The organism is Streptomyces sp. NPDC057616 (genome assembly GCF_042800575.1).
Lineage (GTDB): Bacteria > Actinomycetota > Actinomycetes > Streptomycetales > Streptomycetaceae > Streptomyces.
On the sequence record NZ_JBHVGU010000023.1, the window covers coordinates 9,740 to 123,541 of the forward strand.

The 113,802-nt window shown below is 72.0% G+C and carries 104 protein-coding genes and 1 tRNA gene (1 of these 105 running past the window's edge); 69 read left to right on the plus strand and 36 right to left on the minus strand.

Translation table 11 applies throughout. The features are described from left to right. Positions 1-101: 101 nt before the first annotated feature. Positions 102-2,384, minus strand: coding sequence for a transglycosylase domain-containing protein (locus ACFU97_RS27120; RefSeq protein ID WP_384261363.1), 2,283 nt, complete (start codon positions 2,382-2,384; stop codon positions 102-104). A 408-nt stretch (positions 2,385-2,792) separates the two neighbouring features. On the opposite strand from ACFU97_RS27120, the gene wblA reads away from it, so the two are divergent. Further along, entirely contained in the window at positions 2,793-3,131 is a 339-nt protein-coding gene (gene wblA, locus ACFU97_RS27125) for a transcriptional regulator WblA (protein ID WP_037783411.1), read from the plus strand. A gap of 38 nt (positions 3,132-3,169) precedes the next feature. On the opposite strand, the gene ACFU97_RS27130 is transcribed toward wblA, so the two are convergent. After that, the gene (locus ACFU97_RS27130; protein ID WP_384261366.1) at positions 3,170-4,522 is read right to left on the minus strand and encodes an ArsA family ATPase; all 1,353 of its coding nucleotides are present in this window, start codon (positions 4,520-4,522) and stop codon (positions 3,170-3,172) included. After that, positions 4,519-5,574, minus strand: coding sequence for an ArsA-related P-loop ATPase (locus tag ACFU97_RS27135; protein WP_384261684.1), 1,056 nt, complete (start codon positions 5,572-5,574; stop codon positions 4,519-4,521). The genes ACFU97_RS27130 and ACFU97_RS27135 overlap by 4 nt, the downstream gene beginning before the upstream one ends. Before the next feature lie 17 nt (positions 5,575-5,591). Between ACFU97_RS27135 and ACFU97_RS27140 the strand changes: the two genes are divergently transcribed. The 4 genes from ACFU97_RS27140 (at position 5,592) to ACFU97_RS27155 (ending at position 8,029) form a co-directional block, all read left to right on the plus strand. Next, the gene (locus ACFU97_RS27140; RefSeq protein WP_003967454.1) at positions 5,592-5,750 is read left to right on the plus strand and encodes a DUF4177 domain-containing protein; all 159 of its coding nucleotides are present in this window, start codon (positions 5,592-5,594) and stop codon (positions 5,748-5,750) included. Continuing rightward, positions 5,747-6,214, plus strand: a complete 468-nt coding sequence (locus ACFU97_RS27145; protein WP_384261368.1) for a RidA family protein — start codon at positions 5,747-5,749, stop codon at positions 6,212-6,214. The genes ACFU97_RS27140 and ACFU97_RS27145 overlap by 4 nt, the downstream gene beginning before the upstream one ends. 106 nt (positions 6,215-6,320) lie before the next feature. Beyond that, the gene (locus ACFU97_RS27150) at positions 6,321-7,196 is read left to right on the plus strand and encodes an NUDIX hydrolase (RefSeq protein WP_384261371.1); all 876 of its coding nucleotides are present in this window, start codon (positions 6,321-6,323) and stop codon (positions 7,194-7,196) included. 2 nt (positions 7,197-7,198) lie between these two features. Continuing rightward, complete coding sequence (locus ACFU97_RS27155) at positions 7,199-8,029, plus strand: MBL fold metallo-hydrolase (RefSeq protein ID WP_384261373.1); 831 nt, start codon at positions 7,199-7,201, stop codon at positions 8,027-8,029. Here the strand turns inward: ACFU97_RS27155 and ACFU97_RS27160 are convergent. Both ACFU97_RS27160 and ACFU97_RS27165 read right to left on the minus strand, forming a co-directional pair. After that, positions 8,026-8,880, minus strand: coding sequence for a nucleotidyltransferase domain-containing protein (locus ACFU97_RS27160; protein WP_384261376.1), 855 nt, complete (start codon positions 8,878-8,880; stop codon positions 8,026-8,028). The two genes, ACFU97_RS27155 and ACFU97_RS27160, sit on opposite strands and share 4 nt — an antisense overlap. Before the next feature lie 60 nt (positions 8,881-8,940). Beyond that, entirely contained in the window at positions 8,941-9,615 is a 675-nt protein-coding gene (locus ACFU97_RS27165) for a Crp/Fnr family transcriptional regulator (RefSeq protein ID WP_030942386.1), read from the minus strand. Between the two features lie 276 nt (positions 9,616-9,891). Here ACFU97_RS27165 and nth point away from each other — a divergent pair, with 276 nt between their 5' ends. The 3 genes from nth to ACFU97_RS27180 all read left to right on the plus strand — a co-directional run bounded on the left by nth (position 9,892) and on the right by ACFU97_RS27180 (position 12,860). Next, the gene (gene nth, locus ACFU97_RS27170; RefSeq protein ID WP_384261378.1) at positions 9,892-10,755 is read left to right on the plus strand and encodes an endonuclease III; all 864 of its coding nucleotides are present in this window, start codon (positions 9,892-9,894) and stop codon (positions 10,753-10,755) included. A 90-nt stretch (positions 10,756-10,845) separates the two neighbouring features. Then, complete coding sequence (locus ACFU97_RS27175; protein WP_384261381.1) at positions 10,846-11,541, plus strand: NUDIX hydrolase; 696 nt, start codon at positions 10,846-10,848, stop codon at positions 11,539-11,541. Between the two features lie 119 nt (positions 11,542-11,660). Beyond that, the gene (locus ACFU97_RS27180) at positions 11,661-12,860 is read left to right on the plus strand and encodes a MarP family serine protease (RefSeq protein WP_384261383.1); all 1,200 of its coding nucleotides are present in this window, start codon (positions 11,661-11,663) and stop codon (positions 12,858-12,860) included. Between the two features lie 30 nt (positions 12,861-12,890). Here the strand turns inward: ACFU97_RS27180 and ACFU97_RS27185 are convergent, their stop codons facing one another. The 6 genes from ACFU97_RS27185 to ACFU97_RS27210 all read right to left on the minus strand — a co-directional run bounded on the left by ACFU97_RS27185 (position 12,891) and on the right by ACFU97_RS27210 (position 21,071). Continuing rightward, positions 12,891-13,073: a hypothetical protein gene (locus ACFU97_RS27185; RefSeq protein WP_384261385.1), complete on the minus strand. Its 183-nt coding sequence runs from the start codon at positions 13,071-13,073 to the stop codon at positions 12,891-12,893. A 127-nt stretch (positions 13,074-13,200) separates the two neighbouring features. Further along, positions 13,201-14,154 carry an alpha/beta fold hydrolase gene (locus tag ACFU97_RS27190; RefSeq protein ID WP_384261387.1) on the minus strand — a complete coding sequence of 318 codons (954 nt, stop codon included), beginning with the start codon at positions 14,152-14,154 and terminating at the stop codon, positions 13,201-13,203. Then, the gene (locus tag ACFU97_RS27195; RefSeq protein ID WP_384261389.1) at positions 14,151-14,666 is read right to left on the minus strand and encodes a phage holin family protein; all 516 of its coding nucleotides are present in this window, start codon (positions 14,664-14,666) and stop codon (positions 14,151-14,153) included. Before ACFU97_RS27195 ends, ACFU97_RS27190 begins: the two co-directional genes overlap by 4 nt. A 60-nt stretch (positions 14,667-14,726) precedes the next feature. Continuing rightward, a complete protein-coding gene (gene nhaA, locus ACFU97_RS27200; protein ID WP_384261392.1) occupies positions 14,727-16,163 on the minus strand; it encodes a Na+/H+ antiporter NhaA in 1,437 nt (478 codons plus the stop codon). 197 nt (positions 16,164-16,360) lie between these two features. After that, positions 16,361-18,316: an acetate--CoA ligase gene (gene acs, locus ACFU97_RS27205; RefSeq protein ID WP_384261394.1), complete on the minus strand. Its 1,956-nt coding sequence runs from the start codon at positions 18,314-18,316 to the stop codon at positions 16,361-16,363. Positions 18,317-18,530: 214 nt separating this feature from the next. After that, positions 18,531-21,071, minus strand: a complete 2,541-nt coding sequence (locus tag ACFU97_RS27210; RefSeq protein ID WP_384261396.1) for a SulP family inorganic anion transporter — start codon at positions 21,069-21,071, stop codon at positions 18,531-18,533. A gap of 337 nt (positions 21,072-21,408) precedes the next feature. On the opposite strand from ACFU97_RS27210, the gene ACFU97_RS27215 reads away from it, so the two are divergent. After that, positions 21,409-22,680 carry a hypothetical protein gene (locus ACFU97_RS27215; RefSeq protein WP_384261399.1) on the plus strand — a complete coding sequence of 424 codons (1,272 nt, stop codon included), beginning with the start codon at positions 21,409-21,411 and terminating at the stop codon, positions 22,678-22,680. Between the two features lie 13 nt (positions 22,681-22,693). On the opposite strand, the gene ACFU97_RS27220 is transcribed toward ACFU97_RS27215, so the two are convergent. After that, positions 22,694-23,674: an ATP-binding protein gene (locus ACFU97_RS27220; protein WP_384261401.1), complete on the minus strand. Its 981-nt coding sequence runs from the start codon at positions 23,672-23,674 to the stop codon at positions 22,694-22,696. 101 nt (positions 23,675-23,775) lie between these two features. On the opposite strand from ACFU97_RS27220, the gene ACFU97_RS27225 reads away from it, so the two are divergent. Further along, a complete protein-coding gene (locus ACFU97_RS27225; protein WP_384261403.1) occupies positions 23,776-24,600 on the plus strand; it encodes an oxidoreductase in 825 nt (274 codons plus the stop codon). Between the two features lie 401 nt (positions 24,601-25,001). Here the strand turns inward: ACFU97_RS27225 and ACFU97_RS27230 are convergent, their stop codons facing one another. Continuing rightward, on the minus strand, positions 25,002-25,835 hold the full coding sequence (locus ACFU97_RS27230; RefSeq protein WP_384261406.1) for an HAD family hydrolase: 834 nt from the start codon (positions 25,833-25,835) through the stop codon (positions 25,002-25,004). Between the two features lie 575 nt (positions 25,836-26,410). Here ACFU97_RS27230 and ssd point away from each other — a divergent pair. The 7 genes from ssd (at position 26,411) to ACFU97_RS27265 (ending at position 31,454) form a co-directional block, all read left to right on the plus strand. Continuing rightward, positions 26,411-27,523 carry a septum site-determining protein Ssd gene (gene ssd / locus ACFU97_RS27235; RefSeq protein WP_384261408.1) on the plus strand — a complete coding sequence of 371 codons (1,113 nt, stop codon included), beginning with the start codon at positions 26,411-26,413 and terminating at the stop codon, positions 27,521-27,523. After that, positions 27,520-28,740, plus strand: coding sequence for a TadA family conjugal transfer-associated ATPase (locus ACFU97_RS27240; RefSeq protein ID WP_384261411.1), 1,221 nt, complete (start codon positions 27,520-27,522; stop codon positions 28,738-28,740). Before ssd ends, ACFU97_RS27240 begins: the two co-directional genes overlap by 4 nt. After that, positions 28,737-29,606: a type II secretion system F family protein gene (locus ACFU97_RS27245; RefSeq protein WP_384261413.1), complete on the plus strand. Its 870-nt coding sequence runs from the start codon at positions 28,737-28,739 to the stop codon at positions 29,604-29,606. Before ACFU97_RS27240 ends, ACFU97_RS27245 begins: the two co-directional genes overlap by 4 nt. Continuing rightward, positions 29,603-30,391 (plus strand): type II secretion system F family protein, encoded by a 789-nt coding sequence (locus tag ACFU97_RS27250; RefSeq protein WP_384261416.1) that lies wholly within the window; start codon positions 29,603-29,605, stop codon positions 30,389-30,391. Before ACFU97_RS27245 ends, ACFU97_RS27250 begins: the two co-directional genes overlap by 4 nt. Positions 30,392-30,458: 67 nt before the next feature. Beyond that, complete coding sequence (locus ACFU97_RS27255) at positions 30,459-30,656, plus strand: DUF4244 domain-containing protein (protein ID WP_384261419.1); 198 nt, start codon at positions 30,459-30,461, stop codon at positions 30,654-30,656. 61 nt (positions 30,657-30,717) lie between these two features. Then, positions 30,718-31,047, plus strand: a complete 330-nt coding sequence (locus tag ACFU97_RS27260) for a TadE family type IV pilus minor pilin (protein ID WP_384261422.1) — start codon at positions 30,718-30,720, stop codon at positions 31,045-31,047. A gap of 20 nt (positions 31,048-31,067) precedes the next feature. After that, positions 31,068-31,454, plus strand: coding sequence for an Rv3654c family TadE-like protein (locus ACFU97_RS27265; protein WP_384261686.1), 387 nt, complete (start codon positions 31,068-31,070; stop codon positions 31,452-31,454). Here the strand turns inward: ACFU97_RS27265 and ACFU97_RS27270 are convergent. After that, complete coding sequence (locus ACFU97_RS27270; RefSeq protein ID WP_384261425.1) at positions 31,405-34,020, minus strand: DEAD/DEAH box helicase; 2,616 nt, start codon at positions 34,018-34,020, stop codon at positions 31,405-31,407. The genes ACFU97_RS27265 and ACFU97_RS27270 overlap by 50 nt on opposite strands. Positions 34,021-34,101: 81 nt before the next feature. Here ACFU97_RS27270 and bldG point away from each other — a divergent pair, with 81 nt between their 5' ends. The 16 genes from bldG to ACFU97_RS27350 all read left to right on the plus strand — a co-directional run bounded on the left by bldG (position 34,102) and on the right by ACFU97_RS27350 (position 57,875). Beyond that, positions 34,102-34,443: an anti-sigma factor antagonist BldG gene (gene bldG, locus ACFU97_RS27275; protein ID WP_003975386.1), complete on the plus strand. Its 342-nt coding sequence runs from the start codon at positions 34,102-34,104 to the stop codon at positions 34,441-34,443. Positions 34,444-34,565: 122 nt separating this feature from the next. Next, positions 34,566-34,997 (plus strand): ATP-binding protein, encoded by a 432-nt coding sequence (locus ACFU97_RS27280; RefSeq protein ID WP_384261428.1) that lies wholly within the window; start codon positions 34,566-34,568, stop codon positions 34,995-34,997. A 296-nt stretch (positions 34,998-35,293) separates the two neighbouring features. Continuing rightward, positions 35,294-37,699, plus strand: a complete 2,406-nt coding sequence (locus tag ACFU97_RS27285) for a sodium-translocating pyrophosphatase (protein ID WP_384261431.1) — start codon at positions 35,294-35,296, stop codon at positions 37,697-37,699. Positions 37,700-37,891: 192 nt separating this feature from the next. Continuing rightward, positions 37,892-38,482, plus strand: coding sequence for a small secreted protein (locus tag ACFU97_RS27290; protein ID WP_384261434.1), 591 nt, complete (start codon positions 37,892-37,894; stop codon positions 38,480-38,482). A gap of 49 nt (positions 38,483-38,531) precedes the next feature. Next, a complete protein-coding gene (locus ACFU97_RS27295) occupies positions 38,532-40,058 on the plus strand; it encodes a methyltransferase (RefSeq protein ID WP_384261437.1) in 1,527 nt (508 codons plus the stop codon). A gap of 175 nt (positions 40,059-40,233) precedes the next feature. After that, the gene (locus ACFU97_RS27300; RefSeq protein ID WP_384261440.1) at positions 40,234-42,543 is read left to right on the plus strand and encodes a protein kinase; all 2,310 of its coding nucleotides are present in this window, start codon (positions 40,234-40,236) and stop codon (positions 42,541-42,543) included. A 167-nt stretch (positions 42,544-42,710) separates the two neighbouring features. Then, entirely contained in the window at positions 42,711-42,908 is a 198-nt protein-coding gene (locus tag ACFU97_RS27305; RefSeq protein ID WP_384261443.1) for a hypothetical protein, read from the plus strand. A 247-nt stretch (positions 42,909-43,155) separates the two neighbouring features. Further along, entirely contained in the window at positions 43,156-45,969 is a 2,814-nt protein-coding gene (topA, locus tag ACFU97_RS27310) for a type I DNA topoisomerase (protein ID WP_384261446.1), read from the plus strand. Positions 45,970-46,093: 124 nt separating this feature from the next. Next, a complete protein-coding gene (gene tmk, locus ACFU97_RS27315) occupies positions 46,094-49,318 on the plus strand; it encodes a dTMP kinase (protein ID WP_384261449.1) in 3,225 nt (1,074 codons plus the stop codon). A gap of 116 nt (positions 49,319-49,434) precedes the next feature. Then, on the plus strand, positions 49,435-50,640 hold the full coding sequence (locus tag ACFU97_RS27320; protein ID WP_384261452.1) for a DNA polymerase III subunit delta': 1,206 nt from the start codon (positions 49,435-49,437) through the stop codon (positions 50,638-50,640). Positions 50,641-50,740: 100 nt separating this feature from the next. After that, the gene (locus ACFU97_RS27325) at positions 50,741-52,330 is read left to right on the plus strand and encodes an alpha/beta hydrolase (RefSeq protein WP_384261454.1); all 1,590 of its coding nucleotides are present in this window, start codon (positions 50,741-50,743) and stop codon (positions 52,328-52,330) included. 106 nt (positions 52,331-52,436) lie between these two features. Beyond that, a tRNA-Thr gene (locus ACFU97_RS27330) sits at positions 52,437-52,510 on the plus strand. 499 nt (positions 52,511-53,009) lie between these two features. After that, positions 53,010-53,159, plus strand: a complete 150-nt coding sequence (locus tag ACFU97_RS27335) for a hypothetical protein (protein WP_384261456.1) — start codon at positions 53,010-53,012, stop codon at positions 53,157-53,159. 16 nt (positions 53,160-53,175) lie between these two features. Then, positions 53,176-53,448, plus strand: coding sequence for a hypothetical protein (locus tag ACFU97_RS27340; protein ID WP_384261459.1), 273 nt, complete (start codon positions 53,176-53,178; stop codon positions 53,446-53,448). A 136-nt stretch (positions 53,449-53,584) separates the two neighbouring features. Then, complete coding sequence (locus tag ACFU97_RS27345; protein WP_384261688.1) at positions 53,585-54,478, plus strand: glycosyltransferase family 2 protein; 894 nt, start codon at positions 53,585-53,587, stop codon at positions 54,476-54,478. A gap of 325 nt (positions 54,479-54,803) precedes the next feature. Beyond that, a complete protein-coding gene (locus ACFU97_RS27350; protein WP_384261461.1) occupies positions 54,804-57,875 on the plus strand; it encodes a BTAD domain-containing putative transcriptional regulator in 3,072 nt (1,023 codons plus the stop codon). Positions 57,876-57,907: 32 nt separating this feature from the next. On the opposite strand, the gene ACFU97_RS27355 is transcribed toward ACFU97_RS27350, so the two are convergent. The 3 genes from ACFU97_RS27355 to ACFU97_RS27365 form a co-directional block, all read right to left on the minus strand. Then, positions 57,908-59,596, minus strand: coding sequence for a bifunctional 3'-5' exonuclease/DNA polymerase (locus ACFU97_RS27355; protein WP_384261464.1), 1,689 nt, complete (start codon positions 59,594-59,596; stop codon positions 57,908-57,910). 34 nt (positions 59,597-59,630) lie between these two features. Further along, complete coding sequence (locus tag ACFU97_RS27360; RefSeq protein WP_384261466.1) at positions 59,631-60,365, minus strand: Clp protease N-terminal domain-containing protein; 735 nt, start codon at positions 60,363-60,365, stop codon at positions 59,631-59,633. Positions 60,366-60,440: 75 nt separating this feature from the next. Continuing rightward, positions 60,441-61,067, minus strand: a complete 627-nt coding sequence (locus ACFU97_RS27365) for a LysE family translocator (RefSeq protein ID WP_384261469.1) — start codon at positions 61,065-61,067, stop codon at positions 60,441-60,443. Between the two features lie 112 nt (positions 61,068-61,179). Here ACFU97_RS27365 and ACFU97_RS27370 point away from each other — a divergent pair, with 112 nt between their 5' ends. Both ACFU97_RS27370 and ACFU97_RS27375 read left to right on the plus strand, forming a co-directional pair. Then, positions 61,180-62,178, plus strand: a complete 999-nt coding sequence (locus ACFU97_RS27370) for a S41 family peptidase (RefSeq protein WP_384261471.1) — start codon at positions 61,180-61,182, stop codon at positions 62,176-62,178. Between the two features lie 98 nt (positions 62,179-62,276). Next, on the plus strand, positions 62,277-63,479 hold the full coding sequence (locus tag ACFU97_RS27375; RefSeq protein ID WP_384261473.1) for a DUF2786 domain-containing protein: 1,203 nt from the start codon (positions 62,277-62,279) through the stop codon (positions 63,477-63,479). 21 nt (positions 63,480-63,500) lie between these two features. Here ACFU97_RS27375 and ACFU97_RS27380 read toward each other — a convergent pair whose 3' ends face one another. Further along, entirely contained in the window at positions 63,501-64,028 is a 528-nt protein-coding gene (locus tag ACFU97_RS27380) for a DUF4232 domain-containing protein (RefSeq protein WP_384261476.1), read from the minus strand. A gap of 94 nt (positions 64,029-64,122) precedes the next feature. Next, a complete protein-coding gene (locus ACFU97_RS27385) occupies positions 64,123-64,650 on the minus strand; it encodes a hypothetical protein (protein WP_384261691.1) in 528 nt (175 codons plus the stop codon). Between the two features lie 265 nt (positions 64,651-64,915). Between ACFU97_RS27385 and ACFU97_RS27390 the strand changes: the two genes are divergently transcribed. The 4 genes from ACFU97_RS27390 (at position 64,916) to ACFU97_RS27405 (ending at position 66,524) form a co-directional block, all read left to right on the plus strand. After that, complete coding sequence (locus ACFU97_RS27390; protein ID WP_384261693.1) at positions 64,916-65,287, plus strand: VOC family protein; 372 nt, start codon at positions 64,916-64,918, stop codon at positions 65,285-65,287. Between the two features lie 11 nt (positions 65,288-65,298). Next, positions 65,299-65,652: an ArsR/SmtB family transcription factor gene (locus tag ACFU97_RS27395; RefSeq protein ID WP_384261478.1), complete on the plus strand. Its 354-nt coding sequence runs from the start codon at positions 65,299-65,301 to the stop codon at positions 65,650-65,652. Next, on the plus strand, positions 65,649-66,134 hold the full coding sequence (locus ACFU97_RS27400; protein ID WP_384261481.1) for an SRPBCC domain-containing protein: 486 nt from the start codon (positions 65,649-65,651) through the stop codon (positions 66,132-66,134). Before ACFU97_RS27395 ends, ACFU97_RS27400 begins: the two co-directional genes overlap by 4 nt. Positions 66,135-66,305: 171 nt before the next feature. Then, the gene (locus ACFU97_RS27405; RefSeq protein ID WP_384261695.1) at positions 66,306-66,524 is read left to right on the plus strand and encodes a DUF397 domain-containing protein; all 219 of its coding nucleotides are present in this window, start codon (positions 66,306-66,308) and stop codon (positions 66,522-66,524) included. Positions 66,525-66,616: 92 nt separating this feature from the next. Here ACFU97_RS27405 and ACFU97_RS27410 read toward each other — a convergent pair whose 3' ends face one another. Further along, the gene (locus tag ACFU97_RS27410; RefSeq protein WP_384261483.1) at positions 66,617-67,132 is read right to left on the minus strand and encodes an ATP-binding protein; all 516 of its coding nucleotides are present in this window, start codon (positions 67,130-67,132) and stop codon (positions 66,617-66,619) included. Positions 67,133-67,465: 333 nt separating this feature from the next. Here ACFU97_RS27410 and ACFU97_RS27415 point away from each other — a divergent pair, with 333 nt between their 5' ends. From ACFU97_RS27415 to ACFU97_RS27440, 6 genes are all read left to right on the plus strand, one after another. Beyond that, positions 67,466-68,290 carry a helix-turn-helix domain-containing protein gene (locus tag ACFU97_RS27415; protein WP_384261698.1) on the plus strand — a complete coding sequence of 275 codons (825 nt, stop codon included), beginning with the start codon at positions 67,466-67,468 and terminating at the stop codon, positions 68,288-68,290. A gap of 112 nt (positions 68,291-68,402) precedes the next feature. Beyond that, positions 68,403-69,863 carry an aldehyde dehydrogenase family protein gene (locus ACFU97_RS27420; protein ID WP_384261486.1) on the plus strand — a complete coding sequence of 487 codons (1,461 nt, stop codon included), beginning with the start codon at positions 68,403-68,405 and terminating at the stop codon, positions 69,861-69,863. Between the two features lie 87 nt (positions 69,864-69,950). Further along, the gene (locus tag ACFU97_RS27425) at positions 69,951-70,499 is read left to right on the plus strand and encodes a DinB family protein (RefSeq protein WP_384261488.1); all 549 of its coding nucleotides are present in this window, start codon (positions 69,951-69,953) and stop codon (positions 70,497-70,499) included. Positions 70,500-70,523: 24 nt separating this feature from the next. After that, positions 70,524-71,165, plus strand: coding sequence for a PadR family transcriptional regulator (locus ACFU97_RS27430; protein WP_384261491.1), 642 nt, complete (start codon positions 70,524-70,526; stop codon positions 71,163-71,165). 73 nt (positions 71,166-71,238) lie between these two features. After that, on the plus strand, positions 71,239-72,207 hold the full coding sequence (locus ACFU97_RS27435; RefSeq protein WP_384261493.1) for an ATP-binding cassette domain-containing protein: 969 nt from the start codon (positions 71,239-71,241) through the stop codon (positions 72,205-72,207). Then, complete coding sequence (locus tag ACFU97_RS27440) at positions 72,204-72,965, plus strand: ABC transporter permease (protein ID WP_384261495.1); 762 nt, start codon at positions 72,204-72,206, stop codon at positions 72,963-72,965. The genes ACFU97_RS27435 and ACFU97_RS27440 overlap by 4 nt, the downstream gene beginning before the upstream one ends. A gap of 178 nt (positions 72,966-73,143) precedes the next feature. Here the strand turns inward: ACFU97_RS27440 and ACFU97_RS27445 are convergent, their stop codons facing one another. Continuing rightward, a complete protein-coding gene (locus ACFU97_RS27445; RefSeq protein ID WP_384261497.1) occupies positions 73,144-74,544 on the minus strand; it encodes a glutamate decarboxylase in 1,401 nt (466 codons plus the stop codon). A gap of 36 nt (positions 74,545-74,580) precedes the next feature. Beyond that, positions 74,581-75,864 (minus strand): ion channel protein, encoded by a 1,284-nt coding sequence (locus tag ACFU97_RS27450; RefSeq protein WP_384261500.1) that lies wholly within the window; start codon positions 75,862-75,864, stop codon positions 74,581-74,583. Between the two features lie 135 nt (positions 75,865-75,999). Between ACFU97_RS27450 and ACFU97_RS27455 the strand changes: the two genes are divergently transcribed. Beyond that, positions 76,000-76,761, plus strand: coding sequence for a MerR family transcriptional regulator (locus tag ACFU97_RS27455; RefSeq protein WP_384261502.1), 762 nt, complete (start codon positions 76,000-76,002; stop codon positions 76,759-76,761). Positions 76,762-76,779: 18 nt separating this feature from the next. On the opposite strand, the gene ACFU97_RS27460 is transcribed toward ACFU97_RS27455, so the two are convergent. Next, positions 76,780-77,145 carry a YbjQ family protein gene (locus ACFU97_RS27460; protein ID WP_384261504.1) on the minus strand — a complete coding sequence of 122 codons (366 nt, stop codon included), beginning with the start codon at positions 77,143-77,145 and terminating at the stop codon, positions 76,780-76,782. 142 nt (positions 77,146-77,287) lie between these two features. On the opposite strand from ACFU97_RS27460, the gene ACFU97_RS27465 reads away from it, so the two are divergent. Then, on the plus strand, positions 77,288-78,265 hold the full coding sequence (locus ACFU97_RS27465; protein WP_384261506.1) for a DedA family protein: 978 nt from the start codon (positions 77,288-77,290) through the stop codon (positions 78,263-78,265). Here ACFU97_RS27465 and ACFU97_RS27470 read toward each other — a convergent pair. Both ACFU97_RS27470 and ACFU97_RS27475 read right to left on the minus strand, forming a co-directional pair. Beyond that, complete coding sequence (locus tag ACFU97_RS27470) at positions 78,262-79,932, minus strand: threonine/serine exporter family protein (RefSeq protein ID WP_384261509.1); 1,671 nt, start codon at positions 79,930-79,932, stop codon at positions 78,262-78,264. The two genes, ACFU97_RS27465 and ACFU97_RS27470, sit on opposite strands and share 4 nt — an antisense overlap. 104 nt (positions 79,933-80,036) lie before the next feature. Next, entirely contained in the window at positions 80,037-80,528 is a 492-nt protein-coding gene (locus tag ACFU97_RS27475) for an inorganic diphosphatase (protein WP_010044289.1), read from the minus strand. Positions 80,529-80,652: 124 nt separating this feature from the next. Here ACFU97_RS27475 and dacB point away from each other — a divergent pair, with 124 nt between their 5' ends. The 6 genes from dacB (at position 80,653) to folE (ending at position 88,293) form a co-directional block, all read left to right on the plus strand. Then, a complete protein-coding gene (gene dacB, locus ACFU97_RS27480; RefSeq protein WP_384261511.1) occupies positions 80,653-82,272 on the plus strand; it encodes a D-alanyl-D-alanine carboxypeptidase/D-alanyl-D-alanine-endopeptidase in 1,620 nt (539 codons plus the stop codon). Positions 82,273-82,347: 75 nt separating this feature from the next. After that, entirely contained in the window at positions 82,348-83,472 is a 1,125-nt protein-coding gene (locus ACFU97_RS27485) for a zinc-dependent metalloprotease (protein WP_384261514.1), read from the plus strand. Between the two features lie 191 nt (positions 83,473-83,663). Beyond that, entirely contained in the window at positions 83,664-84,707 is a 1,044-nt protein-coding gene (tilS, locus tag ACFU97_RS27490) for a tRNA lysidine(34) synthetase TilS (RefSeq protein WP_384261516.1), read from the plus strand. A 53-nt stretch (positions 84,708-84,760) separates the two neighbouring features. Next, positions 84,761-85,321, plus strand: coding sequence for a hypoxanthine phosphoribosyltransferase (gene hpt, locus ACFU97_RS27495; RefSeq protein ID WP_384261700.1), 561 nt, complete (start codon positions 84,761-84,763; stop codon positions 85,319-85,321). 183 nt (positions 85,322-85,504) lie between these two features. Beyond that, on the plus strand, positions 85,505-87,544 hold the full coding sequence (ftsH, locus tag ACFU97_RS27500; protein ID WP_384261519.1) for an ATP-dependent zinc metalloprotease FtsH: 2,040 nt from the start codon (positions 85,505-85,507) through the stop codon (positions 87,542-87,544). A 143-nt stretch (positions 87,545-87,687) separates the two neighbouring features. Further along, positions 87,688-88,293 (plus strand): GTP cyclohydrolase I FolE, encoded by a 606-nt coding sequence (gene folE / locus ACFU97_RS27505; RefSeq protein WP_384261521.1) that lies wholly within the window; start codon positions 87,688-87,690, stop codon positions 88,291-88,293. 37 nt (positions 88,294-88,330) lie between these two features. Here the strand turns inward: folE and ACFU97_RS27510 are convergent, their stop codons facing one another. The 6 genes from ACFU97_RS27510 to ACFU97_RS27535 form a co-directional block, all read right to left on the minus strand. Further along, a complete protein-coding gene (locus ACFU97_RS27510) occupies positions 88,331-88,816 on the minus strand; it encodes a DUF3180 domain-containing protein (protein WP_384261523.1) in 486 nt (161 codons plus the stop codon). A gap of 69 nt (positions 88,817-88,885) precedes the next feature. Continuing rightward, positions 88,886-89,497 carry a 2-amino-4-hydroxy-6-hydroxymethyldihydropteridine diphosphokinase gene (folK, locus tag ACFU97_RS27515; RefSeq protein ID WP_384261525.1) on the minus strand — a complete coding sequence of 204 codons (612 nt, stop codon included), beginning with the start codon at positions 89,495-89,497 and terminating at the stop codon, positions 88,886-88,888. Further along, on the minus strand, positions 89,494-89,853 hold the full coding sequence (folB, locus tag ACFU97_RS27520) for a dihydroneopterin aldolase (protein ID WP_384261527.1): 360 nt from the start codon (positions 89,851-89,853) through the stop codon (positions 89,494-89,496). Before folB ends, folK begins: the two co-directional genes overlap by 4 nt. Positions 89,854-90,100: 247 nt before the next feature. Then, positions 90,101-90,604: a nuclear transport factor 2 family protein gene (locus ACFU97_RS27525; protein ID WP_384261529.1), complete on the minus strand. Its 504-nt coding sequence runs from the start codon at positions 90,602-90,604 to the stop codon at positions 90,101-90,103. Further along, positions 90,601-91,506 (minus strand): dihydropteroate synthase, encoded by a 906-nt coding sequence (gene folP, locus ACFU97_RS27530; RefSeq protein WP_384261530.1) that lies wholly within the window; start codon positions 91,504-91,506, stop codon positions 90,601-90,603. The genes ACFU97_RS27525 and folP overlap by 4 nt, the downstream gene beginning before the upstream one ends. A 146-nt stretch (positions 91,507-91,652) precedes the next feature. Then, the gene (locus tag ACFU97_RS27535) at positions 91,653-93,470 is read right to left on the minus strand and encodes a phosphatidylglycerol lysyltransferase domain-containing protein (RefSeq protein ID WP_384261533.1); all 1,818 of its coding nucleotides are present in this window, start codon (positions 93,468-93,470) and stop codon (positions 91,653-91,655) included. 223 nt (positions 93,471-93,693) lie between these two features. Here ACFU97_RS27535 and ACFU97_RS27540 point away from each other — a divergent pair, with 223 nt between their 5' ends. Together ACFU97_RS27540 and ACFU97_RS27545 are read left to right on the plus strand one after the other, a co-directional pair. Continuing rightward, on the plus strand, positions 93,694-94,821 hold the full coding sequence (locus ACFU97_RS27540) for an alpha/beta hydrolase (protein WP_384261535.1): 1,128 nt from the start codon (positions 93,694-93,696) through the stop codon (positions 94,819-94,821). A gap of 135 nt (positions 94,822-94,956) precedes the next feature. Further along, positions 94,957-96,495: a hypothetical protein gene (locus ACFU97_RS27545; protein ID WP_384261537.1), complete on the plus strand. Its 1,539-nt coding sequence runs from the start codon at positions 94,957-94,959 to the stop codon at positions 96,493-96,495. Between the two features lie 36 nt (positions 96,496-96,531). On the opposite strand, the gene ACFU97_RS27550 is transcribed toward ACFU97_RS27545, so the two are convergent. Both ACFU97_RS27550 and ACFU97_RS27555 read right to left on the minus strand, forming a co-directional pair. Further along, on the minus strand, positions 96,532-97,950 hold the full coding sequence (locus tag ACFU97_RS27550; RefSeq protein ID WP_384261541.1) for a PH domain-containing protein: 1,419 nt from the start codon (positions 97,948-97,950) through the stop codon (positions 96,532-96,534). Beyond that, the gene (locus ACFU97_RS27555; protein WP_384261544.1) at positions 97,947-98,459 is read right to left on the minus strand and encodes a PH domain-containing protein; all 513 of its coding nucleotides are present in this window, start codon (positions 98,457-98,459) and stop codon (positions 97,947-97,949) included. Before ACFU97_RS27555 ends, ACFU97_RS27550 begins: the two co-directional genes overlap by 4 nt. A gap of 32 nt (positions 98,460-98,491) precedes the next feature. Between ACFU97_RS27555 and ACFU97_RS27560 the strand changes: the two genes are divergently transcribed. Then, positions 98,492-99,643, plus strand: coding sequence for an NADH-quinone oxidoreductase subunit D (locus tag ACFU97_RS27560; RefSeq protein WP_384261546.1), 1,152 nt, complete (start codon positions 98,492-98,494; stop codon positions 99,641-99,643). Between the two features lie 82 nt (positions 99,644-99,725). On the opposite strand, the gene ACFU97_RS27565 is transcribed toward ACFU97_RS27560, so the two are convergent. Continuing rightward, the gene (locus ACFU97_RS27565) at positions 99,726-100,739 is read right to left on the minus strand and encodes an SAM-dependent methyltransferase (RefSeq protein WP_384261549.1); all 1,014 of its coding nucleotides are present in this window, start codon (positions 100,737-100,739) and stop codon (positions 99,726-99,728) included. A gap of 118 nt (positions 100,740-100,857) precedes the next feature. On the opposite strand from ACFU97_RS27565, the gene ACFU97_RS27570 reads away from it, so the two are divergent. From ACFU97_RS27570 to ACFU97_RS27580, 3 genes are all read left to right on the plus strand, one after another. Then, complete coding sequence (locus ACFU97_RS27570; protein ID WP_384261551.1) at positions 100,858-102,060, plus strand: sensor histidine kinase; 1,203 nt, start codon at positions 100,858-100,860, stop codon at positions 102,058-102,060. A 96-nt stretch (positions 102,061-102,156) separates the two neighbouring features. Beyond that, positions 102,157-102,828 carry a response regulator gene (locus tag ACFU97_RS27575; RefSeq protein WP_384261553.1) on the plus strand — a complete coding sequence of 224 codons (672 nt, stop codon included), beginning with the start codon at positions 102,157-102,159 and terminating at the stop codon, positions 102,826-102,828. 117 nt (positions 102,829-102,945) lie between these two features. Further along, positions 102,946-103,578, plus strand: coding sequence for an AAA family ATPase (locus ACFU97_RS27580; protein ID WP_384261556.1), 633 nt, complete (start codon positions 102,946-102,948; stop codon positions 103,576-103,578). Positions 103,579-103,619: 41 nt separating this feature from the next. Here ACFU97_RS27580 and ACFU97_RS27585 read toward each other — a convergent pair whose 3' ends face one another. After that, complete coding sequence (locus ACFU97_RS27585) at positions 103,620-104,720, minus strand: DUF5937 family protein (RefSeq protein WP_384261558.1); 1,101 nt, start codon at positions 104,718-104,720, stop codon at positions 103,620-103,622. Between the two features lie 159 nt (positions 104,721-104,879). On the opposite strand from ACFU97_RS27585, the gene ACFU97_RS27590 reads away from it, so the two are divergent. After that, complete coding sequence (locus tag ACFU97_RS27590; RefSeq protein WP_384261560.1) at positions 104,880-105,095, plus strand: hypothetical protein; 216 nt, start codon at positions 104,880-104,882, stop codon at positions 105,093-105,095. Positions 105,096-105,226: 131 nt separating this feature from the next. Here the strand turns inward: ACFU97_RS27590 and ACFU97_RS27595 are convergent, their stop codons facing one another. Next, positions 105,227-106,480 (minus strand): threonine aldolase family protein, encoded by a 1,254-nt coding sequence (locus ACFU97_RS27595; RefSeq protein ID WP_384261561.1) that lies wholly within the window; start codon positions 106,478-106,480, stop codon positions 105,227-105,229. Between the two features lie 182 nt (positions 106,481-106,662). On the opposite strand from ACFU97_RS27595, the gene ACFU97_RS27600 reads away from it, so the two are divergent. From ACFU97_RS27600 to ACFU97_RS27640, 9 genes are all read left to right on the plus strand, one after another. Next, positions 106,663-107,601, plus strand: a complete 939-nt coding sequence (locus ACFU97_RS27600) for a Rossmann-like and DUF2520 domain-containing protein (protein ID WP_384261564.1) — start codon at positions 106,663-106,665, stop codon at positions 107,599-107,601. After that, a complete protein-coding gene (gene panC, locus ACFU97_RS27605; protein WP_384261566.1) occupies positions 107,598-108,599 on the plus strand; it encodes a pantoate--beta-alanine ligase in 1,002 nt (333 codons plus the stop codon). Before ACFU97_RS27600 ends, panC begins: the two co-directional genes overlap by 4 nt. Then, on the plus strand, positions 108,596-110,326 hold the full coding sequence (locus ACFU97_RS27610) for an L-aspartate oxidase (RefSeq protein WP_384261569.1): 1,731 nt from the start codon (positions 108,596-108,598) through the stop codon (positions 110,324-110,326). Before panC ends, ACFU97_RS27610 begins: the two co-directional genes overlap by 4 nt. Positions 110,327-110,331: 5 nt before the next feature. Next, positions 110,332-111,309, plus strand: coding sequence for a carboxylating nicotinate-nucleotide diphosphorylase (gene nadC, locus ACFU97_RS27615; RefSeq protein ID WP_384261572.1), 978 nt, complete (start codon positions 110,332-110,334; stop codon positions 111,307-111,309). A 9-nt stretch (positions 111,310-111,318) separates the two neighbouring features. Then, positions 111,319-112,116 carry a type III pantothenate kinase gene (locus ACFU97_RS27620; RefSeq protein WP_384261575.1) on the plus strand — a complete coding sequence of 266 codons (798 nt, stop codon included), beginning with the start codon at positions 111,319-111,321 and terminating at the stop codon, positions 112,114-112,116. Positions 112,117-112,280: 164 nt separating this feature from the next. Next, positions 112,281-112,937 carry a hypothetical protein gene (locus ACFU97_RS27625; RefSeq protein WP_384261702.1) on the plus strand — a complete coding sequence of 219 codons (657 nt, stop codon included), beginning with the start codon at positions 112,281-112,283 and terminating at the stop codon, positions 112,935-112,937. Positions 112,938-113,009: 72 nt separating this feature from the next. Further along, on the plus strand, positions 113,010-113,189 hold the full coding sequence (locus ACFU97_RS27630) for a hypothetical protein (RefSeq protein WP_384261577.1): 180 nt from the start codon (positions 113,010-113,012) through the stop codon (positions 113,187-113,189). 144 nt (positions 113,190-113,333) lie between these two features. Continuing rightward, positions 113,334-113,786 carry a BlaI/MecI/CopY family transcriptional regulator gene (locus ACFU97_RS27635; RefSeq protein ID WP_384261580.1) on the plus strand — a complete coding sequence of 151 codons (453 nt, stop codon included), beginning with the start codon at positions 113,334-113,336 and terminating at the stop codon, positions 113,784-113,786. Between the two features lie 9 nt (positions 113,787-113,795). Continuing rightward, positions 113,796-113,802: the 5' portion of an amino-acid N-acetyltransferase gene (locus ACFU97_RS27640; protein WP_384261583.1), read on the plus strand. 545 nt of this gene lie beyond the right edge of the window; 7 of the gene's 552 nt are visible here — the first part of the coding sequence; its start codon is at positions 113,796-113,798; its stop codon lies beyond the right edge, outside the window.

Genomic DNA, 113,802 nt, shown 5'->3' on the forward strand with positions numbered 1-113,802 from the left:
TCCTCGCACAACAGGGCTCCTTCCCCCACACCCCGCGCGGGGGCCCGCCCCTGTTTCAGCGCATGGGGGCTCGGCTCGAGCGGGCTCGCACGCGGGGTGCGTCAGCCGCGTCGTCCGCCGTTGCCGTTCCCGCCGGTGCCGTTCTGGCCCTGGAAGAGGTTGGACGGGATGGAGAAGGTCGGCGTCGGGAAGGCGCCGCCGTCCGTGTTGCCGCCGTTGGCGCCACCGTCGGTCAGGCCGCCGATGAGGCCGCCCGTGTTGCCGTTGTCGCCGTTGTTCCCGTCGTCGTGGCCGTGGCCCTTGCCCTTGTTGCCGTCGGGGATGTCGACGAGGTTGAAGTTCTGCACCGGCTTGCCGTCCAGGGCGCCGGTCATCATGTCCCGCCAGATGGGGCCGGGGACCTGACCGCCGTAGACCTTGGCGTTCCAGTTGCCGCCGATGCTGATGTTGACCATCCGGCGCTTGTGGGTGGGGTCGCCGACCCAGACCGCGCCCGCCATGTTCGGGGTGTAGCCGACGAACCAGGCCGCGTAGCGGTTGTCCGTCGTACCGGTCTTGCCCGCGCTCGGGCGGCTGCCGAGGCCCGCCTGCTGACCCGTACCGTCCTCGACCACGCCCTTCAGGAGCGTGCTCACGGTGTCGGCGGTCTTCTCCGACATGGCGCGCGAGCAGGTCGACTTCGGCACCGCCAGCGACTTCTTCTGGCTGCCGACGGTCTGGGTGATCGACTCGATCGCGACCGGCGTGCAGTACATGCCGCGCGAGGCGAAGGTCGCGTACGCGTTCGCCATCGTCAGCGGGGACATCTCCTGGGTGCCGAGCGCGATGGAGGGCGCCTGCTGCATCTTGCCGCCGTCCGCGCGCTCCACGCCCATCTTCTTGGCCATGTCGACGACCGGGCAGATGCCGATGTCGCTGATCAGCTGCACGTAGTAGGTGTTGACCGACTTCGCGGTCGCCTGCTTCATGCTGTACGGGCCGTGCTCCTCGGTGTTCTCGTTCGTGAGCTTGGCCGGGTTGTTCGGGTCGGTCCGCCACTCCTTGCCGTCACAGATGGACACCGGGCTCGGATAGGCCATCTCGTACGGCGAGGAGTACGACTGCGTGGCCGGCGTGCCGCCCTCCAGGGCCGCTGCCGCCACGATCGGCTTGAACGTCGAACCGGTCTGGTAGCCCGCGCCGCCGCCCGCGCTCTGGTTCACGGACAGGTTGATCTGCGTCTCGTGCTTGCGGAAGCCGTAGGGCCGGGACTGGCCCATCGCGAGGATCCTGCCGGTGCCGGGCTCGACGATGGTGGCCGCGGTGGCCACGTCGTCGCTCTTGTAGACGTGGTCCTTGATCGACGCCTGCGCCGACTCCTGGGCCTGCGGGTCCAGCGTCGTACGGATCGTCAGACCGCCCTGGTTCCAGACCTTCGCCCGGGCCTCCTTGGACTTGCCGAAGACCGGGTCGTTCAGGAACACCTCGCGGACGTAGTCGCAGAAGAAGCCGGCGCCCTTGACCGCGGTGATGCAGCCGTTCTTGGGCTTGCTGGGGTTGAGGCCCAGCGGCGTCTTTCCGGCCTTGTCGGCCTCCGCCTGCGAGATGTCGCCCATGTCGGCCATGCGCTGGAGCACGACGTTGCGGCGCTTGGTGGCCTCCGCCTCGTCGTTGACCGGGTCGTACCGGGTCGGCGACTGGACGATGCCCGCCAGGAGCGCCGACTCCTGGAGGTCGAGGTCCTTGGCGTGCTTGGAGAAGTAGCGCTCGGCGGCGGCCTCGACGCCGTAGGCCTGCTCACCGAAGAACGTGATGTTCAGGTAGTTCTCGAGGATCTTCTTCTTGCCGAGCTCCTCCTCGACCTGGATCGCGTACTTCAGCTCCTTGATCTTGCGGCCGAGGGTCTGCTGGGTGGCCTGGGCGACCTTGGTCGGGTCGTCGCCGGCCTCCTCCACGAAGACGTTCTTCACGTACTGCTGGGTGAGGGTGGAGGCGCCTTGGGAGACGCCGCCGCTCTGCGCGTTCTTGTTCAGCGCGCGCAGGATGCCCTTGAGGTCGACCGCGCCGTGCTGGTAGTAGCGCGAGTCCTCGATCGCGACGATCGCCTTCTGCATGTACGGCGAGATGTCCTTGAGGTTCACCACCGTGCGGTCGCGCGAGTAGACGGTGGCGATCTGGCCGCCCTCGGCGTCCAGGATGGAGGTGCGCTGACTCAGCGGCGGCGTCTTGAGGTTGGCCGGCAGCTCGTCGAAGCTCTCCACCGATCCCTTGGCCGTGAGGCCGAGCGCACCGACGGCGGGCAGGGCGATACCGGCGAGCACGGCACCGGCGAGCACACTGACACCGAGGAACTTGGCGGCCTGCTGTGTCGGCGACAGACCACCGCCCGAGCGCTTCTTTGGCATGAGGGCAGCCTACGTTCTCATTCGCCGGACACGCGTATATGCCTTGGCCTAAGCTGCTCTCAACTGTCACAGCAGTAGGGCCACGTATCAATACGTCCGGCGACCCCGAATCGTTCCGGAGGTTCCCCAACTTTTTTGGTGGGGACGTGTCCGAATCCGCCTCGTGTGTCAGTTGGCGCCCGTTGTGACTCAACAGAACTGTCCCGGTTTGCCGGGAAGGTCATGTATGTCACCAGCTCACTCCCCCGGGTGATCTGCCGCTTACGCATAGTCCGTTCGGGCCATTCAAGATTGGGCCCGAAGGGGGTGTTGCGCTGTGCCCGCCTTCCGTAACGTCCTCAACTGGCAGCGGTGAATATGCCGCTGCCGCCGTGGGGGAGCCTCGATTCGGGAGAGGACGGCGCCGGTATGGGCTGGGTAACCGACTGGAGTGCGCAGGCCGCCTGCCGCACTACCGATCCGGATGAACTGTTCGTGCAGGGAGCGGCGCAGAACAGGGCCAAGGCGGTGTGCACCGGATGTCCGGTACGCACGGAATGCCTGGCCGATGCGCTGGACAACCGCGTCGAGTTCGGCGTGTGGGGAGGCATGACGGAGCGGGAGCGCCGCGCACTGCTGCGCAGGCGCCCCACCGTGACCTCCTGGCGCCGGCTGCTCGAGACGGCTCGTCTGGAGTACGAGCGCGGCGTGGGCATCCTGCCGCTCGACGACGACCAGGTGTACGAGAACTACGCGGCGGTGAGCTGAGGCCACCCCCGCTTCACGGGGCGGCCTCCGGCACGCGCCTACGGCAGCTCGGGCCGATCGGCCGCGAGCCGCTCCCCGATGTCCCGCAGTCCTGCGAGGTCGTGCACATCGCCGGGCAGCGCGGCCACTTCGGCCACCGCCACCTCGGGGTGGCGCGCGGTGAAGCGGTCACGCGTGCGCTGCTCGCGGGAGAGCAGCTGCATACGCTCGGCGTGCAGCCTCAACAGGCCTGCGGTGAGCCGCTCGACGCCCTGGTCCTCCTGATCCGGACCGGGGGAGCCGGGCTCGGACGGGGACGACTCGGCGGGCGCAGATGCGGAAGATTCTGAACTGCCGTACGGGTCGGGAGAGTTACGAAGTCCAGCTTTCCCGCCGTCCTGATCGACAATGCGGGGCTCCACAAGATTTTCCGCGGCGGCGAGCGCCCGCTCGGCCGACAGCCGGGCGGCGCCGCTGCCGTGGACGCGGTTGAGTACCAGTCCCGCCAGCGGCATCTCCTCGGCCGCCAGCCGCTCCACGAAGTACGCGGCCTCACGCAGCGCGTCCCGCTCCGGCGCCGCCACCACCAGGAACGCCGTGCCGGGCGCCTGCAGCAGCTTGTACGTCGCGTCCGCGCGCGTGCGGAAGCCGCCGAAGGTCGTGTCCATCGCGGCCACGAACGTCTGGACGTCCTTGAGGAGTTGGCCGCCCAGCAGCTTGCCGAGCGTGCCGGTCATCATCGACATCCCGACGTTCAGGAACTTCATCCCGGCGCGGCCGCCCAGCTTGGCCGGCGCGGTCAGCAGCCGGATCAGCCGCCCGTCCAGGAACGAGCCCAGCCGCTTCGGCGCGTCCAGGAAGTCGAGCGCGGAGCGCGAGGGCGGGGTGTCGACGACGATCAGGTCCCACTCGTCGCGCGCCCGCAGCTGCCCGAGCTTCTCCATCGCCATGTACTCCTGCGTGCCGGCGAAGCCGGCGGAGAGCGACTGGTAGAAGGGGTTGGACAGGATCGTGGCGGCCCGCTCGGGGTCCGCGTGCGCCTCGACGATCTCGTCGAAGGTGCGCTTCATGTCGAGCATCATCGCGTGCAGCTCGCCCGCGCCGTCGACGTCCTTCACCCGGCGCGGGGTGTTGTCCAGCGAGTCGATGCCCATGGACTGGGCGAGCCGGCGCGCCGGGTCGATGGTCAGCACGACCACCTTGCGCCCGCGCTCGGCGGCCCTGAGGCCCAGCGCCGCCGCGGTGGTCGTCTTGCCGACGCCGCCCGAGCCGCAGCACACCACGATGCGGGTCTGCGGGTCGTCGAGCAGCGCGTCGACGTCGAGCACGCGCGCGGGGGAGAGGTGGTGGCGGCCGCTCTCCTGGTCGGCCGACCGGGTGCTGCGCCCATCCGCTGCCGGGTCCGGACTCATGACATCCCCTGCTTCCGCAGCTCGGTGGCCAGTTCGTACAGCCCTGCCAGGTCCATGCCCTCGGTGAGCAGCGGCAGTTCGTGCAGGGGCAGGCCCAGCTCGGCGAGCACCGCGCGCTGCTCGTGCTCCAGCGCGTAACGCTCGCCGTACTCCTCGGCCTGCTCCAGCAGGGGGGCCACCAGCTTCTCGGCGTTCCCACCCCGGCGGGCGCCACCGAGTCCCGCCGACGACAGTGCCTTGGCCACCGCGGAACGGGGCACGCTGCGTACGAGTTCCAGCTCTGCCGCGTCCAACACCTCGGGACGCACCATGTTCACCATGATCCGGCCCACCGGCAGCCCCGCGGCGCGCAGTTCGGCGATGCCGTCGGCGGTCTCCTGGACGGGCATCTCCTCGAGGAGCGTGACCATGTGCACGGCCGTCTCCTTCGACTTGAGCACCCGCATCACGGCCTGTGCCTGATTGTGTATCGGGCCGATCTTCGCCAGGCCCGCCACCTCGTCGTTCACGTTCAGGAAGCGGGTGATGCGGCCTGTGGGGGGCGCGTCCATGACGACGTAGTCGTAGGCGAACCGGCCGCTCCTGTCCTTGCGGCGGACCGCCTCGCACGCCTTGCCGGTCAGGAGTACGTCCCTAAGGCCCGGTGCGATGGTGGTCGCGAAGTCGATCGCGCCGAGTTTCTTCAGGGCTCTGCCCGCACCCCCGAGCTTGTAGAACATCTGGAGGTAGTCCAGAAGGGCCAGTTCGGGGTCGATGGCGAGGGCGTACACCTCCCCGCCACCTGGAGCGACGGCGATCTTCCGCTCCTCGTAGGGCAGCGCTTCCGTCTCGAAGAGCTGCGCGATGCCCTGGCGCCCCTCGACCTCGACGAGAAGCGTCCGCTTCCCCTCGGTCGCGAGGGCCAGCGCGAGTGCGGCGGCGACCGTCGTCTTTCCGGTCCCGCCCTTGCCGCTGACGACCTGGAGCCTGCTCACGCCTTCGAGCCTAACCAGTCCGTGCACCAACCACGCGACAGCCTGTGGACAACTCGACCACGGGCGGTGGGCGGGCAGCGGCTAGAGTCGGCCGCATGACCAAGTGGGAATACGCAACCGTGCCGCTGCTCGTCCATGCCACGAAGCAGATTCTGGACACCTGGGGCGAGGACGGCTGGGAGCTCGTCCAGGTCGTGCCCGGGCCGAACAACCCCGAGCAGCTCGTCGCGTACCTGAAGCGGGAGAAGGCATGAGTGGCGTAGACGCGAAGCTGGCCGAACTCGGCCTGACCCTGCCGGAGGTCGTCCCGCCGCTGGCCGCGTACCAGCCGGCCGTGCAGTCCGGCGTGTACGTCTACACCTCCGGGCAGCTGCCCATGGTCGAGGGCAAGCTGCCCGTCACCGGCAAGGTCGGCGCCGAGGTCACGGCCGAGGAGGCCAAGGAACTGGCCCGCATCTGCGCCCTGAACGCGCTGGCCGCGGTCAAGTCCGTCGCCGGCGATCTGGACCGCGTGGCACGCGTCGTGAAGGTCGTCGGCTTCGTCGCCTCGGCCGCCGACTTCACCGGCCAGCCCGGCGTGGTCAACGGCGCGAGCGAGCTGCTCGGCCAGGTCCTCGGCGACAAGGGCGTGCACGCCCGCAGTGCGGTCGGCGTGGCGGTGCTGCCGCTGGACGCCCCCGTCGAGGTCGAGATCCAGGTGGAGCTCACCGGGGCGTAGCCCCGCCGCCCCGGAGCGGGCCGGTGGCGCGGGCGCACGGGCCCGGCCACCGCTCTGACCTCGGGGGGCTCTCGAACATTCGCGCACCACGGGATAGCCTCCGCCCATGGCGAATGGGCAGTGGTTTCCGCAGGACTGGCCGGAACGCATCCGCGCGCTGTCGGACGGCACGCTGACTCCGGTCGTCCCCAAGCGCGCGGCGACCGTCATGCTCCTGAAGGACACCGACCGCGGCCCCGCCGTGCACATGCTGCGCAGACGCGCCTCCATGGCCTTCGCCGGAGGCGCGTACGCGTATCCGGGCGGCGGCGTCGACCCGCGCGACGACGAGCACCACGTCCGCTGGGCGGGCCCCACGCGCGCGTGGTGGGCGGACCGGCTCGGCGTGGACGAGGCGGCCGCCCAGGCGATCGTCTGCGCGGCCGTGCGCGAGACGTACGAGGAGGCGGGCGTCCTGCTGGCCGGGCCGTCGGCAGACTCGGTGGTCGGCGACACCACGGGTGAGGAGTGGGAGGCGGACCGCGCGGCCCTGGTCGCCCGCGACTTCTCCTTCGCCGAGTTCCTGGACCGCCGCGGCCTGGTGCTGCGCTCGGACCTCCTCGGGGCCTGGACCCGCTGGATCACCCCGGAGTTCGAGTCCCGGCGCTACGACACCTGGTTCTTCGTGGCCGCCCTCCCGCACGGCCAGCGCACCCGCAACGCCTCCACGGAGGCCGACCGCACGGTGTGGATCCGGCCCCCCGAGGCCGCCGAGGGTTACGACAAGGGCGAGCTGCTGATGATGCCGCCCACCGTCGCGACCCTGCGCCAGCTGCTCCCGTACGGCACGGCCGCCGAGGCGCTCGCCGCGGCTCCCGGGCGGGACATGACCGCCGTCCTGGCGCGGGCCCGGCTGGAGGGCGACGAGATCGTGCTGTCGTGGCCGGGGCACGACGAGTTCACCAAGCACATCCCGACCGACCTGCCGACGGGCGGAGCCTGAGCATGACGGACGCAGCAGCTCTTCCCGGCCAGCCGCGGGGCGCGGTCCTCACCGGCCCCGCCACCGCCCGGGCCGTCAACGTCCTGGCGCCCAACGCCTCGGCGATGACCCTCGACGGCACCAACACCTGGATCCTCGCCGAGCCGGACTCCGACCTGGCCGTGGTCGTCGACCCCGGCCCGCTGGACGAGGGGCATCTGCGCACCGTCGTGGACACGGCCGAGAAGGCCGGCCGGCGCATCGCGCTCACGCTGCTGACCCACGGCCACCCGGACCACGCGGAGGGCGCCGCCCGCTTCGCCGGGCTGACCGGCACGCACGTGCGTGCCCTGGACCCGGCGCTGCGGCTGGGCGACGAGGGGCTGGCCGCCGGGGACGTGGTCACGGTCGGCGGCCTGGAGCTGCGCGTCGTGCCGACCCCGGGCCACACCTCGGACTCCCTGTGCTTCCATCTCCCGGCCGACCAGGCGGTCCTGACGGGCGACACGGTCCTTGGCCGCGGCACGACGGTGGTGGCGCATCCCGACGGCCGTCTGGGCGACTACCTGGACTCGCTGCGGCGGCTGCGGTCGCTCACCGTGGACGACGGCGTCCACACCGTGCTCCCCGGCCACGGGCCGGTGCTGGAGGACGCCCAGGGGGCCGTCGAGTTCTACCTCGCCCACCGCGCCCACCGCCTCGCCCAGGTCGAGACGGCGGTCGAGGACGGCTACGGCAGCCCGTCCGAGGTCGTCGCCCACGTCTACGCGGACGTGGACCGCTCCCTGTGGCCGGCGGCCGAGCTGTCGGTGCGGGCGCAGCTGGACTACCTGGAGGAGCACGGGCTCATCTAGTCCCTGGGGCTCTTCACGCCGTGCACGCGCGCGTACTCCTGCGCGAGCCACGGGCCCAGGTCGTCGACGTAGGAGCGCAGTACGGCGGCGTCGGCGGTCGGCTCCCGGCCGCGCAGGGCCGCCGCGCGCATCTGCTCCGCGCGCTGCGGGTAGTACGCGCCGAACGCCTCGGCCATCTCCGTGAGGTCGCTGGTCCAGCCGTTCCAGCGGGGCATGACGAGCGTGAACCCGGTGCGCACGAGGTGCCGGGACATGAACCGGACGAGCCGCCGCCGGGCCGCCTCGGAGGCCGCGGGGTCCGCGGCCTCGTCGGAGTTCTCGGGGTTCTCGGCCTCCGCGACGCTTCGCCGCCAGCCGGGCAGCAGCTGGGCGAGGTCCCCGTTGGTCTCGCGGGCGAGCCGGGAGTCGGGCCGGTAGCGGGGCAGGTACTCGGCGAGGTCCTCGCCCAGCAGCGGGGTGCACATGCAGGCCACGAACCAGCCCATGTCGTACGTCTCCGCCGCGCTCAGCAGCCGCGCCCGGCCGTACAGCAGCGTGCCGACGCCGTCGATCTGCGGGAACGCCTTGTCGACGGCCTCCCCCAGCGCCCGGACACCGGCCCGGTCGGCGTCGGCCGGGTCCTCCTGCAGCGCGACCAGCAGATCCAGGTCGCTGCGTCCCGCGCGCGCGGTGCCGCGCGGGATCGACCCGTAGAGGTACGCGCTGTGCAGCCGCCCCCCGAACAGCTCCAGCAGCCGGTCCCGCGCGGAGGCGACGACCGGCCGGAAGACGCGCGGGATGCGGGCGAGGGAGCCTTCGCGCTCGATGTAGCCCTGGGGATCGAGACCTCTGGAGGTCGCGTGGTCGGCCATGGGCTCACTAAAGCAGCCAGTCCGGGGGCGGGGCCCCCGGAACACGGCCGGGAAGGGGCGTCAGCGGGACCGCTTGGCCAGGCGCTCGACGTCCAGCAGGATCACGGCCCGCGCCTCCAGACGGAGCCACCCGCGCTGGGCGAAGTCCGCCAGCGCCTTGTTGACCGTCTCGCGGGACGCGCCGACCAGCTGGGCCAGCTCCTCCTGCGTCAGGTCGTGGACGACGTGGATGCCCTCCTCGGACTGCACGCCGAAGCGGCGGGAGAGGTCCAGCAGGGCGCGCGCGACACGGCCGGGGACGTCCGAGAAGACCAGGTCGGACATCGCGTCGTTGGTCTTGCGCAGCCGGCGGGCGACGGCGCGCAGCAGGGCGCCGGCCACCTCGGGGCGGGCGCTCAGCCAGGGCTGCAGGTCGCCGTGGCCGAGACCGAGCATCTTGACCTCGGTCAGCGCGGTGGCCGTGGCCGTGCGCGGGCCCGGGTCGAACAGCGACAGCTCGCCGATCAGCTCGCTGGGACCGACGACGGCGAGCATGTTCTCGCGGCCGTCGGGGGAGGTGCGGTGCAGCTTCACCTTGCCCTCGGTGACCACGTAGAGCCGGTCTCCGGGGTCCCCCTCGTGGAAGAGCGCGTCGCCGCGCGCGAGGGTCACCTCGCTCATGGAGGCGCGAAGCTCCGCGGCCTGCTCGTCGTCGAGCGCCGCGAAGAGCGGGTTGCGCCGCAGAACGTCGTCCACGAGTACTCTCCTTGTCGACCTGCTCAGGGGATCTTGCTCCCCCTTGGTACCAGGGGACCGTGCTCCCCATTTTGCCGGACGGTCCAAACAGTGTGATCTGTCACAAGGATGCCGCACACCTGTCCCGAGGTAAGCGGCAGGGGTCCAATTGGGGGCCGATCTCCCGGGTCCGGGGCGGATGTCAGTGCCGGGCTCTAGGCTGGCCGGGTGTCCAAAACGCCGGTGAGAGCACAGGCCAAGGGGGCTGGGCGGGTGGTTGTACGTCGTGATTCCGCTGTGGGCGAACAGAACCCCGGCGGCGGAAAAAAACCGGCAAAGGTGACGAAAGGCGCCCCGACGAAGAAGGCGGCCGCCAAGCCGCCGAAGGAGGAGTCGCGCACGGCGCTCGTCCGCCGGGCCCGCCGGATCAACCGCGAGCTCGCCGAGGTGTATCCGTACGCCCATCCGGAGCTGGACTTCGACAACCCCTTCCAGCTCGTGATCGCCACGGTCCTGTCGGCGCAGACCACCGACCTCAGGGTCAACCAGACGACGCCGGCCCTCTTCGCCAAGTACCCCACCCCCGAGGACCTGGCCGCGGCCGTCCCCGAGGAGGTCGAGGAGATCCTCCGCCCGACCGGCTTCTTCCGCGCCAAGACCAAGTCCGTCATGGGACTGTCCAAGGCGCTGGTGGAGCAGTTCGGCGGCGAGGTCCCCGGCCGGCTGGAGGACCTGGTCAAGCTGCCCGGCGTGGGCCGCAAGACCGCCTTCGTCGTGCTGGGCAACGCCTTCGGGCGGCCCGGCATCACCGTGGACACGCACTTCCAGCGGCTGGTGAAGCGCTGGCGGTGGACGGACCAGACCGACCCGGACAAGATCGAGGCCGCCGTCGGCGCGCTCTTCCCCAAGAGCGACTGGACCGACCTCTCGCACCACGTGATCTGGCACGGCCGCCGCATCTGCCATGCCCGCAAGCCCGCCTGCGGCGCCTGCCCCATCGCCCCGCTCTGCCCGGCGTACGGCGAGGGCGAGACGGACCCGGAGAAGGCGAAGAAGCTCCTCAAGTACGAGAAGGGCGGCTTCCCGGGCCAGCGCCTCAAGCCCCCGCAGTCGTATCTCGACGCGGGCGGCAGGCCGGCCCCGCCGCTGGGTGCCGGATGACGGGCGCCACGACGCGCGGGGCCCCGATCGGGCGGCTCAGGAACGATCTCGGGTGCCCGGGACGTTGGACCCGGCAGGACGGGGGTGGCGATGACGCGCGCGAGTGAGACGCAGGGCGGGCCGGTGACGCTCAGCACCGAGGGGCTGCCCGAGTGGCTGGACCCGGTGGTCCGGGTGGTGGAGACGGTCGAGCCGCTCCAGCTGAGCCGCTTCCTGCCGCCGAAGGACGGGGCGGGGCGGCAGTCCGCCGTGCTGGTCCTGTTCGGCGAGGGCGAGCGCGGCCCCGAACTGCTGCTCATGGAGCGGGCCAGCTCCCTCAGATCGCATGCCGGGCAGCCCTCCTTCCCGGGCGGCGCCCTCGACCCCGAGGACGGCGACCCGAAGACCGACGGGCCGCTGCGGGCCGCGCTGCGCGAGGCCGAGGAGGAGACCGGGCTCGACCCGGCCGGCGTCCAGCTCTTCGGCGTGCTGCCCCGGCTGTACATCCCGGTCAGCGGCTTCGTGGTGACCCCGGTGCTGGGCTGGTGGCGCGAGCCGACCCCGGTCGGCGTCGTCGACCCGAACGAGACGGCGCGGGTCTTCACGGTCCCCGTGGCGGATCTCACGCACCCCGGCAACCGCGCCACCACGGTGCACCCCAGCGGCCACCGAGGTCCGGCATTTCTGGTCGAATCCGCCCTGGTGTGGGGTTTCACGGCCGGAATCATCGACAGAGTGCTGCACTACGCGGGCTGGGAGCGCCCCTGGGACCGTGACAAGCAGGTCCCGCTCGACTGGCGGTCATGACAGGGTGTCTGCCGTGCTGTGTCTTCCCGGGGGACGCCGTATCGGATCGCCGCTGCGCGGCGGGCCGGCCCCCGGCCGACCTGAGATGACCGCGAAGTGATGAGGCGAGGCTCGAACCGGTGAACGTGCTGGACATCCTGTTGCTGGTCGCCGCCGTGTGGTTCGCGATCGTGGGCTACCGGCAGGGCTTCGTCGTCGGCATCCTGTCGGTGATCGGCTTCCTGGGCGGCGGTCTCGTCGCCGTCTACACCCTGCCCGTCATCTGGGACGCGCTGACCGACAACGCCGAGGTGAGCACGACCGCCGCGGTCGTCGCCGTCGTGGTCGTCATCGTCTGCGCCTCGGTCGGCCAGGCGCTGACCACCCACCTGGGCAACAAGCTGCGCCGGTACATCACCTGGTCCCCGGCCCGCGCCCTGGACGCGACCGGCGGCGCCCTCGTCAACGTGGTGGCGATGCTCCTGGTGGCCTGGCTGATCGGCTCGGCCCTCGCGGGCACCACCCTGCCGACCCTCGGCAAGGAGGTCCGCAGCTCCAAGGTGCTCCTCGGCGTCTCGCGGGCGCTGCCCAACCAGGCCGACACCTGGTTCGCCGACTTCTCCTCGGTGCTCGCGCAGAACGGCTTCCCGCAGGTCTTCAGCCCGTTCGCGAACGAGCCGATCACCGACGTCCGGCCCCCGGACCCGGCCCTCGCGAACAGCCCCGTGGCCACGCGCGCCAAGCGCTCCATCGTCAAGGTCATGGGCACCGCGCAGAGTTGCGGCAAGGTCCTGGAGGGCAGCGGCTTCGTCTTCGGCGACCGCCGCGTCATGACCAACGCGCACGTCGTCGGCGGCGTCGACGAGCCCACCGTCCAGATAGGCGGCGAGGGCAGGAAGTACGACGCGAAGGTCGTCCTCTACGACTGGCACCGCGACATCGCCGTGCTCGACGTACCCGATCTCAAGGCGCCGGCCCTGAAGTTCACGGCCACCGACGCCCGCAGCGGCGACGGCGCGATCATCGCGGGCTTCCCCGAGAACGGCTCGTACGACGTCCGGGCGGCCCGCGTGCGGGGCCGCCTCCCGGCCAACGGCCCGGACATCTACCACCGGGGCACCGTCCGCCGGGACGTCTACTCGCTCTACACCACCGTCCGCCAGGGCAACTCCGGCGGTCCGCTGCTCACGCCCGAGGGCGCCGTCTACGGCGTGGTCTTCGCCAAGTCCCTGGACGACGCCGACACCGGGTACGCGCTCACCGCGGACGAGATCCAGGAGGACGTCGTCCAGGGGCGTACCGCGAACCAGCAGGTCGACAGCGACAGCTGCGCCCTCTGAGCCTTCGCGCCGGCGGGCGCGAGGGGGGTGTCAGCCGCGGGGGTGACGCAGGCGTACGGAGACCCAGCGGGCCCTGCGGCGCAGGATGCGCGGAATGCCCACCCGGAGATCCGTGCCCGCTATCTGCGGGGCAGCACCCCGTTGGTGGGAGCTCAGGCCACCGGCCGAGCGTCGGGTGCGTGCTGCGTCACTGTAGTCGTGCGTCCAGCCCATACCCCGACGTCTGCCCCTGCCCCAAGGTCGATAACCGCCCCCAGAGCCCCCAATTGGCCTATGCGCCAGGCAATTGGCCGTTCGTAGGACAGGCGTTCCCGTCCGGATACCGGGCGCGTTCGAGCGGTCACCGATCGGGTTCGGGGTCCTTCAGCCAATTGACCAGTTCTGTACTGAAAGCGACCGGATCCTCCTCGTGCGGGTAGTGCCCCAGTCCGTCGAACAGCCGCCAGCGGTACGGCGCTTCGACGTACTCACCGGACCCGGCCGCGCTCCGCGTGCGCATCACGGGGTCGAGCGAGCCGTGCACATGGAGCGTCGGCACCCGCAGCGGCCGCTTCATCCGCCGGTTGAACTGGATGCCGTCCGGGCGGGCCATCGAGCGGACCATCCAGCGGTACGGCTCGATCGAGCAGTGGGCCGTGGACGGGATGCACATCGCGCGCCGGTACGTCTCCAGCGCCTTCTCGTCGGCCAGGTTCGGACCGGACCACTCGCGGATCAGCTCGCCGACGAGCGCGCCGTCGTCCGCGGTCAGCTGCCGCTCGGGGATCCAGGGCCGCTGGAAGCCCCAGATGTAGGAGCCCGCGCGCGTCTGCTTGACGTCCGAGAGCATCGCCGAACGCCAGCGCCGGGGATGCGGCATCGAGGAGACCGCGAGCCGTCGTACGAGCTTCGGGCGCATCACGGCCGCCGTCCACGCCAGATAGCCGCCCAGGTCGTGCCCGACCAGCGCGGCGTCCGGCTCGCCCAGCGAGCGGATCACGCCGGTGATGTCGAGCGCGAGGTTCGCGGGGTCGTAGCCGCGCGGGGTGCGGTCGCTGCCGCCGACGCCACGCAGGTCCATGGCGACGGCCCGGAAGCCCTCGTCGGCGAGCGCGGTCAGCTGGTGCCGCCAGGTCCACCAGAACTGGGGGAAGCCGTGCAGCAGCAGGACGAGCGGCCCGTCGCCCACCTCGGCGATGTGGAAGCGCGCGCCGTTGGCGGCGACGTCGCGATGGGTCAGCTTCGTGCCGTCGGGGAGGACGTCGGGACGTACGACCGAGGCCGGCTGCGCCGAAGGTGTGGCGGGATCCGTCATGAGGACGAGCGTGCCACAGCCTCGATGGCCTCGGGGGTCCGGTCCTCGAGAGCGGGCAGTTCGGGACGCGGGTGCGGCTTGGCGTTCTGCAGCACGTTCGCCGTCTCCTTCATGGACGCGGCGACCTTCTGCGGGCCCTGGCCCTTCTTCGCCTTCTTGGCGAAGACGACGCCGATCAGCGCGAGGATGCCGGCGATGAGGACGTTCGCCGCGAAGGACAGCAGGAAGCACCAGCCGAGGTTCCAGCCGCCCTCGCCGTTGTGCCCGCCGGTCCAGGCGTGAATGCCGTACGCCAGCGCGAAGTTGAGCATCGGCAGCGAGAACACCAGGATGGCGGCGGCCACCGTGAACGCGCCGCCGCTCGTCGCGCCGCGCTTGACGTCCTGCTTGAGCTGCGCCTTGGCCAGCGCGATCTCGTCGTGCACGAGCGCCGACATCTCGGCCGTCGCGGAGGCGAACAGCTGGCCGATGCTGCGTTCGGCGCCGACCGGGCTGCCGTCGGGTGCGCTCATCGCGGTCTCCCTCTTCTGCCGTACTGCCTTTGAGCGGTCCTTTTGTACCGTCCCGTCAGATCATGCCGGACGGTCGTCGTCCTCGCCTGCCCCGCCCGGTACTTCGGCAAGCGCGCGTCGCTCGGCGGCCTTCACTTCGGCGAGCCTGCGGTGCTCCGCGGCCTTGCCCTCGTGGATCGCGGCCATGCGCAGGTGGTACGCCGGATCGTCCTGCTCGTAGATGTCCGGGACGCCGTCGAGGTCGTCGTCGCGCTCCTCCTCCTCGCACAGCCTGCGGTACTTGGCGTTGCGTATCTTCAGCAGCACCGTCGCGAGCAGGGCCGCGATCAGCGATCCGCACAGGACGGCGGCCTTGACCTCGTCCGTCAGTACGGCGTCGCCGGCGAAGGCGAGTTCGCCGATGAGCAGCGACACGGTGAAGCCGATGCCGGCCAGCGTCGCCACCGCGAACACGTCGGCCCAGGCCAGGTCGTCGCTGAGCGAGGCCCGGGTGAAACGGGCCGTCAGCCACGTACCGCCGAAGATCCCGACCGCCTTGCCGATGACGAGCCCGAGGACGACGCCCAGCGTCTCCGGCTTGGTGAGCACGTCCCCGAGCGCCCCGCCGGACACCACGACACCGGCGCTGAACAGGGCGAACAGCGGCACGGCGAGGCCCGCCGACAGGGGTCGTACGAGATGTTCGACGTGCTCGCCGGGGGAGTGCGCCTCGCCCTCGCGGGGGTGGCAGCGCAGCATCAGGCCCATGGCGACGCCCGCGATGGTGGCGTGCACGCCGCTGTTGTACATCAGTCCCCAGATGACGAGGGCGAGCGGCACGTAGACGTACCAGCCGCGCACCCCCTTGCGCAGCAGCAGCCAGAAGACGGCGAGGCCAACGACGGCGCCGCCGAGCGCGGCGAAGTCGATGGTGCTGGTGAAGAAGACGGCGATGATCAGGATCGCGAAGAGGTCGTCGACGACGGCGAGGGTGAGCAGGAAGGCGCGCAGGGCGCTCGGCAGGGAGGTGCCGATGACGGCGAGGACCGCCAGCGCGAAGGCGATGTCGGTGGCGGTGGGCACCGCCCAGCCCCCGAGCGAGCCGTGGCCGGTGAGGTTGGTGAGGGTGTAGACGAGCGCCGGTACGGCCATTCCGCACACGGCCGCGACGACCGGCAGGGCGGCGGCCCTGGGGTCGCGGAGATCGCCGGCGACCAGTTCGCGCTTGAGCTCGATACCGGCGACGAAGAAGAAGATCGCGAGCAGTCCGTCGGCGGCCCAGTGCGCGACCGAGAGGTTCAGGCCGAGGGTCTCGGGGCCGAAGTGGAAGTGGCTGACGGTCTCGTAACTGCTGTGCAGCGCGGGCACGTTCGCCCAGACCAACGCGCCTACCGCGGCCACGAGCAGCAGCACACCGCCGACCGTCTCGGTGCGCAGCGCGTCCGCGACGAAGGTCCGCTCGGGCAGGGACAGACGTCCGAGAACCTTGCGGGCGGGGGTGGTGCGGGACGCGGTCACGACGGGGACCTCCGGTCGGTGGGCAGGACTGACTCCTTGCCGACCAGACTTCCCGGCGCACCTTTGCTTAGTTTACCTAAGGTGCAGACGGAGGAATCCGGCGATCCCTACGTTAAGCGCGAAAAGGGCACCCGGCGCGTCTGCCGCCGGGTGCCCTCCCTGACGTACGGGGCCCTCGTGGACCCCCCGCCGGGCGCTCAGTCCTCGCTGGGTGCCGAGGGGAGCTTGGCCTGGATGAGGTCCATGACCGTGGAGTCCGTCAGCGTCGTCACGTCGCCGAGCTGGCGGTTCTCGGCGACGTCGCGCAGCAGGCGCCGCATGATCTTGCCGGAGCGGGTCTTGGGCAGCTCCGCGACCGGCAGGACGCGCTTGGGCTTGGCGATCGGGCCGAGGGTGGCGCCCACGTGGTTGCGCAGCTCGCCGACCAGGTCCTCGCTCTCGGCGGCCGTGCCGCGCAGGATCACGAAGGCGACGATGGCCTGCCCGGTGGTCTCGTCCGTCGCACCGACGACGGCCGCCTCGGCGACCGACGGGTGCGACACCAGCGCCGACTCGACCTCGGTGGTGGAGATGTTGTGGCCGGACACGAGCATCACGTCGTCGACGCGGCCCAGCAGCCAGATGTCGCCGTCGTCGTCCTTCTTCGCGCCGTCACCGGCGAAGTACTTGCCCTCGAAGCGCGACCAGTAGGTGTCGATGAACCGCTGGTCGTCACCCCAGATGGTGCGCAGCATGGACGGCCACGGCTCGGTGAGCACCAGGTAACCGCCGCCGCCGTTGGGCACCTCGTTGGCCTCGTCGTCGACGACGGTGGCGGAGATGCCGGGCAGCGGGGTCTGCGCGGAGCCGGGCTTGGCGGCGGTGACGCCCGGGAGCGGCGAGATCATCATCGCGCCGGTCTCGGTCTGCCACCAGGTGTCGACGACCGGCGTGGTGTCGGCGCCGATGTTCTTGCGGTACCAGATCCAGGCCTCGGGGTTGATCGGCTCACCGACGGACCCGAGGACACGGAGACTCGACAGGTCGAACTTCGCGGGGATCTCGTCGCCCCACTTCATGAACGTACGGATCGCGGTCGGCGCCGTGTACAGGATCGACACCCCGTACTTCTGCACGATCTCCCAGAAGCGGCCCTGGTGCGGGGTGTCCGGGGTGCCTTCGTACATGACCTGGGTGGCGCCGTTCGCCAGCGGCCCGTAGACGATGTACGAGTGGCCGGTGACCCAGCCGACGTCGGCCGTGCACCAGTACACGTCCGTCTCCGGCTTGAGGTCGAAGACCGCGTGGTGGGTGTACGCGGTCTGCGTGAGGTAGCCGCCGGAGGTGTGCAGGATGCCCTTGGGCTTACCCGTCGTACCGGACGTGTACAGGATGAACAGAGGGTGCTCGGCGTCGAACGCCTCCGGCGTGTGCTCGGCCGGCTGGCGGTCGACGACCTCGTGCCACCACACGTCCCGGCCCTCGGTCCAGGCGACCTCCTGGCCGGTACGGCGGACCACGAGCACGTGCCGCACGTTGTCCACGCGCGCGACGGCCTCGTCGACGGCCGGCTTGAGCGCGGACGGCTTGCCGCGCCGGTAGCCGCCGTCAGAGGTGATGACCACCTTGGCGTCCGCGTCCTGGATGCGGGTGGCGAGCGCGTCGGCGGAGAAACCGCCGAAGACGACGGAGTGCGCGGCGCCGATCCGGGCGCACGCCAGCATCGCGACCGCCGTCTCCGGGATCATCGGCATGTAGACGGCGACCCGGTCGCCCTTCTGCACGCCCAGCTCCAGCAGGGCGTTGGCGGCCTTGCTCACCTCGTCCTTGAGCTCGGCGTAGGTGATGGCGCGGCTGTCGCCGGGCTCGCCCTCGAAGTGGATGGCGACGCGGTCGCCGTGCCCGGCCTCGACATGGCGGTCGACGCAGTTGTACGCCACGTTGAGCTCGCCGTCCTGGAACCACTTGGCGAACGGCGGGTTCGACCAGTCCAGCGTCTCGGTGGGCTCCTTGGCCCAGCTCAGCCGGCGTGCCTGCTCGGCCCAGAAGCCGAGCCTGTCAGCCTTGGCCTGTTCGTACGCGTCCGCCGTGACGTTGGCGTTCGCGGCCAGGTCGGCCGGCGGCGCGAAGCGTCGCTCCTCCTTCAAGAGGTTGGCCAGGCTTTCGTTGCTCACGACATCTCCCTTTCTCAGGGTGTCCGTTGTGTCCTGGGCCACAGCTCATCAGACCCGGGGGGCCGATGACAAGGGCCGACGGGAAAGTGGTTTAGACCTTTCAAGGGAGTACTGCGGCTCGTGGCGTCATCCGTACCCACGGACCCCGAACAGACGAAGTTCAGCCCTTGTAACGCCTCTCACATCCCAGTCCACCGGCACCCCGGGGAGACGGTCACATCTTTGCCGGTCCAGGCGTGTCGGACAGGCCGGCCGCCTCCACATGGCCGAACACCTCGTCCCCGTCCGCCCCCGTGAGCAGATACGCCTGCGCCTCGCCCACCTGGAAGTACATCCCGTGCAGCTCCAGCGCGCCGTCCCGCAGGGCCCGGGCCACCGACTCGTGGGCGCGCAGATGCTCCAGCTGCTGGACCACGTTGGTCAGGCAGAGGCGCTCGACCGCGTCGGCCGGCGTCCGGCCCGCGAGCCGCGCCCATGGCCGCCCGTCGTCGGCCATCCGCTCCAGGCTCGGCAGCCCGTGCCGCAGCCACCGCCGGAGCGGGGTTGCGGCATCGCCGGGTTCGGCGGCGAGCAGCGCCTGCATGGCGCCGCAGCCGGAGTGCCCGCACACCGTGATGGACCGCACCTTCAGCACGTCCACCGCGTACTCGATCGCCGCCGCCACCGAGTCGTCGCCGCCCTCCTCGCCGGGCAGCGGGACGAGGTTGCCCACGTTGCGCACGACGAACAGGTCGCCGGGTCCGCTGGAGGTGATCATCGAGGTGACGACCCGGGAGTCGGCGCAGGTGAGGAAGAGCTGGGAGGGCTGCTGCCCCTCCCGGGCCAGACGGGCCAGCTCACCGCGCACCAGCGGTGCGGTGTTGCGCTGGAACGCGCTGATGCCGCGCGCGAGTTGGTGCTCGCTGGGACTGCGGGTGCCGGAGCTGGAGCTGGAGCCCGGGCTGAATCCGATACCGGAGCCGGTGTTCGTACCGGTGCCGGTGTCCGTGCCGGAGCCGGCGTCGATGCCGCCGCCCGATCCGTACCGTCCGTCGAGTGCTGCACCGGCGGTGCCGGCGGCCCGTGCGGACCCGGGCGGCTCGCACCGGTGGTTGCGCCACGGCGTCCAGGGGCGGCAGCGGCAGCCGACGGATGCCTCGCGCTGCCGCGGCTCGCCCTGCTCCCACTCGGTCTCGGCCTCCGCCTCGGCGCGGGGCGTGGGCTCATCGGCGCGCGTACCGGATCTGCGGCCCGCCACCTCGGCGGTGCCGCCGCGCGCGGTGTGCGTGTTCTGCCAGTCCTGCAGCGACTCGTAGGCCGCGTGGTCCATGAACGACCCGTCCAACTCCACGACGGCATGCACGCCTTGGGGCACGAGATGCAGGGCCCGGCTGAGCCGTGGCACCGCGAGGAACGTCAACTGGCCCCGTACTCGGACGTGATGGACTCCCTCTCTCTCCTCGTGCGTGATGCGGGTGCGGGCGAGGCGGTGCATGGCGACGGCGACGGCCACGGCGATCCCCAGGGCCACGCCCTGCAGGACGCCGAGGAGCACGACGCCGAGGGTGGTGACGGCGTACACCAGCACCTCGCGGTGGCGGGTCACCGTGCGAATGTGGTGCAGGGACACCATCTGGATGCCGACGGCCATCACCAGGGAGGCGAGTGCGGCGAGCGGGATGCACTCCAGGAGCGGGACCATCAGCAGCGCGGCGATCACTACGAGAACGCCGTGCAGCATCGTGGAGTTCCGGCTGACGGCGCCGGCCTTCACGTTCGCCGAACTCCGTACGGCCACACCGGCGACGGGCAGTCCGCCGAGTGCGCCGGAGACGATGTTGGCGGCGCCCTGACCGAGCAGTTCGCGATCCAGGTCGGCGCGGCGGACGCGGGCGGTGAGCCCGGGCCGCGCGGCCACCAGCTTGTCCACGGCGACCGCCCCGAGCAGAGACTGCACGCTGCACACGAGGGTGGTGGTGAGCACGGCCGCGGTCAGCCCGAGCACCGGGCCCTCGGGCAGTCCGGCCAGGGCGTGGCTGCTCCAGGACGGCAGGTCGACCCGGGGCAGGGTCAGCCCGGCGAGGGTGGCGGCGAGGGTCGCGCCCGCCACGGAGACGAGCGCGCCCGGAATTCTGCGCAGCGCATCGCCCGCCCGGCCGGGGATCCGCGGCCACAGCAGCAGCAGCGTCAGGGTCAGCGCGCTGACGGCCACGGCGGCGGGGTGCAGGTTCGCCAACTGGGCGGGCAGCGCACGGAGGTTGGCGAGCACGGAGCTCTGCGGAGTCCCGCCGAGCACGATGTGCACCTGCGCGACGGCGATGGTGACGCCGATGCCGGCGAGCATGCCGTGCACGATGGCGGGGCTGACGGCGAGCGCGGAGCGCGCCACGCGCAGGCAGCCCAGGCCCAGCTGGGCGAGGCCGGCGAGGACGGTGATGGCGCAGGTCGTACGCCAGCCGTACTGGTGGATGAGGTCGGCGGTGACCACCGTGAGCCCGGCGGCGGGGCCGCTGACCTGGAGCGGGCAGCCGCCGATCCACCCGGCGACGAGCCCGCCGACGGCGGCGGCGACGAGGCCGGCCTGGAGCGGGGCGCCGGTGGCCAGGGCGATGCCCAGGGACAGGGGCAGGGCGATCAGGAAGACCGCGATCGAGGCCGACACGTCGGCACCCGCGATACGGAAGCGGCGGTGCGGGCCCGGCGGTGGGCTGTGGGGCTGGTGGACGTGCTCGGTCCGGGTCGGGTCGGTGGCATGGGTGGGGGCACAGGCGGACATGGTTTCCCGTCTCCTCCGGGCGGCGCGGTCGCGGATCTGGTCGGCCCCGTCGATGGGCGGGGTGTCGGTCGCGGCCGTGGGTCACGGCGTACAGCGGCGGGATGCATCAACGCTCGGTAAACAGATCGTAATTCAGAGTAAAGGCCAGGCATAGACTTTCCTGGCAAATGGGTTATCGGCTCATTCCAATGAGTGAAGCGGTCATTTCATCGGCTTGTCGTACTAATTCCTTCTCGGCCTCGTGCGACCTTGGCGGCGCTGTCGGGCCTGCCCGGCAAAACACCAGAAAACGCCTTCACCGGCGTTGGCCTGAGAGAAGGAAGAAGGTGAGCGGAACATGGCCGCCACCCGCAGGATCACCGCAGGTGCCATGATCGCCGCGGCCTGTGCCGCATCCGTCGCCGGCTGTGCGCTCGGCTCCAACGGTCACAAGGACGGTGCGCCCGGCCCGCAGAAGGTCAAGCCGGCCCGGGCGCCAGGGAGTGCCGTCCGGCTGATCGGTGACGGCTCCACCGCGTACACCGGAGCCCAGCCGCACCTGCCGAGACCGCAGCGCCTCAAGCCCGGCCAGAAGCCCCCGCAGTTCGTCGTCTTCTCCTGGGACGGCGCGGGCGAGGACAGCCAGAAGCTGTTCTCCCACTTCCGCAAGGTCGCCAAGGCCAACAACGCGACGATGACGTTCTTCCTCAGCGGCGTGTACATGCTTCCGGAGGACAAGCGCGACCTCTACAAGCCGCCGCAGCACTCGCAGGGCAGTTCCGACATCGGCTTCAACGACGAGAAGGGCATCTCCGACACCGTGAAGCAGCTGCGCCAGGCGTGGCTGGAGGGCGACGAGATCGGCACCCACTTCAACGGCCACTTCTGCGGCAAGGACGGCGGGGTCGGCGAGTGGTCGGTCGCCGAGTGGAAGAGCGAGATCTCGCAGGCCAAGGAGTTCGTGAAGACCTGGAAGACCAACTCCGGGATGACGAAGGCGGCCCCGCTGCCCTTCGACTACGACAAGGAGCTCATCGGCGCGCGCACGCCCTGCCTGGAGGGCCAGAAGAACTTCATGCGGGCCGCGAGCGAGCTGGGCTTCCGCTACGACACCAGCGGCGTCAACGAGCAGCTCTGGCCGAAGAAGAAGGAGAACCTCTGGGATCTGTCGATGCAGCTCGTGCCCTTCCCCGGGCACTCCTACGAGCAGCTCACCATGGACTACAACTTCATGGTCAACCAGTCCGGCACCCAGACCCAGGGCGACCCCGACAAGTTCGACTACTGGGGCGACCAGATGCGTGACGGCCTGCTCGCCGGCTTCCGCCGCGCCTACGACGGCAACCGTGCGCCGCTGATCATCGGCAACCACTTCGAGTCCTGGAACGGCGGCACCTACATGCGGGCCCTCGACGAGGTCGTCGCGAAGGTCTGCAACAAGCCCGAGGTGCGCTGCGTGTCCTTCCACCAGCTCGCCGACTGGCTGGACGCCCAGGACCCGAAGGTCCTGGCGAAGCTGCGCGACCTGAACGTCGGCGAGGCCCCGAAGCAGGGCTGGGCCCGCTATCTGTCGGGCAGCCCGGCTCCGGCGCCGAAGGGTGCGCCGGGGGCGCCGCCGGCCAGGAGCTAGCCCCCGCGCCGCGTCACACGGGGGCGGTGACGCCCCCGCCCAGCACGAACCCGGGGTCGACCTGCGCCGCCAGGTCGACCCCCGCGCGGGCGTTGCCCCACGCGTCCGCGTTCTTCAGGTGGAAGTGCACCATCTGGCTCATGTAGCGCTCCGCGTCGCGCAGTTCGTACGTCGCGTCCGCGGCGATCCGCAGGGCGCGCAGGGCGCTGTTGTTGGCGTCCTCCAGGAGCTCGAACCGGGGCGGGCGGCCCTTCTCCATGGCGCGCACCCAGTCCGAGTGCCCGACCGTCACCAGCAGGTCGTCGCCGACCTCGGCGCGCAGGAAGTCGACGTCGTCCTGGCCCTGCACCTTGTTGCCGACGACCTTGAGCACGACGCCGAAGTCGCGCGCGTACTCCTTGTACTGGCGGTAGACCGAGACGCCCTTCCGGGTCGGCTCGGCGACGAGGAACGTGATGTCGAAGCGGGTGAACATGCCGGAGGCGAAGGAGTCCGAGCCGGCCGTCATGTCCACCACGACGTACTCGCCGCGGCCGTCCACCAGGTGGTTCAGGCACAGCTCCACCGCTCCCGTCTTGGAGTGGTAGCAGGCGACCCCCAGGTCGGCGTCGGTGAAGGGGCCGGTGACCATCAAACGGACGGTGCCGCCGTCGAGTTCCACCGGCCGGGCGCAGGCGTCGTAGACCGGGTTGTCCTCGCCGACGCGCAGCAGTCGCGAGCCCTCGCCGGGGGGCGTGGTCTTGATCATCGTCTCGGCGGAGGCGATGCGCGGGTTGGAGCCGCGCAGGTACTCCTTGATCAGCGGCAGCCGGTCGCCCATAGCGGGCAGCGCGGCGGCCTCCGCCTCGTCGAGGCCGAGCGCGGCGCCCAGGTGCTGGTTGATGTCCGCGTCCACCGCGACGACCGGCACCTTGGTGGCCGCGAGATGGCGGACGAACAGGGAGGACAGGGTGGTCTTGCCGCTGCCGCCCTTCCCGACGAAAGCAATTTTCATGTTCACGAAGCGTAGTCGGGCGATAGCTGTACGTGGCAGGAGTGCGTGAAGAAGACCACTCGATCGTGGGGCGCGCCCCGGAGGTGGCTAGTGTCGTACTCATGAGTACGACAGGCGCGACCGCCGATCCGCTCGCGGCCCTGGGCTCGCTGCCCGGCGTGGCCGAGTCCGTGGAGTCCGTGCGCAAGGCCGTGGACCGGGTCTACGGGCACCGGGTGATGCGGCGCCGCAGCAACGAGATCACCTCCGAGGCCGCGCTGCGCGGTGCCCGCGGCTCCGCGGCGCTCTCCGGCGCCGACTGGGGGCTGGAGGAGGTGCGCCGGCGCAGCGACTTCAGTGGTGACGACGACGCGCGCGTGATGGGCGCGGCGCTGCGGCTGACCGCGGAGGCGGGCCAGTTGCTGTCCATCTGGCGGCAGTCGCCCCTGCGGGTCCTGGCCCGGCTGCACCTGGTGGCCACCGCGACCGACGGCGACGAGGTCGGGCGGCCGCGGCAGGCGGGCGAGCCGGTCGACGAGCCGCTGATCGAGCTGGACCTGCCGGACGCCGACGAGGTGCACGGCCGCCTGGATGGCCTGTCCGAGCTGGTCATCGCGGGCAGCTCCGCACCCGCCCTGGTCATGGCCGCGGTCGTCCACGGCGAGCTGCTCGCGCTGCGCCCCTTCACGTCCCACAACGGCCTGATCGCGCGCACCGCCGAGCGCATCGTCCTGGTGGGCAGCGGCCTCGACCCGAAGTCGGTCTGCCCGGCCGAGGTGGGCCACGCCGAACTGGGCCGTGCGGCCTATCTCGCCGCGCTCGAGGGATACGTCTCCGGGACGCCTGAGGGCATGGCCGCCTGGATCGCCCATTGCGGCGCGGCGGTCGGTCTGGGCGCGCGTGAATCGACGGCCGTGTGTGAGGCGTTGCAGCGCGGGGCTGCCTAGGAGGCGCCGCAAAAGAGATGCGGCGGTACGAGGATTCGTACCGCCGCTGGCATGCCCACCGGGTTACCAAGCGTCCTCGATATGTTGCCCATCAGGTCGGGACTTTGCCCGTCACCTGGTGCGGCTGGCCCGTAATCGACGGGTCGACGTCGCGTGGGTGCTCGGTGTTCATGCTCGGTCCGTGGGGCCAAATGCGTTTTTAAGGTGATCCTTTCGGATGTCCTTGGTCTCGCGGGCCGTTAACCCCTTTGTACTCCAGGACCGAACCAAGCGGAACCCCTCGCTGTACTTCTTTACTTTTGGTCTCAAATAGGTTGCAAACGGGCGTCGATATGTCGAACGAGGCCCGAGTGTCGCGGATTCAACAAGTCGTCACCGAGTTGTCCCCGTGGTTCCGCGACTCAAAGAGGCATCGCCCGGCGGCGGTTGGCGTACCAGACCAGACCCGCGGTGGCGGCCGCGGCGCCTATCGCGGCGGCCGCGACGAGGGCCGGGCGGGGCGGTACGGAGAACCCCGGGATCCGCTGCTTGAGCCGGACCGGACGGTGGAAGTCGAGGATCGGCCACCCGCGCGCGAGTGCCTCGCGGCGCAGGGCCCGGTCGGGGTTTACGGCGTGCGGATGGCCGACCGACTGGAGCATCGGCAGGTCGGTCACCGAGTCGCTGTAGGCGTAGCAGCGCTCGAGGTCGTACCCCTCCGACAAGGCCAGTTCCTTGATGGCCTCGCCCTTCGTCGGGCCGTACGCGTAGTACTCCACCTCGCCGGTGAAGCAGCCGTCGTCGCCCACGACCATGCGCGTCGCGACCACGCGGTCCGCGCCGAGCAGCTCGCCGATCGGCTCCACGACCTCCACGCCGGACGTCGACACGATGACGACGTCGCGGCCGGCGGTGTGGTGCTCCTCGATGAGGGAGGCGGCCTCGTCGTAGATGATCGGGTCGATCAGGTCGTGCAGGGTCTCGGCGACGATCTCCTTGACCTGCTGGACGTTCCAGCCGCGGCACATGCCCGAGATCTGCTCGCGCATACGCTCCATCTGGTCGTGATCGGCGCCGCCCAGGAGGAAGACGAACTGGGCATATGCGGTACGCAAGGCGGTCCTGCGGTTGATCAGACCGCCTTGGTAGAACGACTTGCTGAACGTGAGCGTGCTCGACTTCGCAATGACCGTCTTGTCCAGGTCAAAGAAGGCCGCTGTGCGGGGCAAGGAGTGGTTTTCCACGACCCCGAGCATAGGCGCAGCCCATTCGGCGTAAGGTGGGGCGCGTGGGTTTGCCTGAGAGGGCTCTCGGGTACACCATGGAAGTCACGGATCGTTCGCGACCGTGCTAACCCGGCCCGGCTCCTCCCCCCCCGAGTCGGCCGTGGAGACGACCCCCACTCTCCCCCCCGGTGGGGGTCGTCGCATGTCCGGGCGGGTTTTTCCTTTTTTCATGCGGTTGTACGGCCGTTGCGTGACGGCTGCGGCCGTCCCGTCGTCATGCCCAAGATCCGTCACTGTGCGTAGCCGTCGGGCTGCTCTGTGGCAGTCGCGCGAGGGGTGGTGCAGGGCTCACCGCTAAGGGTGACGGCGGTATTCACAAGCGCCGAGTTGTCCACAGTTATCGACCAAGATCCACACGATTTCCGGGACCGCTGCACGGTGATTCAAACGCGCCTCGCCCGGGCCGAGTTCATGGCCGGTTCCGGTTTGTCGGGCGGGTTTGGCCGGTTCGTATCGGCCGTTCATGTGAAGGCCGGTTGCCGGTTCTTCGGACGTTTGGGAATCGCGTGACCGCAGGGGTTGCGCGAGAGATGCAGCGAAGGGGGATGGAAACCGTGACCGGAGCCGTCACGCACGAACCACCGTCCGCCGCCTCGGGGCGGCAGGCCGGACCACTGATCGTCACGGAGGACGTCGAACTGCTCGACGACCTGCTGCGCCTGTGCGCCGCAGCGGGCGCGACACCCGAGGTCCACCACTCGTTCCCGGAGCGCGCGGGCAGCTGGGAGGCCGCACCGCTCGTCCTGGTCGGCGACGACGCCGCGCGGCGGGTGCGCGGGGCCGCACGGCGGCGAGGGGTGGTGCTGGTCGGCCGCGACCAGGACGACTCCGGGGTCTGGCGCCGCGCCGTCGAGATCGGCGCCGACCACGTCCTGATGCTGCCCGACGGGGAGCAGTGGCTGGTCGACCGCATCGCGGACGTGGCCGAGGGGGTGGGCCGGCCCGCTCTCACGGTGGGCGTCATCGGCGGGCGCGGCGGAGCGGGCGCGTCCACGCTCGCGTGCGCCCTGGCCGTCACCTCGGCGCGGGAAGGACTGCGCACGCTGCTCGTGGACGCCGATCCGCTCGGCGGCGGACTGGACGTCCTGCTCGGCGGCGAGAGCGCCGAGGGGCTGCGCTGGCCCGCCTTCGCGGCCTCCCGCGGCCGGGTCGGCGGCGGTGCGCTGGAGGAGTCGCTGCCGGAGCTCCACTCCCTGCGCGTGCTCAGCTGGGACCGCGGCGACCGCGTCGCCGTCCCGCCCCAGGCCGTGCGGGTGGTGCTGGCCGCGGCCCGGCGGCGCGGCGGCACCGTGGTCGTGGACCTGCCGCGCCGTGTCGACGACGGCGTCGCCGAGGCCCTCGCTCAGCTGGACCTCGGGCTCCTGGTGGTCCCCGGCGAACTGCGCGCCGTGGCGGCGGCCGGACGGGTGGCGTCCGCCGTCGGCATGGTCCTGCGCGACCTGCGGATCGCGGTACGGGGGCCGTACGCGCCCGGGCTCGACGACCGCGAGGTGGCCCGGCTGCTCAAACTGCCCCTGGCCGGCGAGCTGCCCGTGGAGTCGGCGCTGCTGCGGCCCGGGGAGGGCAAGGCGCCGCCCGCAGCCGGTGGCCGGGGCCCCCTCGCCCGGTTCTGCAGGGAGTTCTGGGAGCGGTCGCTGGCCGAGGCGGGTGCCGTATGAGCGCCGGACCGAAGGCGCCGTGGCGGCCGGGTCGTGCGGCGGATTCAGCGGAGGGTACGGACGTGCCGCCCGGGCTGCTGGACGGTGTGCGGCAGTGGCTGGTGGAGAGCGGGGCCGAGCCGACCCCCGCGCGCGTGGCGCAGGCGTTGCGGGAGCAGGGGCGGGTGCTCGGGGACGCCGAAGTCCTGGGTGCGGCGGCGCAGTTGCGATCCGAGCTGGTCGGCAGCGGCCCGCTGGAGGCGCTGCTCGCCGACCCGTCGGTGACCGACGTGCTGGTGACGGCCCCCGACCGGGTCTGGGTGGACCGGGGCGGCGGGCTGGAGCTGACGCCGGTCTCCTTCCCGGACGCGGTGGCGGTACGACGGCTCGCGCAGCGGCTGGCCGCGGTGGCCGGCCGCCGGCTCGACGACGCGCGGCCGTGGGCCGACGCCCGGCTCCCGGACGGGACCCGGCTGCACGCGGTGCTGCCGCCGGTGGCCGTGGGCTGCACCTGCCTGTCGCTGCGGGTCGTACGGCCGCGGGCGTTCACGCTCGGCGAACTGGTCGCGGCGGGCACGGTGCCGCCGGGCGGGGACCGCGTGCTGCGGGCGCTGATCGAGGCACGGCTGTCCTTCCTGATCAGCGGCGGGACCGGCAGCGGCAAGACGACCCTGCTGAGCGCGCTGCTGGGGCTGGTCGGACGCGGCGAGCGGGTCGTGCTCGCGGAGGACTCGGCGGAGCTGCGCCCGGACCATCCACATGTCGTCCGCCTCGAGACCAGACCCGCCAACCAGGAGGGCGCGGGACGCGTCACGCTCCAGGACCTCGTACGGCAGGCGCTGCGGATGCGCCCGGACCGGCTGGTCGTGGGCGAGGTGCGCGGGCCCGAAGTGGTGCATCTGCTGGCCGCGTTGAACACCGGGCACGAAGGCGGCTGCGGCACCGTGCACGCCAACGCGGCGGCCGACGTGCCGGCCCGGCTGGAGGCGCTCGGCACGGCGGCCGGGCTCGACCGGGCCGCGCTGCACAGCCAGTTGGCGGCGGCGCTGGCGGTGGTCCTGCATCTGGTGCGGGACCGGTCCGGGCGGCGGCGGATCGCCGAGGTGCATGTGCTGGAGCGGGATCCGTCGGGGCTGGTGCGGACGGTGCCGGCGCTGCGGTGGGGCGCGGAGGAGTTCGCGTACGAGCGGGGCTGGGAGCGGCTGCGAGGGCTGCTGCGGAGCGAGGGGGAGCGATGACCGGAATGGGCGGTACGGCGACGGGAGCCGCCGCGATGTGCGCCGGAGCGGCGGCCCTGCTGATGAGTGGGTGGCACTCAGGGGCACGGCGGGCCCAGCTGCTGCTCGCGGGCGGCGGGGTGACGGGGAGCGGGCCGCCGGTCTGGCGGGAGGTGTCCGGGGGACTGCGGCGGGTCCGCGGGCGGTTGCGGGCCGAGTGGTGGGCGCTGGCCGTCGGGGTGCTGCTGGCCGTGCTGGGTGCGTCGGTGCTGCCGGTCGTCGCGGGGGCGGCCGGGGTGCCGTTGCTACGACGGCTGCGGCTGGCCGCCGAGGCGCGACAGGCGCGGGAGCGCCGCCGGGACGCGGTGATCGCGCTGTGCGGGTCCCTGGCCGGCGAGGTGCGGGCCGGGCGGCAGCCGGGCGAGGCGCTGCTGAGCGCGGCGCGGGACTCGGGCGGGCTCGGTGGTGCGCAGGCCGCGGTGCTGGCGGCGGCGCGGTTCGGCGGCGACGTGCCGGGCGCACTCGCGGCGGCGGCACGGCAGCCGGGTGCCGAGGGGCTGCTGGGTCTCGCCGCGTGCTGGCGGGTGGCCGTGGACCAGGGCGCGGGCCTCGCGGCCGGACTCGACCGGCTGGAAGGGGCGCTGCGGGCGGAGCGCGACCAACGTGCTGATCTGCGCGCGCAGTTGGCCGGACCGCGGTCCACAGCGGCGATGCTCGCGGGGCTGCCGGCCGTGGGTCTCGCCCTCGGCGCCGCCCTCGGGGCCGATCCGCTGCGGGTGCTGCTCCACACCGGTGCCGGCCTGGGCTGCCTGTGCGTCGGCGGTGTGCTGGAGGGCCTGGGGCTGTGGTGGGCACTGCGGATCGTGCGGCGGGCGGAGGCGGCATGAGCGCGGAAGTTGTCCACAGGCTGGGGGTGACCGTGGGGACTCTCCTCGCCCTCGGGTGGCTGGTGAGCCGGCTGGAGGCGGTTCGGCGGGAGCGGAGAGTGGCCCGGCGAGTGGCCGCGCTGGTGGCGGGCGTCGAAGTGATGCGCCGCGAGCCGCACTTCGAGGTGCGGGATGCCGCGTGGCGGTCGCTGCCCACGGCGGGAGTGGTGTGCGCCGGGTGGGTTCTGGTCGGCGGTCTTGCCGGTGTCGTCCTGGGCCTTGCCGTCGCGGGCGTGCTGTGGCGGTGGCGCGGGAGACAGATGGCCGCGGGCGGCGCGGAGGCGTACGACCCGGTCGAGGCGGCACGTCAACTGCCGCTCTCCGCCGACCTGGTGGCCGCCTGCATCGCCGCCGGGGCGGGACCCGTGCCCGCGGCGCGGGCCGTGGGCGAGGCCCTGGGCGGGCCGGTCGGGGACGCGTTGGCGCGGGGTGCGGCCGAGGTACGGCTCGGCGGTGAACCGGCCGAGGCCTGGCGGAGGCTGGCCGCGCTGCCCGGCGCCGAGGCGCTGGCACGGCTGCTGGAGCGGGCCGACGTGTCCGGGCTCCCCGCCGCCGCGCCGGTCGCACGGCTCGCGGCGGACGTCCGCGCCGACTGGGCCCGTACCGCGACGGCCCGGGCACGGCGGGCGGCCGTGATGGTGACCGCACCGGTGGGGCTGTGCTTCCTGCCCGCCTTCATCGCGATCGGAGTCCTGCCCGTGGTGATCGGGCTCGCGGGCGGGGTGCCGGGAGGGGGTGGTGGATGACGGGCAGCGGAGCGATCGGTGGCGAACGGCAGACGGTCAACTGGACGGAAACCTCACGGGGGTTGAGATGTGCAAGGCGGTACGGGCGCTGGTGCGCAGGGCAGGTGCGGCGCGCAGGGACGCGGGGATGGTCACCTCGGAGTACGCGGTGGGCATCGTCGCTGCGGTGGCCTTCGCGGTGGTCCTCTACAAGGTGGTGACCAGCGGTCAGGTCAGCGCGGAGCTGCAGGGCATCGTGAAGCAGGCGCTCGATGGACGGATGTGAGCGGGGACGTGCGACGGCCGGGTGCGGGCGAGGACGGGCAGCGGGCACAGACAGAGGTTTCGTGACGGCGGAGTCGGCGGTCGTGCTGCCCGTGCTGGTGATGTTCACGACGGCACTGGTGTGGGGGCTGCTGGTGGTGGCCGCGCAGATCCAGTGCGTGGACGCGGCGCGGACGGGAGCGCGGGCGGCGGCCCGGCAGGATCCGGCCGCCTCGGTGGTCGAGTTGACCCGCGCGGCGGCTCCGCACGGAGCGCGGGTCACCGTCGGCCGGGAGGGGGACCAGGTCCGTGTGGTCGTGGTGGCGAGGCCGCCCGTGCTGCGCGGTCTGCCCTTCGACGTACGGGAGGAGGCCGTGGCCCAGGCGGAGGAGACGGTGGGGGTGGGGTCGTGAGGCCCGGCCGCGGGAGGCGTCTGTGGGCCTGCGCGAGACGCCTGCGAGCCTGCGGGAGAGGCGGTGACCGCGGTTCCGCCACCGTCTGGAGCGTCGGTGCGATCGCCGTGCTGTGCGTGGTGTTCGGCGTCGTGCTCGCTCTCGGGCAGGCCGTCGTGGTCCGCCACCGGGCGGCCGGCGCCGCGGACCTCGCGGCGCTCGCGGCGGCGGACCACTGGGCGGACGGCGGTCAGGCGGCCTGCACCACGGCGGGGCGGCTGGCCCGGGCCCAGCACTCCCGGCTGGTGCGGTGCGTGGTCGTGGGCGAGATCTCGGACGTGACGGCGGCGTCGGGACGGGGGCCGTTCGCGGCGGAGGTCAGGGCGCGGGCGGGGCCTGCGGAGCCGGTACCGCGGACGCCTCCGTGACGGACTCGGGGCCGGGCGCCTCCTCCGGCGTCCCCGGCACCGCAGACGCCCCCGCAGCGGGCTCTTCTTGCGGCGCCCGCTCCTCCGTCGGCGCCTGCTCTTCCTTGGGCTCCTGTTCCTCCGGCGCTCCCCGCAGCAGCACCGTCAGCAGCCGTACCGCGCCCCTTTTGTGCAGCGGGTCGTTGCCGTTGCCGCACTTGGGGGACTGGATGCAGGACGGGCAGCCGGCCTCGCACTCGCAGGAGGCGATGGCCTGGCGGGTGGCGGTGAGCCAGGAGCGGGCGGTGTGGAAGGCCCGTTCGGCGAAGCCCGCGCCGCCCGGGTGGCCGTCGTAGACGAAGACCGTGGGCAGGAGCGTGTCGGGGTGGAGGGGGACGGAGACGCCGCCGATGTCCCAGCGGTCGCAGGTCGCGAAGAGGGGCAGCATGCCGATGGAGGCGTGCTCGGCGGCGTGCAGGGCGCCGCCGAGGATCTCCGGGTTGATCCGGGCCTCGTCGAGCTGGTCCTCGGTGACCGTCCACCACACCGCGCGGGTGCGCAGCGTACGAGGAGGGAGGTCGAGCTTCGTCTCGCCCAGGACCTCGCCGGTGATCAGCCGGCGGCGCAGGAAGGAGACCACCTGGTTGGTGACCTCGACGGAGCCGTAGCACAGGCGGCCCGAGCCCCAGGGGATCTCGGTGTCCGTCTCCAGGACGGCGATGGAGGTCGTGTCGCGGGCGACGGTCGAGTACGACGGACTGGCCTGCTCGACGAGGGCGACGGAATCGTCCAGGTCGAGTGAGCGGACCAGGTACGTACGGCCCTGGTGGAGGTGGACCGCACCCTCGTGGACGGCCGTGTGGGCGGCGCCCTCGTCGACCGTGCCGAGCAGCCGGCCCGTGCCGGACTCGACGACCTGGACCGGGCGGCCGCCCCCGCCGCGGATGTCGGTCAGGTCGGCGGCCCGCTCCCGCCGCGTCCAGTGCCACGCCTTCGTCCGGCGGCGCAGCAGCTTCGCGGCCTCCAGCTGCGGGAGCAGGTCCTCGCAGGCGGGGCCGAAGAGCGCGAAGTCCTCGTCGGTGAGCGGAAGTTCCGCGGCGGCCGCGCACAGGTGCGGGGCCAGGACGTAGGGGTTGTCGGGGTCGAGGACCGTGGACTCCACAGGCTGGTCGAAGAGGGCCTCGGGGTGGTGCACGAGGAAGGTGTCCAGCGGGTCGTCGCGGGCGACCAGGACGGCGAGGGCGCCCTGCCCGGCGCGTCCGGCGCGGCCCGCCTGCTGCCACAGGGAGGCGCGGGTGCCCGGGTAGCCGGCTATCACCACGGCGTCCAGGCCCGAGACGTCGATGCCGAGTTCCAGGGCGGTGGTCGCGGCGAGGCCGAGGAGCTCGCCCGAGTGCAGGGCCTGTTCCAGGGCGCGGCGCTCCTCGGGGAGGTAGCCGCCGCGGTAGGCCGCCACGCGGCGGGCGAGGGAGCGGTCGACCTCGGCCAGGCGTTCCTGGGCGATCACGGAGATCAGCTCGGCGCCGCGCCGGGAGCGTACGAAGGCGACCGAGCGGACGCCCTGCACGGCGAGGTCGGTGAGCAGGTCGGCCGTCTCCGCGGTGGCGGTGCGGCGGACCGGGGCGCCCTTCTCGCCCTGCATCTCGGTCAGCGGGGGCTCCCAGAGGGCGAAGACCAGCTCACCGCGCGGGGAGGCGTCGTCGGCCACCTCGACCACCGGGAGGCCGGTCAGGCGGCGGGCGGCCACCGAGGGCTCCGCGGCCGTCGCGGAGGCCAGCAGGAAGACCGGGGAGGCGCCGTAGCGGGCGCACAGGCGGCGCAGCCGGCGCAGCACCTGGGCGACATGGGAGCCGAAGACGCCCCGGTAGGTGTGGCACTCGTCGATGACGACGTACTTCAGCGACTTCAGGAAGGAGGACCAGCGCGGGTGGGACGGGAGTATGCCGCGGTGCAGCATGTCCGGGTTGGTGAGGACGTAGTTCGCGTACTGGCGGACCCACTCGCGTTCCTCGAACGGGGTGTCTCCGTCGTACACCGCGGGTCGGACGGCATTTCCCAGAGATTGTGAAAGTTCCTTCACCGATCGGCACTGATCGGCCGCAAGAGCTTTCGTCGGAGCCAGGTAGAGCGCGGTGGCGCCGCGGCCGTTCGGAGCCTCGGAGCCGTCCAGGAGCGTCGAGAGCACCGGGACCAGGTAGGCGAGGGACTTGCCGGACGCCGTGCCGGTGGCGACGACCACCGAGTCGCCGTCCAGGGCGTGCTCGGCCGCGCGTGCCTGGTGGGCCCAGGGGTGTTCGATGCCGCACGCCTGCACCGCGGCGATGACCTCCGAACGAATCCGGTCAGGCCAGACGGCATGGCGGCCCTCGCGCGGGGGCAAGTGCTCCGTATGAGTGATGCGCGAAGCCCGGCTCGGCCCGGAGGCGAGCCGGCCCAGGACCGTCCCCGGTTCAGGCCGGGATTCGGGCCCCGTCGGGGTTCGATCGGATCGGTGATTCTTGGCCATCGGCACCGAGTGTGTCACCGGCGTGACGGACAATGGGACCAAGGCGTCGTGCACGCCTGCCGTTAAGTGATTGAATGCCATCGCGGCTGGCGAACCGTTCCGGGGGCTGAAGCCGAGATGTCCCAAGGAGCGACCGCTCGATAGCAAGGTGCTGGAGGATCCGTGGACCTGTCCCTGTCGACCCGTACCGTCGGCGATCGTACGGTCGTCGAGGTCGGTGGCGAAATCGACGTATATACCGCGCCCAAGCTGCGCGAGCAGCTGGTCGAGCTGGTGAACGACGGGAGTTTCCACCTCGTCGTCGACATGGAGGGCGTGGACTTCCTCGACTCCACCGGGCTCGGCGTGCTGGTCGGCGGACTGAAGCGGGTGCGTGCCCATGAGGGCTCGCTGCGCCTGGTCTGCAACCAGGAGCGCATTTTGAAGATCTTCCGCATCACCGGCCTCACCAAGGTGTTCCCGATTCACACCTCGGTCGAGGAAGCGGTGGCGGCGACCGACTGACCACCACCGCCCCGTGGAGCGGGAAAGGACCGCTCCACGGGACGGAAGCAGCTTCATGGGGGGTCCGGGCTTTCGGCGGCCCGGTCCCCCCGACAGCACGCCCGTAGTTCTGAGGGGGATGCATGGCCACCGTTGAACTCCGCTTCAGCGCGCTGCCCGAGCACGTCAGGACCGCCCGGCTGGTGGCGGCAGCGGTGGCGCGCAGGGCCGGAGTGGACGAGGCCGTCCTCGACGAGGTCAGGCTCGCCGTCGGCGAGGCCTGCACCCGTGCCGTCGGACTGCACCAGAGTGCCGGGATCACGGCGCCGGTGAAGGTCCAGCTGGTCGAGGAGGAGAAGCAGTTCTCCATCGAGGTCGGTGACGAGGCGCCGCGTACGGCTCCCGGAGACCGGGCGCCCGGCTCCCCCGGGGACGACGTGGACAGCGAGGAGGACGAGATGGGCCTCGCGGTCATCAGCGGTCTCGTTGACGACGTCGAGGTCACCGCCGGCGAGCACGGCGGGCAGATCCGGATGACCTGGCCGACCACGCCGCCCGTCGCGGTGCTCCCCTGACCGCACCCTCGTAGGACGTCGCAGGGCCCTGCTGAGCAGGGCCCTTTCTGTTTTTCCGGTGTTCCCGCGAATTCGTGAAGGAATTCACGATCAATCAGCCGATCATTTGATCAAGCATCAATCCAGCCGTCAATGCCTTTGAGGCATTACCTCTTTCGGGTTCTGTGGCCTGATGTCGATCATTTGCTGAAGAGCATGTGAAGGCTAATTCCGTTTACCGCGGACTGTTTTGATCAGGTTGCGGTACCTACAATCCGTCCACATCTTGAGCTCAGCCCAAGCGTCAAGGAGGACGAATGGCGGGGCTTTCTACCCCTCATCAGTTGGATCACCCCACTAACCTCGCGGCCGCCGTACTGACGGACGACAACCGGATCATCGTGATGATCATCGGTGTCGTCGCGCTGGCCGCTCTCGCGGTCGCCGGCGTCCTGGTACGCCAGGTGCTCGCGGCGGGCGAGGGCACCGACAGCATGAAGAAGATCGCGGCGGCGGTCCAGGAAGGCGCGAACGCCTATCTGGCCCGGCAGCTGCGCACGCTCGGCGTATTCGCCGTCATCGTGTTCTTCCTGCTCATGCTGTTGCCCGCGGACGACTGGAATCAGCGCGCCGGGCGATCGATCTTCTTTCTGATCGGCGCGGCGTTCTCGGCGGCCACCGGCTATATCGGCATGTGGCTCGCCGTGCGCAGTAATGTCCGCGTCGCCGCGGCGGCCCGGGAAGCGACTCCCGCGGAAGGTGAGCCGGAAAAGGATCTCACCGCCGTCTCGCACAAAGCCATGAAGATCGCTTTCCGCACGGGCGGCGTCGTCGGCATGTTCACAGTGGGGCTCGGTCTGCTGGGCGCCTCCTGCGTGGTGCTGGTGTACGCGGCCGACGCACCGAAGGTGCTGGAAGGCTTCGGCCTCGGGGCCGCCCTGATCGCCATGTTCATGCGTGTCGGCGGCGGCATCTTCACCAAGGCCGCCGACGTCGGCGCCGACCTGGTCGGCAAGGTCGAGCAGGGCATTCCGGAGGACGATCCGCGTAATGCCGCGACCATCGCCGACAACGTGGGCGACAACGTCGGCGACTGCGCGGGCATGGCGGCCGACCTCTTCGAGTCGTACGCCGTGACCCTGGTCGCCGCGCTGATCCTCGGCAAGGTGGCCTTCGGCGACTCGGGACTCGCGTTCCCCCTGCTCGTGCCCGCGATCGGCGTGCTCACGGCGATGATCGGCATCTTCGCCGTGGCGCCGCGCCGCTCGGACCGCAGCGGCATGTCCGCGATCAACCGCGGCTTCTTCATCTCCGCGGCGTTCTCGCTCGTGCTGGTGGCCGCGGCGGTCTACGCCTATCTGCCGGCGAAGTACTCGGACCTCGACGGCGTCACCGACGCCACGATCCAGGCCAAGGACGGCGACCCGCGCATCCTCGCGCTCGTCGCGGTGGCGATCGGCATCGTGCTGGCCGCCGTCATCCAGCAGCTGACCGGCTACTTCACCGAGACCAACCGCCGTCCCGTCATGGACATCGGCAAGACCTCGCTGACCGGCCCGGCCACCGTCGTCCTCGCCGGTATCTCGGTGGGTCTGGAATCGGCCGTCTACACCGCCCTGCTGATCGGCCTCGGCGTCTACGGGGCGTTCCTGCTCGGCGGCACGTCGATCATGCTCGCGCTGTTCGCGGTGGCGCTGGCCGGTACCGGCCTGCTCACCACGGTCGGCGTGATCGTGGCGATGGACACCTTCGGACCGGTCTCCGACAACGCGCAGGGCATCGCCGAGATGTCCGGCGACGTCGAGGGGGCGGGCGCGCAGGTGCTCACCAACCTGGACGCGGTCGGCAACACCACCAAGGCCATCACCAAGGGCATCGCCATCGCCACCGCCGTCCTGGCGGCGTCGGCGCTCTTCGGGTCGTACCGTGACGCGATCACGACCGGCGCGCAGGACGTCGGCGAGAAGCTCTCCGGAGCGGGTGCGCCGATGAGCCTGATGATGGACATCTCGCAGCCGAACAACCTGGTCGGCCTGATCGCCGGCGCGGCGGTCGTCTTCCTCTTCTCGGGGCTGGCGATCAACGCGGTGTCGCGGTCGGCCGGGTCCGTGGTGTACGAGGTGCGCCGGCAGTTCCGTGAGAAGCCCGGGATCATGGACTTCACGGAGACGCCGGAGTACGGCAAGGTCGTCGACATCTGCACCAAGGACGCCCTGCGGGAGCTCACGACGCCGGGTCTGCTGGCGGTCATGGCGCCCATCGCCATCGGGTTCACGCTCGGTGTCGGCGCGCTCGGGGCCTACCTGGCCGGCGCGATCGGCACCGGCACGCTGATGGCGGTGTTCCTCGCCAACTCCGGTGGCGCCTGGGACAACGCCAAGAAGCTCGTGGAGGACGGCCACCACGGGGGCAAGGGCAGTGAGGCCCACGCCGCCACGGTGATCGGCGACACGGTCGGCGACCCCTTCAAGGACACCGCCGGTCCCGCGATCAACCCGCTGCTCAAGGTGATGAACCTGGTGTCGCTGCTCATCGCGCCCGCGGTGATCAAGTTCAGCTACGGCGACGACAAGAACATCGGCATCCGGATCACGATCGCGATCCTCGCCCTGCTCGTCATCGTCGGCGCGGTCTACGTCTCCAAGCGGCGCGGTATCGCCGTGGGCGACGAACCCGGCGCCGAACGGGTGGCCAACTCGGCGGATCCCGCGGTGGTTTCGTAGGCGGTCCTACGAGGCCCGGCTCAAGGGGCGGGCGGGAGGCGCGTATTGACGCGTCGCCCGCCCGTCTCGTGTGTTCACACCCTCACCGTGAGCCTTCTCTCGCCTGGTGCAAAAAGCGATAAAAGTGAATGGATCGGACGTTCGGCGTGCGGTTGTCGCGTGGGTGCCGTGTATGTTCCGGGGCCGAGAGCCATGGAAGGGACCGATCCGGTGAACAAGAAGCTCGCGGCCGCACTGTCCGGCGGTGCGGTACTGGTACTGGCGCTGTCGGGATGCAGCAGCGACAAGGGCAACGACAAGCTGGACGCCTGGGCCAAACAGGTCTGCGACGCGGTGCAGCCGCAGGCCAAGAAGATCGAGGCCGCCAACGCCGCGATCCAGAAGGAGACCTCGGACAACAGCACGCCGGACCAGGTCCGGAAGACCGACGCCCAGGCCTTCCAGGACATGTCCGACGCCTACAAGGCGATCGGCGCCGCCGTGCAGAAGGCCGGCGCGCCGGACACCGACAACGGCGAGAAGAAGCAGAAGGACGCGGTCAAGGAGCTCGACCAGATCTCCGCGTCGTACGCCTCGCTGAAGACGCAGGTCGACAAGCTCGACACCAAGGACCAGGCGAAGTTCGCCGACGGCCTCAAGGACATCGCGACCTCGCTGGACAAGCTCAGCAAGAGCGGGAACGACGCGCTGAAGACCCTCGAGGAGGGCGACGTCGGCAAGGCGATGGCCAAGCAGGAGAGCTGCAAGACCGCCTCCACCTCCGCTCCGGCGACGGCGGGCTGACCCAGGACAGGAGCTGCAGGCGGCCGCCCGTCCCCGCCACAATGGGGGCGTGAGTACCTCAGGCCTGCCCTCGCTGCCCGCCGTTCCCGTCCCCGGCCGTCCCGACGTCACCGCCCCGCTGCGGGACGCCCTGCTCGCGGCGTCCTTCACCGCCGACGGGCTGCTCGAGCTGCTCGGCGCCCCCGCGTATGCGGCGCTGGCGCGCAGCGAGACCGTGCCCGCGCTCCGGGCGACCCGCGGGGACACCCCGCTGGAGGTCCTCGTCCGGCTCTTCCTGCTCCAGCAGCCGGTGCCGCACGCGCGCGTGGAGGCCGTTCTGCCCGTCGCGGACTGCCTGGAGAGCGGATGGCTGGTGGCCGCCGGCGCGGACGAGGTCGCGGCGACCGTGGACGTACGGCCCTACGGCGGGCCCGACGGCGAGGACTGGTTCATCGTCTCCGACCTCGGGTGCGCCGTCGGCGGCGCCGGCGGCATCGGCAGTCGCGAGGAGGGCGTCGTGCTCGGCGTCGGCGGGGCGTCCACGACCCTGGCGGGCATCACCGTCCGCAGGCCCGTCTCCGCCGCCCTCGACGTCGGCACCGGCTCCGGCATCCAGGCGCTGCACGCCGCGCGGCACGCCACGCGCGTGACGGCGACCGACCTCAACCCGCGCGCGCTGCACATCACCGCCCTCACCCTGGCCCTCTCCGGTGCCCCCGCGGCCGACCTGCGCGAGGGCTCGCTCTTCGAGCCGCTGCGCGACGACGAGAAGTACGACCTGATCGTCTCCAACCCTCCCTTCGTGATCTCGCCGGGCGCACGGCTGACCTACCGCGACGGCGGGATGGGCGGGGACGATCTGTGCCGCTCGATCGTTCAGGGGGCGGGGGAGCGGCTGAACGAGGGCGGGTTCGCGCAGTTCCTCGCCAACTGGCAGCACGTCGAGGGGGAGGACTGGCAGGACCGGCTCCGGTCGTGGGTGCCGCGCGGGTGCGACGCCTGGATCGTGCAGCGCGAGGTGCAGGACGTCACGCAGTACGCCGAGCTGTGGCTCAGGGACGCCGGCGACCACCGGGGCGACCCGGCCGAGTACCAGGCGCGCTACGACGCATGGCTGGACGAGTTCGAGGCACGCAAGGTGCGGGCCGTCGGGTTCGGCTGGATCACCCTGAGGCGCACCGGCGCGGCCGTGCCCTCGGTCACCGTGGAGGAGTGGCCGCACCCGGTCGAGCAGCCGCTGGGCGAGACCGTGCGGGCGCACTTCGACCGCCTGGTCTATCTGCGGGCGCACGACGACGCCTCCCTGCTGGAGGGGCACTTCAGGCTCGTCGCCGAGGTCGTCCAGGAGCAGGTCGGGCTGCCCGGCGCCGAGGACCCGGAGCACGTGGTGCTGCGGCAGAACCGCGGCATGCGCCGGGCCACCAAGGTGGACACGGTCGGCGCGGGCTTCGCCGGCGTCTGCGACGGCACGCTCAGCGCGGGCCGCATCCTGGACGCGATCGCCCAACTGGTCGGCGAGGACCCGGTGTTGCTGCGCGACCGCACGCCGGCGCAGATCAGGCTGCTGGTGGAGCAGGGGTTCATCGAGCCGGCGTGAGCCGCGAGCCACGGCTGAGGCAGGCCCGCGCCCCTGGGACCCCTTGATGCCCATGTGTCCGCTCTGACGGGATTGATCCCGAAAAAGCCTCCTGTCAGTGGTGGGTGCGAAGCTACCTTCGAGAGACAGGCTCCACGCGTCCTCGGGGGAGGCGCGCTGTCTCGGGGGAGGCACGATGACGGGGGACACTCCGGAACAGGGCGAAGGCAGGGTGATCCACGGCCGGTACCGGCTGCTGCGCACGCTGGGCGCGGGTGGCATGGGCCGCGTCTGGCTCGCCTACGACGACGAGCTGGCCTGCGAAGTCGCGCTGAAGGAGATCGCCCTTCCGGACACGCCGGTGGACGCGGGCGAGCCCGCCCAGCGCATCGCCCGCGCCCGCAGCGAGGCCCGGCACGCGGCCCGTCTGCGCGGGCACCCGCACGTGGCGACGGTCCACGACGTCGTGGTGCACGAGGGCCTGCCCTGGATCGTCATGGAGTACGTGCCGGACGCGGTCGACCTCCAGGCGGTCGTACGGCGTTCCGGCCCGCTGCCGCCCGCCCAGGTGGCCCGCATCGGGCTCGCCGTCCTCGACGCGCTCACCGCGGGACACCGCATCGGCATCCTCCACAGGGATGTGAAACCGGCCAACATCCTTCTGGCGTCCGACGCTTCGGGCGACCCGTACGCACGCGTGCTGCTCACCGACTACGGCATCGCCCTGCAGCCCGAGTCCCGCGAACCCCGGCTCACCGCCACGGCCGGCATCCTCGGCACACCCGGCTATCTCGCCCCCGAGCGGGCACGGGGCGAGCCGCCCACCCCGGCCGCCGACCTGTTCTCGCTGGGCGCCACGCTCTACGCCGCCGTCGAGGGCCGGGGCCCCTTCGACCGGCACGGCGACTACGCCACCCTGACGGCCCTGCTCGGCGAGGAGCCCACCCCGCCCGCCCGCGCGGGTGAACTGGCGCCGGTGCTCCAGGGGTTACTGGTCAAGGATCCCGTGCGCCGGTCCTCGCCGGAGGCGGTCGCGCGCGGCCTGCAGCGGGTCGTGCAGCAGGCGGCGGGCGCGGGATCGGGGACCGCCGTGCCGGGCTGGGCCGCGGCGCCAGGCGGCCTCGGACCGGCACCGGGAGCGGACGCGTCGGCCGCGCCGCAGGGCTACGGTTTCCCGCCGGCCGGGTTCGGGCCCCCGCCCGGGGGATTCGGCGCGGCGGCGTCCGCCGAGGGCCGTGGCGGGCAGCCGGGAGGCCCGGGGACTCCGCAGACGCCCGGTGTGCCACCGGCGCCCCACACGCCCCACACCCCGCAGACACCGCACACCCCGCCCGGCACCCCCGACACCCCGGGAGCCCGCGCCGCCGGTCCGGCCACCCCCGCGGGCGCGCCCGGTGCGCCGCCCTACACCGCGTGGCGGCAGCCCGGCCCGCAGCACCCCGCCGATCCGGCCAACCCGTACGCGCAGAGCCCCGCCCCGCCCTACGCGCAGCCCCCGTCGCCGTACGCGGGCGGCACCCCGGGCGGCTACTGGAACGCGAGCGCCCCGACCGCGCCCGGCACGGGCGGTCCGGTGCCGGCGCCGCGTGGACCGGAGTCCCGTAGAAAAAGGACGCCGGCGATCGTCGCGCTGGTCGTCGGCGCCGTCCTCGTCGTCGCCGGTGGCACCTGGGGCCTGGTCGCCCTGGCCGGCGGCCACGACGGAGGCGGGAAGAACAGCGCGGTGGCCAAGAAGAAGCCCTCGGCGAGCACGACGACGAAGCCCCCGCCGCCGACCGGGCCCGTGCTGCCGTACGGCGCCGTGGTCGGGCTCAGCAAGCCGCTGGAGACCGGGGACTGCGTGAAGGCGGTCTGGTCGGGGAAGCCGTTCGACTCGGTGCCCAACCTCGGCGTCGTCGACTGCGCCGGCGACTGGCCGGACGGCCAGGTCGTGGCGGTCGACACGGCCGACGACTACGGCCAGGCCCGCGCGCAGGGCGCGAAGCGCTGCGCGAGCCAGAGCAAGGAGGTCGTCGACGAGCTGCCGGACGCGGAGGGCTACGCCGTCCTGCCGACCAAGGAGGGGTTCGCCGCGGCCGACAGCGGTACGCCATGTCTCGTACTCGGCAGGCATGCCGCGATAGGCGGTGAGGTGGGCCGATTCCGGGACGAGGGCTCGAATTTGTGGGTCGGTCAGATGAGCGTCGGTGACTGCTGGGACTACAAGGAAGTCCAGGACGGTTACAAGGCGCCGCTCACCGACTGCTCGAAACCCCACACCGAGCAGGTCATCGGGTCCGTTCCGGCCCCCGGCGGAATGAGCTACAAGAACGGCGTCGACAACGCGAACAAGCTCTGCAGCAACAAATTCGAGTCGACCTGGGCGCCCGGTTCCGAACGCGTCGTCTACGGCTGGGTGGCCGATCAGAACGACTGGGACCGCGGCTTCACCAAGGCGGTGTGCACGGTGGGCCAGGCCGACAACTCGAGGACGACCGGAAAGATACCCGCGCCCGGCGCGGTCTGAGCCCGAGCCCGGACCGGCTCCGCGGACGGGCCGGGGCCGCGGCCGTGGGGTGACCGCACGGGCCTGTCGGCTCCCCGTTCACCCCGGGTTCGCCTGTGCGCCGCCCGCGCGTGCCAGTCTCGCGGGACCGGGCACGCGCGAACGGGAGAAAAGGGGCACGGGGAGCCATGGAGAGCGGGCCGGCGATCTTCGCCGGGGTGGTGTTCGCCCTGTTCGGAGGGGCGCTTGTGGTGTGGACCGTGGCCCGGGTGCGGCACGGCGAACCCGTTGCGCACGGTGTGAGCCCTGTCGCATCGGCGACTCTCGCGAGTGTCGCCTCGGTGATCGCGCTCGTTCTCGGAGTCTGGTGCTTCACGCGGGTCTGAAAGCCGCCCCGGAGCTGCGGCTCCGATAATTGAGAGGTGATCCTCCGGACCGGCTCGAAAAGGCCGGTGGGTACTCCGGGCGGCAGGAATGGCGGAAGTCGGGTTACCGTTCGAGTGGCCGTTGCGGGCTTTTCCCGTTTGACACGGGGGCGGGCTGTACCGTCACACTCCGCAGCGTCACCACGACCCGTCCCCGGGACGCACACTCCCGGGGACGCCCCAGCGTCGACCGGAGAGAAGAGCGAAGTTGTCCCCGACCAGCGAGACCGCACACGGCGGCCGCCGACTCGTCATCGTCGAGTCGCCTGCCAAGGCGAAGACGATCAAGGGCTATCTCGGCCCCGGCTACATCGTCGAGGCCAGCGTCGGGCACATCCGTGACCTTCCCAACGGCGCCGCGGAGGTGCCCGAGAAGTACACCGGCGAGGTCCGCCGCCTCGGCGTGGACGTCGAACACGACTTCCAGCCCATCTATGTGGTCAACGCCGACAAGCGTGCCCAGGTCAAGAAGCTCAAGGATCTGCTGAAGGACTCCGACGAGCTCTACCTCGCCACCGATGAGGACCGCGAGGGCGAGGCCATCGCCTGGCACCTCCAGGAGGTGCTCAAGCCCAAGGTCCCGGTCAAGCGCATGGTGTTCCACGAGATCACCAAGTCCGCGATCCAGGCCGCCGTGGCCAACCCGCGCCAGCTCAACCAGCTGCTGGTCGACGCCCAGGAGACCCGCCGCATCCTCGACCGCCTCTACGGCTACGAGGTCTCGCCGGTCCTGTGGAAGAAGGTCATGCCGCGCCTGTCGGCCGGCCGTGTCCAGTCCGTCGCCACCCGGCTCGTGGTGGAGCGGGAACGCGAGCGCATCGCCTTCCGCTCGGCCGAGTACTGGGACCTGACGGGCACCTTCGCGACCGGCCGCGCCGGAGACCCCTCCGACCCGTCGTCGCTGGTCGCCCGTCTGCAGACCGTCGACGGCCGGCGCGTGGCACAGGGCCGCGACTTCGACTCCCTGGGTCAGCTGAAGAGCGCGAACACGCTTCACCTCGACGAGGCGAACGCCCGCGCGCTCGCCGCCGCCCTGGAGAACACCCGGTTCTCGGTGCGGTCCGTCGAGTCGAAGCCGTACCGCCGCTCGCCGTACGCCCCGTTCCGTACGACGACGCTGCAGCAGGAGGCGAGCCGCAAGCTCGGCTTCGGTGCGAAGGCCACCATGCAGGTCGCGCAGAAGCTGTACGAGAACGGCTACATCACGTACATGCGTACGGACTCCACGACGCTGAGCGACACCGCCGTGAACGCCGCCCGCGCCCAGGTCACCCAGCTCTACGGGGCCGACTACCTGCCGGCTCAGCCGCGGACGTACGCCGGGAAGGTCAAGAACGCGCAGGAGGCGCACGAGGCGATCCGCCCCTCGGGTGATCGTTTCCGCACGCCGGCCGAGACCGGCCTGACCGGCGACCAGTTCAAGCTGTACGAGCTGATCTGGAAGCGCACGGTCGCCTCCCAGATGAAGGACGCGACCGGGAACTCGGTCACGGTGAAGATCGGCGGCGCCGCGGCCGACGGCCGGGACGTCGAGTTCAGCGCGTCCGGCAAGACGATCACCTTCCACGGATTCCTGAAGGCCTACGTCGAGGGCGCCGACGACCCGAACGCCGAGCTGGACGACCGCGAGCGCAGGCTGCCACAGGTCTCCGAGGGCGACGCCCTCACGGCCGAGGAGCTCACCGTCGACGGCCACGCGACCAAGCCGCCGGCCCGCTACACCGAGGCCAGCCTGGTCAAGGAGCTCGAGGAGCGCGAGATCGGCCGTCCGTCGACGTACGCGTCGATCATCGGCACGATCCTCGACCGCGGCTACGTCTTCAAGAAGGGCACGGCGCTCGTCCCGTCCTTCCTGTCCTTCGCCGTGGTCAACCTCCTGGAGAAGCACTTCGGGCGGCTCGTCGACTACGACTTCACCGCCAAGATGGAGGACGACCTCGACCGCATCGCCCGCGGCGAGGCGCAGGCCGTGCCGTGGCTGAAGCGCTTCTACTTCGGCGAGACGGTGCCCGGTCACAACGGCACCGCGGCCGAGGCGGGCAACGGCGACGGGGACCACCTCGGCGGCCTCAAGGAGCTGGTGACCGACCTGGGCGCGATCGACGCCCGCGAGGTCTCGACGTTCCCGGTGGGCAACGACATCGTGCTGAGGGTCGGGCGCTACGGCCCCTACATCGAGCGCGGCGAGAAGGACTCCGAGAACCACCAGCGGGCGGACATCCCCGAGGACCTCGCCCCGGACGAGCTGTCCGTGGAGCTCTCCGAGGAACTGCTCGCCAAGCCGAGCGGCGACTTCGAGCTGGGCAACGACCCGCAGACGGGCCATCAGATCGTCGCCAAGGACGGCCGTTACGGGCCGTACGTCACCGAGGTGCTCCCCGAGGGCACCCCGAAGACCGGCAAGAACGCCGTCAAGCCGCGTACGGCCTCGCTGTTCAAGTCGATGTCGCTCGACACGGTGACGCTCGAGGACGCGCTCAAGCTGATGTCGCTGCCGCGCGTCGTCGGCGCCGATGCCGAGGGCCAGGAGATCACCGCTCAGAACGGCCGCTACGGGCCGTACCTGAAGAAGGGCACGGACTCCCGCTCGCTCACCTCCGAGGAGCAGCTCTTCACGATCACCCTCGAAGAGGCGCTGCAGATCTACGCGCAGCCCAAGCAGCGCGGCCGGGCCGCCGCCAAGCCGCCGCTGAAGGAGCTGGGCACCGACCCGGTCAGCGAGAAGCCGGTGGTGGTCAAGGACGGCCGGTTCGGGCCGTACGTGACCGACGGGGAGACCAACGCGACCCTGCGCTCCGGCGACAGCGTCGAGACGATCACCCCGGAGCGCGGCTACGAACTCCTCGCGGAGAAGCGGGCGAAGGGCCCCGCCAAGAAGACCGCGAAGAAGGCGGCCGCGAAGAAGGCCCCGGCCAAGAAGGCGACGGCCGCCAAGAAGACCGCCGCGAAGAAGACGACCACGGCCGCGAAGAAGACCGCCACCAAGAAGACGGCGGCTTCGAAGACGGCGTCGGACGACTGAGCGGATACACCTTCCTCCACGGAGACTTCGCAAAACGCACGCCCCGATATCGCTTTGGTGTCGGGGCGTGCGCACGTCCGGGCGCGCCCCGCGGGCTGTCAGCCGGTCCCGATAGGCTGAACGCATGACGCGAGCCGAGCAGCCAACGGCCCACCACCCGGCCCCCGACGACGCCCTTGCCGCGGACTCCCGCGAGCGCGCCGTCCGCTCCCTGCTGCGGCGACCGCAGTTGCGGAGGCTGTGGAGCGCGCAGCTCGTGGGCGGCATCGGGGACACCCTCGCCCTCCTCGTGCTGGTGCTCCTCGCCCTCCAGGCGGCGATCAGCCAGGGCTCGTTCGGCGGCGGTTATCGCGGCGTCGCGTTCGCAGTGGCGACCGTTTTCGGAGCACGCATCCTGGCGACGCTGCTGTTCGGGGCCGTGCTCCTCGGACCGCTGACCTCACTGACCTCCCAGGAGGGCCCGCTCGACCGGCGCTGGACCATGGTCGGCGCCGACGGCCTGCGCGCCGCGGTGCTCATCGTCGCCCCGCTGTGGATCGACTGGACCCCTGAGAACGCGCTGGCCCTCCTGCTGGTCAGCACCTTCGTGACCGGAGTCGCCGAGCGCTTCTGGACGGTCTGCCGCGAGAGCGCGGCGCCCGCGCTGCTGCCCGCCCCGCCCCCGGAGGGCGCGACGGTGCGGCCGCTGCCGGACCACATGGACGCCCTGCGCCGCCTGTCGCTGCGCACGAGTTTCGTGGCGATCCCCGCCGCGGCCGCCGCACTGGTCGTCGCGGGCCTGCTCAACAACCTGCTGGGCACCGGGATCGACTGGTTCGAGCAGCACCAGGCGGCACTCGCCTCGTACGTCGCGGCCGGCCTGTTCGCCGCGTCGCTGTCCGTGCTGACCTACCTGGAGCTGCCCGACACGCGCACGCCCCGCGCGCGCTCCCCGCTGGAGGGCCTGCGCCGCCCGAAGACGGGCACGGGCGCCGACAAGGGCCGTACGGGCGCCATCCCGCTGCTGGTGCTCGCCTGCGCCGCCGTCGCGGGCGCGATCTCCGCGGCCGTCGCGGTCTGCGTGCTGCACGCCAAGGACCTGGGCGGCGGTCCGGTGCTGTACGGCCTGCTGGTGTTCGCGCTGACCGGCGGTGTCGCCGTCGGCATCCGTACGGCGCCCTCCCTGCTGCCCGCCCTGTCGCGGCGGCGGCTGCTCGCGCTCGCGATCGCCTTCACCGGGGTCGCGCTGCTGGCCGCCGGGCTGGTCCCGGACGTCACCACCGTGCTGCTGATCGTCGCGCTCGCCGGCATCGGCGCGGGCGTTGCCGCCAACACCGGGCACACGCTCCTCGACCAGGAGGCCGAGGACTTCCGGCGCACCCGTACGACCGAGCACCTGCACGCGGTCGTCCGCGTGTGCGTGGCGCTCGGCGCGGTGATCGCGCCCGTGGTGGCGGCGGCGATCGGCCCGCACCGCCTGGAGAACGGCAAGTTCGTGTTCGCGCACGGCGGCGCCGCGTTCACGCTGATGCTCGTCGGCGCGCTGCTGCTGCCGGTGGCCGCGCTGGTCCTGGCCAAGGTCGACGACCGCTCGGGCGTGCCGCTGCGGCACGACCTGCGGGACGCGCTGCTCGGCGGCGACGACCCGCTGACGGTGCCCGCCACCAACGGCTTCTTCATCGCCCTGGAGGGCGGCGACGGAGCGGGCAAGTCCACCCAGGCCGAGGCGCTCGCCGAGTGGATAAGGGGCAAGGGCCACGAGGTCGTCCTGACCCGCGAGCCGGGTGCGACCCCGGTCGGCAAGCGGCTGCGCTCGATCCTGCTGGACGTGTCGAGCGCGGGGCTCTCGCACCGCGCGGAGGCGCTGCTGTACGCCGCGGACCGCGCCGAGCACGTGGACACCGTGGTCCGGCCCGCCCTGGAGCGCGGCGCGATCGTGATCACCGACCGCTACATCGACTCCTCGGTGGCCTACCAGGGAGCGGGCCGCGACCTGTCCCCGACCGAGATCGCCCGCATCAACCGCTGGGCGACCAACGGCCTCGTACCGCATCTGACCGTGCTCCTCGACGTGTCGCCGGAGATCGCGCGCGAGCGGTTCACGGAGGCGCCGGACCGGCTGGAGTCGGAGCCGGCCGAGTTCCACGCGCGCGTGCGGTCCGGCTTCCTGACGCTGGCCGCGGCCGACCCCGGTCGGTATCTGGTGGTGGACGCGGGCCAGGAGCCCGAGGCCGTCACCACCGTCGTACGCCACCGGCTCGACCTGATGCTGCCGCTGTCCGAGGCCGAGGTGAAGGCGCAGGAGGAGGCGCGCAAGAAGGCAGAGGAGGAGGCGCGCAGGAAGGCCGAGGAAGAGGCCGCGCGCAAGGCCGAGGAGGAGCGGCTCGAGCGCGAGCGCAAGGAGCAGCTCGAGCGGCTGCGCGCCGAGGAGGAGGAGCGCAAGCGGCGCGAGCTGGAGGAGGCGCAGCGCCGCGAGGCCGAGCGGCAGGCGGAGGAGGCGCGGCTGCGGGCCGAGGAGGCGCGCAAGCGTGCCGAGGAGGAGCAGGCACGGCTCCTCGCGGAGGAGAAGGCCCGCGCCGAGCAGGAGGCCCTCCGCAAGGCCGAGGAGGCCCGGCGCCGCAAGCAGGCCGAGGAGGAGGCCCGGCTGCACGCCGAGGCCGAGACGCGGCGCCTGGAGAAGCAGCGCAAGGCCGAGGAGGCGCTGCTGCGGGCCGAGGAGGCCCGGCGGCTCGCCGAGCAGGCCGCGGCCGCCGCGGAGGCCGGACCCCGCCAGCCCGAGGCGCCCGCGGTTCCGCCGGAGGCGACGACGGTGCCGACGCCGGTGGTGACGCCGACGAACGCGTCGGGCGGGCCCGTCGAGGAGACGGCCGTGCTGCGGCCGGTGCGCGGGGGCGAGCGGGACGGCGCGAAGGGCGGCAGGCGCCCGGCCGCCGAGTCCGAGTCCGAGGTCACGGCGAAGCTGCCGAAGCCGCCGGCCCCCGAGACCGCCGCGGAGGAGACGGCGGTGCTGCCGCCCGTCGCGCCCGGTGCCGCCGACGAGACGGCCGTGCTGCCGCCCGTGGCTCCCGGGCCCGAGGAGGAGACGGCCGTGCTGCCGCCGGTGCGGGACGACGACCCCGCGCACCGGGTGCCGCCGGGGTACTTCCGGGACGAGCAGGCCCCCGCGCGGCCGGACGGGGCCGACGACCGTACGCGTGAGATGCCGCAGGTCGGTGCCGAGGAGCCGCGGCGCCGGGCCCGTCCGGACTGGGCCGAGGAGACCCCGCTGGACGATCTGCCGACGCTGGCGGACGAACTGCTCGGCCCGCGGGACGACGAGCCGGACGAGGACCAGGGCCGGGGCAGGCGCGGCCGGGGGCGCCGGGGCTGAGATGGGCGAGAAGGGGCCGAGAAGCGGTCCCGCACCGCTGGGTGCGCCCGTTGTCAGTGCCGCCCCGCACAATGGATCTCGCAAGGTGACAGGAGACGAAGGGGCGGGGTGACCTCATGACCGTCTGGGACGACCTCGTCGGCCAGGAGAAGGTGGCCGGGCAGCTCGACGCCGCTGCCCGGGACGCCGACGCGCTGGTCACCGCGGCCACCGACGGCACGGCGCCGCCCGAGGCGCCGAAGATGACCCACGCCTGGCTGTTCACGGGGCCGCCGGGTGCGGGGCGGGTCCAGACGGCGCGGGCGTTCGCCGCCGCGCTCCAGTGCGTGAGCCCCGACCGCGCGCTCGGCGGCAGCCCGGGCTGCGGCTTCTGCGACGGCTGCCACACCGCGATCGTCGGTACGCACGCGGACGTCACCACCGTGGCCGCCGTCGGTTCGCAGATCCTCGCCGAGGACATGCGCGACACCGTCCGCAAGTCGTACACCTCGCCTGCCAACGGCCGCTGGCAGGTCATCCTCGTCGAGGATGCCGAGCGGCTGAACGAGAAGTCGGCCAACGCCGTCCTGAAGGCCGTGGAGGAGCCCGCCCCGCGCACGGTCTGGCTGCTGTGCGCGCCCTCCGTCGAGGACGTCCTGCCCACCATCCGCTCCCGCTGCCGCCACCTCAATCTGCTGACGCCGTCGGTGGACGCCGTGGCCGACATGCTCGTACGGCGCGAAGGTGTCGAACCGGCCGTCGCCGCCGCGGCGGCCCGCGCCACGCAGGGGCATGTCGACCGGGCCCGCCGGCTGGCGACCGACCCGGCCGCCCGCGAGCGCCGCGCCACGGTGCTGAAGCTGCCGCTGCGGGTCGAGGAGATCGGCGGCGCGCTCAAGGCCGCCCAGGAACTCGTCGACGCGGCCGCCGAGGACGCCAAGCAGCTCGCCGAGGAGCGGGACGGCAAGGAGGCCGACGAGCTGAAGACGGCGCTCGGCGCGGCCCAGGGCGGCCGGCTGCCGAGAGGCACGGCGGGCGTGATGAAGGACCTGGAGGACAAGCAGAAGCGCCGCAGGACCCGCACGCAGCGCGACAGCCTGGACGTCGCCCTGACCGACCTCACCGGCTTCTACCGCGATGTCCTCGCCCTCCAGCTCGGCTCCCGCGTGGCCATCGCCAACGCGGACGCGGAGGACACCCTGGAGCGCTTCGCCCGCGGCAGCTCCCCGGAGTCCACCCTCCGCCGTATCGAGGCGGTCGCCGCCTGCCGCGACGCCCTCGACCGCAATGTGGCGCCGCTGCTGGCGGTGGAGGCGATGACGATGGCGCTCAGAGCGGGCTGACGACGGCGCGGGTGGGCAAGGTGCGTTGACGTTGTCCTTCGTACGAGCCACGGTGTGCGCGGACAGCGATCATGTGGCTGCGCAGAGTTACGCTCGCCAGATGTACCTCAGGCGCAGCTCCCGTCCCTGTCGGCCCCGCACCGCCGCGGCCCTCCTCGCAGCCGCCGCGCTGCTCGTCTCCGCCTGCACCTCCGGCGGCAGCGCGGACACCGCTACCGGTGACCACGCGGCACCGGCGGCGCTGGCCGCGCTGCCGCGGTCGACGCCGTCCGCCCTGACGCCGTACTACGGACAGAAGCTGAGCTGGCGCAGCTGCGGAGTGCCGGGCTTCCAGTGCGCCACGATGCGTGCGCCGCTGGACTACGCCCGGCCGGACGCCGGTGACGTGCGGCTCACGGTGGCCCGCAAGAGGGCCACCGGCAAGACAAGGCCGCTCGGTTCACTGCTCGTGAACCCGGGCGGACCGGGCGGCTCGGCGATCGGGTACCTCCAGCAGTACGCCGGCATCGGCTACCCGGCGAGCGTCCGCGCCCGCTACGACATGGTCGCCGTGGACCCGCGCGGCGTCGCCCGCAGCGAGCCCGTGGAATGCCTCGACGGCCGTCAGATGGACGCGTACACGCAGACGGACAACACCCCCGACGACCGCAGGGAGACGGACCAACTCGTCGCCGCGGACAAGAAGTTCGCGAACGGCTGCGAGAAGCGCTCCGGGAAGCTGCTGCAGCACGTGTCCACCGTCGAGGCGGCCCGCGACATGGACATCCTGCGCTCGGCGCTGGGCGACTCGAAGCTGTCGTACGTGGGGGCGTCGTACGGGACGTTCCTCGGCGCGACGTACGCCGGGCTCTTCCCGGACCGGGTGGGGCGCATGGTCCTGGACGGCGCGATGGACCCCACCCTGACCTCGCGCCGGATGAACCTGGACCAGACGGCGGGGTTCGAGACGGCGTTCCAGTCCTTCGCGAAGGACTGCGTGCGGCAGTCCGACTGCCCCCTCGGCGGCAAGGGCACCTCGCCCGCTCAGGTCGGCAGGAACCTCAGCGCCTTCTTCAGGAAGCTGGACGCGCACCCCCTCCCCGCCGGCGACGCCGACGGCCGCAAGCTCGGCGAGGCGCTCGCCACGACCGGCGTGATCGCCGCGATGTACGACGAGAGCTCGTGGGGGCAGCTGCGCGAGGGGCTGTCGACGGCGATGAAGGAGCACGACGGCGCCGGACTGCTCGTCCTCTCCGACAGCTACTACGAGCGCGAGGCCGGCGCCCGCTACTCGAACCTGATGTTCGCCAACGCCGCCGTGAACTGTCTGGACCTGCCGGGCGCCTTCGCCGGCCCCGGCGAGGTGCAGAAGGCGCTCCCGGCGTTCGAGAAGGCGTCCCCGGTCTTCGGCGAGGGCCTCGCCTGGGCCGCCCTGAACTGCGCGTACTGGCCGGTGAGGCCCACGGGGGCGCCGCACCGCATCGAGGCGAAGGGTGCCCGGCCGATCGTCGTCGTCGGCACCACCCGTGATCCGGCGACGCCGTACCGCTGGGCCCAGTCCCTGTCCCGCCAGCTCACCTCGGCCCGGCTGCTGACCTACGTCGGCGACGGCCACACCGCCTACGGCCGCGGCAGCACCTGCATCGACTCCGCGATCGACACCTACCTGCTCCGCGGCACCCCTCCCACCCAGGGAAAGCGCTGCTCATAGGGGTGCCCCCGGCCCCGCGGCAGCCCGGCCCGGGGCCGGTACGGAGCACCCCTCGAAACTGTGTAGACTTACCGACGTTGCTGATCGCACCATGGTGCGGAAGCGCGCCGCCTTAGCTCAGATGGCCAGAGCAACGCACTCGTAATGCGTAGGTCTCGGGTTCGAATCCCGAAGGCGGCTCCGAGATGAACCGCAGGTCGCTCCTCTGACCTGCGGTTCGTTTGTTTTTGGGGCCCTGGAGTGGCGCGCCGAGGGGTTGCGGCGCATGGAGCCGACGACGTGCTGGTGCGCGAATTCGAGCACGTGCACGCCCAGTTCATGGCTCTCGTGCCCGGAGACCGCAGGATCGCCACGCTGCATGGTACGAGCGGCGTGCTGTACCGCCTGGTCATGGCGAATCCGGTACTGCGGGCCTACAACACCCGTGACGGGCAGGTGCTCGGCACCCACGTGGCGGCACAGGGGAACGCGGACGCCCTCGGGATCTCCCTCGTCGCCCTCCTGGCGCGCATGCCGTGTCTCGAGTTGCTGCGCGACAACGGCCTGCTCATCGCACGGCCTGCTCATCGAAGCGGTCTGCTCCCCGGAGGGCCAACTGTCCATCGAGGCCGTCGTCAGCGGATTCGTCGCCCGTGCGGGGCACGCGGACGACCCGGAGCGGGCGAAGGCGTCCTCCCGCATGATGGCGACCGTGCTGCGCCGGGCGTTCGACCCCGTCGACCCGCCGCAGCCGGCTGATCACGACCGCATGACCGAGGCCATGCTGTCGGCCCGCCCACTGCGGTCCGGGACCCCCATGCGGGCGACCTCCACGACGGGTGCGCGATGACCCTTCGGCTGGCAGTGTGTTCGTCCGGGCCTTCGACTGCCCGGCCGTGTACTGGTTCGTCGGGTCCGGCGAACCCGGTGGGCGGCTCGGCCCGGTGCGCCCGGCCTGCCACACCGACGAGTACCTTCCCCACCCGGCGACGCTCGCGGTAGCCACTGCCGCGATGCGTGAGGCGCTGCTCGCCGGGTTGGCCGGTGACCTGTGCGGGCCGAGGGATCGGGATCGTCCACAGGCGCTCCAGCGGATCGCCGAGCAGGCGCAGGGCCACGGGGCGCGGGCCGAGGCGTAGGGGCGGGCGGGAACGTGCGCCGTACAGGGGATCGATTTGGTTCACGAATCGGCGTCCTCAGGAAGTCCTTACCGTTAACGGCTAGCATCGCGGCCGGAATTGACGGCGGCCTGGATGGGGTGAGGGCATGGGGGACCTGCGTACGCCGAGGATCGCCGTAGCGGTGGTGACCATGGGAAACCGGCCCGACGAGGTAGACGCCCTGCTCGAGTCCGTGGCCAAGCAGGACGTCGCCCCCGCGCGGATCGTGGTCGTCGGGAACGGCTGCCCGCTGCCCGACTTCGCCGAGCGGCTGTCGCTGCCGGGCGAGGTCACCCTGCTCGAACTCGACGAGAACCTCGGCTGTCCGGGCGGACGCAACCAGGCGCTGGCCCAGCTGCGGGAGTTCGGGGACGTCGACGTCGTCGTGGAGCTCGACGACGACGGCCTGCTCGTCGACGCCGACGTGCTGCGCCGGGTGCGCGACCTGTTCGCCGCCGACCCGAAGCTCGGCATCGTCGGCTTCCGTATCGCGGACGAGCACGGCGAGACCCAGCAGCGGCACGTGCCGAGGCTCGGCGCCGCCGACCCCATGCGCGGCGGCTACGTCACCGGGTTCCTCGGCGGCGGCCACGCCCTGAGGTCGGCCATGCTCGACGAGATCGGCGACTGGCCCGCCCAGTTCTTCTTCGCGCACGAGGAGACCGACCTGGCCTGGCGCGCCGCCGACGCCGGCTGGCGCATCCTCTACGCACCGGAACTCCTGCTCCAGCACCCGAAGACCTCACCGGCCCGGCACGCCATCTACCACCGGGTGACCGCCCGGAACCGGGTCTGGCTGGTCCGCCGCCGCCTCCCGCTCCCGCTCATCCCCGTCCACCTGGGCGTCTGGACGCTGCTCACTCTCCTACGGACCCGTTCGGGCGCGGGCCTGCGTGCCTGGCTCGGCGGTTTCGTGGAGGGCCTGCGGGAGCCGGCCGGCGAGCGGCGGCCGATGCGGTGGCGGACGGTGTGGCGACTGTCACGGCTGGGCCGGCCACCGGTGATCTGACGCAGGAGAAGAACAGGGAAGAGCAGAGAAGAGCAGAGAAGAACCAAGAAAGAGAAGAGAGGGGACGAGGGTCCCGGTCGTTCACCTCCGCCGACCGGGACCCTCCCACGTCCCCGGATCCGGCCACGGCGGCGTCACTCCCCCGAGTTGCGCGTCGTACGCGCGCACCCCCGGGCCAGATCCGATGAAGTGATCACATCAGGCCGCACCAACGGATCGCTAACATGTGGCCAACGGTTCTCCCTTCCGGCCCCCGGCCGATTGGCGCGAAACCGCCGTGACAAGGGCGGATGTCCGCCAGAAACCCGGAAAGGCAGTGGACGGCGTGGGTCGGTGCGAGCTGCGGTTCGGACTGCTGGGGCCGCCGGTTCTCCACGACGTCGACGAGGGGGCGGGAGACGCCGACGTGCGAACCGTCGGCAGCCCCAAGGTCCGCACGCTGCTCGCCGCCCTGCTCCTCGAAGCCGGCCGCGTCGTCTCCGTCGAGTCGCTCAAGGACGCGCTGTGGGCCGGGGCGCCGCCCGCGTCCGCGCAGGCTTCGCTGCACAACCACGTGGCCCGTCTGCGCAGGCTGCTCGACGATCCGGACCGGCTGCGCGCGGTGCCGCCCGGCTATCTGCTGCGCGTCGAGCAGGGCGAGTTGGACGTCCACGTCTTCGAACGCCATCTCGCCACGGCACGCGGCGCCCACGCCGCCCGCAACTGGGAGCGCGTCGTGCGGGAGTGCACGTCCGCGCTGGCCCTCTGGCGGGGCGTTCCGCTCAGCGGCCTCTCGCCGGAGTTCGGCGGCCACGCCTTCATCCAGCGTCTGAAGGAGGCCCGCCTCCTCCTCCTGGAGTGGCGCTACGACGCCGAACTGGCCGTGGGCGACGCCCGGTTGGACGGCATCGTCCCCGAGTTGTCCGCCCTGACCGCCGAGCACCCCCTGCGCGAGTCCTACCACCGCCAGCTGATGCTCGCCCTCCACCGCACCGGCCGCCAGGCAGAGGCTCTCGCGGTCCACCGGGACCTGCGCGCCCGGCTGAGGGAAGAACTCGGCGTGGAACCGGGTCAGTCGGTGAGACGGGCGCACGAGGAGGTACTGAGGGAGACCCCCGCGCCGAAAGTCGAACCCGAGGCCGCCGAGGGCGAGAACCCACCACAGGGGCCGGCGGCGCCCGACGACGAAAGCAGTACGGGTGGTGCGGGTGGGAATCCAGACCCGGCCGAAGACCGGGTGCCCACCCCCCAAACCACCACCGCACTCGCCCAACTCCCCCCACCTCCACCGAACTTCACCGGCAGAACCGCAGAACGACCCACCCTGCAGCACACCCTCCTCACCCGCCGAAACCACGTAGTGATCAGCGGGATGGCAGGCGTGGGCAAGAGCGCCCTCGCCCTGCACACCGCCCACGAGGTCCGCCCCCACTTCCCTGACGGCCAGCTCTACCTCAACCTCCACGGCGCAACCCCCGGCGTGACCCCCCTCACCCCCGCCCAGTCCCTCACCGCGCTGCTGAGAGACCTGGGCACGGAGCCCCGCCACATCCCCGAACACCCCGACGCCGCCGCCGCGTTGCTGCGCAGCAAACTCGCCCCCACCCGCACCCTCCTGCTCCTCGACGACGCCGCGAACGCCGCCCAGGTGCGCCCGCTGCTGCCGGCCGGCCCCGGCTGCGCCGTGATCATCACCAGCCGCTCGCCGCTGACGACGCTCGACGGCGCCCGCCGCTTCCCGCTCGCCCCGCTGAGCGACGAGGAGAGTGCGGCCCTGCTGAGAGCGGCCTCCGGCCGGGACACCCTGGACGCCGACCACCCGCTCGTCGCCCTCACCGGCCGCCTCCCGCTCGCCCTGCGCATCGTGGCCGCCCGCCTCGCCGCCCGCCACGCGCTCACCCCGGACGTACTGGCCCGCCAGCTGGACGCCACCGGCGGCCGGTTGCACCACCTCGAATACGACGACCTGAGCGTCCGGCGCTCCCTGGCCGTCGCCCACGACGCGCTCGCCGCCTCGGAACGCGAGGCCGACCGCGACGCCGCCCTCGTCCTGCGCGGCATCGGCACCCTCGACCTGCCCGCCTACGGCGCACCCCTGCTCGCCCACCTCGTCGGCATCGACCCGCGCCGCGCCGAGGCCGCACTGGACCGGCTCGTCGACGTGGCCCTGCTGGAGGAGACGACGTACGGCCGCTACGCCCCGCACGACCTGGTCCGCGACTTCGCCCGTGAACTGGCCCAAGGAGCCGGCGACGTCGACTCCGCCCTGCCCTGGTACGCCGCCGTCGCCGAGCTCGTGCTCACCGCGATCGTGGAGCCGGGCCTCGACCAGGACGACCGCCGCCGCCCGACCGCGGCCCAGCCCGCGGACCACGCGGCACACGTCGCAGCCCTCCCACCCTTCGAATGCGCCGAACAGGCCTTCGCCTGGGGCGACATGGAGCTGGTGAACGTCATCACACTCGTAGAGCGCCACGTGGACGACGCCGGCGAGCCGCACGTCGGCACCGACACCGGAACTCGCAGAGCCGCCCGCGTCTCCACGCTGATCCGCCTCTTCTTCCCGTACGTGCAGCGCAGCGGCCGCGTCGCCGAGATGGAGGTGCTCGGCCGAGCCGGTCTCCGCGCCGCACGGAGGCTCGGCGACGAGGCCGCCGAGGCGTACGCGCTGGGCGATCTCGCCGGCCTGCACTTCCTGACCGGGCAGCAGAGCGAGGCCCTCGCCCTCAACGACCGCGCGCTGACGATCTGGCGCCGGCTCGGCCATGTCTCCCGGCTGCGCCGCTGCCTCAACAACCGCGGCCTGCTCCTCGAAGGACTCGGCCGCTACGAGGAGTCGGGGCAGGCCCTGCGCCAGAGCCTGGAGTACTCACGGCAGTTGAACGACCCCCAGGGCGAGGCCGTGACCCGCAGCCACCTCGGCAACCTCTACGAGCACACCGACCCGCGGGCGGCGATCGAGCAGCACCGGCGCTCGCTCGCCATCGGCGACGAGATCGGCGCCGTGATCGTGCAGCATTCCGCGCACTGCAACATCGGCTACGCCCATCTCACCCTCGGTGAACCGGCCGCCGCCGTACCCCACTTCGAGGAGAGCCTGCGCATCCTCGGCGGCCACGGCGACTGGCACGGCGAGTCCCAGACGCGGCTCGGCCTGGTGCGGGCGCTGCGGCTGCTCGGGCGTGGCGAACGGGCCGGCGACGAGTGCGCCGAGCTGCTCCGCCGCGCCGACGCCCGGGCCGACCGCTACACGGGCGGTCTCGCCCGCCACCAGCGCGGTCTCCTGCTGCGGGAGCAGGGGCTCGGCGAGGAGGCGTACGCGGAATGGCGCTGCGCCCTCGACGCGCTGGACGGGACCGACGAGAAGACGGTGCTGGCGGACCTGCGGGACCTGCTGGCCACGGCCGACGCGCGCTGACCCCCGCCCCGGGAGTTTCCCGCGCGGGCCGCTCACTTCGCATCGGCATAGCACTCCACCACCGCCGTCGTGAACGGAAACCGCACCGGCGTCTCCCCGAACGTCAGCCGGCCCGCCAGTTCCGCCGCCTCCCGGATGGCCTTCACCACGGTCTCGGCCTCCTCCTCGGGGCAGTGCACGATCACCTCGTCGTGCTGGAAGAAGACCAGCTCGGCCGCCATGTCGGCACAGGTCTGCCGCAGCGCGGCGAGCAGCAGCAGGGCCCAGTCGGCCGCGCTGCCCTGGACGACGAAGTTACGGGCGAAGCGGCCGCGGGCGCGGGTGTTCGTGGAGGCGTAACCCGGCACCCACTCGTCGCCCGCGGTGGACTCGGCCGGCTCGTCCTGCGGGATGCCGGCCTCCTCGACGGCGTCGCCCGACCCGGCCGCCGGCGGGCACGTCCGTCCCAGCCAGGTCCGTACGAGCCGCCCCTCCTCGCCCGCGCGCGCCGCGTCGTCGACGTACGCCACCGCCTTGGGGAACCGGCGTCTGAGCGCGGCGAGGTTCTTCAGGCCGTCGCCCGAGGTCTGGCCGTAGACCGCGCCGAGCACGGCGAGCTTGGCCTGCGCGCGGTCGCCGGAGAAGGCCCGGTCGGAGACGGACTGGTAGAGGTCGGTCTCGCGGCCGGCCACCTCCATCAGCCCCGGGTCGCGGGAGATGGCCGCCAGCACGCGCGGCTCCATCTGGTCGGCGTCCGCGACGACGAGCCGCCAGCCGAGGTCGGCGACCACCGCGCGCCGGATGACCTTGGGGATCTGCAGGGCGCCCCCGCCGTTGGTGACCCAGCGCCCCGTCACGGTCCCGTGGGCGAGGAACTCGGGCCTGAACCGCCCGTCGCGCACCCAGTCCTGGAGCCAGGACCAGCCGTGCGCGACCCAGATGCGGTAGAGCTTCTTGTACTCCAGCAGCGGTTTCACGGCCGGGTGGTCGACGGATTCGATCTCCCAGCGCCGGGTCGACCTGACCTTGATCCCGGCCTGGCTGAACGCCTTGACGACGTCCGCGGGCAGATCCGGCCGCACCCGGCGGCCGAAGGCGGCGGACACCTCGTCGGCGAGTTCGGCGAGGCGCCGGGGCTCGCCCCCGCCCGCGTACCGCTCGCCGAGCAGTTCGTGCAGCACCCGGCGGTGCACGTCGGCGCTCCATGGCAGCCCCGAGCGGTTCATCTCGGCGGCGACCAGCATGCCCGCCGACTCGGCCGCGGTCAGCAGCCGCATCCGGTCGGGGTGCGCGGTCGCGTCGTGCCGCCGCTGCTGGCCGGCGTGGACCTCGACGAGGTCGGGCAGCGGGACGTGCACGGCCTGCGGCTCGAAGAGGGAGGACTGCGCGCCGGGTTCGGCGGCCCGCAGCGGTGGGTCCGGCGGTACGGGGCCGCCGCGCAGCCGGGCCAGGGCGGCGGCCGCCGAGCGTGGCTCCCCGTACCTGCCCTCGTGGCCGAGGAGGAGGGTCTCGGCGTCCTCGACGTCGTAGCACCGCTCTACGCGCACCCCTGTGGCGAGCAGACGCGGATACACCTCGGCCGTGGACCGCCACACCCAGCGCGCGACGTCCGGCCGCGCCCGCACCGCCGTCGCGAGGTCGGGCTCCCAGCGGACCGGTCCGGCGAGCAGCCCGTCCGGACCGAGGGGGGCGATCTCCACGCCACCGTCCTCGGCCGGAGCGAGCGCCCAGCGGTCGGCCATGCTGCGAGTGTCGCAGGGGGGTCTGACAACGGCGTCAGCCCTGCGTGGGCGGGGGCTGCAGATACCCCTCCAGCGCCTTCGCGAGCGCGGACTCCACGGGCGGCTTCGCCAGACCGAGGCCGGCGAGCACCCCCGAGCCGTGCTCGAACTCCAGCAGGGCCAGCAGGATGTGCTCGGTGCCGACGTAGTTGTGGCCGAGGCGCAGCGCCTCCCGGAAGGTGAGCTCCAGGACCTTCTTGGCGTCGGAGGAGTACGGCACCAGCTCGGGAGCCTCCTCGGCGCCCGGCGCGAGCGCGGCGGTCGCGGCCTCGCGCACGGCGTCGAGGGTGACGCCCTGCTGGACGATCGCCTTGGCGGCCAGGCCCTCCGGTTCGGCGAGCAGGCCGATGACCAGGTGGGCCGGCGCGACCTCGGTGTTGCCGGCGGACTTGGCCTCGTTGTGCGCGGTCATCACCACGTTGCGGGCGCGCAGGGTGTAGCGGCCGAAGCCCTGGTTCGGGTCGAGGCCGGCCGACTCCTTGGGCACGAAGCGCTTCTGCGCCGCCTGCCGGGTGACCCCCATGCTCTGGCCGATGTCCGTCCAGGACGCTCCGGAGCGCCGGGCCTGGTCCACGAAGTGGCCGATCAGGTGGTCGGCCACCTCGCCGAGGTGGTCGGCGGCGATGACCGCGTCCTGGAGCTGGTCGAGCGGCTCGGAGTGGACCTTCTTGATGGCTGCGATGAGGTCGTCGAGACGTACGGATGACGTGATGCCGGGATTGGTCGTCATGTGTCAACCGTAGGTTGACACCTCTGGACTGTCAACCGACGGTTGACATCGATCTACCGGCACGCGCGCGTGCCGTCACTTCGGTGAGGCCGCCAGCCGCACCGCCAGCCCCGTGAAGACCGTCCCGCTGAGGATGTTCAGCCCGCGCGCCACCCGCCGGCTGCGGCGCAGCAGCGCGGAGAGCCGCCCGGAGAGCAGGCCGATCGAGCCGTCCACACCGAACCCCATGACCGTGATCGTCAGCCCGAAGACCAGGAACTGCTCGCGCACATGGCCCAGGGAGGGGTCCACGAACTGCGGCAGGAAGGAGACGTTGAAGAGGATCACCTTCGGGTTGAGCAGATTGGTGACGGCCCCCTGCCAGAAGGCGCGCCGCCGGCCCGGCCCGGCCGGCGCCCCCTCCTCCACCGGCACCGCACGGTCCCGGAAGGCCTTGACCGCGAGGTGGAGGAGATAGGCCGCGCCCGCCCAGCGCAGCACGTGGTAGAGCGTCGGCAGCGCCAGGAACAGCGCCGACAGGCCGAGCGCGGCGGCGACCGTGTGCACGAACATCGCGCAGGCCACGCCGAACGCGGCCAGCACTCCGGTCCTGGGCCCGCCCCGGCCGCCCATCGCCACGATGAACATCATGTCGGGGCCGGGGGTGATGCAGAGCGCGAAGGCGGCCACGAGGAAGGCCGCGTACGAAGACATGTCCACCATGCGGCCATGCTGGAACCGGCCGGGCGCGGGTGGCGACCGAATTTCGGGGAGCGGGACGAGTCCGGGAAAACGCCGTGTGAGGCCCGGGCCCACGGTGATTGACTCGGCTGCCATGACGACGACCACGACCACCACGACGACCGCGACGACCGCGACGACCGCGACGAGCACTCCGGCCACGGACGTCTCCGACGCCTCCGACGCACCCGCGGCGGCCTCGGCCGCCGTACCCGTCACCGACGTTCCCGCGGTCGTCGACGAGACCGCCCGGCTCCTGACCGGGCACTACGTCTTCCCCGAGATCGGCGAGCAGCTGGCCGCGCTGCTGCGCCGGCGGCTGGCGGAGGGCGCCTACGACGTGGAGAGCGCGGAGGAGCTCGGCGGCCTGGTCACCGCGGACCTGCAGTCGGTCAACGGCGATCCGCATCTGCGCCTCAAGTACCACGCGCAGCAGGTGCCGCGGGGGCAGGGCGAGGCCGCGCTGGCGGCGATGCGGCGCGACTTCGACGCCTCCCTGGGCGGCGCCCCGCGCGTCCAGCTCCTGGACGGCGGCACCGCGTTGCTCGAACTGGCCCCGGCGCTCTTCCCGCTCGACTGGTCCGCCGGGCCGCTCACCGCCGCCCTCACCCTCGTCGCGCCCGCCGACGCGCTGATCCTCGACCTCAGGTCCAACCGCGGCGGCGACCCGGACACCGTCGCCTTCGTCTGCAGCTACCTCCTGGACGAGCGCACCCACCTCAACACGATGTACGCGCGCGCGGGCGACCGCTACGACCAGTCCTGGAGCCTGCCGCACGTCCCCGGCGCCCGCTTCGGCGGCACCAAGCCGGTCCACGTCCTCACCGGCCCGGACACCTTCTCCGCCGCCGAGGAACTCGCCTACGACCTCCAGCAGCTGGGCCGCGCGACGGTCGTGGGGGAGACCACCCGCGGCGGCGCCCACCCGCGCGAGGGCTGGGCGGTCCACCCGAACCTGGAGGCCACGATCCCGGTCGGGCGGTCGCTCAACCCGGTCTCCGGCACCAACTGGGAGGGCACCGGCGTCCTCCCGGACGTCCCCTGCCCGGCCCCCGACGCCCTCGACCGCGCGCTGGCCCTCATCCACGGCTGACCCGGCCGAGCGCCGGCCCTGATCCACGGCCGCCCCGGCATGTACGGCTGACCCGGCCGTCCGGCCCGGTCGTCGGTGCCGCGTGGCACGATCGACGGGTGAGCAGCACTGCGTCCCGCACCGTCGACAGCGCCTTCGCGGCCGCCCTGTACGCCGAGACCGACACCGCCCTCGACACGGGCGCCTCCCTGCTGGCCGCGGACCCGGCGGCCGACGCCGAACTGGCCCGGCGCGGCCGGGAGTTCGTGGCGACGGCCTGGCAGCGCGGCTGGCAGCCCGCCGACGTCGTGCGAATCGTGCGGCGCGAACTGGACGACGTGCACGTGCGCGTGGCCGCGGCGCTGATCCGCGCGCAGGCGCCGTACGACGGCCCGCGCGGCCCCCGCTGGCAGGCGCAGCTGGCCGACCTCACCGCCGAGGCCGAAGAAGCCGGGACCACCCGAGGCGCCGCGTCGTCCCGGGGCATCGACCCCGTCGCCGCACCCCCCGGCACCGACCGCTTCTCGCACGCGACCACCGTCCTGGAGCTGTACCGCCTGCTGCTGCGCCTGCCGACGCTCGAATCCCTCGACGACCCCACGCACCGGTCGACGCCCGGCCCCGGATCCGGCCCCGGTTCCGGCCGCGGCACCGAGTCCCGCATGCTCACCCGCATCCGGGCGCTGCTCGCCAAGGCGGAGGCGACCGGGTTCCCGGAGGAGGCGGAGGCGCTGTCCGCCAAGGCCCAGGAGCTGATGGCCCGGCACAGCATCGACGAGGCCCTGCTCGCGGCCCGGGCGCCGTCCCCGTCGGCCCCGGGAGCCTGCCGGATCGGCGTCGAGGCGCCGTACGAGCAGGCCAAGGCCGTGCTGCTGGACGCGGTCGCCACCGCCAACCACTGCCGCGCGGTGTGGAACGAACCACTGGGCTTCTCCACCGTGGTCGGCTTCGAGGTCGACCTGGAGGCGGTCGAACTGCTCCACACGTCGCTGCTGGTGCAGGCCACGGCCGCCATGACGAAGGCGGAGGCGGCTCAGCGCGCGGGCGGCCGCAAGCGCACCAAGACCTTCCGCCAGTCCTTCCTCGCGGCCTACGCCCACCGGATAGGCACGCGCCTCGCGGCGGCCGCCGAGACGCAGGTGACCGACGACCTGCTCCCGGTGCTGGCCTCCCGCGAGGTCGCCGTCACCGACCGTACGGACCGGCTGTTCCCGCACACGACCACGAGCCGCCTGCGCGGCGTGAGCGACGAGGCGGGCTGGACCGAGGGCGCGCAGGCCGCGGACCGGGCCCAGGTCGGGACCCGGCCGCGGCTGCCCTGAACCGGTCGGGACGGCCGCGCGTCAGTCGCCGGCCTGCTGGAAGGCGGTCACCGAGGCGTTCGGCCGGTCCGCGCCGCCTTTGAGGGCCACATCGCCGTACGACCAGGTGAGGCCGTGCTCGGCGGAGGAGCCCGGCAGGCTGAACCCGGCGGACTTCACCGCGAGGCTCTGCTTGCCGCCCGTCTCGCCGCGGACGTAGGTGATCGTGAAGGAGGCGGTCGCGTCCTTGGCGAGGGTCAGCTTCTGGGCCTTGGCGGCCTTGTCGGACGGGACGGTGCTCGTGGTGGCGCCGGCCTTCAGCCGGACGGCCGGGAAGCCGTCCAGGGTGCACTTCGCGCCGCGGTTGGTGATCGTGACGGTGACGTCGCCCGAGTCACCGGCGGAGGGGGCGGCGCTCGCCCCGACCTGGACGCCCACGCCGTCGAGCGTGCAGGCGTCGCCGGACTTGGCGGCCTTGCCGTTGCTGCCGTCGTCACCGCCGCCGCTGTCGCAGGCGGAGAGAAGGAGGGCCGCGGAGAGAGCGGCGACGGCGATGGGGGTGGCGCGCATAGGGGTCCTCTGGTGCTCTGCGGCGTGACGCCGGTGATCGCGTGCACCGATCATCACGCACGCGCGCGTGCGGCGCTCGCGCGCCCCCCGGCGGCTACTGCCCGAGGCTCGCCGTCGGCAGCCCCGTCGGCAGGCTCCCGCCCTTCGACTTGGTGTACGTCTCCTTGCCGACGCTGCCCGACCAGGTCACCTGCATCGCGCTCTTCGACACGGAGTCGACCATGCCCGACGCCCGGCCCTTGTCGCCGTTCGAGCAGGTCAGGTGGATCATCCGCATCCCGGACTCCTTGCCGGCGGTGCCGCTGCACACGGTTCCGCCGGTGGAGAAGAGCCCGGCCTGCTTGCCGTTGATCACCAGCGCGACGGCCTTGCCGCCGGTCGTGGCGAGCCAGCTGCCCTGGAGGTCGTCGGACGTACTCGCGGTCCCGCTGCTCCCCCCGGTGCCGCCGCCCGTGTCCGCCGTCGCGGTCGAGGACGCGGAGGAGGGGCTGGACGAGGAGTCGTCCTTGGAGCCGCCGCCGTCGCTGCACGCGCTCAGCACCAGCGCGCCCACCAGCCCCGCGGCCGCCGCCGCGATCCGCACCTGCCGACGCGACACCCTGCGAGAGGAACGCGTGAACATCGACGAAGTCACTGAAAGCTCCCAAGCTGTAGCAGGCGGTGGCCGAACGCCCCGGTCCATGACCGAAACGCCCGCAGCAAGCTACCAGCAGCACCCACCGGCCCCATGGGGAGCGCCTGTGAGATTTGCCGGGAGGACTTGCGAGCGCCGACGGCGGGGACCCTCCCACGGGCAGACGGACAGGTAGGAATTTCCCTACGCTTGACTCGTAGGGAAATTCCTACCTATCGTCGCCACCATGAACGCCATCAATGCCATGAGCCCCATGAACATCACCCACGCCTCGTTCGTCACCCTCCCCGTCACCGACCAGGACCGCGCCCTGCGCTTCTACCGGGACGTCCTCGGCTTCGAGGTCACCGCCGACCTCCAGATGCCGCCCGGCCGGTGGCTCCAGGTCGCGCCGAAGGGCGCACAGACCGTCTTCACGCTGTCCGGGCCGGGGATGGGGGATTTCGAGCCCGGATCGACCCGGGGGATCATGTTGGTCACGACCGACGTCGACGCCGACTGCGCGCGGCTCGCCGGGGCGGGCACCGAGGTGCAGGGCCCGGACGACTTCCCGTGGGGGCGGATGGCCTCCTTCCGGGACCCGGACGGCAACGGTCTGATGCTGATCACGGAGGCCCACGAGTAGAAAGGCCGGCCATGCCCGCAGCCGGGGCCCGAGAGGCCGCCGACGACCGCGTCTTCGCCGCGCTCGCGAACGCCACCCGCCGCGAGGTGCTGCGGCTGCTGCGCGAGCGCGGACCCCAGCCCGTCCAGGCCCTGGCCGACCACTTCGACATGCGCCGCCCGAGCCTCTCGGAACACCTCAAGGTGCTCCGGGAGGCAGGCCTGGTCTCCGAGCAGCGCTCCGGCCGGCAGCGCATCTACCGGCTGGAGGCGGCCCCGCTCGCCGAGGTGCACGACTGGCTCCATCCTTACGAGCGGTTCTGGCGCGAGCGGCTGAAGGGCCTCGGCGATCTGCTGGACCGTATGCCCGACGATGACCCGGCATGAGCACCGAACCCACGCACGGCGGCGACCCGGGCGACGACGATCTCACCGTCATCCGCGTCGACCACTTCTACCCGCACCCGCCCGCCAAGGTCTGGCGCGCCCTGACCGAGCCCGAGCTGCTCGTGCAGTGGCAGATGCAGGGGGCCGAGGACTTCCGGCTGGAGGTGGGGCACCGGTATCGCCTGACCGCCGTACCCAGGCCCAACACCAGTTTCTCCGGCGTCGTCGACGTGCGGGTCCTCGCCTACGACATCGGGCGGATGCTCTCCCTCCGCTGGGCCGACGCCGATCCGGCCAATCCCGCGGACTGGACCATCACGTGGACACTGGAACAGGAAGGGCGCGGTACGCGTCTGTTCCTAGTGCACGAGGGATTCGACCCGGACGACCCGGCGCAACTGATGGCGCGCAGGATCATGGGCGGCGGCTGGCGATCGCATGTCCTGCAGGCACTGGGGCAGACGCTCGAAGGGATCGGGTAAAGCGCTCGCCAAAGCTGTAACCGCAGGACCACCCCGCGTGCACGTGCATCTGCTCATGCATCTGCACATGAACACGGCTATGATCCGGACTGTTGACCTCTGCATCAATGGCCACACGGCCACCGCACCACCACCGGGGAGCGACCTGTGGACCGCGACGCGTACAACGGCATGACAGCCACGGAGCTGACCGGGGTGGCCTGGCAGAAGAGCCGGCACAGCAACTCGCAGGGTTCCTGCGTGGAGTTCGCGAGACTGCCCGGCGGCGAGGTGGCCGTGCGCAACTCGCGCTTCCCCGACGGTCCGGCGCTGGTCTACACGCGCGCGGAGATCGAGGCGATGCTCCTGGGCATCAAGGACGGCGAGTTCGACCACCTGATAGCGGGCTGACCGCCGCCCGCCCCTGGGGCAACTCGGGGCAATCAGCTCTTTACGGTCGGTAACGCGCGTAGAACCCGGGCGTCGAACAACGCCCGGGTGCCCTACTCGGAGGACTGCGGCCTGGCCGCGTGCGGCAGCCGGAACAGCGCCCAGACGACCTTGCCGCCCAGCGTGCCCGCCATCGGGTGCCAACCCCAGCCGTCGGCGAAGGAGTCGACGAGGAAGAGGCCGCGGCCCGACTCCGCCGAGAAGTCGTCCGCCTCGCGGGCGACCGGGCTGGCCTGGCTCGGGTCGCGTACTGCGCACACCAGCCGCTCGGTCCAGCGCATCAGGTGCAGCCGTACGGGCGGGCTCTGGTCCGCGGTGCACAGGGTGCCGGCCGGCAGGCCGTGCCGCAGGGAGTTGGTGACGAGCTCGGAGACCACCAGGCACACGTCGTCGAAGCGCTCGCCTATGTCCCACTGGCCGAGGGTTCTGCGGGTGAAGTTCCGTGCCTCGCGCACGGCTTCGTACCGGGCGGGAAGGGCGCAGGAGGCGGCGTTGGACACGGCCGTGAGGTCAAGCGGCGGAAGGCCCTGCCGTAACGGCTCGAGCATGGTCGATCCATTCGTCCCCATGCGAGGCACTCCCGGGAATTCGCGGTCGTTGCGATGCAGCGGTGGCGCGGGACCATGGTTTCGGATGCGCGGTGCAGATGCAAGGTGCAGATGCACGTGCACGTGACCGAATTGGACGTCCCCGTACCGCTTGTGGGGCATTTTTTCCGCCATCTTCTCTCCCTCTGGTTGCCAACTCCTTCCCTTCTCCTGTGCGGAATCTTTGAGTTCTTGCCTTCTCTGTAATCGGACGAGTACTGCTCGGAGTGTTTTAGTGGCAGACTCTGGCCCCTGAAGCGGTTGGGGAGGCTGGCGAACGTGAGCGTGGGAGAGCCCGGATCGGTGGTGCGGCGCATGCTGCTCGGCTCGCAACTCAGGCGGCTGCGCGAGGCGCGCGGAATCACCCGCGAAGCAGCGGGTTACTCGATCCGCGCCTCCGAATCCAAGATCAGCAGGATGGAACTGGGCCGTGTGAGCTTCAAGACGCGCGACGTGGAAGACCTGTTGACGCTCTACGGCATCACGGACGAGCAGGAGCGCGCCCAGCTCGTCTCGCTGGCGCGCGAGGCCAACGTCGCGGGCTGGTGGCACAGTTACTCCGACGTCCTGCCGACCTGGTTCCCCACCTATGTGGGCCTGGAGGGCGCCGCGCACCTGATCCGCGCCTACGAGGTGCAGTTCGTGCACGGCCTGCTGCAGACCGAGGCGTACGCGCGCGCGGTGGTGCGGCGGGGCATGAAGGGTGCGAGCGCCGCCGACGTCGACAAGCGCGTGGCGCTGCGGCTCGAGCGGCAGAAGAGCCTGGTCTCCGAGCACGCCCCCGAGTTCCACGTCGTCCTGGACGAGGCCGCCCTGCGCCGGCCCTACGGCGACCGCGAGGTGATGCGCGGCCAGCTCCAGCACCTGATCGAGATCTCGGAGCGGCCCAACGTACGGCTGCAGGTCATGCCGTTCGGCTTCGGTGGCCACTCGGGCGAGAGCGGTGCGTTCACGCTGCTCAGCTTCCCCGAGTCCGACCTGTCGGACGTCGTCTACCTGGAGCAGCTCACCAGCGCCCTCTACCTGGACAAACGCGAGGACGTCCTCCAGTACGAGAAGGCGCTCAAGGAGCTCCAGCAGGACAGTCCGGGTCCGGACGAGAGCCGCGATCTTCTACGAGGTCTCCTCCAACTTTCCTAGAGTTCTCCCCAGAAGATTGCGGAGCGTCCCCAACTCACTTGTGTCACCAGTACGATGACGTGTGATCAGACCGTGACGTCGATCGTCTGTCTGCTAGTGATTTGGGGATCACATGTCGTCCTACTTCACCGACCTGGCCCAGCAGTACATCGACGGTGAGTGGCGCCCGGGTACCGGCTCCTGGGACATCATCGACTTCAACCCGTACAACGGCGAGAAGCTGGCGTCGATCACCATAGCCACGGTCGACGAGGTCGACGAGGCGTACCGCTCCGCCGCCCGCGTCCAGAAGGAATGGGCGCGGACCAACCCGTACGCGCGCCGGGCGATCCTGGAGAAGGCCCTCAGGCTGATCGAGGAGCGCGAGCAGGAGATCGCCGAGGTGATCATCGCCGAACTCGGCGGCACCCGGCTGAAGGCCGGCTTCGAACTCCACCTGGCCAAGGAGTTCCTGCGCGAGTCGATCCAGTGGGCGCTGCGCCCCGAGGGCAAGATCCTCCCGTCGCCGGTGGACGGCAAGGAGAACCGCCTCTACCGCGTGCCGGTGGGGGTCGTGGGCGTCATCAGCCCCTTCAACTTCCCCTTCCTGCTGTCCCTGAAGTCGGTCGCCCCGGCCCTCGCGCTCGGCAACGGCGTGGTGCTCAAGCCGCACCAGAACACCCCGATCACCGGCGGCTCGCTGGTCGCGAAGATCTTCGAGGACGCGGGGCTGCCGGGCGGCCTGCTGAACGTCGTCATCACCGACATCGCCGAGATCGGCGACGCCTTCATCGAGCACCCGGTCCCGAAGGTCATCTCCTTCACCGGCTCCGACAAGGTCGGCCGCCATGTGGCCACCGTCTGCGCCTCGCACTTCAAGCGCTCGGTGCTCGAACTCGGCGGCAACAGCGCGATCGTGGTCCTCGACGACGCCGACATCGACTACGCGGTCGACGCCGCGGTCTTCAGCCGCTACGTCCACCAGGGCCAGGTCTGCATGGCCGCCAACCGCGTGCTCGTGGACCGCAGCATCGCCGACGAGTTCACCGAGAAGTTCGTCGCCAAGGTCAGGACGCTCAAGTCCGGCGACCCGAGCGACCCGCAGACCGTCATCGGCCCGGTGATCAACTCCTCGCAGGCGGACGCCATTTCGGCCACCGTCGAGCAGGCGATCGCCGAGGGCGCGACGGCACTGGTGCACGGCGCGACCACCGAGAACCTGGTCGAGCCCTCGGTCCTGACCGGCGTACCGGCCGACTCGGCGCTGCTGCGGCAGGAGGTCTTCGGCCCGGTCGCCTTCCTCATCCCCTTCGACGGCGAGGAGGAGGCGGTCGCCATCGTCAACGACACGCCGTACGGCCTCAGCGGCGCCGTCCACACGGGCGACGTCGAGCGCGGCGTCAGCTTCGCCAAGCAGATCGACACCGGCATGTTCCACGTCAACGACGGCACCGTCCACGACGAGCCGCTCGTGCCCTTCGGCGGCGAGAAGAGCTCGGGTGTGGGCCGGCTGAACGGCGAGTCGACCGTCGACTGCTTCACCACGCTGAAGTGGATCTCGGTGCAGCACGGCCGCAGCGGCTTCCCCTTCTAGGACGGAACCTGTCCTAAAGGGCCCGTAGCGTCGTCGGTGTCAGGGGGAGCCCCCAGCCCCCCAGCATCCGACGAAAGGCGGCCGGTCATGGTCACGCACGTTTCCGCAGAGGCCCAGGGCGACGAGCGCGGAGCGCTGCTCGCGTTCATCGAGGAGCAGCGCGGCGGCATCCGGCGCGCCCTGCTCGGGCTGACCGAGGAGCAGGCCGCGAGCAGGCCCAGCGCGAGCGAGCTGTCCCTGTCCGGCCTGCTCAAGCACGTGGCCGAGGTCGAGCAGGGCTGGATCGCGCGGGCCCGGCAGGAGCCGCCGGCCATCCAGCGGGACGCGTCCAACTGGCACGAGACGTTCCTGCTGGTCGAGGGCGAGACCGTGGAGTCGCAGCTCGCGTACTGGGAGAAGGTCGCCGCGGAGACCGAGGCGTACATCCGCTCCGTGCCGAGCCTCGACGACACCTTCCCGCTGCCGGACCAGCCCTGGTTCCCGCCGGAGGGCCGCGTCTCGGTGCGCTGGCTCTGCCTGCACCTGATCCGCGAGACCGCGCGGCACGCCGGGCACGCCGACATCATCCGGGAGTCCCTGGACGGCGCCACCGCGTTCGAGCTGGTCGCCAAGGAGCAGGGCACGAGCGGGGGCTGACGTCAAGGGTCCTACGCTGGCCCCATGTCAGCGATCCGTCTCCTGGTGCTCGGCGCGGTCCGCCAGCACGGGCGGGCCCACGGCTACCAGGTGCGCAACGACCTGGAGTACTGGGGCGCGCACGAGTGGTCCAACGCCAAGCCCGGCTCGATCTACCACGCGCTCAAGCAGATGGCGAAGCAGGGACTGCTGCATGCGCACGAGATCGCGCCGTCGACGGCCGGCGGCCCGCCGCGCACGGAGTACGAGCTCACCGACCGGGGCACCGAGGAGTACGTCCGGCTGCTGCGTGAGGCGCTGACCTCGTACGACCAGAAGATGGACGTCAAGTCGGCGGCCATCGGCTTCATGGTCGACCTGCCGCGGGCCGAGGCGGTGGCGCTGCTGAAGGAGCGGATCCGGCGCACCGAGGCGTGGCGCTCCTCGGTCACCGAGCACTACATCCCCGAGGACGGCCCCGAACAGCTCGGCCACATCGGCGAGATCATGAACCTCTGGGTCCACACGGCCGACGCCGAGGCCGCGTGGACCCAGGGGCTGATCGGGCGGATCGAGGGCGGGGCGTACACGTTCGCGGGGGAGGGCGACCCCTTCGTCGGCGTCCTGGCGGACGACGAGGAGAACCCGTACGCGACGGGGGAGCGGCACCCGGAGGACGACCGCTAATCAAGTTTGACCAATCGTCTCGGCGGCGTTACCTTCGTGCCAGTAGTCAAGTTTGACTAGAGGAGGAGCGGCAGTGGCCGACGCGGCGATCACCGTCGACGGAGCACGCAAGACGTACGGCGCGAAACACGCCCTGGACGGGCTCGGCCTCGCGGTCGCCCGGGGCACCGTGCACGCGGTCCTGGGGCCGAACGGCGCGGGCAAGACGACCCTGGTCCGCATCCTGTCCACCCTCCTGCGGCCCGACGCGGGCCGGATCGAGGTGGCCGGGCACGACGTGCTGACCGAGGCCCGCGCGGTGCGCCTGCGCATCGGCCTGCTGGGCCAGCACGCGGCGCTCGACGAGGAGCTCGGCGGCCGGCAGAACCTGGAGATGTTCGGCCGCCTCCACCATCTCGGCGCCCGCCACGCGCGCGTGCGCGCCGGCGAACTCCTGGAGCGCTTCGGCCTGGCGGACACCGGCCGCAAGCCGGTCCGCGCCTACAGCGGCGGCATGCGGCGCCGCCTGGACCTGGCGGCCTCCCTCATCCGGGACCCGCAGGTGCTGTTCCTGGACGAGCCGACGACCGGCCTCGATCCGCGCGGCCGCGCCGAGGTGTGGGCGTCGGTCCGCTCCCTGGTCGGCGGCGGTACGACGGTCCTGCTCACCACCCAGTACCTGGAGGAGGCCGACCAGCTGGCCGGCCGTATCTCGGTCGTCGACGCCGGCCGGGTGATCGCCGACGGCACCGCCGACGAGCTCAAGGCGGCCACCGGCGGCACCCGCATCGACGTCGTGCTGCGCGACGCGGGCCAACTGGGCGCCGCGGTGGCCCTGTTGCCGGTGCCCAAGGCGCGGATCTCGGTCGACGCCGATCGCCGTCTGCTCAGCGCCCCGGTCACCGACCGCATGGCGGCGCTCGCCGGTGTCGTACGCGCCCTGGAGGACGCCGGCATCGAGGCGGAGGACATCGTCCTGCGCCGCCCCACCCTGGACGAGGTGTTCCTGCGGCTGACGGAACCGGCCGGGCGGGACGGCCGGACGAAGGAGGCCGCCGCGTGAGCGGCTACGTGCTGACCGACTGCTGGACCATGACCCGCCGCGAACTCGCCCACTGGGCACGGCAGCCCGTGCAGGTGCTGGTCGGGCTGATCTTCCCCGTGATGCTGCTGCTGATGTTCGGCTACCTGGTCGGCGGCGGCCGGGACGTCGAGGGCGACTACGTCGACTACCTGGTCCCCGGCATGCTCGCGCTGACCATGGCCTTCGGCCTGGAGAGCACGATGCTCAACGTCACCCGCGACCTCGACAAGGGGGTGGTGGACCGCTTCCGCTCGCTGCCGATGGCCAACGGCGCGGTCCTGGTGGGCCGTTCGGCCGCCGACATGGTGCAGTCGGTGGCCGGGCTCGCCATCCTCGTCGGCGTCGGGTACGCGCTCGGCTGGCGGGCGCACGGCTCGCCGGCCCAATTCCTCGGCGCGATGGGCCTGTTGCTGCTCCTCCGCTTCGCCATGCTGTGGATCGGCATCCACCTGGCGCTGGTCGCGGGCCGGCCGGAGCTGGTCCAGGCGGTGCAGATCCTGGTCTGGCCGGTCGGGTTCCTGTCCAACGCCTTCGCCGTCCCCGGCTCCATGCCGGACTGGCTCGGCACGGTAGTCGGGTGGAACCCGATGTCGCAGACCGCGACGGCCGTGCGCGACCTGCTCGGCGGCCCCGGCGGGGAGCCGGGGCACGTCTGGGCGGCGGTCGGGTGGCCGCTGGTGCTGCTCGCGGTGTTCTTCCCGCTCGCCGTACGGCGGTTCGCCCGCCTGAGCCGCTGAGCGCTCCGCGGGGTGCGGCAGCGACGGCTCGCCGGCGGCCACGACGGTTCGTCCGCCGTCCGCGGCGCCGTCGTGGCCGGTCGCGCGGTTCCCCGGGCCCCTTCAGGGCGCGGCCGGGTGGGCACGGAGCGGCTCATGATCCCCGCGCCCCTTCGGGGGCCTCGGCCCGGTCGAAGCGTCAGTGGTGGAAGCCGGTGGCCGCTCCCTTGTCCTTGGGGGCCGGGTGCGGCTGCTTGCGCAGTTCCGGCAGGAGCCGGCAGAGGTCCTCCATGAACAGGTCGGCGAGGTCGTTGGAGAAGCCGTTGCGGCACACCACCCGCAGCACGGACAGGTCCTCGCGGTTGGGCGGGAAGGTGTACGCGGGCAGCAGCCAGCCGCTCTCCCGCATGCGCCGGGACACGTCGAAGACGTCGTACGCCTCCACGCCGTCCGCGGTGGTGAACGCGAAGACGGGCAGCTGGTCGCCCTTCGTCAGCAGCCGGAAGTCGCCTAGCGCCTCGACCCGCTCGGCGAGGGACATGGCCACGTCCCGGGTCGTCTGCTGCACGGCGCGGTAGCCCTCGCGGCCCAGCCGCAGGAACGTGTAGTACTGCGCGACCACCTGCGCGCCGGGCCGGGAGAAGTTGAGGGCGAAGGTCGGCATGTCGCCGCCCAGGTAGTTGACCCGGAAGACCAGCTCCTCGGGCAGCGCCTCCTTGTCGCGCCACAGGGCCCAGCCGACGCCCGGGTAGACGAGGCCGTACTTGTGTCCCGAGGTGTTGATGGACGCCACGCGCGGGAGGCGGAAGTCCCACGCCAGGTCCTCGTCGAGGAACGGCGCGATCATGCCGCCGGACGCGCCGTCGACGTGCACCGGGATGTCCAGCCCGGTGCGCTCCTGGAGGGCGTCGAGGGCCGCGCACAGGTCGGCGATGGGCTCGTAGGAGCCGTCGAAGGTGGAGCCCAGGATGCCGACGACCCCGATGGTGTTCTCGTCGCACAGCTCCACGGCGGCCTGCGCGTCGAGGTGGTAGCGCTCGCCCTCCATGGGCACGAGGCGCGCCTCGACCTCCCAGAAGTTGCAGAACTTCTCCCAGCACACCTGGACGTTGACCCCCATGATCAGGTTGGGGCGCGCCCCGGGGGCCTGGTTCCGCTTGCTCCAGCGGCGCTTGAGGGCCATCCCGGCGAGCATGCACGCCTCGCTGGAGCCGGTCGTGGAACAGCCGACGGCGGCCGCCGGATCCGGCGCGTTCCACAGGTCGGCGAGCATCGCCACGCAGCGCCGCTCCAGCTCCGCGGTGCGCGGGTACTCGTCCTTGTCGATCATGTTCTTGTCCCGGCACTCCGCCATCAGGACGCCGGCCTGCGGCTCCATCCAGGTGGTGACGAAGGTGGCGAGGTTCAGCCGGGAGTTGCCGTCCAGCATCAGCTCGTCGTGCACCAGCTGATACGCCGTCATGGGCGGCAGCGGGCCGTCCGGGAGCCGGTGCCTGGGCGGGGCGTCGGTCATGCCGGCGACCGGATTGGCCTCCCCGAAGAAGGGGTTGACCGACACCGGGCGCTCGTCGTGCTTCTGCGGACCTTTGTGGAGGGCCATGGGCTTCTCTCCCTTGTGTCATTCGAAGAACGGGTGTCAGCGGACCTGAGTTCCGTCGTCCCGCAGCTGCATCTGGGGCCGGCCGGTCACCAGCAGCCAGGCGGGCAGTGAGGCGAAGCAGAGCAGGGCGATGATCGAGGGCTCGGCGACCAGCACGGCGGCCGTGAACAGGCTGATCCAGCCCTGGCGGGTGACGGCGAGGAGCAGGCCCAGGACGCCCGCGGCGACGCCGACCGCCGGGTGGACGGCCGGAACGAGGGCGTGCGCGCCCAGCCCGAAGGCGGCCCCGACGAACACCGCCGGGAAGATCCGGCCGCCGCGGAAGCCGCAGGACGCGGCGACGAGCAGCGCGGCCAGCTTCACCACGGCCATCCCCGCGAACTGCCCCGCCGACCAGCCGTCCGGGTTCTTCGCCAGGTCGGCGACCTCGTCCAGGCCCTTGAAGAGCGTCAGATGCCCGCCCAGGGCGCCCAGCAGCCCCAGCACGACCCCGCCGGCCGGAAGGGCCAGCATGGGGTGCTTCAGGTGCGCGAAGAGGCTGTGGACGTACGGGAAGGCGTAGACCGCGCACATGCCGAGGACCGCCGCCAGCGACGCGACCACCAGGACGGACAGGAGGTCGGCCCAGCCGGGCCGGCCGAAGGGCGGCAGATGCATGTCGAAGCTCGGATGCGCCACCAGGGAGGTGGTCAGGGAGCCCGCCCCGGCGGCCACCAGGGGCCCGAACACGTTGTCCCAGAGCAGCCCTCGCATCTGACGTCCGGCGAGCGCCTCGGAGATGACCAGCGCCGCCGCCACGGGCGTCCCGAACAGGGCGCCGATCGTCGCCGCCTCGGCGAGCGCCGGCCACAGCTGCCCGGGTGCCCGGCTGATCAGCCGGCTGCCCAGCCAGTACGTGAGCGCCACGTTCACCGCGATGATCGGGTTCTCCGGACCGAGGCTCGGCCCGCCCGCCAGCATAAGGGCCGTCGCCAGCACCAGACCGGGCAGCACCGACAGCGGCAGGACGGGGGCGTTCAGGCTCAGGGTCGCCGGGTCCGGGCCCGCGTGCCCGGGCACCTTCCACACCACCAGGCCGACCGCGATGCCGGTCGCGGTGAGCATGATGAGAATCCACAGGTCGGAGTACCGGCCCACCCCCAGGGCGTCCGGCAGGTTGTTCCACAGGACGTGCTGGAGCTGCTCCGCCGCCGCGCTCACGCCGACGAACAGCAGACTCGCCCCCACTCCCACGGCCAGAGCGGGGATGATCAACGGCGCCAGCGTGCGGGCCGGTGTCGCGGGGACCGCGGGCGCCTGCTGGGCGGTGTCGTGGGCCACGGCCTCACCATAAGCGGACGAAAGGAAGCAAACATCTGGAAGACGAACACCCGGCATCGGCCGGCGGAACCGGCTTGCACCTCACGTGGCGTGAGGGTTCAGCGTGGAGTGCGTACCGAGAAGGGAGCGGACGAAGTGAGTTATTCGGTGGGACAGGTCGCGGGCTTCGCCGGCGTCACGGTGCGCACGCTGCACCACTACGACGCCATCGGCCTGCTCGCCCCCGGCGGGCGCAGCCGTGCGGGACACCGGCGCTACAGCGACGCCGACCTCGACCGGCTGCAGCAGATCCTGTTCTACCGGGAGCTCGGCTTCCCGCTCGACGAGGTCGCCGCCCTGCTCGACGATCCGGCCGCGGACCCGCGCGCGCACCTGCGCCGCCAGCACGAGCTGCTGACCGCCCGGATCGAGAGGCTCCAGAAGATGGCGGCGGCCGTCGAACACGCCATGGAGGCACGCAAGATGGGGATCAACCTCACACCCGAGGAGCGCTTCGAGGTCTTCGGGGACAACGACCCCGCGCAGTACGCCGAGGAGACCGAGCAGCGCTGGGGGAACACGGAGGCGTACGCCGAGTCGCAGCGCCGCGCGGCCACCTACACCAAGGAGGACTGGAAGCGCCTGCAGGCCGAGGCCGACGCCTGGGCCGAGCGCTACACCGCCCTGGTGGCCGCCGGCGAACCGGCGGCCGGGGAGGCGGCGACCGACCTGGCCGAGGAACACCGGCAGCACATCAGCCGGTGGTTCTACGAGTGCCCGTACGAGATGCACCGGTGCCTCGCCGAGATGTACGTCGCCGACGAGCGCTTCAAGGCGTTCTACGACGCGATGCGGCCCGGTCTCGCCGAGCATCTGAAGGACGCGATCCTGGCGAACGCCGACCGCCGCACCGCATAGCGGTCCTGGTCCGGGGGCTCACTCCCGGGCCAGGACCACCGCGGTCCCGTAGGCGCACACCTCCGTGCCCACGTCCGCGGCCTCCGTCACGTCGAAGCGGAACATCAGCACGGCGTTCGCGCCACGCGCGCGTGCCTGCTCGACGAGCCGCTCCATGGCCTGGTTCCTGGTCTGCACGAGCGTCTTGGTGAGCCCCCTGAGCTCACCGCCGATCATCGACTTGAGTCCGGCACCGATCTGGCTCCCGAGATGCCGGGAGCGGACCGTCAGCCCGAAGACCTCGCCCAGGACCTCCTGGACCCGGTGTCCGGGTACGTCGTTCGTCGTCACCACCAGTACGTCCGGCTGGGGCTCCTGGCCGCCGCCGTATTCGTCCATTCCCATGGCTCACAGCTTTGTGCCAGTCCGCGCACAGTGCATCCTGGAGGCACCGGTGGAACCTGGGGCGGACACATTGCGTTGATAGCTTTGTGCGCCCGCAGAAGGACGCCGTACCTTCTCTCACCCCCTCAGGGAGCCCGGAACCGTGACGACGCTTGCCCTCGGCCCGAGCTGGCTGGACCCGAACCATCTGCTCGACACGTTCGGCATCTGGGGCCTGCTCCTGATCGTCTTCGCCGAGTCGGGCCTGCTCATCGGCTTCTTCCTGCCGGGTGACTCGCTGCTGTTCACGTGCGGCCTGCTGATCACCGCGGGCACCCTGGACTTCCCGCTGTGGGGGGCCATCCTGCTGATCTGCCTCGCCGCGATCGCCGGCGACCAGGCGGGTTACCTCTTCGGCAAGAAGGTCGGCCCCTCGCTCTTCAGCCGCCCCGACTCCCGCCTGTTCAAGCAGGAGAACGTCGTCAAGGCGCACGAGTTCTTCGAGAAGTACGGCCCCAAGTCCCTGGTCCTGGCCCGCTTCGTGCCCATCGTGCGCACGTTCACGCCGATCATCGCGGGCGTCAGCGGCATGCGGTACCGCTCCTTCATCACCTTCAACGTCATCGGCGGCGTCCTGTGGGGCGCGGGCGTGACCCTGCTGGGCTCCTGGCTCGGCAACGTGGACTTCGTCCACAAGAACATCGAGGCGATCCTCATCCTGATCGTCCTGATCTCGGTGGTCCCGATCGCCATCGAGTTCCTGCGCGCCCGCAGCAAGGCCAGGAAGAACCCCGGGACGCCCGCCGCGGCACCGGCTCCGGAGCGGCACCAGCCCCCGGTCATGGACGACGCGACGACCCAGCTGCGCCGCGTCCCGGCGGCGGACGACCGCGACCACCACCGGCCGCAGCAGCAGTACGCCCAGCCGGAGTACTCCCAGCAGCAGTACCCGCAGCAGTACCCGCAGCAGTACGCGCCGCAGCAGCAGGCGTACGACCCGAACCGGTCCTACGACCCGAACCAGCCGCACCACCCCGACCAGCAGCAGTACGACGCCGACTGGCAGTACGCCCAGCAGTACCCGTACCAGCAGCAGTACGACGACCGGCAGAACGGGCAGTACCCGAACGGCCAGGGCTAGAACCCGCGGGTCCGCTTGGCGGCCCGGCGGCCGGCCGCGCTGGCCGCTCCCGGCATCCGCAGGAAGAGCCGCGAGATCTCGGAGCCGAGGTTGACCCCGATCGCGATGGCCATGGCCAGGGAGACCGCCGTGGCCAGGGACACCAGCCCCTTGTCGACCTTGTTCTGGGCGATCGCCAGCAGCCCGAAGTAGGTGGCGGAGCCGGGCAGCAGGGGCCCGATCGCGGCCGTCGTGTAGGGCAGGGCGGACGCGAACCGGTAGCGCGACAGCAGCTGCCCGAACAGGCCCACCAGCCCTGCCGCCACCGCGGTGGAGGCGACGGGAGACAGACCGCCGGGGTAGTGCAGAGCGCCGTACACCACCCAGGCGACGCCGCCGTTCAGCGTCACCCACAGCACGGTGGCCCGCTCCTGCTGCAGCAGCACCGCGAAGGTCAGGGACAGCAGCATCGACGCGCAGATCTGCACGACGGGCCGCTGGGAGCTGCCCAGGGCCGCGTCGGGGTTCAGCTTGGCGTCCAGGTTCACCCCGAAGTACAGGACGATCAGCACGCCCACGACGATGCCGACGAAGAGGTACATGACCTCCAGCAGCCGGGCCGAGGCGGTGATGTAGAAGCCGGTCAGGCCGTCCTGCACGGCCGCCACCAGCGCCCGTCCCGGCAGCAGCGCGAACAGTCCACCGGTGACGACCGCGGACGCCTTGACGTCGACGTGCGCCACGGTGAGCGCGACCCCGAGGGCGGCCGGCGGCATCGCGGCCACCGTGAACTGGTAGAACTCCGGCAGCCCGCGCCCGGCGCACAGCCACGCCAGCCGGTCGCCGAGCATCGCGCCGAGCGCTGCCGCCACGAACACGAACACGTCACCGCCGACGAGCACGGAGGCCGCGCCCGCCAGCAGGCCGCTCGCCCCGGTCAGCACCCACCCCGGGTAGGGGTGCCGGTTGCGCCGTATCTCGGCGAGCCGCCGGTAGGCCTCTTCCAGGGAGAGATGCGTCTCGGGGTCACTGAGGTCGTCCACCAGCTGGAACACGGCGGCCAGCCGCGTGTAGTCGACGGCCCGGCGCCGCACGGTCCGCGAGGCCGTCACCGGGTCCTCGACGAGGGAGGGCTGGTAGGAGATCGACAGCAGGGTGAAGGTGACGTTCGGCTCGCAGCGGTCGAGGCCGTAGGAGCGGCAGACCGCGAACATCGCGGCCTCCACGTCCTCGGCGCCCTCGCCGCCGGCCAGCAGCAGCTCGCCGATACGCAGGGTCAGGTCGAGCACGCGAGGGACGGCGGGGCCGCCCTCCTCCGCCTTCGGGCCCGGCTCCGGCGCGGGCCGCTCGGCGACCGGCATCCGCAGCATGGTGCGCATCCGGTCCTGCCAGGGCGCGTCCTTGGTCAGGCTGACCACGGGGACGCCGGTCGCCGGCGTGAAGGCGGCCGGGGCCTGCTTGGCGTTGTAGGTGCGCGGAGTGCTGAACGCCGATCCCTCGGGCTCGGGGGCGTGCGGCGGGGAGACGTCCAGGCCGTCGGGGACCTCGAACTCCGAGGTGGTCTCCGGCTCGGCGACACCCGCCGGGGCGGCGAAGCCCGCGGGGATGGCGAACTCGGATGTGATCTCCGGGTCGAACGTGCCCCTGGCCTCGTCCGACTGCGGCTTGCGGTCCTCCGCCTCCGTCACGTGAGTAACGCTCCCTGTACGACGCGTGCAGCAAGGCAAGTATGCGCACAGAAAACCAAACGGGCCGCACGCGTCCGCGTGCGGCCCGTCGGAAGACTCAGGCCTCAGTGGCCACCCTGCTCCTTGAACCGCTTGTAGGAGCGCTCGATCTCGATCTCGGCGTCCGTGCGGCCCACCCAGTTGGCGCCCTCGACGGACTTGCCGGGCTCCAGGTCCTTGTAGACCTCGAAGAAGTGCTGGATCTCCAGGCGGTCGAACTCCGAAACGTGGTGGATGTCACGCAGGTGCTCCACACGCGGGTCCGTCGCGGGCACGCACAGCAGCTTGTCGTCGCCGCCGGCCTCGTCCGTCATCCGGAACATGCCGATCGCACGGCACTTGATGAGGCAGCCCGGGAAGGTCGGCTCGTCCAGGATGACCAGCGCGTCCAGCGGGTCGCCGTCCTCGCCGAGGGTGTTCTCGACGAAGCCGTAGTCGGTCGGGTAGGCGGTCGAGGTGAAGAGCCGACGGTCCAGGCGGATCCGACCGGTCTCGTGGTCCACCTCGTACTTGTTCCGCGAACCCTTCGGGATCTCGATCGTGACGTCGAACTCCACCGGTGGCTCCTCCATGATCAGCACATAGTTCTGGTGGTTAAGTGTCCCTCACGCAGGTGTGTGATCGCGAAAGGGGCTGGTGGTCGTGCCCGAGCTGAGGCCTTGGCGGGCCGCAAGACCGCATATGACGCGGGTCGCGGACGCCGTCCGACCGCGTCTGGCACGGGCCGCCGGTACCGTACGCCCGCATCTCGAACGAGCCGCGAACGCAGTGCGACCGGGCCTCCAACGGGCCACGGCCGCCGCGAAACCGCGGCTCGCGCGCGTGCGGACCGTCCGGTTCACGCGGCCGAAGTCCGTCGGCACATGGCCGTTCACCGCGGGCGCCGCAGTCGCCGGTCTGGCGCTGGCGGTCACCGTGGCGACCGCCGCCGGTCCCTGGGACTCCTCCGGTCAGCGTACGGCCGAGGAGGACCGCGCAGTCGCCCTGGAACGCACGGGTGGCACAGATCACGGCCGTAATTCCGATTCGTCCGGTTCATCCGGTACGGCGGCCGGGGCGCCCCGGCCCGCTCCCAGCGCCGCGTCCGTCCTGGTCGGCCTGGGGCGCGCCACGACCGCCGTGCAGCCGTCCCCGACCGGTACGGCCCTCGCCGGCGTCCTGGACCCCCTGCTGAAGGACGCCGCGCTCGGCGCCCACCACGGCGCCGCGGTCGTCGACGTCGCCACCGGCAGGCGCCTGTACGGCACCGGCGCCGGCGACGCGCTGACCCCCGCCTCCACGACGAAGATCGCCACCGCGGTGGCCGCCCTGTCGGCGATGGGGGCCGACCACCGCCTGAGCACCCGCACCGTCCTGGAGCCCGGCACCAGGAAGCTCGTCCTGGTCGGCGGCGGCGACCCGACCCTGACGTCCCGCGCGCGGGACGGGGGAGGCTGGGCGAGCCTGAAGGTGCTGGCCGACCGGACGGCGAAGGCGCTGAAGAAGCGCGGCCTGCAAGAGGTGACCCTCTCCTACGACGCGAGCCTGTACGCCGGCCGCGCGCTCCACCGCATCGGCGTCAACGTCAACCTCGCGCCGGTGAGCGCCCTGGCCGCCGACGAGGGCCGTACGGACGACTCGACGAGCGGGCCGGTCAAGCGCGTGAGCGACCCGGCGGCGGACGCGGCCCACAAGTTCGCCGCGTTTCTCGAGGACGACGGCGTCAAGGCCACGACCCCGGGGCCGGCCAGGGCGACGGGCAAGGCCGAGGACGTCGCCGCCGTCTCCTCGCCCCCGCTCTCCGCCCTGGTCGAGCGCATGCTGACCAACAGCGACAACGACATCGCCGAGGCCCTGGCCCGCCAGACGGCCGTCGCGACGGGGAAGCGGGCGAGCTTCGACGGCGGCGCGGCCGCGATCGCCGCCCAGCTCAGGAAGCTCGAACTCCCGCTCAAGGGCGCACAGTTCCACGACGGAAGCGGCCTCGACCGCAACGACCGGCTGACGGCCGACCTGCTCACCTCCCTGCTGGTCGAGGCGGGCGACCCGGCCCACCCCGAACTGCGCCCGGTCCTCACGGGCCTGCCGGTGGCCGGCTTCACCGGAACCCTGACCAGCCGTTACAACGACGGCGCGGCAGGGCTCGTACGGGCGAAGACGGGCACCCTGACCGGCGTGAACACCCTGGCGGGCACGGTGGTCGACCAGGACGGGCGCCTGCTGGCCTTCGCGTTCCTCGCCTCGGACACCACCGACGCGGTGGCGGCCCAGTCGGCCCTGGACCGGACGGCGACAGCCCTGGCGGCGTGCGGCTGCCACTGACGCCGTACCGGCCGGCTCGCACCGGGCCGCCCGCGCGGCCTGCCCCAAGTGGTGGCGCTCACGTACCGTTGACGCATGACGAGCATCGGTGGTGCCGAGATGGTCGACTGGAATCTCGCGGTGGCGACCGCGACCCGGCTCGTACGGCCGGGCCCCGACGTGAGCCGTGACGAGGCCCGAGAGGTGGTCGCGGAACTGCGCCGGCATGCCAAGGCCTCGGAGGAGCACGTCCGCGGCTTCACCCAGATGGGCACGGGAGAGGTCCACGACACCCCGGTCCTCGTCGTCGACCGCCCCGGCTGGGTGCGGGCGAACGTCGCGGGCTTCCGGGAGATCCTCAAGCCGCTCCTCGACAAGATGCAGGAGCGGCGCGGCAGCACCCCCGGCGGTGCGGTCCTCGGCGCCGTCGGCGGCAAGGTCACGGGTGTCGAGCTGGGCATGCTGCTGTCGTTCCTGGCCTCGCGCGTCCTCGGCCAGTACGAGACGTTCGCGCCGGCCTCGCGCGAGCTCCCGGCCGGGGAGAGCGGCGGCGGCCGGCTGCTCCTCGTCGCGCCGAACATCGTGCACGTGGAGCGTGAACTCGACGTACAGCCCCACGACTTCCGCCTCTGGGTCTGCCTGCACGAGGAGACGCACCGCACGCAGTTCAGCGCGGTGCCCTGGCTGCGCGACCACCTCGAGGGTGAAATCCAGTCTTTCTTGGGGGAGACCGACGTCGACCCCATGACGGTCCTGGAGCGCATCCGCGAGGCCGCCCAGTCGCTGTCGGGCGGACGCCCCGAGGGCGAGGAGGAGGACGGCGGACGGTCCTTCGTCGAGATCGTGCAGACGCCGGCGCAGCGGGAGATCCTCGGGCGGCTCACCGCCGTGATGTCCCTCCTGGAGGGCCACGCCGACTTCGTGATGGACGGCGTGGGCCCGCAGGTCGTGCCCTCCGTCGCCGAGATCCGCGAGAAGTTCCAGCAGCGCCGGGCGAAGGGCGCCTCCCGGCTGGACATGGCCCTGCGCAAGCTGCTGGGCCTGGACGCCAAACTCCGGCAGTACCGCGACGGCGAGCGGTTCGTGCGGGCCGTCGTCGAGCAGGTCGGCATGGACGGCTTCAACCGCGTGTGGACCTCCCCCAACACCCTCCCGACGAAGGCGGAGATCGCCAAACCGGCGGACTGGGTCGCGCGGGTGCACCGCAAGAGCGAGTCGTGAACCCCGCGGAAGGGCGTGAAAGGAATCCGGCCGACGGCAGGCGAACGCCCCTCCAATCACCCGTCCGAGGGACCGTGAGCGATGGGTAGGCGTGCGATGCTCGGGGAACGGCCCGGTTCTGTCACCATCTACACACTCTGAGTGACCGACCCGGGCTCAACCCCCCGAAAACTTCATGAAGGGAACCGGACATGGGTCCCCATCCAGCGGTCGCGGCGATACGCCTGGCGGTCCGCCACGTCCTCCACGACATCCTCAACGAGCACCAGACCGCCTCCAAGGGCCCCCGGCTCTTCGAGCAGTCCTCGCACGAGCGCCGGTCGTCGCCGCTCGTGCTCGTGGCATGCTCCGGCGGCGCCGACTCCATGGCCCTCGCCTCCGCCCTCGCCTTCGAGGCCCCCAAGCTCGGCATCCGCGCCGGTGCCGTCACCGTCGACCACGGGCTGCAGCCCGGGTCCGACCTGCGTGCCGAGGAAGTCGCCCTGCGCCTGCGCGAACTGGGCCTCGACCCGGTCGACTCCGTGGCCGTGACCGTCGGCCGCGAGGGCGGCCCCGAGGCCGCCGCCCGCGACGCGCGCTACGCCGCCCTCGACGCCGCCGCCCTCCACCACGGAGCCACCGCGATCCTGCTCGGCCACACCCGCGACGACCAGGCCGAGACCGTCCTGCTGGGGCTCGCCCGCGGCTCCGGCATCCGCTCCCTGTCCGGAATGGCCGCGGTCTCGGGGGCCGGCGGCCGTTACCGGCGACCCTTCCTCCAGCTCGACCGGCAGACCGCCCGCAAGGCCTGCATGGTCCAGTCCCTGCCCGTCTGGGACGACCCGCACAACGCCGATCCCGCGTACACCCGCTCCCGGCTGCGCCACGAGGGCCTGCCGGCCCTGGAGAAGGCGCTCGGCAAGGGCGTCGTCGAGGCTCTGGCCCGCACCGCCCAGCTCTCCCGTGACGACGCCGACGCCCTCGACGCCTGGGCCAGCCAGGCCGAGACCTCCGTACGCGACGCGGCCGGTCTCCTGGAGTGCGCGAAGCTCTACGTCCTGCCGCCCGCCGTGCGCCGCCGCATCCTGCGCAGGGCCGCGATCGAGGCCGGGGCGCCAGCGGGTTCGCTGTTCGCCCGCCACATCGAGGAAGTCGACCGGCTGATCACCGGCTGGCGCGGCCAGGGAGTCATCAATCTTCCGGGCAAAGTCGTCGCCCAGCGCCAGGGTGGCAGACTGGTGATTCGGCAAGGCTGAAACCTTGCCCCCCTTTGGGGGGTGATGGGCGGCCGGTGGGACGACCGAAAGTGATGCGGGTGGACGCGAAAGACATGGGTGCCGACCTCAAGCAGGTACTCATCACCAAGGAAGAGATCGACGCGAAGCTGGCCGAGCTGGCCGCGAAGATCGACGCGGAGTACGCGGGCAAGGACCTGCTGATCGTCGGCGTCCTCAAGGGCGCGGTGATGGTCATGGCGGACCTCGCCCGGTCGCTGTCCACCCCCGTCACCATGGACTGGATGGCCGTGTCCTCCTACGGCGCGGGCACCCAGTCCTCCGGTGTGGTGCGGATCCTCAAGGACCTCGACACCGACATCAAGGGCCGGCGCGTCCTGATCGTCGAGGACATCATCGACTCCGGGCTGACCCTGTCCTGGCTGCTGTCCAACCTCGGCTCCCGCGAGCCGGAGTCGCTCAAGGTGTGCACGCTGCTGCGCAAGCCGGACGCCGCCAAGGTCGCCATCGACGTGGAGTGGGTCGGCTTCGACATCCCGAACGAGTTCGTCGTGGGATACGGCCTCGACTACGCCGAGAAGTACCGCAATCTCCCGTTCGTGGGTACGCTCGCGCCCCACGTCTACGGCGGCTGAGCCGACTAGGCCTTCCCAGTAGGACGATCGGGAACCCCAGCGGGTTTCGCGCCGTTGGAGCATGCAGACGGGCTTGCCAGCCCTCCCGTGCGGCTTCGCGCGACAAAGCTGGGGTACCGTCAGAAGAACTGTCTTATCAAACTCACTATGGCAGGAGGGACGGGGCGACACCGCTCCGTATGGATGGACGTGAAGCGATACTTCCGTGGGCCGGTCATGTGGATCGTGCTGGCCGTCCTTGCCGTGGTCGTGTTGATGCAGGTCGTCGGCTCGTCCGGCGGCTACAAGACGGTGGACACCGGCCAGGTCGTGGCAGCGATCAACAACGACAAGGTGCAGTCGGCGAAGCTGACCACCGGTGACGAGCAGACCGTCAAGGTCCAGCTCAAGGACGGCGAAAAGGTCGAGGGCAGCTCGAAGATCCAGGCGAGCTACATCGGCGACCAGGGCGTGAACATCGCCAATACGCTGCAGACCAAGTACCAGAACAAGCAGATCCCGGACGGCTACACGGTTTCGCCGTCCAAGCAGAATCCCTTCCTGGGCATCCTGCTCTCCCTGCTGCCCTTCGTTCTGATCGTGGTCGTCTTCCTGTTCCTGATGAATCAGATGCAGGGCGGCGGTTCCCGGGTCATGAACTTCGGGAAGTCCAAGGCCAAGCTCATCACCAAGGACACCCCCAAGACGACCTTCTCCGACGTCGCGGGCTGCGACGAGGCCGTCGAGGAACTCCACGAGATCAAGGAGTTCCTGCAGGAGCCGGCCAAGTTCCAGGCCGTCGGCGCCAAGATCCCCAAGGGCGTGCTGCTCTACGGCCGTCCCGGTACCGGCAAGACGCTCCTCGCGCGTGCCGTCGCCGGTGAGGCGGGGGTCCCGTTCTACTCGATCTCGGGTTCCGACTTCGTCGAGATGTTCGTCGGTGTCGGTGCCTCCCGGGTCCGTGACCTGTTCGAGCAGGCCAAGGCGAACGCCCCGGCGATCGTCTTCGTCGACGAGATCGACGCGGTCGGCCGCCACCGCGGCGCCGGCCTCGGCGGCGGTCACGACGAGCGCGAGCAGACGCTGAACCAGCTGCTCGTCGAGATGGACGGCTTCGACGTCAAGGGCGGTGTGATTCTCATCGCCGCCACGAACCGCCCGGACATCCTCGACCCGGCGCTGCTGCGCCCGGGCCGCTTCGACCGGCAGATCGCGGTCGACCCGCCGGACCTCCAGGGCCGCCTGGAGATCCTCAAGGTCCACCAGAAGGGCAAGCCGGTCGCCCCGGACGTCGACCTCGCGGCCGTCGCCCGCCGGACGCCGGGCTTCACCGGTGCCGACCTGAGCAACGTGCTGAACGAGGCGGCGCTCCTGACGGCCCGCAGCGACAAGAAGCTGATCGACAACTCCATGCTGGACGAGGCGATCGACCGCGTGGTGGCGGGCCCGCAGAAGCGGACCCGGATCATGTCGGACAAGGAGAAGAAGATCACCGCGTACCACGAGGGCGGTCACGCCCTGGTCGCGGCGGCGTCTCCCAACTCCGACCCGGTCCACAAGATCACGATCCTGTCGCGAGGCCGTGCCCTCGGCTACACGATGGTGCTGCCGGACGAGGACAAGTACTCCACGACCCGCAACGAGATGCTGGACCAGCTGGCCTACATGCTGGGCGGCCGTGCGGCCGAGGAGCTCGTCTTCCACGACCCGACCACGGGCGCAGCGAACGACATCGAGAAGGCCACCACCACGGCCCGCGCGATGGTCACGCAGTACGGCATGACCGAGCGGCTGGGCGCCATCAAGTTCGGCGGCGACAACACCGAGCCGTTCCTCGGACGTGAGATGGCTCACCAGCGCGACTACTCGGAAGAGGTCGCCGCGCTGGTGGACGAGGAAGTCAAGAAGCTCATCGAGAACGCGCACAACGAGGCCTGGGAGATCCTGGTCGAGAACCGCGACGTCCTCGACAACCTCGTCCTCCAGCTGCTGGAGAGGGAGACGCTGGGCAAGGAGGAGATCGCCGAGATCTTCGCCCCCATCGTCAAGCGCCCGCCGCGGCCCGCGTGGACCGGTTCGTCCCGGCGCACGCCGTCCACCCGTCCGCCGGTGCTCTCCCCGAAGGAGCTCGCACTGACGAACGGCGCCAACGGCGCGACCCCGGCGATCTCCACCGCCAAGGCCACCGCCACGGAGTCGGCCCCGGTGGCCGAGCCCGCTCCTGAGGACCGTCCGGAGAGCTGACACCGCTCCTCCGGCGGCCGCGACAGGCCCGGAATGAATGCCGCGCCCCCCAGGTTTTAGCCTGGGGGGCGCGGCATTTCGCCATGTCCGCAGCTGAGGCGCGTGGTACGCACGCGTGACCCCGCAATGGAACGAGGCACCACATGACCGACCCCGTGACGCTGGACGGCGAGGGTTCGATCGGCGAGTTCGACGAGAAGCGCGCTGAGAACGCCGTGCGCGAGCTGCTGATCGCGGTCGGCGAGGACCCCGACCGGGAGGGCCTCAAGGAGACGCCGGCGCGGGTGGCGCGGGCGTACCGGGAGATCTTCGCGGGGTTGTGGCAGAAGCCCGAGGACGTGCTGACGACGACGTTCGACCTGGGCCACGACGAGATGGTGCTCGTGAAGGACATCGAGGTGCTGAGCTCCTGCGAGCACCACCTGGTGCCCTTCGTCGGCGTCGCCCACGTCGGGTACATCCCGTCCACCGACGGCAAGATCACGGGTCTGTCGAAGCTGGCCCGGCTTGTGGACGTCTACGCCCGGCGGCCGCAGGTGCAGGAACGACTCACCACGCAGATCGCCGACTCGCTGATGGAGATCCTCGAACCGCGCGGCGTGATCGTCGTCGTCGAGTGCGAGCACATGTGCATGTCGATGCGCGGCGTCCGCAAGCCCGGGGCGAAGACCATAACGTCCGCCGTGCGCGGTCAGCTGCGTGACCCGGCCACCCGCAACGAGGCGATGAGCCTGATCATGGCGCGCTGACGCCGGGCGGCGCACCGCCGTCAGGCGCGGGATGCCGTCAGGCGGGGGAGGCGGCGCCGTTGTTGTTCTCGTCGTCCTCCGGGAGTCGGCACACGCGCTCCAGGAAGATGGCCGAGACTATGACGGCGATGCCCGCCACGACCGAGAAGCCGGCGTAGATGGCCTGGTCGCGGCGGGCGGGGATGTCGAGAAGCTCCAGCAGGAAGACGCCCGTGCCGCCGTACATCCCGGCGACGAGGGCGGCCACGAGGGCGCTAGCCTGCCCGAAGACGACCGCGCGGGCCGCCATCAGGGGATCGACGCCCTTGGCCTCGGGGCGGCGCTCCCGCTGGGCCTTGAAGCGGGCGCGCAGGGACAGCGCCGTGGCGAGCAGGACCACCGCGATCAGGGCGAGCACGATGGGGGCGGCCAGGGGGACGCTGGGCAGGGTCCCGACCGCGTTCCAGAGGCGGGCGCCCGCCCAGGACAGGATCGCGGCCACGACGAACACGCCGACCAGCACCCTGATGCGCAGCTCTCTCACGGTGTCCCTTCAACTCCCCCGGGTCCTGGCGGACCGTCCCGCAGACAGTGGTCGTCCTGACCTTAACGACTACTCGGGCAGGTGGAGTTCCAGGTCCTGGCGAGGTGTCACGCCCGCGCGCGTGACGGCACCCAGGAGATCGGCGACGGCGCCGTGGCCGGGCAGCTGGGCGTCGGGGTCGACGTCGTGCCAGGGGGCGAGGACGAAGGCGCGCTCGTGGGCCCGGGGGTGGGGGAGCGTGAGATGCGGGTCGTCGTCGACGAGGTCGGCGTAGGCGACGATGTCGACGTCGAGGGTGCGGGCGCCCCAGCGCTCGTCCCGGACCCGGTGGAACGCCTCCTCCACCGCGTGGGCCCGCTCCAGGAGCGAGGACGGCGGCAGGGTGGTCTTCAGGACGACGACCGCGTTGAAGTACGACGGCTGGCTGCCGGGCTCCACGCCCCAGGGCTCGGTCTCGTAGACCGGCGAGACGCCCTTGATGCGGACGCCGGGGGTGTCCTCCAGCGCGTCGATGGCGCCCTGGAGCGTCTCCAGGCGGTTGCCGAGGTTCGAGCCGAGGGAGATCACCGCCCGTTTCGGGTTGTGCAGCGTCGTGTCGGCGGCGTCCACCTGCGCCACGACGGAGGCGGGTACCGGCTGTACGGTCGGGTCGCTGTGACCCTCGGTGAAGGACGCGGTCATACTCGGCTCCGGGTGATGGTGACGGTCACGTCGTCGAAGGGGACCGTGATCGGTGCGTCCGGCTTGTGGACGCAGACCTCGACCTCCTGGACCCCCTCGTGCTTCAGACAGGCCTGGGCGATGCGCTCGGCGAGCGTCTCGACGAGGTCGACGGGCTCGCCCTGGACGACGGCCACGACCTCCTCCGCCACGATGCCGTAGTGCACGGTCTTCGCCAGGTCGTCGTCGGCGGCGGCCGGACGGGTGTCCAGGCCGAGGGCGAGGTCCACGATGAAGGTCTGGCCCTCCTCGCGCTCCCGGGGGAACACGCCGTGGTACCCGCGGGCCTTCAGGCCGCGCAACGCGACACGATCCACGCGAATCACTCCTGCAATCGTCGGTGACGGCCGGTACGTACCGTGTGCGGGCGGCACACCGGCCTCGAACGAATCTACCTGCGGGCACTGACAGGACCGGGCCACGGGGGCATGGGCCTGAGCCGGAACCAGGAGTTTCATCGCGTGTTTCCCCTGGGGAACCCGGCGGCTCACGGGTTGGTAGCCGCCCCTACCCACGGGTCCGTGATTCCAACCACTTGTTGGTCCCGACGGGGCGCCTACCCACTCAGGTGGGGGTCTCGTCCTCCTCTGCCGCGTCGTTTTCGGCCATCACGGGCGAGGCGTGGTGGGACCAGAGCTTCCAGCCCTCGGGGGTGCGGCAGAAGAGGTTCGAGGCGACCACCAGCTGGCCGACGAGCGGGCCGAGCTCCCCGCCGCCCTCGGGCGCGGGGCCGCCGCTGAGGATGTTCTCGGTGCAGGTCACCAGGGCGGTGTCGCCGGTGACGGAGACATGCACATCGGTGAGGAAGAACTGGATGTAGTCGGTGTTCGCCATGATCAGCGCATACGACCGCAGCACCTCGCCGCGGCCGGTGAGCACGGGCCAGCCGGGGTGTACGCAGGAGACCACGCCGACGTCGGCCGGATCGTGGAACTCCTCGTCGACGCCCAGGTCGGACGGGGCGAGCCAGAGCGCGGAGAGCGCTTCGAAGTCACCGCGCTCCATGGCCTCGTAGAAGGCGGTGTTGGCGGCCTCGACCTGCTCGACGTCGGTGTGGGGGGCGCTCACCGGACTCCTTCGGCGCCGGGTGCGCCGGGCGCGTGTCCCACGTCGCGCGCTCCTTCCACGGCGCGTGCCACCCGTACGGCGTCCGCCGTCGCGCGCACCTGGTGGACGCGCACCGCCCACGCGCCCGCCTGCGCCGCGAGCGCGGAGACGGCGGCCGTGGCGGCGTCGCGCTCGCGCGCGGGCGGCGGCGCGCCCTCGGGCCCGGCGAGCACGCGCCCGAGGAACCGCTTGCGGGAGGCCGCGACGAGCAGCGGGTGGCCGAGGGCGAGAAGGCGGTCCAGGTGGGCGAGGAGCACCAGGTCGTGCTCGGCGTCCTTGGAGAAGCCGAGGCCCGGGTCGACCACGATGCGGTCGGGGGCGATGCCGCCGGCCAGGACGGCCTCCACGCGCGCGTGCAGTTCGTCCACGACCTCGGCGACGACGTCGGCGTAGACGCCCTTGACGTTGCCGCCCTCCAGGAAGCCGCGCCAGTGCATGACGACGAAGGGGGCGCCGGTCTCCGCCACCACCGGGATCATCGCGGGGTCGGCGAGGCCGCCGCTGACGTCGTTGACGAGGGCGGCGCCGGCCGCGAGGGACTGCTCGGCGACACGGGCGCGCATGGTGTCGACCGAGACCGTGACGCCCTCGGAGACGAGCCCCCGGACGACCGGGATGACGCGCCTGAGCTCTTCGGCCTCGTCGACGCGGGTGGCGCCGGGCCGGGTGGACTCGCCGCCGACGTCGACCAGGTCCGCGCCCTCGGCGACCAGTTCGAGTCCGTGCTTGACGGCCGCCGTGGTGTCGAAGAAGCGGCCACCGTCGGAGAAGGAGTCGGGTGTGACGTTCACGACCCCCATGACCGCGCAGCGGTCCCACTCCGGAAGGCCGGCGACGCGACCGCGTCCGTTCTGCTTGCTCATATGTTCAGCCTAGGCCCAGGGTGCGCCCCGAAGACGCCGTGGCCCGGACGGAGGCCCCCCGGGCTGGAGGGGCGGGGCTTCCGTCCGGGCCTGTCCCGGTCGGCCAGAGGCGAGAGGCCAGAGACCTGAGGGCCGCCGGCCGTCGGTCATGCGGCGCGCGCGTCGTGCTCCGCGAGGGTGTGGGCGTGCGCGCACGCGCGCGGGGTGGGCCTGCGGCGGCGCAGGAAGCGCGGCAGCGCCAGCGCGAGGTCGACGAAGCCCTCCGCCTGCATGGCGGCGAAGCCGATCCGCGGCAGGTCGGCGGAGGCGCGATAGACCACGAAGCGCGGCTCCCAGCGCGGCCGGAACTTGGCGTTGAACTTGTACAGGGACTCGATCTGGAACCAGCGCGAGAGGAACACCAGCAGCCCGCGCCAGGCGCGCAGCACCGGGCCGGCGCCGATCTTCTCGCCCCGCGCCAGCGCCGAGCGGAACATCGCGAAGTTGAGCGACACGCGCGTGATGCCGAACTTCGGTGCCGCCTGGAGCGCCGCGACGATCAGGAGCTCGTTCATGCCGGGGTCGGCCGAACGGTCCCGGCGCATCAGGTCGAGCGAGGCGCCGTCCGAGCCCCACGGGACGAAGTGCAGGATCGCCTTGAGGTCGCCGTACTCTCCCGGCTCCTCGTCGGCCTTGTGGGCCGTGGCGATCAGGCAGTCGCCGTCGGAGGGGTCGCCGATGCGGCCCAGCGCCATGGAGAAGCCGCGCTCGGTGTCGGTGCCGCGCCAGTCCTCGGCGGCCTGGCGGATCCGCTCCAGCTCGGCCTCGCCGACGTCACGGACACGACGTACCCGGGTTTCGTAACCGGCGCGCTCGATGCGCTTGACCATCTGGCGCACGTTGCGCATCGCGCGGCCGGTGAGGGAGAAATCCGCCACGTCCACCACCGCCTCGTCGCCGAGTTCGAGGGCGTCGAGGCCGGTCTCGCGGGTCCACACCTCGCCCCCCGTCTCGGAGCACCCCATCACCGCCGGGGTCCAGGAGTGGGCCTTGGCGACGTCCATGAAGTGCTCGATGGCGCCCGGCCAGGCCTCGACGTCGCCGATGGGGTCGCCGCTGGCGAGCATCACCCCGGACACGACGCGGTACGTCACCGCCGCCTTGCCGCTGGGCGAGAAGACCACGGCCTTGTCGCGGCGCAGCGCGAAGTGGCCCAGGGAGTCGCGGCGTCCGTGCTTCTCCAGAAGAGCCCGGAGGTGTGCCTCGTCGTCCTCCGTCAGGCGCGCCGCCGGGTGTTCGGGCCGGAAGGCGAGGTAAATGGTCGTCACGGCGGTGATCAGTCCGAGGGCGCCGAGCGAGAACGCGACCGTCCAGGAGGTGTTGCCCTGGTAGTTCACCGGGCCTTCGAAGCCGAACAGGCCGTAGAGCACGTGCGTGATGCGGTCGGCCAGGCTCGGGTCGCCGACCATGCGGTTCGGGTGGACGCTGACGATGACCAGTCCGAGCACGAGGGAACCGGCGCCCATGAGCACGAAGTTGGCGAGCGCGCGCCAGCGGCTGCGCGGGTCGGGCAGTGCCGCGAACTGGTCGCGATGGCGCAGCAGCGGAGCGAGCAGTGCCAGCGAGATGATCACGCCGATGACGGAGTGCCGGTACGTGAACTGCGCCACGGCGCCTGCCGGAAGCAGCGCCACCGCGGCCCGCCAGGCCCGGCGCTTGCCGCGCCTGAGGCCGTGCGCGAGCAGCAGCAGCAGGATGCCGGCGCTCAGCGACAGCGCGGCCGCGAACGGGCCGAACGAGCCGGGCAGCACCTCGGCGAGCGTGTGCATACGGCTGTGCCGGAAGCGTGGGAAGACCCCCGCCGCGACGTCCAGCAGACCGACGACGGCGCACGCCCTGGCGACCAGGACGGGAACGGCCTCGGGGCGCGGACCACGGAATACGCGCCGCGCGCTGCGTGATCGAGTGGGAACCCCACCCGACATTTCCTCATCTGTCCTGACAGACATCGCATCCCGTAGTTCTGCGAGAGACCTTGGATCCGGTGCCGATTCGGGCATCCGGCGACATTGCGCCCTCTAGGACGGTGTCACGCGAGGAGAGGTTCACTCCGCTTCTCAAAGGCGTTTCAAAGCCCGAGGAAAGACCCGGACAAGCCCTTGCGAAGGTGCGGGGGAGCCGGGTGAAACCGCAGGCAGGAAGCTGGTCATGGGTCTTACGAGCAACAAAGTGCTGTGTGTGGCGGTTGCGTGCGCCGTGCTGCTGTTCATCGGCACGGTGTGGCTGTGGCCGCGCCTCGCGCGCCGCAACTGGCGGGCCGTCGGCGGTCGCGTCGGTCTGCTGCTCGGCACCCAGGTGGCCCTCTTCGCGTCGGTCGGCCTCGCCGCCAACCAGGCCTTCGGCTTCTACGCCAGCTGGGCGGACCTGTTCGGCCAGGAGAAGGACCAGGGCGTCGTCGTCAACCACACGGCGCTCGGTGGCTCGGGCGGCCCGCTGGAGGTGCTCCGGACGGCGGGTGTGCGCGGGTCCGGCGGTTCCGCGCCCGAGACCGGCGGCGAGATCCAGAAGGTCGACATCGTCGGACGTACGACACACATCGCCACACCTGCGTACGTGTATTTGCCGCCGGAGTACTTCCAGGCGCGCTACCGCGCGCGTACATTTCCGGCCGCTGTCGTACTGACCGGATATCCGGGCACCGCCGAGGCGCTGGTGACGAAACTGCACTATCCGCGCACCGCCCAGGAGCTCGCCAAGGACGGGCGTATGCAGCCGATGATCCTGGTGATGCTGCGGCCGACCGTGGCACCGCCGAGGGACACGGAGTGCGTGGACGTTCCGGGCGGCCCGCAGACGGAGACATTCTTCGCCAAGGATCTGCCCGACGCCCTGACCGCGCACTACAGGGTGGGCAGGAAACCGGGCAGTTGGGGCATCATCGGCGACTCCACGGGCGGTTACTGCGCGCTGAAGCTCGCCATGCACCACCCCAGGGCGTACACCGCGGCGGCGGGTCTGTCGCCGTACTACAAGGCGCCGATCGACCCCACCACGGGCGATCTCTTCCGCGGGAACAAGGCGCTGCGCAATCGGGCCGATCTGTGGTGGTGCCTCAACCACCTGCGCGCACCCGACGCTTCGCTGCTGGTCACCAGCAGCCGGATCGGGGAATCCAACTACAAGGCGACGCTGAAGTTCATACAGCGTGTGCAGGCCACGAAGCTCACGCGGATCTCGTCGATCATCCTCGAAAGCGGCGGTCACAACTTCAACACCTGGCGCAGGGAGATTCCCGCGACGCTGCAGTGGATCAGCGGGCGGCTGAGCGACAGGTGACAGGCGTTTCGGAAGATGTTGATCTTGCCGAATTCGACGTGGGTCAATTCCTGATGCCGTGTGAACGTTTCGGTATGGCTGTGTTTTTGCGGGGCGGGGCACCAAGGGTCGCCTACGCGCGGTAAGTTTCTGGCCATGCCACGTGGACGTCACCGCCATTCCCCGCCCCTGCACAGGCTGCTTCCCCCGTCGGCGATCGCAGGCGTCTCCTTCGTCTGCGCCTTCGGCCCGTGGGTCTTCACACAGCAGGCCGTGCTCCGTGTCATCGCCGCGGCGGCCGCCGCGACGGCGGTCGTCGGTGCGGCCGTCATGCGCCGCTGGGACGCTCAGGCGGGCAAACAGGTCGCCGACCTCACGCGCGCGCGTGCGAGCGACGAGTGGCGCCACGAGGAGCGGGTCGCCGAGCTGGAGACCGACCTCGAGGAGTCGCGCGAGCTGCGCGCCAAGCTGGAGCAGCGGCTGCGGGCCAAGCGCGCCGAACTGGCGGGCCTGCGCAACGAACACGCGGCGCTGCTGCGGCGCTACGCCACCGCCGAGACCGAGCGGGCGAGCGCCCTGGAGGGCCGCCGCCTGCTGGAGATAGAGGCGGGCACGCCGACGCGGGCGCTGCCGCCCGTGCCGGCGCAGGAGCCGGCGGACATGGACGCGGACGTCGAGACCGCGGACGTCGAGACCGCCGAATCCGAGGCGGCGGAGTCCGAGGCCGCCGGGACCGGGGCTGTGGCTGCCTCGGCGGACGGCGCGGACGCGCAGGAGGCGGCGGACACGGGGGACGCCGCGGACGGCGACGAGCCGGCGGAGGGCCGCACGGTCTTCTCGCCGGAGGGGTCGCATCTCTTCCTGAGGGCCAAGGCGGCGCTGAAGCGGTTCGACGAGGACGAGGACGGTTCCGCGCGGGACGCGGACGCGAACGCGGTGGACGAGTCCGGCGAATCCGGCGAATCCGGTGAGTCCGGTGAACACGGCGCCGCGGATGTTGTTTCCGAGGACGTCTCGGCGGAGGACGACCCGGAGGCGGGCCCGTCCGACGACGGCTCGAACGACGCCTCCCCGGCCGGTGACTCCTCGGGCACCGGGGACGGTTCCGCTCCCGAGGACGACGGTTCGCCCAAGGGCGACGGTCCCAAGGGCGACCGCTCCCGCAGGCGCGAGCGGGTGAAGGCGAAGGCCGCCGCCGCGACGAGCGAGGCTCCCGCCACCGCGGCCGAGTCGGCCCCGATCGCGTCGGAGGCCGCCGCGGACGGCGGCACCGAGCCCGCGGCGCAGGAGGACGAGGCGCAGGGGAAGCCCGTGGCGGTCGACGGGCATGAGCGCGCGGCCGCCACCACTACGGCGCGGCACACGCCGTCCGCGCAGCAGCCCGCGGGCCACTTCGTCGCACCGACCGCGGTGGCCGTGGTGCCCGCCGCGCCCGCGCGCCCGGCGGTCGAGGGCGGGTTCGACTTCTTCGGTACGAAGGCGGAGCCGTCCCCGAAGGCCATCGAGGCCGTGCAGAACGAGGACCTCGCGGACGTGGTCGGCGAGGAGGCGCTCGCGCTGCACAAGGCCGAGACCGAGGCGGAGTTCAAGCCGGCCGACGAGGAGACGCGCGCCGCCGGCCAGGTGATCGACCTGACGGCCCACGACGAGACCGAGCAGATCGACGTGCAGGGGCTGCGCAGCGCGGTGTCCTGACGCCGCGCTCCTGCGATCTCGAAGCCGGCGGCCCTTCTAGGGCCGCCGGCTTTCCTGTGCCCCTGTCCCGGCGTCGCCGGCGTCGCGCGCGCCGGCGGCATCGGCGTTCCCGGCGTCATCGGCCTGCGGCGCCATCCAGCGGTCCGGACGGGCGTCCCTGCGACCTGTCCGCGACCGCTCGGCCTGCGCCCGCAGCAGCTCCGCCGCCTCCTGGGCGTCCCGCAGCCGGGCCGTCACGGTCTTGTTGGCCCCGGTGTCCACATGGACGTCGGCGACCCGCCACAGCCGCTCCCACGGCCCCTGGGCCAGCCGTACGCTCTGCACCTTCGCGTGCGGCACGAGCGCCAGGCTTCGGCTCAGCAGCCCGTGCCGGGCGGCGAACACCGCGTCGGTGACCGCGAGTCCGTGCCCCCGCCACCACAGCGGCACGCACCGCCCGGCCCGCCTCGGCGGGCGGGACACGGAGGCCGGCACGGTCACGCCGGGCAGCACGCGCGCGACGACCGACTCGGCCACCGCCCGCGGCGCCACCGGCACCAGCACGGAGTTGGACGATCCGGCCACGTCCAGCTCCACCCGCACCCAGCCGCGCCGCCGCCACAGCAGCGGCTCCACGATCCGCACGGTCTGCACCCGGCCTGGCGGCACCGTCTCGTGCGTACGGTCGAGCAGTCCGTGGTCGATGCGCAGCCCGTCCGGCGACTCGCCGACCGTCCAGTCGTACTCGCCGACGAACCGCCCCACGCTGCTCGCGCCCGCCGCGCCCAGCAGCGGCACGCCCGTCGCGAGGACCGTCCACACGCTGTGGGTGACCAGCCACAGCACCGACGGGACGACGAGTGCCGCGAGCAGGGAGCCCCAGGTGGCGCCCGTCAGCACGACGGAGATGGCGAGGTCGAGCGGGGGTGTGCGCAGCAGCTCGCGCGCCGGTGCCTCACCGACCTCGTGCGCCGTCTCGGGCGCGAACCCAGCGGCGCGCGCGAGGAGTTCGGCGCGCAGCGCACGCGCCTCGCGCTCTCCCAGGAACGCGAGCTCGTCCTTCTTGTCGGTCCCTATGACGTCGATTTTGAGCTTGGCGACGCCCGCCACGCGCGCGAGGAGCGGCTGGGTGATGTCGACCGCCTGGATGCGCTCCAGCCGGATGTGCGCGGTGCGCCGGAACAACAGTCCGGTACGGATGCGCAGTTCGCTCTGCGTCACCGCGAAGTGCGTGAACCACCAGGTCATGAAGCCGTACAGGGCGGCGACCGGGACGAGCACGGCGATCGCGATCAGCAGGGTCGTGGCCGTCAGCCTGGCCAGCTGGCGCTGCGCCTGGTCGGGGTCGTGCACCGCCCAGCCGATGACGACGGCCACCGGCGCCCACGCCCGCCTCAGGGGCGTCACCGGGTGCAGCCGCCGCTCGGTGACGGGCTCCTTCTCGCGTACGGCGTCCTCGACGCCGGGCGCCGTCACAGTCCCGCCGATCGGGCCTCGCCGAGTTCGGTGAGCCGGTCGCGCAGCCGCTCCGCCTCGGCCGGGTCCAGGCCGGGGATGGTCGCGTCGGTCGCGGCGGCCGCCGTGTGCAGCTGCACGCTGGCCAGCCCGAAGTGCCGCTCGACGGGCCCCGAGGTCACCTCGACCAGCTGCATCCGCCCGTACGGCACGACGGTCTCCTCGCGCCACAGCACGCCTCTGCTGATCAGCAGGTCGTCGGCCCGCTCGGTGTAGCGCCAGGAGCGCCAGTTGCGGCCGAGCAGCACCCAGCCCCAGGCCGTCAGCGCCAGCGGCAGCAGCGCGAAGGCGGCCCAGCCGGGCCCGGCGAGCAGCCCCAGCAGCAGGCCCAGGGCGAGGGCCAGCAGCCCCAGCCACACCACCAGCAGCAGCCGGCGCATCCGCAGCAGTCCGGGAGGCAGCCCGATCCAGGCCGGCTCCGCCGTCGCGTCCCCCGTGGTCCCCGCGCTCGGCGGGCTCCCCGTCTCCATACCGCCAGCGTACGTAGGAGAGACTGTGTTCCATGACTCCTACGACGGAGACCACGGTCGGTATCGGCGGCGCCGCGGAGAGCACCGACATGGTGCTCAACATCGGACCGCAGCACCCGTCCACGCACGGCGTACTGCGTCTGCGGCTGGTACTGGACGGCGAGCGGATCGTGCACGCGGAGCCGGTGATCGGCTACATGCACCGGGGGGCGGAGAAGCTCTTCGAGGCGCGTGACTACCGCCAGATCATCATGCTCGCCAACCGCCACGACTGGCTGTCGGCCTTCTCGAACGAGCTCGGTGTGGTCCTCGCCGTGGAGCGCATGCTCGGCATGGAGGTCCCCACGCGCGCGGTGTGGACGCGCACGCTGCTGGCGGAGCTCAACCGGGTGCTCAACCACCTGATGTTCCTCGGCTCCTACCCGCTGGAACTCGGCGGCATCACGCCGGTCTTCTACGCCTTCCGGGAGCGCGAGGTCCTCCAGAACGTCATGGAGGAGGTCTCCGGCGGCCGGATGCACTACATGTTCAACCGCGTCGGCGGCCTCAAGGAGGACCTGCCGGCGGGCTGGAGCACGCGCGCGCGTGCCGCCGTCGCCGCGGTGCGCTCGCGCATGGACCGCTTCGACGACCTGGTGCTCGGCAACGAGATCTTCCGCGGGCGCACGCGGGGCGTGGGCGCGCTGACGCCCGAGGCCGTGCACGCGTACGGCGTGAGCGGCCCGATCGCGCGCGGCTCGGGCGTCGACTTCGACCTGCGCCGCGACGAGCCGTACCTCGCCTACGGCGAGCTGCAGGACACCCTGAAGGTGGTCACGCGGCAGGAGGGCGACTGCCTCGCCCGCTTCGAGGTGCTCCTGGAGCAGACCCACGTCGCCCTGGACCTCGCCGACGCATGCCTGGACCGGCTCGCCGACCTGCCGCCGGGGCCGATCAACCAGCGGCTGCCCAAGGTCCTGAAGGCGCCCGAGGGCCACACCTACGCCTGGACCGAGAACCCGCTCGGCATCAACGGCTACTACCTCGTCAGCAAGGGCGAGAAGACCCCGTACCGGCTGAAGCTGCGCTCGGCCTCGTACAACAACATCCAGGCGCTCGTGGAGCTGCTGCCGGGGACGCTGGTCGCGGACATGGTGGCGATCCTGGGGTCGATGTTCTTCGTGGTCGGGGACATCGACAAGTAGCGCCGGCCGCTGGCCCCCGGCTCGGCGGGAGTGCCCGCGCACGCGGCGGGAGTGCCCAGGAGCTCGGCGGGAGCCCGCCATCTCACTCGGCGAGCGGGTCCGTGATGCCGACCGGCTGGAGCAGCCAGCCGAGGTCGCCCAGGCCGCCCGGAGCGGTGAGCTCGGCGCCCTCGCCCGCGCTCGCGAGGGCGCGTAGGTATGCCGCGGGCTCGGTGGACGCGAGTGTGAGCGGGGGGCGTGCGCCGGTGATCCCTAGGGTGCGCAGGGCGTCGCGCTGGGGCAGCAGGCGCGCGGCGGGGAGGCCGTGCGCTGCCGTGTGCGCCGCGCACGCGTCGAGGGCGACATGGGCCGTGATGTCGCACGACCCGTCGGGGACGGGCGCCGTCTCCCGCCCGGCGCGGAAGCCGGTGAGCGTCCCGAACAGGGGGCGCGCGTCCAGGGTGTGCGCGTAGTCGACGGCGACCGCGAGCCCCCGGCCGAGCGAGGCGACCGCGTCCGCCCACGCCTCGTCCCGGGGCAGCCCGATCTCGGCCCGCAGCCCCTCCTCGGCCGGCAGCGGCCACCACCGGGCGAGCCACTCGGCCTCGGCGCCGTCGACGGGCTCCCCGAGGCGCTCGGTCCCGTCCCGCCGGACGAGCACGCGGCGTGCCACGCCCGCCGCGTCCACCTCGGCGACCTCCACGGGGACGTTGTCCAGCCACTCGTTGGCGAACAGGAGCCCGGTGACGCCCCGGGGCGGTGCGGCGAGCCACTCGATCCGCTCGTCCAGGCCGTCCGGGCGGCCGGCGATCTCGACGGCGTACGCGCGCGTGCGGGCGAGCACGTCGGCCGGCAGCGCGGCCAGCACGCCGGCCGCCAGCTCGCCCCGTCCGGCGGCCATGTCCACGAAGGCGAGCGACGCTGGCCGCTCCAGGGCCGCGTCGACCCGGCACAGCAGCCGCGCCACGGCCTCGGCGAACAACCGCGAGGCGTGCACCGACGTGCGGAAGTGCCCGGCCGGGCCCTCGGGCCCGCGATAGAAGCCGCCGGGCCCGTAGAGCGCCGTCCGGGCCGCCGTCCGCCAGCCGTCCCGGTGGCCGGATGTCTCTTCCGTCACTGGCCAAGGCTAAGCGCGCAGGAGAGGGGGGCCTCCACCTTGGGGAGTATGCGCGGTGGATGCGGATCGGCCCTCCGGTTGACCCCTGCACGCATCCCGCTTCCCTACTCTGGGTTACGTGCAGCGCCTCTATGACTTCCTCCGCAGGCACCCGACAGGGGTCGACAGCTTCTGGGCCGTCTTCCTGTTCGGGATCTCGGTCGTGGGCGCGGCCGCCCACCAGGAGTCCCGGGGCACCGAGTCACTGGCGCTGATCATTCCGATCGCGTTCCTGCTGTGCCTGGTGATCGCGCTGCGCCGCCGGATGCCGGAGAAGATGCTGCTGCTGACGATCGGGCTCGGCGTGGCGCAGGTCGCGCTGGACGTCGAGACCACGGTCGCCGACTTCGCGATGCTGGTGATCGTCTACACGGTCGCGGCGACGGGCGCCCGCTGGGCCTCCCGGGCGGCGCTGGGCACCGGCCTGTGCGCGGCACTGGTCGCCCAACTGCGCTGGCCGAACGAGCACTCCAGCACGCTGGGCAATCTCGCGATAGTGGTCTTCCAGACGGTGCCGTTCGCGCTGGCCTGGGTGCTCGGCGACTCCATCCGCACCCGGCGTGCCTACTTCGCGCAGCTGGAGGAGCGCAACGCCCGGCTGGAGAAGGAGCGCGAGGCGCAGGCCAAGGTCGCCGTCGCCGCCGAGCGCGCCCGCATCGCGCGCGAGCTGCACGACGTCGTCGCGCACAACGTCTCGGTGATGGTGGTGCAGGCCGACGGCGCCGCCTATGTCCTCGACGCCGCCCCGGACCAGGCGAAGAAGGCCCTGGAGACCATCTCCTCCACCGGCCGCCAGGCCCTCGCCGAGATGCGCCGCCTGCTGGGCGTGCTGCGCACCGGCGAGCACAAGGAGGCCGGCGAGTACGTCCCGCAGCCGGACGTGGAGCAGATAGACGAGCTGATCGAGCAGTGCCGTACCTCCGGCCTGCCCGTCGACTTCAAGGTCGAGGGCACCCCGCGCCCGCTGCCCAGCGGCGTCGAGCTCACCGCGTACCGCATCGTGCAGGAGGCCCTGACCAACACCCGCAAGCACGGCGGGCCCAACGCGGGCGCGAGCGTGCGCCTCGTCTACTTCGACGACGGCCTGGGCCTGCTCGTCGAGGACGACGGCAAGGGCGCCCCGCACGAGCTGTACGAGGAGGGCGGGTTCGACGGCCAGGGCCACGGGCTGATCGGCATGCGCGAGCGGGTCGGTATGGTCGGTGGCACGCTCGACGCGGGCCCGCGTCCCGGCGGCGGATTCCGGATCAGTGCGCTGCTGCCGCTGAAACCCGCACACTGACGCGTACGCACGCTCCCTGCTGACACCTGTCACGACCCGCTGCGCCGACCAACGCAGCCGGACACCGCGCAAACGGACGAGAACGGAAGAGGCCCGATGACGATCCGCGTGATGCTCGTCGACGACCAGGTGCTGCTGCGCACCGGGTTCCGGATGGTGCTCGCCGCGCAGCCGGACATGGAGGTCGTCGCGGAGGCGGGGGACGGCGTGGAGGCCCTTCAGGTGCTGCGCGCGACGGCCGTCGACGTCGTCCTGATGGACGTCCGCATGCCGAAGCTCGACGGGGTGGAGACCACCCGCCGCATCTGCTCGGAGCCCGAACCGCCGAAGGTGCTGATCCTGACCACCTTCGACCTCGACGAGTACGCCTTCTCCGGGCTGAAGGCGGGCGCCTCGGGCTTCATGCTCAAGGACGTGCCGCCCGGCGAGCTGCTGGCCGCCATCCGCGCCGTGCACAGCGGCGACGCGGTGGTGGCGCCGTCGACCACGCGCCGGCTGCTCGACCGGTTCGCGCCGATGCTGCCGAGCGGCGCGAAGGAGCCTCAGCACAAGGAGCTGGAGCGGCTCACCGACCGCGAGCGCGAGGTCATGATCCTGGTCGCGCAGGGCCTGTCCAACGGCGAGATCGCGGCCCGGCTGGTGCTGTCCGAGGCGACCGTGAAGACCCATGTCGGCCGCATCCTGACCAAGCTGGGGCTGCGCGACCGGGTGCAGGTCGTGGTCCTCGCGTACGAGACCGGGCTGGTGCGCGCGGGCGGGCACGGCTGAGCGGCGGGCGACGGGCGGGTTGACGCGCGGGGGCGGACAGGCTGACGCGCGGCGGCGGGCGGGCTGATGCGTGGGGGCGCGCACGGGACGCGTCCGCCGGCCACTAGGGTCCTGCGCATGCTCCTGTGGATCAACGGCCCTTTCGGGGGCGGCAAGACACAGACCGCACACGAGATCCAGCGGCGCCTGCGCGGCAGCGTCGTTTGCGACCCGGAACACGCCGGCTTCGGCCTGCGCCGGATGCTCCCGCCCGAACTGCGCGGCGACTTACAGGACTTGGCGTCCTGGCGGCAGGGCGTGGTCGAGGTGCTGGACCTCGCCCTGGCCAAGCACGACGGAGTCGTGATCGCGCCGATGACGGTCACCGACTCCGGGTACCTGGACGAGACCGTGGGCCGGCTGCGCGAACTAGGCCACGACGTACGCCACTTCACCCTCCTCGCCCAGCGGGAGACGGTCCTGCGGCGGCTGCGCGAGCGCGGCTTCGGGCACCTCCTGCAGTACGTCGCCGGCAAGAACGCCGGGCTGGGCAGGGAGACCTGGGCCGTACAGCAGCTCGACCACTGCCTGGAGCGGCTGAGCGAGCCGGAGTTCGCCGAGCACCTGTGGACGGACCACTCGACCGTCCCGAAGACCGCGGACCGCATCGCCGTACTCGCCGGGCTGACGCTACGACCGAACACCGAGGGCCCCCTGCGGACACGCCTGCGACAGGCACGGGTGGGGATCCGGCACATTCGGTTCGACTGAGACGCGGCGCGGGGGCACCGCCCCCTCCGGCTGCCGCCAGCTCAGCGCAGGATGCCCTCCAGGAAGTCGCTGCCCAGGCGGGCCACGACGGCTATGTCGAGCTGGTGCTGGACGTACCGGCCGCGGCGGCGCGTGGTGATCAGGCCCGCCTTCTTCAGCACGCCCAGGTGACGGGATATCTCCGGAGCCGTCATGTCGTGCGCCTGCGCCAGCTCGCTCGTGGTGTAGGCGCTGCGGGCCAGATAACGGCAGATCCGCATGCGGACGGGGTGGGACAGGGCGGTCATCCGCAGCGCGAGCTGCTGCACGGAGGGCGGGGCCGCGATCTCCGGGGAGCCGACCGGGTAGTGCAGCACCGGCTGCCAGCCGTGCCGGTACAGGACCGACAGATGGGGCCAGCCGAGGCTCGTCGGCACCAGGAGCAGCCCCCGGTCCTGCGTGGCCGTACGGCCCACGCTGAGCTTGTCGACCGTGATCTCCCCGGCGGCCTCGTCGAGCGTGACGGCCGGGGACACGGCGGCCAGCGCCTCGGCCAGGCCCTTGCGGCGCAGCAGATCGGTCTTGTGCCGGGCGTCCGCCGTGAGCTGGTGGCGCAGCCGGGACCAGGTCTCCGCGAAGAACGCCTCGTCGCAGTCCTCCAGGAACTGCCGAAGCCAGGCACGGATCTTGGGCGGATCGGCCAGCAACAGCTCGCTGAACCGCACCTGTTGCGGCCCGCGCGCGGCGGCCAGCTCCAGGGCGCGCCGCCGCAGCCCCGCGTCGACCAGCGGGCTCGGCCCCTCGCCGTAGGGCATCGCGCAGCTGAACTCCAGCGCCGCGTCGACGAATTCCTCGTCCGTCAGCTTGTCCAGCAGGTCCAGCTCCTCGGCGAGCGTGGCCCCGGGCAGGACGCCGCCGGGGATGCCCGCGTACGGCAGGAACAGGTCCGAGAACGTCGTCCGCCACAGGAAGTCCGCCTCGCACATGCGGTCCGCCAGGTGCGGGTCGAGGCCGGCCGTCACGCCCGTCACCCAGCCCTGCAGGCCCGGGTGGTGCCCTGGCTCGGACAGCGCGTGCAGCGCCATGCCGAGCTCGGCCAGGGGTGAGGGGACGACGGCGACCCTCTCCGGCCGCAGCCCCGCGATGTCGATGTGCACGCTCATGACCTCATGGTGCACCCCGCCACCGACAACGCCCCGCCCGATTGACGCCGCCCGTCAATCGACGCGACGTCCCGGCGGCGCCCGGCGCAGCCTGGGACCACCGGGGCGACCGCGGAGCCCGGCCCCGTATCCGGAGAAGTCCCGAAGAGGCGATCCGTCATGAGCGTCACACAGCAGTACCTTCTCGACACCTACCGTGCCAGGCAGCTGGGCGAGCCCGCCCCGCCCGCGCCCGGCGCCGACGACTGGCAGGTCATGCGCGAGCTGCGTGACCACCGGCAGTTCAGCGCGGTCGTCGCCGGGCGTCCGGCCCACGGGCGGATACGGCTGGCCGTCGGCCGGTGGCTGCATCTGCGGCCACGCTCCACCCACTGACGGCGCCGCCGGCCCCACCGGCCGTCGCCGGACGCACTGCCCGAGCCGCCGGACTCACCCACCGCCACCGGACGCACTGCCCGAGCCGCCGGACTCACCGACCGCCACCGGCCCCAGCGCCTGCCGCAGGGCTACCGACCGCCGTCGGCCCCGCCGCTCACCGCCGCGCCCGCCTCGCCGGCCTCCTCGGTGAGGCGGGACGCGAACTCCGCGACCGCCGCCTTCACGTCCTCGGCGGTCCACTCCAGACCCGCGGACCGCACGTACAGCTCGGTGAGGGACAGGCCCGGGCCCTTCTCGTCCCAGGGATTGGCGAACAGCAGCGTGCCCGTCTCCTCGCCCTGCCGGATCGCGGCCTCCGACAGGACGTCGACGCCGTACGGCAGCCAGACCTGGAACTCGTTGGTGTGCGGCACCGCGGGGTGGACGCGCGCCCAGGGCAGCCCGGCCGCCGCGAACCCCTCGCGCAGCGCGTCGGCGACCACGCGCGCGTGCGCCACGTACGAGGGCAGCCGGGGCAGCTCCCGCTCCAGGCCGGCGAGGGCCGACAGGGCGGTCGGGAACTGCTGGAAGATCTGGCCGCCGTACCGGTGCCGCCAGGTCTTCGCCTCCTCGACGAGCGTCCTGGGGCCGGCGAGCGCGGCGCCGCCGAAGCCGTCGAGGGACTTGTAGAACGACACGTACACGCTGTCCGCCAGGCCCGCGATCTCGTCCAGGGGGCGGCCGAAGTGGACGGTGGACTCCCACAGGCGCGCCCCGTCGAAGTGCACCACCGCGTCCCGCTCGCGCGCGGCCTCGACGACCGCGGTGAGCTCCTCCCAGGAGGGCAGCAGGAAACCGGCGTCCCTGAGCGGCAGTTCGAGCATCAGCGCCCCGAAGGGCTCCGCGAAGTCGCGCACCTCGTCGGCGGTCGGGAGCCGGGGCTCACCCGTGACCCGCACCGGACGCAGACCGCTGACCTGGCTGAGCGCATTGCGTTCGTGCACCTCGGGGTGGGCCAGCGCGTGCACGGCGACCGTCGCATTGCCGGTGCGGCCCGCCCAGCATCGCAGCGCCACCTGCTGGGCCATCGTGCCCGTGGGGAAGAACGCGGCGGCCTCCGTGCCGAGCAGCCCGGCGACCTTCTCCTCCAGGGCCTCGACGACGCCGTTGCCGTACATGTCCGACGGCTCGTCCAGGTCGTACAGGTCCCGCGCGCCGTCCAGCAGCTCCAGCCGCTCGCGGAGCGTGCCCAGGAAGCCGGGGCGCGCGAGCACACGGCTCGCACTCCGGTACGCGCCGATCCGCCGCTTGCGCCGTTGTGCGAGCCGCTCCTCGTCGGACGGCCCGTCCGTCCGCGCGCCCTGCTCCGCCCGCTGTTCCGCCCGCTCCGCCGCATCGCTCATGGAGCGGATCATTCCCGTCGCGCTGCGCGGGGGCACCCGGTTTTCCACCGGGCCGCGACGCGGGTCACCGTGTGACTACTCACAGCCTGTGGACAGCCGAACGCGCTGTGGACGGATAGCGTTAACATGACGAGAAATCGTCCGGTACCCGGAGCGGACTGGAACGGGAAGGCCGCCGTCGCGTGAGTACAAGCCAACAGCCAGATCCCAGGGACCGCCCGGCGCGGCTCACCGTCGGCGTCGTCGGCGCCGGTCGCGTCGGCCCCGCGCTGGCCGCCTCGCTCCAGCTCGCAGGTCACCGCCCGGTGGCCGTCTCCGGCGTGTCCGAGACCTCCCGCAGGCGTGCCGCGCTGATGCTGCCCGACGTCCCGGTCGTCCCGCCCGCCGAGGTGCTCCAGCGCTCCGAGCTGGTCCTGCTGACCGTCCCGGACGACACCCTGCCCGGCCTGGTCGAGGGGCTCGCCGAGACCGGGGCCGTCCGGCCCGGACAGCTGCTCGTGCACACCTCCGGGCGGTACGGCGCGAAGGTCCTGGACCCCGCTCTGCGCGCCGGCGCGCTGCCGCTGGCCCTGCACCCGGCGATGACCTTCACGGGCACGCCGGTGGACGTGCAGCGCCTGGCCGGCTGCTCGTTCGGCGTCACCGCGCCCGAGGAGCTGCGGCTGGCCGCCGAGGCCCTGGTCATCGAGATGGGCGGCGAGCCGGAATGGATCGCCGAGGAGATGCGCCCGCTGTACCACGCGGCACTCGCCCTGGGCGCGAACCACCTGGTCACGCTGGTCGCCCAGTCCATGGAGCTGCTGCGCGAGGCCGGTGTCACGGCCCCCGACCGGATGCTCGGCCCGCTGCTCGGCGCCGCCCTCGACAACGCCCTGCGCTCCGGCGACGCGGCCCTGACCGGCCCCGTCGCGCGCGGCGACGCGGGCACGGTCGCCGCGCACGTCGCGGAGCTGCGCCGGCACGCCCCGCAGACCGTCGCCGGCTATCTGGCGATGGCGCGGGCGACCGCCGACCGCGCGCTCGCCCACGGGCTGCTGAAGCCGGAACTCGCCGAGGACCTCCTCGGCGTCCTCGCCAACGGCACCGACCGCGCCGACGGCGCCGAGGGAGACGCCCGATGACCACCACCCTGCTGCGCACCGCCGGTGAACTGCACGCACGCACGCGTACCGGCCGTCGCGCCGTCGTGATGACCATGGGCGCCCTGCACGAGGGCCACGCCACCCTGATCCGCACCGCGCGCGGCATCGCCGGACCGGACGGCGAGGTCGTCGTCACGGTCTTCGTGAACCCCCTCCAGTTCGGCGCCGGCGAAGACCTCGACCGCTACCCGCGCACCCTGGACGCGGACGTGAAGCTCGCCGAACTCTCCGGTGCGGACGTCGTGTTCGCACCGTCCGTGGACGAGGTCTACCCGGGCGGCGAGCCCCAGGTCCGGATCAGCGCGGGCCCCATGGGCGAGCGCCTTGAGGGTTCCTCGCGCCCCGGCCACTTCGACGGCATGCTCACCGTCGTCGCCAAGCTGCTGCACCTCACCCGGCCCGATTTCGCCCTCTACGGCCAGAAGGACGCCCAGCAGCTCGCCCTGATCCGCCGCATGGTGCGGGACCTGAACTTCGGCATCGAGATCGTCGGCGTCCCCACCGTGCGCGAGGAGGACGGCCTGGCACTCTCCAGCCGCAACCGCTACCTCTCGGACGGCGAGCGGCGCACGGCGCTCTCGCTCTCCCGCGCGCTGTTCGCGGGCAGCGACCGGCACGCGGCCCAGGAGGCACTGCGCGCGCGGGCCCGCGAGGTGCCCGCCACGCACGCGCGTGCCGAGGCGCTCAGCGCGATCGGCGAGTCCCGCGCGGCCGCCGACGCGCACGCCGTCGCCAAGGCGCTGCCGGGCGCCCCCTCCGCGGTCCGCGCCGCCGCACGCCTCGTCCTCGACGACGCCGCGCGCCTGTCGCCGCCGCTGAAGCTGGACTACCTGGCGCTGGTCGACCCCTCCGACTTCACCGAGATCGCCGACGACTTCACCGGTGAGGCCGTCCTCGCCGTCGCCGCCCGGGTCGGGACGACCCGGCTGATCGACAACATCCCTCTCACTTTCGGAACCTTCGGAGCCGCCTCGTGAGCAGCACAGGCATACGACTGCACGCACCCGCCCCCGGCTGGGCCATCTCCGCCGACGTGGTGGTCGTCGGCTCCGGGGTGGCCGGCCTGACCGCCGCCCTGCGCTGCGAGGCCTCCGGCCTGAGGACGGTCGTCGTCACCAAGGCCCGCCTCGACGACGGCTCCACCCGCTGGGCGCAGGGCGGCGTCGCCGCGGCCCTCGGCGAGGGCGACACCCCCGAACAGCACCTGGACGACACCCTGGTGGCGGGCGCGGGCCTGTGCGACGAGGAGGCCGTACGGATCCTCGTCACCGAGGGCCCGGACGCCGTACGGCGGCTCATCGCGACCGGCGCGCACTTCGACGAGTCCGAAGAGGGCGACCTGGCGCTCACCCGCGAGGGCGGCCACCACCGCCGCCGCATCGCGCACGCCGGCGGCGACGCGACCGGCGCCGAGATCTCCCGCGCGCTGGTCGAGGCCGCACGCGCGCGTGGCGTCCGCACGATCGAGAACGCACTGGTGCTGGACCTGCTGACGGACACCGACGGCCGGACGGCCGGCGTGAGCCTGCACGTCATGGGTGAGGGGCAGCACGACGGCGTGGGCGCCGTGCACGCGCCCGCGGTCGTCCTCGCGACCGGCGGCATGGGCCAGGTGTTCTCCGCGACGACCAACCCGTCCGTGTCCACCGGCGACGGCGTGGCCCTCGCCCTGCGCGCGGGCGCGGAGGTCTCCGACCTCGAGTTCGTGCAGTTCCACCCGACCGTGCTCTTCCTCGGCCCGGACGCGGAGGGCCAGCAGCCGCTGGTCTCCGAGGCCGTGCGCGGCGAGGGCGCCCACCTGGTCGACGCCGGCGGAGTGCGCTTCATGGTCGGGCAGCACGAGCTGGCCGAGCTGGCGCCGCGGGACATCGTGGCCAAGGGCATCACGCGCCGCATGCAGGAGCAGGACGCCGAGCACATGTACCTCGACGCCCGGCACTTCGGCGCCGACATGTGGGAGCACCGCTTCCCGACGATCCTCGCCGCCTGCCGCGCGCACGGCATCGACCCGGTGACCGAGCCCATCCCGATCGCCCCGGCCGCCCACTACGCCTCCGGCGGCGTCCGCACCGACTCCCAGGGCCGCACGACCGTCCCGGGCCTGTACGCGTGCGGCGAGGTCGCCTGCACCGGTGTGCACGGCGCCAACCGGCTCGCCTCCAACTCCCTCCTCGAGGGCCTCGTCTACGCCGAGCGCATCGTCGCCGACATCGTGGCGACGCAGGCGGCGAACGGCCTGCACGCGCGCGTGCCCGAACCCGTGGAGCACCCGGAGGTGCCCGGGCACCCGCTGCTCGCTCCGGAGGCCCGGTTCGCGATCCAGCGGATCATGACCGACGGCGCGGGCGTGCTGCGCTCCGCCGAGTCCCTCGCCAGGGCCGCCGACCAGCTCCAGGCGCTGCACTCCGAGGCCCGCGACGCCCTCGCCGAGAACGGCAAGACCGCCGAGCCCGGCGTCGACACCTGGGAGGCCACCAACCTCCTGTGCGTCGCCCGCGTCCTGGTCGCCGCCGCCCGGCTGCGCGAGGAGACCCGCGGCTGCCACTGGCGCGAGGACCACGCCGGCCGGGACGACACCGCATGGCGCCGCCACATCGTCGTACGGCTGAATCCCGACCGCTCTCTCGCTGTCGGCACCACCGATACCGCAGACTTCCCCCCGACCCGGCAGCCCCAGCCCGCGCACCGTCCCCAGGAGCAGTGACAGAAGTGACCACCCCCGACCTCCCCCTCGCCTCGAACGGCGGCTGCGGCGACGGCTGTGCCTGCGGCGCCGACACCGACGCCGACCACCTGGAGTGCGGGCTCGACCCCGCGCTCGCCCAGCTCCTGGCCGACGCCGGACTCGACCCCGTGGAGGTCGAGGACATCGCCAACGTCGCCATCCAGGAGGACCTCGACCACGGCGTGGACGTGACCACCGTCGCGACCATCCCCGAAGAGGCCGTCGCCACCGGCGACTTCACCGCGCGCGAGGCGGGCGTCGTGGCCGGCCTCAGGGTCGCCGAAGCGGTGCTCTCCGTGGTCTGCACGGACGAGTTCGAGGTCGAGCGGCACGTGGAGGACGGCGACCGCGTGACCGAGGGGCAGAAGCTGCTGTCCGTCACCACGCGCACCCGCGACCTGCTCACCGCCGAGCGCAGCGCGCTCAACCTCCTGTGCCGCCTGTCGGGCATCGCGACCGCCACGCGCGCGTGGGCGGACGCCCTCGACGGCACGACGGCCAAGGTCCGCGACACCCGCAAGACCACCCCGGGGCTGCGGGCGCTGGAGAAGTTCGCCGTGCGCTGCGGCGGCGGCGTCAACCACCGGATGTCGCTGTCGGACGCGGCGCTCGTCAAGGACAACCACGTCGTCGCCGCGGGCGGCGTCGCCCAGGCATTCAAGGCCGTACGGGAGGCCTTCCCGGACGTGCCGATCGAGGTCGAGGTCGACACCCTGCACCAGCTGCGCGAGGTCCTGGACGCGGGCGCCGACCTGATCCTCCTGGACAACTTCACGCCCGGCGAGTGCGAGGAGGCCGTGGCCCTGGTGGCCGGCCGCGCCGCCCTGGAGGCGTCGGGCCGCCTCACCCTCGGCAACGCGCGCGCGTACGCCGAGACCGGCGTCGACTACCTCGCCGTGGGCGCCCTGACCCACTCCTCGCCGATCCTCGACATCGGCCTCGACCTGCGAGCGGCGGAGTAGGTACCGGTCATGCTGCTGACGATCGACGTAGGCAACACGCACACCGTCCTGGGCCTGTTCGACGGGGACGACATCGTCGAGCACTGGCGCATCTCCACCGACGCCCGCCGCACGGCGGACGAGCTGGCGGTGCTGCTGCAGGGCCTGATGGGCATGCACCCCCTGCTCGGCGACGAGCTGGGCGACGGCATCGACGGGATCGCGATCTGCGCCACCGTGCCGTCCGTGCTGCACGAGCTGCGTGAAGTGACGCGCCGGTACTACGGCGACGTTCCCGCGGTGCTGGTCGAGCCGGGCGTGAAGACCGGTGTGCCGATCCTGACCGACAACCCCAAGGAGGTCGGCGCCGACCGCATCATCAACGCGGTCGCGGCCGTCGAGCTGTACGGCGGCCCGGCGATCGTCGTCGACTTCGGCACCGCCACCACCTTCGACGCGGTCTCCGCGCGCGGGGAGTACATCGGCGGCGTGATCGCCCCCGGTATCGAGATCTCCGTCGAGGCGCTCGGCGTCCGGGGCGCGCAGCTGCGCAAGATCGAGGTGGCCCGCCCGCGGAGCGTGATCGGCAAGAACACGGTCGAGGCGATGCAGTCCGGCATCATCTACGGCTTCGCGGGCCAGGTCGACGGCGTCGTCGGCCGGATGGCCCGGGAGCTGGCGGAGGACCCCGACGACGTCACCGTCATCGCGACCGGCGGCCTGGCGCCGATGGTGCTGGGGGAGTCGTCCGTGATCGACGAGCACGAGCCCTGGCTGACGCTGATCGGGCTGCGGATGGTCTACGAGCGCAACGTCTCCCGCATGTGAGGACGGACGTCGCCCGCGGCTGAGGACGGAACGTCTTCCGCAGGTGAGGACGGCCGGGGGGCAACCGGGTGGCGCGGCCGCGCCACACCCGCCCCTTATGTCGAATTTGTCTGATTAGCGCGTAGTGTCGCCGCATGCCCACGCCATACGGATCCCGCGGCGGCATGGCGTTCGGCGCGGAGGAGCTGCGTGTGCTCCGCCGCGCTCTCGCCCTCGCCCTCCAGCCCGGCCCCACGCCCGCAGCGGACGTCAAGGACTGCCTCCGCCTCGCCGAGTCCCTGGACGAGGCGATGCGTGAGGGAGACCGGCTGCGCGCCTTCCTGGTGGCCGATCTCGCGCGCTATCGCGCCGCTCTGCCAGGGACCGTGTCCGGCTATCTGACGCTCCTGGAGGAGGCGCTGGCAGCCGGATACCGCCCGCAGCCCGACGATCTCGCCGCCCTGCGGGCCCTGCGCGGCAATCCGGCCGCCTCGGTCCTGCTGGGGCGCTGCCGGATGCTCGCGGAGCAGGACGTACGCGACCGTCTCGCGCCCGGAACGGCCCGCCGGGCCACCCCGATCGTCCCGGCCGCCCGGAGCCGTCTCACGGCCCTTCCCGGCGGTCTGAGGGGCACCGGCGCGCAGCCCGCAGGGGCCGCGGAACGGGACCCCGCGCACAAGCCCGACAGGAAGCCCGCCCAGAAGCCCGCCGCGCCCAAGCCGGCCCCCGCCGAGGAGCCGAAGCCGGCCCGCCCGATCCCGACCCCGGGCGAGGTCTTCCCGCGCCGCAAGCCCACGCCTCCGCCCAGCTCAGGGCAGCGTCGGCACCTCGCCGCCGGCTGAGGGCGCCCGAACCGCCCAGAACCTCCCGGCCCCGCCCCGCTCGCCCTTTGTGGCCGTGGCTACCCTGGACGCATGGACATCGTCTCCGCGCTCGTGCCCCCGGTCGTCATGGCCGCGCTCTTCATCGCCGTGATCAGGGTGATGGTGAAGACCCAGGGCGGGGCCAACAAGGCCAAGGAGGACGCGGCCGTCGACGCCGCCATCGCGCGCGCGGAGGGCGCCCGGCAGGGCTCCCCGAAGACCGACGGCTGACCCCTCCCCGGCCGCGCCCCCTCGGCGCACGACTCCCACGCGTGCTCGCGTTTTCGGAGTTGTGCGCCCTTTTTGTTCCTGTTTGTCGGCGGATGCGCACGTCCGGCACGCCAATGCGGACTTCTCCCACTATTGTGCTGAGCTGTGCCTCGCCCATTGGGAGAACTCGAAGACGCGGTCATGACGCGGGTGTGGAAGTGGAACCGCCCGGTGACCGTCCGAGAAGTCCTGGAAGACCTTCAGCAGGAGCGGTCCATCGCATACACCACGGTGATGACCGTTTTGGACAATCTCCATCAGAAGGGCTGGGTCCGCCGTGAGGCGGAAGGCCGGGCCTATCGATATGAGGCGGTCTCCACCAGGGCCGCCTACGCGGCGGCTCTGATGAACGACGCCTGGTCGCAGTCCGACAACCCGGCAGCTGCTCTCGTCGCCTTCTTCGGGATGATGAGCGAGGAACAGCGCCTTGCCCTCAGAGACGCCGTACGCATCGTCCAAGGTCCGGAAACTCCCGAAGCGGCCGAAGCGGCCACGGATACCGGTGGCGATACGGCCCGTGAGAACCCCGGGTCGGCACCGGAGGCCGACGGGCGATAGCGTCCGCACATGTCAG

Bases quoted from the DNA above. Each gene is read 5' to 3' on its own strand.
- ACFU97_RS27555 (WP_384261544.1), bottom strand. From the start codon at position 98,459: ATGGAGACGGGGAGCCCGCCGAGCGCGGGGACCACGGGGGACGCGACG.
- ACFU97_RS27245 (WP_384261413.1), top strand. From the start codon at position 28,737: ATGACCGGAATGGGCGGTACGGCGACGGGAGCCGCCGCGATGTGCGCC.
- ACFU97_RS27355 (WP_384261464.1), bottom strand. From the start codon at position 59,596: ATGGCCGACCGCTGGGCGCTCGCTCCGGCCGAGGACGGTGGCGTGGAG.
- wblA (WP_037783411.1), top strand. From the start codon at position 2,793: ATGGGCTGGGTAACCGACTGGAGTGCGCAGGCCGCCTGCCGCACTACC.
- ACFU97_RS27290 (WP_384261434.1), top strand. From the start codon at position 37,892: ATGGAAGGGACCGATCCGGTGAACAAGAAGCTCGCGGCCGCACTGTCC.
- tilS (WP_384261516.1), top strand. From the start codon at position 83,664: ATGGGTCCCCATCCAGCGGTCGCGGCGATACGCCTGGCGGTCCGCCAC.
- ACFU97_RS27215 (WP_384261399.1), top strand. From the start codon at position 21,409: ATGGCCGCCACCCGCAGGATCACCGCAGGTGCCATGATCGCCGCGGCC.
- ACFU97_RS27625 (WP_384261702.1), top strand. From the start codon at position 112,281: ATGGCGTTCGGCGCGGAGGAGCTGCGTGTGCTCCGCCGCGCTCTCGCC.
- ACFU97_RS27535 (WP_384261533.1), bottom strand. From the start codon at position 93,470: ATGTCGGGTGGGGTTCCCACTCGATCACGCAGCGCGCGGCGCGTATTC.
- ACFU97_RS27120 (WP_384261363.1), bottom strand. From the start codon at position 2,384: ATGCCAAAGAAGCGCTCGGGCGGTGGTCTGTCGCCGACACAGCAGGCC.
- ACFU97_RS27240 (WP_384261411.1), top strand. From the start codon at position 27,520: ATGAGCGCCGGACCGAAGGCGCCGTGGCGGCCGGGTCGTGCGGCGGAT.
- ssd (WP_384261408.1), top strand. From the start codon at position 26,411: ATGGAAACCGTGACCGGAGCCGTCACGCACGAACCACCGTCCGCCGCC.
- ACFU97_RS27365 (WP_384261469.1), bottom strand. From the start codon at position 61,067: ATGGTGGACATGTCTTCGTACGCGGCCTTCCTCGTGGCCGCCTTCGCG.
- ACFU97_RS27175 (WP_384261381.1), top strand. From the start codon at position 10,846: ATGACGCGCGCGAGTGAGACGCAGGGCGGGCCGGTGACGCTCAGCACC.
- ACFU97_RS27395 (WP_384261478.1), top strand. From the start codon at position 65,299: ATGCCCGCAGCCGGGGCCCGAGAGGCCGCCGACGACCGCGTCTTCGCC.
- ACFU97_RS27580 (WP_384261556.1), top strand. From the start codon at position 102,946: ATGCTCCTGTGGATCAACGGCCCTTTCGGGGGCGGCAAGACACAGACC.
- ACFU97_RS27190 (WP_384261387.1), bottom strand. From the start codon at position 14,154: ATGACGGATCCCGCCACACCTTCGGCGCAGCCGGCCTCGGTCGTACGT.
- ACFU97_RS27325 (WP_384261454.1), top strand. From the start codon at position 50,741: ATGTACCTCAGGCGCAGCTCCCGTCCCTGTCGGCCCCGCACCGCCGCG.
- ACFU97_RS27585 (WP_384261558.1), bottom strand. From the start codon at position 104,720: ATGAGCGTGCACATCGACATCGCGGGGCTGCGGCCGGAGAGGGTCGCC.
- tmk (WP_384261449.1), top strand. From the start codon at position 46,094: ATGACGCGAGCCGAGCAGCCAACGGCCCACCACCCGGCCCCCGACGAC.
- ACFU97_RS27280 (WP_384261428.1), top strand. From the start codon at position 34,566: ATGGCCACCGTTGAACTCCGCTTCAGCGCGCTGCCCGAGCACGTCAGG.
- ACFU97_RS27400 (WP_384261481.1), top strand. From the start codon at position 65,649: ATGAGCACCGAACCCACGCACGGCGGCGACCCGGGCGACGACGATCTC.
- hpt (WP_384261700.1), top strand. From the start codon at position 84,761: ATGCGGGTGGACGCGAAAGACATGGGTGCCGACCTCAAGCAGGTACTC.
- ACFU97_RS27430 (WP_384261491.1), top strand. From the start codon at position 70,524: ATGTCAGCGATCCGTCTCCTGGTGCTCGGCGCGGTCCGCCAGCACGGG.
- ACFU97_RS27385 (WP_384261691.1), bottom strand. From the start codon at position 64,650: ATGTTCACGCGTTCCTCTCGCAGGGTGTCGCGTCGGCAGGTGCGGATC.
- ACFU97_RS27560 (WP_384261546.1), top strand. From the start codon at position 98,492: ATGACTCCTACGACGGAGACCACGGTCGGTATCGGCGGCGCCGCGGAG.
- ACFU97_RS27360 (WP_384261466.1), bottom strand. From the start codon at position 60,365: ATGACGACCAATCCCGGCATCACGTCATCCGTACGTCTCGACGACCTC.
- ACFU97_RS27545 (WP_384261537.1), top strand. From the start codon at position 94,957: ATGCCACGTGGACGTCACCGCCATTCCCCGCCCCTGCACAGGCTGCTT.
- ACFU97_RS27630 (WP_384261577.1), top strand. From the start codon at position 113,010: ATGGACATCGTCTCCGCGCTCGTGCCCCCGGTCGTCATGGCCGCGCTC.
- ftsH (WP_384261519.1), top strand. From the start codon at position 85,505: ATGGACGTGAAGCGATACTTCCGTGGGCCGGTCATGTGGATCGTGCTG.
- folE (WP_384261521.1), top strand. From the start codon at position 87,688: ATGACCGACCCCGTGACGCTGGACGGCGAGGGTTCGATCGGCGAGTTC.
- ACFU97_RS27335 (WP_384261456.1), top strand. From the start codon at position 53,010: ATGATGGCGACCGTGCTGCGCCGGGCGTTCGACCCCGTCGACCCGCCG.
- ACFU97_RS27270 (WP_384261425.1), bottom strand. From the start codon at position 34,020: ATGGCATTCAATCACTTAACGGCAGGCGTGCACGACGCCTTGGTCCCA.
- ACFU97_RS27305 (WP_384261443.1), top strand. From the start codon at position 42,711: ATGGAGAGCGGGCCGGCGATCTTCGCCGGGGTGGTGTTCGCCCTGTTC.
- ACFU97_RS27485 (WP_384261514.1), top strand. From the start codon at position 82,348: ATGACGAGCATCGGTGGTGCCGAGATGGTCGACTGGAATCTCGCGGTG.
- ACFU97_RS27140 (WP_003967454.1), top strand. From the start codon at position 5,592: ATGACCAAGTGGGAATACGCAACCGTGCCGCTGCTCGTCCATGCCACG.
- ACFU97_RS27410 (WP_384261483.1), bottom strand. From the start codon at position 67,132: ATGGGGACGAATGGATCGACCATGCTCGAGCCGTTACGGCAGGGCCTT.
- ACFU97_RS27575 (WP_384261553.1), top strand. From the start codon at position 102,157: ATGACGATCCGCGTGATGCTCGTCGACGACCAGGTGCTGCTGCGCACC.
- ACFU97_RS27255 (WP_384261419.1), top strand. From the start codon at position 30,459: ATGTGCAAGGCGGTACGGGCGCTGGTGCGCAGGGCAGGTGCGGCGCGC.
- ACFU97_RS27445 (WP_384261497.1), bottom strand. From the start codon at position 74,544: ATGGCCCTCCACAAAGGTCCGCAGAAGCACGACGAGCGCCCGGTGTCG.
- ACFU97_RS27420 (WP_384261486.1), top strand. From the start codon at position 68,403: ATGTCGTCCTACTTCACCGACCTGGCCCAGCAGTACATCGACGGTGAG.
- ACFU97_RS27380 (WP_384261476.1), bottom strand. From the start codon at position 64,028: ATGCGCGCCACCCCCATCGCCGTCGCCGCTCTCTCCGCGGCCCTCCTT.
- dacB (WP_384261511.1), top strand. From the start codon at position 80,653: ATGACGCGGGTCGCGGACGCCGTCCGACCGCGTCTGGCACGGGCCGCC.
- ACFU97_RS27225 (WP_384261403.1), top strand. From the start codon at position 23,776: ATGAGTACGACAGGCGCGACCGCCGATCCGCTCGCGGCCCTGGGCTCG.
- ACFU97_RS27185 (WP_384261385.1), bottom strand. From the start codon at position 13,073: ATGGGCTGGACGCACGACTACAGTGACGCAGCACGCACCCGACGCTCG.
- ACFU97_RS27130 (WP_384261366.1), bottom strand. From the start codon at position 4,522: ATGAGTCCGGACCCGGCAGCGGATGGGCGCAGCACCCGGTCGGCCGAC.
- ACFU97_RS27540 (WP_384261535.1), top strand. From the start codon at position 93,694: ATGGGTCTTACGAGCAACAAAGTGCTGTGTGTGGCGGTTGCGTGCGCC.
- ACFU97_RS27160 (WP_384261376.1), bottom strand. From the start codon at position 8,880: ATGGCCGACCACGCGACCTCCAGAGGTCTCGATCCCCAGGGCTACATC.
- ACFU97_RS27405 (WP_384261695.1), top strand. From the start codon at position 66,306: ATGACAGCCACGGAGCTGACCGGGGTGGCCTGGCAGAAGAGCCGGCAC.
- ACFU97_RS27155 (WP_384261373.1), top strand. From the start codon at position 7,199: ATGACGGACGCAGCAGCTCTTCCCGGCCAGCCGCGGGGCGCGGTCCTC.
- ACFU97_RS27150 (WP_384261371.1), top strand. From the start codon at position 6,321: ATGGCGAATGGGCAGTGGTTTCCGCAGGACTGGCCGGAACGCATCCGC.
- ACFU97_RS27425 (WP_384261488.1), top strand. From the start codon at position 69,951: ATGGTCACGCACGTTTCCGCAGAGGCCCAGGGCGACGAGCGCGGAGCG.
- folP (WP_384261530.1), bottom strand. From the start codon at position 91,506: ATGAGCAAGCAGAACGGACGCGGTCGCGTCGCCGGCCTTCCGGAGTGG.
- ACFU97_RS27145 (WP_384261368.1), top strand. From the start codon at position 5,747: ATGAGTGGCGTAGACGCGAAGCTGGCCGAACTCGGCCTGACCCTGCCG.
- ACFU97_RS27300 (WP_384261440.1), top strand. From the start codon at position 40,234: ATGACGGGGGACACTCCGGAACAGGGCGAAGGCAGGGTGATCCACGGC.
- ACFU97_RS27230 (WP_384261406.1), bottom strand. From the start codon at position 25,835: ATGCTCGGGGTCGTGGAAAACCACTCCTTGCCCCGCACAGCGGCCTTC.
- ACFU97_RS27220 (WP_384261401.1), bottom strand. From the start codon at position 23,674: ATGAAAATTGCTTTCGTCGGGAAGGGCGGCAGCGGCAAGACCACCCTG.
- folK (WP_384261525.1), bottom strand. From the start codon at position 89,497: ATGACCGCGTCCTTCACCGAGGGTCACAGCGACCCGACCGTACAGCCG.
- ACFU97_RS27620 (WP_384261575.1), top strand. From the start codon at position 111,319: ATGCTGCTGACGATCGACGTAGGCAACACGCACACCGTCCTGGGCCTG.
- ACFU97_RS27370 (WP_384261471.1), top strand. From the start codon at position 61,180: ATGACGACGACCACGACCACCACGACGACCGCGACGACCGCGACGACC.
- ACFU97_RS27590 (WP_384261560.1), top strand. From the start codon at position 104,880: ATGAGCGTCACACAGCAGTACCTTCTCGACACCTACCGTGCCAGGCAG.
- ACFU97_RS27250 (WP_384261416.1), top strand. From the start codon at position 29,603: ATGAGCGCGGAAGTTGTCCACAGGCTGGGGGTGACCGTGGGGACTCTC.
- ACFU97_RS27595 (WP_384261561.1), bottom strand. From the start codon at position 106,480: ATGAGCGATGCGGCGGAGCGGGCGGAACAGCGGGCGGAGCAGGGCGCG.
- panC (WP_384261566.1), top strand. From the start codon at position 107,598: ATGACCACCACCCTGCTGCGCACCGCCGGTGAACTGCACGCACGCACG.
- ACFU97_RS27415 (WP_384261698.1), top strand. From the start codon at position 67,466: ATGCTGCTCGGCTCGCAACTCAGGCGGCTGCGCGAGGCGCGCGGAATC.
- ACFU97_RS27195 (WP_384261389.1), bottom strand. From the start codon at position 14,666: ATGAGCGCACCCGACGGCAGCCCGGTCGGCGCCGAACGCAGCATCGGC.
- ACFU97_RS27460 (WP_384261504.1), bottom strand. From the start codon at position 77,145: ATGGGAATGGACGAATACGGCGGCGGCCAGGAGCCCCAGCCGGACGTA.
- ACFU97_RS27210 (WP_384261396.1), bottom strand. From the start codon at position 21,071: ATGTCCGCCTGTGCCCCCACCCATGCCACCGACCCGACCCGGACCGAG.
- ACFU97_RS27320 (WP_384261452.1), top strand. From the start codon at position 49,435: ATGACCGTCTGGGACGACCTCGTCGGCCAGGAGAAGGTGGCCGGGCAG.
- ACFU97_RS27285 (WP_384261431.1), top strand. From the start codon at position 35,294: ATGGCGGGGCTTTCTACCCCTCATCAGTTGGATCACCCCACTAACCTC.
- ACFU97_RS27390 (WP_384261693.1), top strand. From the start codon at position 64,916: ATGAACATCACCCACGCCTCGTTCGTCACCCTCCCCGTCACCGACCAG.